A 96,951-nucleotide genomic window follows, 5' to 3' on the forward strand; every position below is an offset into this window, starting at 1 on the left:
GCAGGGGGATGTCGTATGGCTCTTGGGTGCAAGAGCCAACGCCGCTCAAACAAACAGCGACCAACCCCGCAGAGCGATATCGTATGGCACCTTGGGTGCAAGATGCCACCGCCGCTTACAAACCCTTCAACCCCTTCAAATCCTCCTCAGCAAACACCTCCTCCGCCATATGAAAAGCCGAATTAGCCGCCGGCACGCCACAATAAATAGCGGTCTGCAAGAGCACTTCCTTGACCTCGTCGCGGCTAACCTTGTTGTTAGCCGCGGCGCGCAAATGCAGCTTGAGCTCTTCGCCGCGGTTAAGCGCCACCATCATGGCGATGGTGATCAAGCTACGCGAATGGCGCGGCAAGCCTTCGCGCGTCCAGATCTCGCCCCATGCATAGCGCGTGATCAGGTTCTGGAACTCTTCGGTCAGCGGGTTGAGCTTGGCCAGCGAGCGATCCACGTGGGCGCTGCCCAGCACCGCGCGGCGCACGGCCAGGCCGGCCTGGTAGCGCTCGCCATCGTTGGCGGGGCGGCTGGCGGGTTGTTGCGCATCGTCGCCCAGGAAGTCCAGCAATGCCTCGGTGAAGCGCGCGGGCTGTTCGCGGTTGGACAAGTGGGCCGCTTCCAGTTCGAGATAACGCGCGCCCGGAATGGCGTCGGCCAGGGCGCGCCCTTCCGCCGCGGTCGTGGACGGGTCCGCGCTGCCGGCAATCACCAGTACCGGCACGGGAATCGTCTTGACCGCTTCGCGCAGGTCGGCGTCGCGCACCGCGGCGCAGTTGGCGGCATAGCCCCGGGCATCGAGGCCGGTCAGCACCTGGCGCAGGTCGTCCAGTTGATTGCCGGCGGCGCTGACGAAGGCAGGCGTGAACCAGCGCTGCAACGAGCCTTCAACCAGCGGCGTCATGCCGTCGCGCAGCACGCCTTCGATGCGCGTGTTCCACGCCTCGGGCGTGCCGATCTTGGGCGCGGTGTTGGCCAGCACGATGCGGGTAAAGCGCTGCGGTGCGTTCACGCCCAGCCACATGCCGGTGAGGCCGCCCATCGACAAGCCGCAGAAGGCGGCCTTCTGGATCTGCAGGGCATCCATCAGGGCGATGACGTCGCTGCCCAGTTCCGCCACGCTGCTCGGGCCCGGGGGCAATGCGGACTGGCCGTGGCCGCGGGTGTCGTAGCGCAGGATGCGGAATTGCTGGCCCAGCGCTTCGGCCTGCGGCGCCCACATGGTGTGGTCAGTGCCCAGCGAGTTGGAGAAGATGAGGACGGGCGCGGATGCCGGGCCTTCCAGAGTGTAGAAGAGGCGGTTGCCGGCGTGGGTGATGAAGGGCAAGGTGGTCTCCAGAGAATTCGGTTTGCGATTCAGTTACGTGTTCTTCGTGTGTTCTTCGTGTGTTCTTCGTGTGTTCTTCGTGTGTCCCTCAAGCGCCTGTGGCTGGGTTCCCGGGACGCTCAATGCTGGCCAGCTTCCTGCCGCCAGGCCGCCAGGACCGCATCGACGAATCCCGCTGCCTGCCCGGCATAATTGGCCGGATCGCAAACCCGGTCCAGCGCCGCCGCATCCATCAACCCCGCATGCGCTGCGTCCTCGGCCAGGGTCGCGCCCAGGGCTTCGCGCAATGTCGTGCCTTCGGCAACGGCCCGCCGGCAGGCGCCTTCCACCAGGTGATGCGCGGGCAGCCGGCCAATCTTGCCGCCGAGTTCCAGCATGGCGGCTTCCGCCAGGATCAGCCCGTGCGTCACACCCAGGTTGGCGCGCATGCGCGCGGCATCCACCTGCAATCCTCCCACCACTTCCAGCATCTGCCGCAATGCCCCTGCTGCCAGCGTGACGATTTGCGGCAAGGTGTCCCATTCCGCCTGCCAGCCGCCCAGCGCGCGCTCGTGCTCCTGCACCATGCCGGCCAGCATGGTCGCCACCAGCGGCGGCACGCGCACGGCGGCGGTGAGCACGGCGGCGCAGCCAACCGGGTTGCGCTTGTGCGGCATGGTGCTGGAGCCGCCGCGCCCGGGGCCGGTGGGCTCCGCGACCTCGGCGACTTCCGTTTGCATCATCAGCGACACGTCGCGGGCGACTTTGCCCAGCGTGCCGGTGAGCATGCCGAGCGTGGTGGCTACCTCGACCATGCGGTCCCGGTAGGCATGCCAGGGCGTGGGCGCCACCGCCAGCGAGAGCGCGCGGCCAAGCGCCGTTGCCACTGCCGGCGCCTCGGCGCCCAGGCTAGCCAGCGTGCCGGCGGCGCCACCGAATTGCAGCGTGGCGGCCTGCGTGCGCGTGGTGTCGAGGCGGCGCAGGTCGCGGCGCAGGGCATCGAGCCAGCCGGCGGCCTTGAGGCCAAAGGTGGTGGGCAGCGCGTGCTGCAGCCAGGTGCGCGCCACCATCGGCGTGTCGCGGTGCTGCGTGGCGAGCGCCGCGCAGGCATGGCCAAGGGCCTTGAGATCGGCGTCGACCGCCTGCAAGGCTTCACGCAATTGCAGCACCATGCCGGTGTCGATCGCGTCCTGGCTGGTGGCGCCCCAGTGCACGTAGCGCGCGGCTTGCGCGTCGCGCGCGGCCACGCGGGCGGTGAGCTGCTTGACCAGAGGAATGGCAAGGTTGCCGCCTGCCACGGCGGCGGCGGCCAGCGCGTCGAAGTCGATCTCGCCGGCGCGGCAGGTGGCGGCGATCGCCTCGGCGGCGTCCACGGGGATGACCCCGCAGCTGGCTTCGGCGCGCGCCAGCGCGGCTTCAAAATCGAGCATGCGCTGCACGGTTGCCGTATCGGAGAAAGCGGCCAGCGTGGCGGCGCTGCCGAACATCGGGTCGGTCAGTCGGGATGAAGTCGGCATCGAAAGAGGTTCGCATCGGCATGGAAAAACCCCAGCGCCGGGCCACGATGGGCCCGGCGCCGGGGCTTGGTTCAGCGCGGGCGCGCTGGCAATGGCTGCGCGCGGGATCAGATGTCGAAGAAGACCGTCTCGTCCTGGCCTTGCAGCACTACCTGCCATTGCAGCCTGCCTGCGCCTGTCTGCTGCGCCACCAGCGTGTGGCGGCGCGCGGCGGGCACCTGCGACAACGCCCAGTCGCGGGCGTTGGCCTGCGCTTCGTCCGGGAAGTATAGGCGCGTGGACAAGTGCTTGAGCAGGCCGCGCATGAACAGCGAGACGACGATATGCGGCGCCTGCGGCCGGCCGTCGGGGCCGGGCACGGGGCCTGGCTTGACGGTGACGAAGCGGAAGCTGCCGTCGGGCCCGGTCGGCAGCCGGCCAAAACCGGTGAAGCCAGGCACCAGCGCCGTCTCGGCGCCGTCGCGCGCATCGTCGGGGTGGCGGTAGCGGCCGGCCGGGTTGGCTTGCCAGATTTCGACCATGCCGTCGGGCACGGGATCGCCCTTGCCGTCGATCACGCGGCCTTCGATCACGATGCGCTCGCCCGTCAGTGCCGGCGCCTCGGCGGTCAGGTCGGCGCGGTCAAGGCCGGACAGGCCGATATGCAGGTAGGGTCCAACGGTCTGGGATGCGGTGGCGTACAACATGGCTTACTCCATCGGCGTGGCATCGCGGCCACGCAGCACGATATCGAAACGGTAGCCGAGCGCGTACTCGGGGACCGTGGTTTCCCAGTCGAAGGTGGACACCAGGCGATCGCGCGCCTTGGCGTCGGGCACGCAATTGAAGATGGGATCGAAGGCGAGCAGCGGGTCGCCCGGGAAATACATCTGCGTCACCAGCCGCGTGGCATAGGCGTTGCCGAACAGCGAGAAATGGATATGCTGCGGCCGCCAGGCGTTGTGGTGGTTACGCCAGGGATAGGCGCCCGGCTTGATGGTCTTGAACTGGTAACGGCCCTGTGCGTCGGTCACCGCGCGGCCTTCGCCGGTGAAATTGGGATCGAGCGGCGCGTCGTGCTGGTCCCGCTTGTGCACGTAGCGGCCAGCGGCATTGGCCTGCCAGACCTCGATCAGCGCGTTCGGCACGGGACGGCCGTTTTCATCGAGCACGCGGCCGCTGACCAGGATGCGCTCACCGATGGGTTCCCCGGCGTGGCCGGCGGTAAGGTCGCTGTCGCCGTTGCGCACGAACTCGGCGCCGAACAGCGGGCCGGTGACCTCGGACAGGGTCTGGTTCAGCGCCACCAGCGGCTCGTTGGGCGAGCGCAGCGCTGTGGAACCGTAGGGGTCAAAGCGGTATTCCGGCTGGGTGTCCCAGTAGTGGCGGCGATATTGCGCCAGCCCTGGCGGCAGCTTGATGGGCGAGTCGGCCATGATACGTGTCTCCGTGGGGTGGAATTTTCATTACTTTATTTGCAGTCACGGCGCATGTATATTGAGTTTTTTGACTATTTGCATAACTTTTAGATATGCTGCCGCCCTTCCGCAACCGTGTCCGCCTGCGCCACCTGCATTGCTTCGTGGCCGTGGCGCAAACCCAGCACCTGGGCCAGGCCGGGGAGCAGCTGGGCCTCAGCCAACCCGCCGTATCCAAGACCCTGACCGAGCTGGAAGCGCTGCTTGGCGCACGTTTGCTGGCCCGCGGCCGGGCGGGCACCGAGCTGACCGAGCTGGGCCAGCGCTTCCTGCGCCACGCCCTGCGCGTGCTGGAAGACCTGGACGAAGCCGCGGTCAGCGTGACCGGTGCGCACGCCGCGGGCCTGGAGCACATCCGCGTCGGCGCCCTGCCCAGCGTCGTGCCCGACCTGCTGCAGGAAGCCGTGCTGGCCTTTCGCCGCACGCATCCGGACGTGGGCCTGGCGGTGCAGACGGGCATGAACCGCACGCTGATCGACTGGCTGAAGGCCGACGTGCTCGATATCGCCATCGGCCGCATGGACAATCCGACGGTGATGGAGGGACTCTGGTTTGAAATGCTGGACGCCGAGCCACTGCTGCTCGCCGTGCGCAAGGGCCACGCGCTGGCGAAAGCGCCCCCTTCCCTGACGGAGATCATGGCTTGCCAGCTGGTGGTCCCCGCGCAAGGCTCGGCACCACGGCACAGCGCCGAGAGCCTGCTGGCCCGGCACGGCTTCATGCTGCCACCGGGTGTGCTAGAGACCTCGGACGCTTACCTGGGCCAGTTGGTCGCCCTGAAATCCGACGCCATCTGGCTGGCGCCGCGCTGCGCCATGCGCCAGGCGCTGGAAAGCGGCGAACTGGTGCTGCTGCCCATCTCCGGCCAAGGCAGCGAGGAACCGGTCGGGCTGTTGCGCCAGGGCGGCCGCGAGCTCGGCGCCGCCGCCGAGGCCTTTGTGCAGGACCTGCGCGAGCGCGCCGCGGCACGCTCGCACGGGCTGGCTGGCAAAACGAGGGCATAGCCGGCGGCTACATCTCCGTCGCGTCCTCGACGCCCTTGCCGGCCGGACGGGCCACGTCCGGCGACAGTTGCAGGAAGATCCACGCAGAGGCCGAGGTAATCAGCCCCACGCAGATAAACGTGGCATGGAACGCCGGCAGCGCGCTGGTGGCGCCGTGGCGGCCAAAGGTGCCCTGGAAGGTCGCCAGCAACGCGCCGGCCGACGTCACCGCCAGGCTCATCGACAGCATCTGCACCATCGACAGCAGGCTGTTGCCGCCGCTGGCCCCGGCCGTGCCGAGGTCCTTCAGCGTGACCGTGTTCATGGCGGTGAACTGGATCGAATTGACCATCCCGAACAGCGCCAGCTGCACCAGTACCAGCGCCAGCGGCTGGGTGGGCGAGATCAGCGCGAACGACGCCATCGCCAGCCCCACGAGAAAGGTATTGGTGACCAGCACCTTGCGATAGCCATGACGCTCGATCAGGCTCGTGGCAAGCCGCTTGGACGCCATGCCCGCCGCCGTGATCGGCAGCATCATCATGCCCGCCTGGAACGGCGAGTAACCCAGGCTGACCTGCAGCGTCAGCGGGATCAGGAACGGCATGGCGCCGTTGCCGATGCGCGCAAACAAGTTGCCCAGCAGCCCCACGCTGAAGGTATGGATGCGAAACAGCCGCAGCGCAAACAGCGGCCGCCGCCGCCGCGACGCGTGCAGGACGTAAGCCGTGAGTGAAGCCATGCTGGCAATCAGCAGCATCAGCACGGTGGCATGCTCGAAGCCAAGCTCCGCCAGGCCATCCAGCGAAAACGAAATCGTCAGCATCGAGATCGCGAGCAACAGGTAACCGCTCAGGTCGAACGGCGCCACCCCGTGCAGGCGCGCGTTGGGCATGTAGCGCATGGTGGCCAGCCCCCCTAGCAGCCCCACCGGCACATTGATCAGGAAGATCCAGTGCCAGGAAAAGGTCTGGGTCAGCCAGCCCCCCAGCGTCGGCCCGATCAGCGGCCCCACCATGCCCGGAATCGCCACAAAGCTGAGCGCCTGCAGGTACTGGTCCCGCGGGAACGTGCGCAGCACCGCCAGCCGCCCCACCGGCAGCAACATCGCGCCACCCACGCCCTGCACCACCCGCGAGACCACCAGCCACGTCAGGCTATTGGAATAGGCGCAAGCCAGCGAGCCAACGACAAACAGCACGATGGCCGTCTGGAAGATGGTGCGGGTACCAAAGCGGTCCGCCAGCCAGCCCGACGCCGGAATGATCACCGCCATGGTCAGCGAGTAGGCAATGATCACCGACTGCATCCGCAGCGGGCTCTCCCCCAGGCTCCTGGCCATCGAAGGCAATGCCGTGTTGACGATCGTGGAATCCAGCGTCTGCATGAAGAAACCGATGGCGACCACCCACAGCATGATCCTGCGGGTGCGGTCGTCGGTGGCAACGGCGGCGGCGGTGGTGGGAAGAGGCGTGTCTTGCATCGGGATGGGCGGCCCCCCCGGAACGCAGGTGCGCCGGGAAGACCCGCTGGGTCGCGTACCGTTGCAGTGTAGCGGAGCCTGATGGTGACGCGCACGAATTCCAATTCCGGGACCGCGCGGCTCCAGCCACAGGCCAGGCCAGGCCGCCATCCGCCGGCTGAAGTCAGGCTGACCCGCCTGCCAGAAGCGGCGCCCGGCGGCCTCCGGCCATTCAGCGCTCAATGCCATTCCACTCAGGCGGGATTGAATCGGCGCTTCGGAAATTTCCTGCTTCATTTTCGTACCTGTCCGATTTCAATCCGAATCTCGGCTCGGTATCTTACGTCTGGCCTGGGCTTGGTCCAGCCTCGCTCAAGCGTCAACGCGCTTGCATACCCGACTTCTCTCGACACGCAGGATGAACAAGAATATCCATCGCTTGGTTTTCAACGCTGTGCGCGGCATGCTGGTCGCAGTACCGGAACATGCCGCGGGGCGCGGCAAGGGCCGTCAAGGCAACGCCGAACGCAGCAGCCAAGGCTCGGCCTTCGTGCCGGTGCTATGGCTCACCGCGTTGATTGCCTCGATGATGGGCTTGCCGGTGTTGCTGGACCACTCGGCGCACGCGCAATCCTTGCCGATTCAGGTGGACAAAAATGTGCCAGGGCAGCGTCCAGTGGTGGGCGTGGCGGCCAATGGCGTCCCAGTCGTGAACATCCCCCCGCCCAACCGTAACGGCGGCACCAGCGTGAGTCATTTCATTCAGTACAACGTCGGCCCGTCCGGCGTGGTACTGAATAACAGCGGGGCAAACAGCCAGACGCAGATTGCGGGTTGGGTCCAGGGAAACATGATGCTCGGCAACGGGCACGCCGGCAACATCGTGGTCCAGGTCACCCAGCCGAACCCCTCCCGATTGCTTGGCGCACAAGAAATCGCCGGCAATCGCGCCAACCTGATCCTGGCCAATCCGGCGGGGTTGCATTGCTCGGGCTGCGGGGCGATCAACGCGGACCGTTTCACGCTTTCCACCGGACGTCCGGTGTTCAGCGCCGATGGCAGCCTGGCCGGCTTCGACGTGCGGGGCGGCAGCATCGGCATCGGCGGACAAGGCCTGTCCAGCCCGCAGGCGCAGGTCGATCTGCTGGCGCGCTCGATCCACGTCAATGCGCAACTGTGGGCCAGGCACCTGAATGTGGTCGCGGGTGCCAACCAGGTCGGCTATGAAACCCTGAACGCCACCGCGCAAGCGGGCAACGGCCCTGCCCCGCAGTTCGCGCTCGATGCCTCGGCGCTGAGCTCCATGTATAGCGGGGCGGTCAAATTGATCGGCACGGAACGCGGTGTCGGCTTTCACCTCGGCGGCGGCGTCACCGCCGGCTCGGGCGACATCGTGGTGGACAACAACGGCGACGTGCATATCGTGCCAGGTGGCCGCCTGCAAGCCGATGGCAGCGCCTCCGTCACCGGCGCCAACATCAGCAACGCGGGCACCATCACCACGCACGGCGGCATTGCCGCGGCCACGCCGGGACAACTGAGCAACAGCGGCACCCTGGCCGCCGGCACGGATCTGCTGGCCCAGGCCGACCGCATCGCCAACAGCGGCACCATCGGCGCGGGCGTCGATGCCCATGCCAACGTGACCGGCGCGGGCACGGCCCATCTTGCCGCGCGCACGGCCATCCAATCCCATGGCACCATCGTGTCCGGCGCCGACACCAAGCTGTCGGCCCCCACGCTGGAACTGTCGAACGGCAAAGTCGTTGCGCACGGCACCGCCTATCTGTCGGCGGCGGGCAACATCGGCCACCAGAACGCACGGCTGGAAGCCAATGCCGTACAGGTCAACGCCGGCGGCACCGTGGACAATCGCGGCGGCGCCATCGTCGGGGGCGTCCATGGTGGAGCCGTCCGGGGCGCGAACATCCGGAACCAGGATGGTGCCATCACCAGTGGCAGCGCACTCGGCGTGGGCGCGGCGCAGGCCGTGGACAACACCGGCGGCACCATCGCCGGGACCGGCGCCACCACTGTCGCGGCCGTCAGCACCGTCAATCGCGGCGGCGTCATCGGGTCGGTACAAGACAAGCTACGGGTGACCGGGGCGCTGGACAACACCAGCGGCAAGATCGTGGCAGGCGGCCCGCTGGCCATCACCGGCGACAGCCTCACCAACACTGACGGCGAGGTCGCGTCGAACAGCGATGCAACGGTGCGCATCGCCGCTACCCTCGACAACACGGCGGGCTTCATCCATGCCGGTGGCACCCTGGACGCGCAGGCGGGCACCATCCTCAACCGCGACACGCTCTCCGGCACCGACGCAGCCCCGAAGGGCATGGAGGGCGTCAACGTCAGGCTGGCCGCCCATGCCATCGACAATGCCCAGGGCGCGCTGCGCGCCGATGCCTCGCTTGACGCCGATGCCGCGACGCTCGGCAACACCCGTGGCGAAGTCACCGCCGGAGGCACGACGCAGCTCAATGTGGAGGCCATCACCAACACCGATGGCCTGCTTGCCGCCAACCAGGCGCTGGGCATCAAGGGCGACAGCCTCACCGGGGATGGCGCGCTGCAATCCCATGCGGGTGACGTCACCGCGATCCTGCAAACCGATTTCCATAACACCAGCACGGTGACCGCGGCGCGCGATCTCAACATCCTGATCGAGGATGCCCAGGGCAATGCCGCCGGCGATCTCACCAATGATGGCAAGCTGGTGGCAGGCCGCAACGCCGACCTCCACGGGCGCAACGTCACCAACGCGGGCGAGCTGTCCGGGCGGGCCTCCAACACTGTCCGCGCCGATCAGGCGGTGCTCAACAAGGGCCTCATCGACGGTGGCGCCGTGCGCATCCTGGCCGGCACCACCGTCACCAACATCGACCGCATCTATGGCGACTCGGTGGCCATCGGCGCCGGCCGGCATATCCTGAACGACATCCACCCCGCCACCGGCCAGGGGGCCGTGATCGCCTCGCGCAGCGGCGGCATCGAGCTGGGTGCCCCGGAGATCGTCAACCGCGAGCACGCGCTGGTCTACTCGTCGCAAGACCTGAACGTGGGCCGCGCGCTGGATACCAGCGGCAAGGCAACCGGCCAGGCCGATGCGCTCACCAATGCCTCGGCCACCATCGACGTGGCGGGCAGCGCCAACTTCAACGTTGCCGCCCTTGCCAACCGCAACGACCACTTCCGCACCGAGCGCACCGATACCGGGACAGTGCATGCGTTCTATTATCGGCTCAATGGCAGCGCCGAGAAAATCGACCCAAGCACTGCGATGCTCGTGCTGCCAACGGCATCGGGTGCCATATTTGGCCACATCGCCAGCCACGGCGATGACCTGGCCTACCTCGGCGATGACGACTACAAGCGCCTGGTCCTGCCTTCGGCGCAGTACCCCTTCAGCGTGTTTGGCCCCCCGTTCGACTGGGCGCGCCAGTCCGATGGCACGCCGGGACAGAGCGACAGCCGCTCGTCCGGTCCAAACTGGCCCGTGGGCCTGGCAATGCTGCCGTTCGCGCCGGACGCGAATGGCAGCCTGGAAGCCGATCATTTTGTCTACAAGGCTGACGACCCCATCTGGAACAAATTCGGGATGGCCCCGCCCGGCGCGCTGCCTCCCCTACCCTCACCCTGTGCGGATGGATCGCCAGTGGCCTGCCATACGCAATACAGGGCCGATCTGGTTGCCTACCAGGCCGCAAAAGCCGCCAGCAAACCGCTTTACGAAGCCCTGAATGGCAAGATCCAGGCGTTCAACAGCGACTATCAGGGCCGGCTGGTGAAGTCCTGGACCATCGAACGGCGTGACACCCGTGTGCAGGACGAGGTTGTCGCCCACACCGATCCCGCCCGCATCCTGGTGGGCGGCAACGCCAGCTTCACCGGCGCGGTCACCAACGACAAGAGCCAGATTCTCGTTGGCGGCACGCTTGCTGCCGGTGGCGGCAGCGGCGCGGTCAACAACCTTGCGTACGATGCGACGCGCATCGAGGATACAACCGGCACCAGCCAATACACCCGCCCATGCAAGCGCGGCCGCTGCTACGACAACATGGACGTGCCAGCGGTACATCTGGAAATTCCGACCCAGCTCGCCAAGGGTGAAGCGCTGGATTACCAGGTTGTGAACGGCACTGGCACGATCGTGGCGGACAAGACCGGCACCGGCCCTATCGCCACCGCGCCGACGCTTACGCAGATCTCGCTCGGCACGGAGGCCGGTGGCCGCCTGGGCGGCGACGTCATCCGGGCCGTCTCGCCGTCGCTGGCGATGCCCGACAATGCGCTCTTCAAGATTCGCGGCGAGCCGGGCACGCCTTACCTGATCGAGACCGACCCGCGCTTCACCAACCAGCGCCAGTGGCTATCCAGCGATGTCATGCTCACGCAACTGGGCCAGGACCCCACCCACGTGCTTAAGCGCCTGGGCGACGGCTACTATGAAGCCCGCCTCGTGGCCGATGCCGTGATGCTGGGAACCGGCCAGCGCTTCGTGGGCGACTACACCGACAACGAGGCGCAATACAAGGCGCTGATGCAGTCAGGCGTCGAGTTCGGCAAGCAGTTCCACCTGAACGTGGGCACCGGGCTGACGGCGGACCAGATGCGCGCGCTCACCACCGACATCGTGTGGCTGGTCGAGAAGACGGTCACCCTGAAGGACGGCACCACCCAGCGCGTGCTGGTGCCCCAGGTCTACCTGAAGGTGCGCGCGGGCGACCTGAAGGGTGACGGCACCCTGATGGCCGCGCGCGATACCGTGATCCAGACCGATGGCGACGTGAAGAACACGGGCACCATCGCCAGCCGCGGCGTGACGCTGATCGACGCGGCCAATATCCACAACAGCGGCGCGCTGTCGGCGCGCGTCATGGGGCTGAGCGCCAGGCAGGACATCAACAATCTCGCCGGACATATCACGACGGGCCAACTGGCAGCCACGGCTGGCCGCGACATCAACCTGACCACCACCACCGCCTCCGGCGCCGGCGGCAGCGGCAACCTCGCGGGCAGCCGCACCGTGATCGCGGGCATCTCCAGCGTGGCGGCAGACAGCGCCACCTTCGTGGCCGGGCGCGACATCAACACCAAGGCCGCGAACATCCAGGCCATCGACAGCCTGGGCATGGCGGCAGGCCGCGATATCCACCTTGGCACGGTCGAGGTCAGCGAATCAGAACACCTCTACAAAGACGCAAGAAACAATGCAGCGGTATCGCGCAGCGCGGAAATCGGCGCGCAGGTCACGGCAGGCAAGAACACCACCCTGAGCGCCGGGCGCGATGTGAACGCCACCGCCGCGTATGTTAGCGCGGACGGCGCGCTGACCGTGGGCGCGGGACGTGACATCAACGTCAAGGCTGGTCAGGCATCGAGTTCCGTACGCGACGAGCACGCCTACCAGGAAAGCGGCTTCCTATCGAAGAAGTCCACCCATACCATCGATGCCAACAGCCAGACCGAGGCGCTCGGCAGCACCTTCTCCGGCGACACGGTGGCCATGGCGGCAGGACGTGACCTGGCCGTCGCGGGCAGCACCGTGGCGGCCACGCACGACGTGAACCTTGGCGCAGGGCGCGACCTGACCATCGGCACCACCGAGACCACCTCGTCCGCCTACACCTACAAGGAAGAGAAGAAATCGGGGTTCGGCGCCACCGGCTCCGGCCTCTCGTACGGCAACCGCGCCCAGAAGGACACCACCAACGACAACGGCACGCAGCAGGTGGGCAGCCTGGTCGGCAGCACGGACGGCAGCGTCCGCATGAACGCGGGCAGCACCCTTACCGTCACCGGAAGCAACCTGATCGCCAGGCAGGACATCACGGGCGTGGGCGCGGATGTCAACATCCAAGCCGCGCAGAACCGCCAGCACCACGACGAAACCCACGAGGTCAAGCAAAGCGGCTTCACGCTGGGCGTGTCGGGTGGCGCCATCGGCGCGGCCATCGCCGCCGGGAACAAGATCAACTCGGCCAGTCAGAGCCAGGACGGCCGCGCCTCCGCACTGTGGGGGATCGCCGCCGCGCGCGACATTGCCGACACCGGCAGCGCATTGGCGCAGGCCGGCGGCAACCCGCTGGCAGGCGCCGCCGTTACGCTCTCCTGGGGCACCAGCCAGGGCAAGCAGACCATGACGCAGGACGCCACCAGCCACAACGGCGCCAACGTATCGGCAGGCGGCACCGCGGCCTTCGTCGCAACGGGCGTGGATGCCAACGGCAACCAGACGGCAGGCAACCTCAACATCGCCGGCTCGAACATCGACGCCAACAAGGTGGCGCTGGCAGCCAGGCACGATATCAATATCGTCTCGGCCACCGAAACCAACGAGAGCCACAGCACCAACAAGTCCAGCAGCGCCAGCGTCGGCGTGTCGTATGGGGCGCAAGGCTTCGGCGTATCGGCCTCCGCCTCCAAGGCGAAGGGCAACTCGGACAGCCAGGGCGTCTCGCAAGCCAACAGCCACGTGAGCGGCCGGGAGTCCGTCACCCTTGCCTCCGGCAACGACACCAACATCCTCGGCGCCACGGTCAGTGGCAGCAAGGTGATCGCAGACGTGGGCGGCAACCTGAACATCGCCAGCCGCCAGGACACCGAAGAGATGCACGCCAGGCAGGAAAGCATGAGCGGCGGCTTCAGCATCAGCCAGGGCGGCGGGTCCGCCAGCTTCTCAGCGTCCAAGGGCAAGGCCAATGGCAGCTATGCCAACGTCAGCGAACAGTCCGGCATCCATGCCGGCAAGGACGGCTTCGATATCACCGTCAAGGGCAATACCGACCTGAAGGGCGCAATCATCGCCAGCGAGGCAGGCAAGGACAAGAACAACCTGACCACCGGCACGCTCACCTGGACCGACATCGCCAACCACTCCGACTACAGCGCAACTTCCGCCGGCCTCTCCGCAGGCGGCGCATTTGGCGCACCCAATGGCCAGAGCAACAGCGGCCAGACCTCCGGCAAGAACACCGGCGGCATCAACCCGATGATTCCCCAGCACAAGAGCGGCAGCCAGGACGGCGTCGCACGCAGCGCAATCGCCGAAGGCACCATCACCATCAACGACCAGGCCAACCAGAAGCAGGACCTGGCCAGCCTGAAGCGGGACACCGCCGGCACCAACAGCACGGTCGGCAAGAACCCCGACCTGGAACAGCTACTGGACAAACAGTCCGACACGATGGCCGCTGCCCAGGCCGCCGGCGAGGCGGTAGCCAAGACAGTGGGCGACATCGCCGGCACCAAGGAGAAGCAAGCCCGTGCGAATGCCAAGGCCGCCCGCGACGCCGGGGATACCGAACTGGAAAACAAGTACCTTGCCGACGCGAAAAACTGGGAGGAAGGCGGCGACTACCGCGCGGCGCTGCACGCCGCAGGCGGCGCGCTTGTTGCGGGCCTGGGTGGCGGCAACGCGCTGGCCGGCGCCGCAGGCGCGGGCGCATCGTCGCTGGCCGCGCCCAGGCTTCAAGCACTTGGCAATGCGGCGTCAGAGAGCATCGATACCGGCAACGCCGGGTTGAATGAAGCGCTCGGCAACGTGGCGGCCAATATCGCAGCGGGTGGCTTTGGTGCGATTGTGGGTGGCGGATCGGGGGCGGCGACGGCAGCGAATGTGGATCGGTTCAATCGGCAGTTGCATCCGGATGAACAGAAGTGGATCAAGGACAATGCCAAGGCTTTCGCAAAGCAACAAGGTATCTCCGAATCGGACGCAGAAATGCGCCTTGCGCAGCAGGGATTCCGGCAAGTCCAAGCGGGCGTGGGCGGCGAGGAGGATGCTGGCGCGCGCGCATTTCTCAGTCAGGCACATGGAATGCTGCCAGCAGATGGTGCAAGTGGACCGGGCTATATGTTCTATACGCCCCCGTCGCAGAAGAACGATGCAACTATGTACGGTAAGACATTGGGCGATTCAGCCGCGTTCTACTACACAAATGGACTCAAGCAACCGGGAGCTATTCAAGCGGCAACCACCGGGGCAATGAGCGATGCCGAGAGAAGTAGGCTCGCCGGTGCCGTAGTCAATGTAGTTGGTGGTGCAGCGCTGCTGGCAACAGGGCCCGCTATCGCGACAACCGTTCCCGGCTTAGTGACAAGTACCGCAACTGCCTGCACAATCAATCCCACCGCATGTACTTCAGCCGCAGGAATTGGCGGTATTGTGAGTGGTTCGATGGATATGGTAGGACAGATCTTCCTAACCGGGAGTATTCGGCCAGGACAAACAGCGATGGCAACGGTCAGTGGTGCAATTCTGACACCAATAGGCATGAATTCTGGAGCGTACGGCAATGCCGTATTGGGCAGCGTTAATGCCATAGCAAACGCTCAGTTCCAGAACATACTCTATGGAGACACGAATAGTCTCTTGGGTGCTGCAACAGTGGGTTACGGCTTCGGATCATTTGGCGCAAAGGTTGGGGCTCGCGCTCAAAAAAGCCTAACAACGTTATTTCCAACGTATGTGAATTCAAGCGTCCCGGCTCTACTTCAGAAGCCAAGTATGACGGCCCCTCTTATCGGATTTGGAGTTGGCAACGTGGCTCAGGGTTTAGGATCTTCTTTCACCCCTCCACAGAAACAAAAAAATGAAAAAAATTGAAAAAATATGGATCGCATTTCAAGGTATTTTTTACCCCTGGATTATGTTGATTCCACTCACCATATTTAAATTTCTCGGCTTCAACGTCACGCGCAAGCACTACTATCTTGTGTCTGGTCTATGCCTGATTTGGACGATAGTATTTGCACTTTGGTTCTTATACGCGTGGAAGAAGACGCGGGAGATTAATAATAGAGATTCTTGAAAGAAAAAAATCATAGATGGCCTTCGTGGATTCGCGAGCCGGCATGAAAAAGTCCACAGTCGACGCATCGCACGGCCTTGACCAAGGCAATACCGGCTTCGGCGTCTCAGCCCCCCTTCCAGGGCGAAGGGAAACTCGGCCAGCGAGGGCATCTCGCATACCAACAGCCACGTGGCCAGCCGGAAGTCGGCCACCTTTGTGTCGGACTTCCGGCACCTCCGTCTCCGGTCTTCGCAGAATAGACGCCATACCTCTGGGGCCGCCGTCCCACTTACCGCCACCAGGCGTGCAAACATCAACCTATCAAGGACTCTCGTGACAAAGAACCACGTACCGTTCTCGGAAAAAACCCTCGCCCTAGCTGTGCTCACGGAAGCCTTGTTCCATGGCGCGGCCTATGCGAAGTTTGTCAAAGGCGACGCGGTAAGCGCACGAACGATGCTGGATGACCTCAATCGTGTCGCTCCATACGGCAGTATCGAGTGGATATATGGACAGCGGGTGCTGTAATCATCAACCTGGCTCGGTCAGCCCTTACGTCGACTACGGACAAGCCTATCGCGCCAAATTGCCCACCCAATGCGTCGTCGGCAAGTGACTTGCCGCCTGCAGAAGCAGGCCTACCAGCAATGCCTCCTCGACGGCCACAGACTATCCAGCACCTAGCCAAATTCAGCTCCGAATCGATTGAATAGGAATTTTCACCATCCATTTTCGGATTTGTCCGATTTCAATCAGCACAAAAACTCGGTATCGTCCGTCTGGCCTTGGCATAGTCCAGCCTCACTCATGCAGTAGCGCTTGCGTGATGAAGGCGTTGGCAACGAGGCCAGCAGCGCTGGCGTCAACAATGCCATCTGAAATCTGGAGTGGAGAAAATGATCTGGTTTATTTTTTCACACCGGCATCGCCTTTCGATACCGCGAAGATCTGGTCTGTTTATTCTCGCTCGCAGATCTTCAATGTGTGTGTTTTCTGCGCACTCGATTGCATCCCTCATTAACGTATAGCGATTTAACGCGACCAGATCCTCAGCCTCCGCGTCGAATTGCCTGACATGTAAGCCGCGTCAATCCATGCCGATGAACTTCCGCAACGCGCGCCGCAAGGCGCGTGGCGTCCCTCCTTTTGCCCCGCTCATCCTGACGCTGCCCACGCTCGCGGTTGCCCAGGCCCTGCCTGCTTTCCCGCCCGCCTTCCCGCCTGTCACCCCGAACGCCGCCATCGAGCGCCGCCAGGAACAGCAACAGGAGGCCGCGCGCGAGCGTGCCTTGGCCCGCCCCGATGTGCTGACGACCTCCCCCGCCAATGCGGGCATCGCGGGACCGCTGATCCTGCCTGCCGAGTCGCCCTGCTTCCGCATTGGGATGGTGCGTTGGGAGGGTGCCGAGGACTTTGCATGGCTCCAGGCCGAGGCGGGCATCCTGCCCACGCAATGCGTTGGGGGCAAGGGGCTGGAGGCCATCCAGGACTATTTTTCGGCGCGGCTGCTCGCCCAAGGCTACATGACCACGCGCGTGGTGATCCCGGAGCAGAATCTCGCCAGCGGCGAATTGCGACTGCGCGTGGTGGCGGGACGCCTCTCTGGTGTCAGGGCCGAGGGTGCGCCCGGCTGGTGGCGCATGGTCTTGCCCACCGGCCCCGGCGGGCTGGTGAACCAGCGCGACCTTGACCAGGGCACGGAGAACATGCGTCGCCTGCAGGGGCAGGCCGATGCCGGCATCGATCTGGTCCCTGGCGAGAACCCCGGCGACACGGAACTGATCATCAAGCCGGGCACCGGCAAGCGCTGGCATGTCCTCGTGACGGGCGATAACGCCGGACTGGATAACACCGGGCGCTACCAGATGGGCGGCACGCTGACGGTGGACTCGCCACTGTTCCTCTACGACAGCCTCACCCTCTCCGGCAGCACCAATGCCAATGCCGGCAACGGCGCGGCGGGGACCCGCTCTTCGGCGATCAACTACAGCATTCCCTTCGGTTACTGGAACGCCTTCTTCAACGCCAACCAGTCGCGCTACCACCAGACGGTGGCGGGTTTCGAGGGCGATATCGTCTACGGCGGGCGCAGCACGCAGATCGAGGCAGGACTTGGCTACGTGCCGTTGCGCAATACTTCGGGCAAGACGAGCCTGTATGCCAAGGTGTTCCGCAAGACCGCCAGCTCCACGCTGGACGGCATCGACATCGCCGTGCAGCACCGCGATTTCGTCGGCTTCGAGACCGGCGCCGCGCACCGTCAGTACCTCGGCAACACGGTGCTGGATGTCGGCGCGGCATGGCGCGCGTCGCTGCCCGCGCACTCCAGGTCGCCTGGCTTTGTGCTGGGCGAGCCCGGCTGGGATGGCAAGTCGGAGATCGTGCTGGCGAATGCCGGCCTGATGGTGCCATTCCAGGTCGCCGGGGAGCGCTTGCGCTACCAGGGCAGCCTGCGCATGCAGTACGCCCGCACCCGCATCTTGCCGTCCGACTATTTCGTCATCGGCAACCGCTACTCAGTGCGCGGTTTCGATGAACAACTCACCCTTGCCGCCGAGAGCGGCATCACCTGGCGCAACGACCTGGCCTGGCAACTTGCCAATACGGGCCAGGAAGCCTTCGTGGGCTTGGACATGGGACATGTCAGCGGCCCATCCGCCGGGTTCCTGGTGGGCCAGACGCTGATGGGTGCCGTGATCGGGGCGCGCGGGCGCTGGGCCATGGGTGGCTACGCCGCCCTGACCTACGAGGTGACGCTCGGCAGGCCGCTCAGGAAGCCTGCGTTCTTCCGCACGCACACGCCCAATATCGCGGCGCAGATCGGCGTTGAGTTTTAGGCCAGACCACCCCGGCTGCGCATGCCCGCCTGTGACTTGACGATAGCCCGAGCATTTCAAGGACACATGGCCGCGCGTTGGAATGCCGTCTGGTGCCGATGCAAGCAGCATCCTGATCGCACGCTTGCTGGGCGAACAGCCCAGCCACCGCTCAGATCTCCGCCCGCAGCCCCACAAAAAACCGCCGCCCCGGCGCCGGCTCGAAATACCGGCCATTGCTCTCGTTTACGATCACCGACCCGATGTAATGCCGGTCGGCAATATTGTCGATGCGGCCATAGGCATACCAGCGCATGCGCCCCACGCGGAAGTTATAGCCGGCGCGCAGGTTGAAGGTGGCATAGCCCGGCGCATATTGCGTGTTGAGGTCGTCGGCGAACACGCGCCCTTCCACGCGCATCTCCACGCCCAGCGTGAGGTCGGCTACCGGCTTGTACGTGGCCTCGGCGAACAGGCTGTGGCGAGCGGTGCCGGGCAGGCGGTTGCCAGAGGCTACCGTTGCGCCCTGCGCATTGCGAAAGGCGTCGCCAAAATAGGCGTCGAGCCAGGTGTAGGCCAGGCCGGTGCCGTAGCGCTCGCCGGGGCCGTAGGTGCCGCGCCATCCCAGCTCCAGACCGCGCCGGTGCACACCGTTGACGTTCTGGTAGACGGAGCGGCCGTTGTCGTTGGACAGCGGCACGATCTCGTTGTGGCTGCCGGCGTCGAACACCGCGGCTTCCAGCCGTTGCCCTTTGCCTTGCCATTTGACGCCGATCTCGCCCTGGCGGCTGGTGGAGGGCTGCAGCCCGAGGTTGGTGCCGATGCCGCCGCGGCCGTAGGCGACTTCGGTCAGCGTCGGGGTTTCGAAGCCGCGGCCAAGGTTGGCGTAGACATTGAGCGAGTCCACCGCCTGCCAGACCACGCCGAGCACCGGGCTGACGTTGTTGTAGGTGGCGGTGCCGCTGTCGTCGGGGCTGGCGGCGGTGATGTAATGATCGTCGATGCGCAGCTTGACCTGGCTGGCGCGCACGCCGCCGACCAGCCGCCAGGAGGGATTCCAGGTCCAGTCGAACTGGGCGAAGGCGCCCAGGCTGCCGGCCTTGTCGGTTTCGTCGCGGCGCAGCGCGCCCTGCGTGCCGTTCTGGTTCACGAAGCCGGTGCGCGCGTCGCGCATGCCGTCGGCGTCCACGCCGGCGCTCCATAGCAACGGCAGTCCGGCTACCGTGGTGTTGTGGTGCCAGGACATCGCACCGCCGCCGTAGGATCTGTCGATATCCACGATGCCGCCCGCCGACGAGGGCGCGATGCCGCTGAAGCCCAGGTACTGGGTGAGCTCGCGGGTGCCGCCATAGAGGCGGAATTCAAGGTTGTCCTGCTCGCTCAGGCGCTGCTCGACCAGCACGCCGCCCTGGTTCTGCCGGACGGTCTTGCGGGTATTGAACTGGGTGGCCAGCGGCACGACCTGGCGCGGGTTGGCGTCGGCCTGGGCACGCGTGAGGCCGAGCGGGTCCTGCGCCTGGGGCTGGTCGAAGGCGTTGAACAACAGCGTGACACGGGTGCCGGTGACCGGCTCTGCCACCACCTTGGCGTTGAGCTGACGGCGCCGGGCCGCGCTGTGGTCGCGGTAGCCGTCGGTCTCGAACGTCCATGCATCCAGCACGCCGCCGATCTTGTCGTTGCCGCCGCCCACCGTCACGCCGGCCATCCATTGCCCGTCGGAGCCGAACCCGGTGGTGGCGCGCGCCATCGGCGCCTTGGGTGGATCGGGCGTGAAAATCTGCACGACACCGCCCGACGCATTGCCGTAGAGCTGGGCAAAGGGGCCGCGCAACACCTCGATGCGGCTGGCATTGGTGAGATCGGCGGTGGAGGCCTGGCCCTGCCCGTCCGGCATGGTGGCTGGTATGCCGTCCACGAACAGCCGCACGCCGCGCACACCGAATGTGGAGCGGCTGCCGAAGCCGCGCACCGCAAGCTGCAGGTCTTGCGCGTAATTCTGCCGCTCGCGCGCAGCCACGCCGGGCACGAGCGGCAACAGCTCAGACAGATTGATCAATGGGCTGGGCGTGCTCAGCGAATCGACGGGAACGCTGTCGATTGCGGCCGGCGCGTCAAAGCGCTTTTGCTCGGCGCGGCTGACGCTCACCACCACGTCCGGCAGCATTTCCTCGGCAAAAGCCGCGCCGGGCGCGGCGGTAAGCATCGCCGCCGCCAGGCAGCACAGGCGGTGCGAAGCCTCTGCGGAAACCGGTTTCCTGCTTCGCCCACCGCCCTTGTTGCCTGCCATATCCCTGCCCTGAGTTTGTTGATTGCTTCCTTTGCTGCTGCGCGGGCGACCTGCCCGGTTGCTACTTGGCCATTGCCTGGGCCTTGGGCCGGATGGCGTCTGCGGTGCCCTGGATAAATGCCTTGATCTTCTCGACATCGTCCGCGCTCAGCTTGCCGGTGAAGTCTGGCATGCCGCGCGCCATGGCGGGTCCCTTGAAGATGAACTTGTCGAGATTTTGAATATAGGCGGTATTCATATAGCCGAGGTTGGGAATATTGCCGCCGCGGTCCACACCGGGCACGCCATGGCAGAGCACGCAGTTGCTGACGTAGAGCGCCGTGCCGGCCGCGACGTTGGCCGGGTCGTACTTCACGCCCGACAGCAGTTCACCCGCGCGGTACTGCACGAACGCGGGCATGGGCGCCTTGCCGCCAACCGCAAAGGTGTAGACCGTGCCCGGCCCCTGGCGCTCGGTGGCGCGCTGGGCCTGCCCGTAGACGCCCCCCCAGCCGACGGCGACGGACACGTACTGCTTGCCGTCCACCAGATAGCTCACGGGCGCCGCGATCACGCCGGTGCCCGTGGGCGACTCCCACAGCTTCGCACCGGTGGCGGCGTTGTAGGCGATGAAGCGGCCATCGGCCGTGCCCTGGAACACGAGGTTGCCGGCGGTGGTGAGCGTGCCGCCGTTCCACGGCGAGACCTGCTCCTGCGTCCAGACGGCCTTTTGCTGCACCGGGTCCCAGGCGATCAGGCGCCCGAAGGGCTGGCTGGTGGGCGGCTCTGCATTGAGGAACTTCGCCGTGTTCCACCCCACGTTGCCGTGCGGCTGGCCGGGCTGCTTGCCGTTGAACGTCCAATTCTTGTCGTCCATCAGGTTGAGCGGCACATGCTGCGCGGGCAGGTAGACCAGGCCGGTCTGCGGGTTGAACGACATCGGATGCCAGTTGTGCGCGCCGTAGGGCCCGGGGATGGCGTCATAGGGCTTGTCGGTGGCGCGTGCCTCCGGCAGCTCGATCGGGCGTCCGTTCTGGTCGTAGCCGCTGGCCCAGTTCACATCGACGAAGTTCTTGGCCGAGATGAACTGGCCGTTGGTGCGGTCGATGACGAAGAAAAAGCCGTTCTTGGGCGCGTGCAGGATGACCTTGCGCGCCTTGCCGCCAATATTCAGGTCGGCCAGGATCATGGGCTGGGTGGAGGTGTAGTCCCAGTTGTCGCCGGGCGTCTCCTGGTAGTGCCAGACGTATTTGCCGGTATCCGGATCCAGCGCGACGATGGAGGCCAGGTAAAGGTTGTCGCCGCCGGCCGGGCTGCGCTTGCTGCGCGACCAGGGCGAGCCGTTGCCGGTGCCCACGTACATCAGGTTGAGCTCGGGGTCGAAGGCCAGCGTGTCCCATGCGGTGCCGCCGCCTCCGGCTTCCCAGTACTTGCCGGCCGGGTCCCAGGTCTTGGCCGCCTTGGCCATCGACTCGTCCTCGAACGGCTTGCTGGGGTCGCCGGGCACGGTGAACCAGCGCCATTTCTGCTCGCCGGTGCCGGCATCGTAGGCGGTGATATAGCCGCGCACGCCGTACTCCGCACCGCCGTTGCCGATGATGACCTTGCCCTTGAACACCCGCGGCGCGCCGGTGATGGTGTACGAGTGGGTGCGGTCGATGATGGTGTCCTTCTCCCACAGCTTGCGGCCGCTGCCGGCATCGAGCGCGATCAGGCGGCCATCGTAGGAGGCGACAAAGACCTTGCCCTGGTACAGCGCCACGCCACGATTGACCACGTCGCAACAGCCCTTGTAGCCAATCGACTTGTCGACCTTCGGGTCGAAGGTCCAGATGCGCTTGCCGCTGCGGGTGTCGATGGCATGCACCACGCTCCACGACGCGCTGACGTACATGATGCCGTTGACTACCAGCGGCGTGGCTTCCACCCCGCGCGTGGATTCGAGATCGTAGGACCAGGCCAGCCCGAGGTCCTTCACGTTGTCGGCATTGATCTGCGAGAGCCGGCTGAAGCGGGTTTCCGCGTAGTCCAGGCCGTAGCTGGGCCAGTCGGGTGTCTTGGCGGCGTTGCCTTCGATGAAGGCGCCGTCGACGCTTCGGGTGACGCTACGGATGTGATCGGCGCTGGCCACCTTGGCCGGCGGCTTGGCCTGCGCCGCCGCCAGCGAGAACGCCGCCAGCCCCGCTACCAGCACTGCCACCTTGCGTGACAGGCCTGCTTGATTGCCAGCGCGCTGCGCAACGCGCGGCCAGCAGGAGATAACCCGCTCGGGTTCTTGGCTCATTGTGTCTCCTCTTTTTTACTTCTTCTTCGGGGGAAGCCAGGCTGGTTCTATGCCAGCGGCTGGCCAATGGCGCGAGGGACATCGCCCGTCGCGCCACCGGATTGCAGCAGACCTAAGAATGGCCGCAGGGGTAGGTTTTACCCACTCGGGATTACCCGCAGAGCGAACGCCCCCACCACGCGCGGCGATGCCGCTCAGTAAGCCATGCAGACCGACTTGATCTCGGTATAGGCCTCGATGGCGGAGCGGCCATGCTCGCGCCCGACCCCGGAGGCCTTGTATCCACCAAAAGGCATGTTGGGGTCCACGATGTTGTGTGTATTGACCCAGACCGTGCCAGCATCCAGGCCATCGACCAGCCGCTGCACCGCGCGCAGGTCGTTGCTCCAGATGCTGGCGCCCAGGCCATACTCGGACCGGTTGGCCTCGGCCAGCACGGCCTCGGGGTCGTCAAACGGCATAGCCACCACCACCGGGCCGAAGACTTCCTCGCGTACCAGCGTCAGGTCCTTGCACGCGGCGTTGGCCACCACGGTGGGCCGCACGAAATAGCCGGGGCGGTCCAGCGCAGTGCCGCCCGCGACGATGTCCGCGCCTTCGCTGCGCCCAGTGCCGATCAGCCCCATGACCTTGTCGCGGTGACGCGACGACACCAGCGGCCCCATCTGGCTGGCCGGATCGAGCCCGGAGCCCAGCACCGTGGCATTGGCCACCTTGCCCAGCCCCTCGACCACCTGGTCATAGTGGCGGCGCGCCACGTACAGGCGCGAGCCGGCCGTGCAGACCTGGCCCTGGTTGAGGAAGATGGCGCCGGCCGCGCCCTGGATGGCATGCGCGGGATCGCAGTCATCCAGCACGATGACCGGGCTCTTGCCGCCGAGCTCCAGCGACACGCGGCGGATATCCTGGCCGCAGCGCGCACCGATTAGGCGCCCCACTTCGGTCGAACCGGTGAAGGTAATCTTGTTGACGCCGGGATGCGCCACCAGCGCCGCGCCGGGCACGCCGTCGCCGGTCACCACGTTCAGCACGCCCGGCGGGAAGCCCGCTTCCAGCGCCAGCTCGGCCAGCCGCAACGCGGTGAGCGGCGTTTCCTCGGCCGGCTTGAGCACCACGGTGCAGCCGCAGGCCAAGGCCGGAGCGATCTTCCAGACCGCCATCAGCAAGGGGAAATTCCACGGCACGATGGCGCCCACCACGCCGACCGGCGAGCGCCGGGTCATGGCGCTATAGCGCGTGCCAGGGGGAAACGGTACCGATACGTCCAGCGTGCTGCCTTCGATCTTGGTGGCCCAGCCGGCCATGTAGCGCAGCCATTGCGCGCTGCCGCCCACCTCCAGGCCTTGCGAGAACGCCAGCAGCTTACCGTTGTTAAGGGTTTCAAGCCGGGCTAGTTCGTCGCCGTGCTGCTCGACCAGGTCGGCCAGCTTGAGCAGCAGGCGCTCGCGCTGGGCCGGCATCATGGCGCGCCACGTGCCGCCGGCAAAGGCACGCCCGGCCGCGGCCACCGCCACATCGATATCCGCCGCGCCGCCCGCGGGCACGCGCGCGATCTCCTCGCCGGTGGCGGGATCGAACACGGCGAAGGTCTCGCCGGACTCGGCCTGGCGCCACTCGCCGTCGATCAGCATGGCATTGCGGATGGCCTGGTTCAGGCCGCTGCGGGCTTCCTTGGGTGCATTCATCTTCGTCTCCGGTTGGTCTTGGCTGGTGCCTTGTTATGGAGATCGAAGTTAACACCACGGCCCGATCATGGCTTGTCTGGCCGTGCACAAAGCTTGTCGATGCGTGCAAAGCCTGGGAAAGGCTAAAGCTGAAGCCAATGGCCCTTGGCACAACAACGCCGCAACGCGCGCCCGCCCTCTCCCCCGGCTGCTCTCCCACAAGTGGGAGAGGGGAGCCGACCAGCGGAAGAGTCAGAGCATCGATTCAGTGTAGCCGTGTGACCCGCCCCCAGGCGGGGAACACCCCAGCGCGATGCGAAGCGAGCCGTCAAGGTTTACCTTGGCCGTATGGGGCGCCTCGTGAGCCGACGAAAAGAGCGGAAAAGAGGGACCCATGTCTGAGTATCGCCTTAAGGCGATGCGAGTTTGGGTCCCGGCCGCTCTTTTCGTTGGATCACGAGGGGTAGTCGCCCCATCCGGCGCGCCTTCTTTGCCTACTTTCTTGGCAAGACAAGAAAGTAGGTCGCCGCCCCGCAGGGGTGGTGAAACGGCAGTTGAAGTTGCCTTTGACGTTGAAGTCAATCAGTTGCAATTGCAGTCGCAGCAAAGCCCCCCCTTCCCCCCCGCATTCTGCTGCCGCCACTGCGTCGGACTCATCCCGAACCGCTCATGGAAGACCCGGCTGAAATGCGCCGCATCGCCAAACCCCAGCGCAAAAGCAATCTCGGTAATGCTGCGCCCGGCGTCGCCACTGCCCGCCAGCCGCGCCGCCGCCTGCCGCAACCGGCGCGACAGGATATAGGCATGCGGGGTCTGCCCGGACTCACGAAACAGGTTGTACAAAGTACGGCGCGACACGTTCAGCACTGCCGCCAGCCGATGCGCCGAAAGCTCCGGATCATGCAGATGCGCATCGATGAACTCGGCCAGCCGGCGCATGCGCGCTTCGCCAAGATGCCGCGCCACGGCAGCGTCCCCGCCATCGCCAAGGGCCGGCGGCGGCGTGCCGGCGCCTTGCAGCGCCGTCTCCATCAACGACACCACGGAATCCTGCAGCACGATCTGCCCTTGATGATCCAGCAGGTGCCCCGCGCAAGTGTCATGCAGCATGGCGCCCAGCGCCGACAGCGCGATGCGCGCCGCGCCCTCCCCGCGCAGCGCCCGGCCGCCCAGGCTGGTCGCCGCCTGGCGCCAGCCGAAGGCGCGTTCCTGCGGCACCAGCAGCACCAGCACCCGGCAGCGGTCCGCCATCTCGATGCTATAGGGCTGCGCGGTATCGTAGATCGACCACATGCCTGGCTCCAGCGAGGCCTCGTTGCCGCGCTGCGCCACGCGGCTGCGCCCGCTTAGCTGCCAGAAGATCTTGAAGAAGCCCGCGTCGGATGCCGCCACGTGCCGGGACTCGCGCGCGACACGGTGCGCGTCGACATCCATGTCCGCCACCGCGCAGGCGCCGAAACGCGCATAGCTGACGTGGCAATGAAAGCCCCCGCGCGTCTGGCGCGAATAATCGAGCGGCAGGAAACTGGTGTCGATGGCTTCGCGCCATTGATCGAAGGTCACGGTGGTCAACCGCGCCGGCGTCTGCTGCAGGTGCTGCGCTGCGGGCATCAGGACATCTCCAGTAGCCGGCGGTGTCTGGGCAACATGCGGGGAACATGCAGGGAACGCGCCGGAGGCCTCGAAGGTGGTTGCAAAGCCTAATGGAAAGCCCGTGAGCCGACAATGGGAACAATCACGCAGGCGCGCCGGCCAGCGCGGCGGCAAACATGCGAAGCCAGCATCACTTGCGATGTCAGACCACGCGATAGATTTCCCAGCGCGCGGTGCCGGAGACGACGAACGGTTCCAGCTCCTTGCCCCATTGCGCGTGGGCAGGTATCGACGCGAGCCGAGCCCAGGCGCTATCCAGTTCGCCGAGGTTGCTCACCTCCCAGTCGTGGACCACCGTGGCCTCGAGCGCGCCAATCGAGCCGGTCAGCAAGCGCCCGGTGACCAGGCCGACTTGCGGGGCGATCTCGCGCGCCCATGCCTGCAGGCGCTCGATGACTTCTTGCTTGTGCCCGAAACGGGCATCGATCTGCCACCTGGCTATCAACATGATGCTGCTCCTTGAACATTGGACATTGAACGTTGGCCGCAGGTGTCGCGAGGGCGGACCGCCCCGCTGCACGCGGCGGCTAGCACCCCCGCCCCACCCATGTGCTACTTTTTTGAGGGGCCACGCCACCGCGTCGCCCCCCAGTTGCACTATAGACCGGCACCGTTGGAATCACGGTTGGAGAAAGCTATCCCGCTAGCCGAGCACCGCCCGGCGCACTTTGACCAGCGCGTCCTCCAGCGCGTCATGCGAGATGGAGCCGATCGCCAGGCGCAGCGCATGCGGCGCGCTTGGCGTGGCGGCAAACGGCTGGGCCGTCGTCACCAGGACGCCTTCGTGCTCCAGGCCAGCGGCGACGCGGTCCGCGCGCAGGTCCTCCGGCAAGGTCAGCCAGAGATAGTAGGAAGCGCGATGCGCTTTGACATCGCAACCGCGCAGCACGCGGCGCGCCAGGCTTTGCCGCAGCCGCGCGTCCTTGCGCTTGCGGTCCTCGAGCTCGTCGACCAGTCCGGCCTCGATCCAATAGCAGCCCAGCGCCACGGTCAGCGTGGGCGTGTTCCAGGTCGAGACGCGGATCGCGCCCTCCAGCGCGGGCACCAGCGCAAGGGGCGCGGCGACAAAGCCCACGCGCAAGCCGGACGCGACGCTCTTGGACAGCCCCGAGACATACACCGTGCGTTCGGGCGCGTAGGTAAACACCGGCTTGGGTGCCGGCTCGGCCAGGAAGGCATAGGCGCCATCCTCGATGAGCAGGAAATCATGCTTCTCGGCAAGCTCGGCAAGCCGGACCCGGGACGGCTCAGCCATCACCGTGCCCAGCGGATTGTGCATCGTTGGCATGGCGTAGACGGCGCGCACCGGACGCCGTTTGCATAACGCTGCCAGGTGCTCCAGGTCCATGCCGTCTACCGTGTGCGGCACCGCCTCCAGGTCAAGACGGTACGTCTGCGCGAGCCGTTTCATGCCGGGATAGGTCAGCGCATCCACAGCCAGGACGTCGCCCGGCTTGAGCAGCCCCATGACCGTCACGGCCAGGCCCTGCTGAGCGCCATTGACGATGAGCACCTGCTCGCCGCTCACCCGGATGCCCCGGTTGCGCAGATGCCTGGCCGCGGTCTGCCGCTCGTGCGCCCGCCCGCCCTGGGGCGCCGAATGCAGCAGCGCATCGAGGTCCCCCGAGGCCGCGATGGTACGCAGGCCATCGCGCAGCATCTCGGCCTGGCCGGGCAAGGACGGATAGTTGAAGGTGAGATCGACCGTGCCGAAACGCACCGGGTGCTGCTCCAGGCCCAGGCCGCGCGGCAGCGAGGTGTCGCGCACAAAGGTGCCCCGGCCGGTCTCGCCGACGACAAGCCCGATGGACTCCAGCTCCCGGTAGACGCGCGATGCGGTGGCCAGGGCGATGCCATGCTGCTTCATCAAGGCGCGAACGGTCGGCAATTGCGTGCCTGGCGGCAGCGCCCCCTCGCGGATGCGCCCCGCAATCTCGTCCATGATGGTTTTGTACCGGGCTGGGATCATGCCTTGGCCTGCGCGCCTTCATAGGATTGTTCTTTGTATCTAGAACAATTTTTTGTTTGTATCAGACACAAAGATTACGCTACCAGCCTCGACAACGTAAAGGGCTCCGCGGAGCTATCTGGAAACCTGGGCATGATCGAATTCGCTACCTTGTCGGTGTTCGCCGCGGCCGTGATGGTGCTGCTGCTGTCACCCGGGCCAAACATGGCCTTCGTCATGGCACACGGCGTCACCTACGGCCTCGGCGGCGGCGCGGCGGCCGCGCTCGGCATTGCCGCGGCAGACCTCGTGCTGACCGTCCTGACGGCAACCGGCATCACCGCCGTGATTGCTGCGTGGCCTCCGGCTTTCGACCTGATCCGCTATGCGGGGGCCCTGTACCTGCTGTGGATGGCCTGGAAAGCGCTGCGCCGCCCGCTGCTGCCGCTGGGCACGGTGACCCGGCAGGCCTCGTTGAAATCGGTGTTTTTCCGCTCTACGCTGAACAGCTTGCTGAATCCGAAAGCGTTGCTGTTCTTCATGGTCTTCCTGCCGCAGTTCGTGGATCCGGGAAAAGGCAACGTGGCCCGGCAGCTGATTGTCCTGGGCTGCGTGCTGACGGCGATCAGCACGGTGTTCCACGGCCTGCTGGGCGCGGCTGGCGGGTCGGCACGGCGGTTCCTGAGCCGCAACCCGCGTGCCGCCGTGTTCCAGAAATACGGGCTTGCCGTGGTGCTGGCGCTGCTGGCGCTGAGGCTGCTTGCCATGCCGAGGGTGTCCTAGCCGGCGAAGATGGCGGGCACTTCCATCCAGATCCTGAAAAGACAATACAAGAAGGACAACACGAGATGTACATCGCAGCCTTTATCTACAAGCCCGGCAAGATCGACGAAGAGTTCCAGCGGCTAAGCGCGGTCATTGACGACGTGGCGGCCAGCATTGCGGGCTTCCTGGGGGCCGAATCCTGGCGCTCGCCCGACGGAAAGCTGGCCAACGCCAGCTACTACTGGCGGGATCAGGAAGCCCTGCGGGCCTTCGCTGCCCATCCACGGCACCTTGACGCCAAGCGCCAGTACCGCAAGTGGTATGACGGCTATCACGTCGTGGTGTCAAAGGTGGAGCGCGTCTATGGCGACGGCAGCCTTGCTCACTTCACGCGGTTCGGCGAAGAAGAGAAAAAAGGCCGGTCGATCTGACCGGCCAAGCGATCCTCGCGCAAAGCAAGGTCGATATGATTGTTGGCGGCATCCTCCGTGCGCAGGATGCCGCCCAGGTGCTGCTCAGGTGTGGCTCAGGTGTGGTTTAGAAGCGGTGACGCACGCCGACGGTGGCGCCGGTCTGGTTCGCGCCCGGCAGAGCCGTGCCGGCACCGTTCAGGCCCAGGGTGGAGCCCGACTTGTTCTTCACGTAGCCAATGTTCACATAGGCATCGGTGCGCTTGGACAGCGAGTAGTCGCCCGACAGCACGTACATCCACGAATCCGCGCCGCTGTTCTTCAGGTCGGTGTAGTATGCCGCGCCGGTCAGCTGGAACGCAGGCGTGAACTTGTACTGCGCGCCTGCCCAGTACACATTGCTGCGGGTGACGGTGGCCGTGGCGCTGGCCGTGCCGTCGTCGCGCAGCCAGCGATAGCCGGCAAACACCTTGGCATCGCCGAAGGCATAGGACGCGCCGATGGCCGCGCGCTTGGCGCTGCGGTCCTTCAGTGCCACCGACGAGCCCTGGAACTGGTCATACGCCGCGCCGACCGAGAAGCTGCCAACAGCGTAGGCCAGGCCCGCGCCGTAGTTGCGGCCCACCTTGCTTTCGCCCGGCACTTCGCTGCCGTTGGTCACCGTGGCATCGCGCCCGGTGCTGTAGAAGCCGGTAGCCGTCAGGCCGCCGAACTTGCCCGTGTACTTGAAGGCGTTGTCGGCACGGCCGTTGAACAGCGAGTCGACACTATTGAGCGAGTAGCGCGGGCCAACGGCCATCGGGTCATAGGCGCCGAACAGGTCGTACAGCGCGTTTTGCTGGCGACCCAGCGTCACTGCGCCGAAATTGCCCTGCAAGCCAACGTACGACTGGCGGCCGAACAGGCGGTTGCCCTGGCCCGAGGCGCCGGTATCGATATCAAAGCCGCTTTCCAGCACGAAGATACCCTTCAGGCCACCGCCCAGGTCTTCGCTGCCGCGCAGGCCCCAGCGCGAGCCCGACAGGTTGCCGGAGTTCATGCGGGTAACGGTGCCACCCGCGGAGCCGGTGGCCGGCATGTGGTTGATGACTTCGATGCCAACGTCGGCGATGCCGTACAGCGTGACGCTGGACGAGGAGGTTTGGGCGAACGCTGCGCCGGAGGCTGCGGCAGCAGCCGCGGCAGTCATTGCAAGGAGAGCTTTCTTCACTGATTTTCTCTGTCTTATGGATGGATGAGGCAGTCTTCCGCCAGCCGCGGGCAACCATGCGATAGACGCCATGAACCGCACCCGTGGCGGCAGACCGCATTGTCGATGCCTTATGTGAAAGCTTGATGTCGCTTTGCATGGCTACATGTCTGCATGACTGCAATTGCAATCATCCAGGCACGCCCCACGCTGCAGCGATCCGGCGGGATATAGCACAACGTGATGCAAATGGATTTCCGCGAGTCGCCGGCAGCGGGTGAGCAGTGCACCACTTGGCTGCTGCATGGCTTGAGATCCGCCGCAGAAGTTCCCTGCTCCATGGATTTCCGGCGCTAGGGATTACGCGTAGCCACGAGAAATTCTCTTCAACATCGCTGCCCCGAAAGCCGATTGCAAGCCGTCGGAAAGCCGTTTGGAAGATGCCGTTCCTACAGTCTCGACACCCGCTCACGCCCGCGATGAAGTCGCGGTAAGGCAAGGGCGTAAAAACAGGAGACGGAGAGACCACCTCATGCATCGACACACCAACGCACGCTACCGTTCGGGTAGCCGGACCAGAGGGGATCTGCAATGAACACCCCCTCGCGTTTCAAGAAGGACTACTACGGCGGTGGGCTGATGACGCTGATCGGGCTCGCCACGCTAGTGGCCGGCCTGCAATATCGCACCGGCACCCTGAGCCACATGGGGCCTGGGTTCTTCCCGGCAGCGGTAGGGGCGCTACTGGCGATCGTCGGCGTGCTCATCGCCATCTCGGCGCGCAAGGAGCCACCGGCGCAAGCCCAGGCATCCGGACACGGGCATGGCGCCGGCCTGCCGGATCTGCGCGGATGTGCCTGCATCATCCTGGGCGTGCTCGCCTTCTTGCTGCTGGGCAAATATGGCGGCCTGATCCCCGCCACCTTCGCCATCGTGTTCATCTCGGCGCTGGGCGACCGGAGCAATACCGTGAAGCAAGCCGCCATCCTGGCACTGGCGATGTGCGTCATCGCCACGGTCGTGTTCTGGTGGGCACTGCAGTTGCAGCTGCCGCTGTTTGCCTGGGGGGTCTGAACATCATGACCGCGAACGCTCTGCATGATCTCTGGTTCGGCTTTGGCGTTGCCTTCCAGGGCTCCAACCTGATGTGGTCCTTCTTCGGCGTGCTGATGGGAAACCTGATTGGCGTGCTGCCCGGCATGGGCGCGCTGTCGGCCATTTCCATCCTGCTGCCGCTGACCTATGCCATGCACCCGGTACCCGCCATCCTGATGCTGGCGGGGATCTTCTATGGCTCGCAATATGGCGGCGCCATCGGCGCGATCCTGCTCAACCTGCCCTCGCACCCGCCGCATGCGGTCACCTGCCTGGACGGCTATCCGATGACGCGCGCCGGCAAGGGCGGCACGGCGCTGGGCATCACCATGATCTGCTCATTCTTCGCCGCGTCGGTGGGCATCATCGTGATGATCTTCGCCTCGCCGCTGCTCACCGAGATTTCCTTCAAGTTTGGCCCAACCGAGATCTTCTCGATCATGCTGCTGGGCTTGCTGGCAGGCTCCACCATGTCGCGCGGCTCACCGCTGAAAGGCGTGGCAATGACCCTGTTCGGCCTGATCTGCGGCTGTGTCGGCACCGACGTGAACAGCGGCACCTTCCGCCTGGCGATGAACATCCCCGAGCTTAGCGACGGGCTGGAACTGGTCGCCATCGCCATGGGCCTGTTCGGCGTGGCGGACTTCCTGCTCAATGTCAACCGGATGAGCGTGATCGCCAGCAAGGCCAAGCTGCGCATCCGCGACATGCGGCCCAGCCTGGCCGAGCTCAAGACCGCCTTCTGGCCCATGGTGCGAGGCACCGCGGTAGGCACTGTGTTCGGCGCCATGCCCGGGACCGGCCCCACCATCACGACCTTCGTCGCCTATGCCCTGGAGCGCAAGATCTCCAAGACGCCGGAGAAGTTCGGCACGGGCATGATCGCAGGTGTCGCCGGGCCGGAAGCCTCCGCGCACTCCAAGACGCAGGTCGATTTCATCCCCACCATGAGCCTCGGCATTCCGGGCGACGCCGTGATGGCGCTGATCCTGGGCGCGCTGATGATCCAGGGCATCGCCCCGGGGCCGCAGCTGATCAGCGATCACCCCGACATCTTCTGGGGCCTGATCGCCAGCTTCTGGATTGGCAACCTGCTGCTGATCGTGCTGAACGTCCCGCTGATCGGCGTGTGGGTCAAGCTGCTGCAGGTGCCCTACCGCTACCTGTTCCCCTCAGCCATGTTCTTCATCGTGGTCGGCGTGTTCAGCACGCAGAACAGCCTGTTCGAGATCTGGGAAGTACTGGCGTTCGGTGTCATCGGGGCAGTGCTCATGTGGCTCGGGTTCTCGGTGGCGCCCATCCTGCTGGGCTTCGTGCTCGGGCCGATGGTGGAAGAGAACTTCCGCCGCTCGCTGCTGCTGTCGCGCGGCGACATGATGGTGTTCGTGCATCGCCCGATCAGCTGCGTCTTCGTCGTGCTGTCAGCCCTGCTGCTGACCGGGGTCACCTACTCCGCGTGGCGAGCCAGCCGCGGCGCAGGCAAAGGGACCGTGCTTGCCGGCGGCGAGCTTGCCGTCAACGAGTAGCCACGACGCAAGCCTGCACCGACGCGGCTAGCCCGGGAAAGGATAGTCCGCGTCGAACGCCGCGAAACGTGCCTGCAGGAACTCGATCAGGCGGCGCTGCCGGTAAGACGGAAACCGGCTCTGCAGGAACACCAGCTGCAGCGGCACGCTGTCCTGGTACCACTCGGGAAACAGCAGCACCAGGCGGGCGGCGCTGACGTCGGCCGCGACATCGAACCAGCTTTTGAAAGCGATGCCATGGCCCGCCAGCGCCCAGTCGCGCACCACCGCGCCATCATCGCTGGTGCGCCGTCCGTTCGCCTCCACTTCCAGCCGGGACTGGCGCGAGCGAAACGGCCAGCGCATGCGCGCCTGCCCGCCCGGCGCCAGGCATAGCATCTGGTGCTGCGCCAGCGCCTCGGGCGACGCGGGCGTGCCGCAACGCGCCAGGTACGCCGGCGCGGCCACCGCCACGCGGCGCGTCAGCGCAAGCTGCCGGCGCACCAGTCCCGAATCCTCCAGCCAGCCCAGCCGCACCGCCAGGTCGACATTGCTGCGATACAGGTCGGCAAGCGTATCGCCGATGGACAGCTCAAGCGAAAGCTGCGGATGCGCCACCAGGAAATCGTCCAGCCAGCCACGCAACAAGGCGCGCCCCAGGTCGGCGGGCGCCGACAGCCGTAGCGGCCCGGCCAGTTCCTCGCGCTGCTCCGCCAGTGCGCCCTCGCCCTCCTCCAGCGCCGCCAATGCCTTGCGCGCTGCCTCCAGGAACACCCGCCCCTCCTCGGTCAGGCGCATGCGGCGGGTGGTGCGAGCGAACAGGCGTGCGCTCAGGCGTTGCTCCAGGCGAATCAGGGCCGCGCTGGCGGTGGCGGCGGTCCGGCCCAGTTCGCGCGCGGCCGCGGAGAGGTTTTCAAGCTCGGCCGTGCGGACAAAGAGTTTCAGGTCGTCTAGGGAGTACATTCAAAGCAGGTTTGATAACCATAGTTCTTGTGACATGATTATCAAACTGCACTAGCACAGTAGCAAGTGTGCATTCGCGAGGGGGGCGTCTCGCTCCGGTAGCCCCCATATGATCCACGAGTGCTTCCGGAGGATCCAACTATGCAAGTCTTCAAATGGGGCGACAGCCTGGCTATCCGCTTGCCCAATGAATTGGCGGACGTGCTTGATCTGCATGAAGGCGACGACTTCGAAGTCGTCGTTCGCAACCGTGATGTGCTCCTGGTACTGAACAAGCCTGGCAGGGCCGCCCATCTGGCCAAGCTCCGGCAGTTCCGGGGGCGCCTGCCGCCCGATTTCAGGTTTGACAGGGACGATGCCAACACGCGCGCATCAGGTACGCATTGCTGAGAGTCATCATGCAGGGCGACGTGATCGCCATGGGCATGCCGCCGGTATCCATGAAACCGGGCGACAGGATCGAAATCGATATCGGAGGCATTGGTGGACGAGCGCTTGAGGCGCGCATCACCTCAAAGACGCCCCGCCAGCTCCGCGGCCGCTTCCTCGTCGGTGCGCTCGAAGCGCAGCGGCGTCACCGAAACGGCGCCACGGCCGACCACCACCGCCTCGCTGTCGTCGGTGTCCGGCTGCGGGCCGCGCGAGAACTGCAGCCAGTGATACGGGATGCCGCGCGGGTCGACATGGGCCCGCACGGCAAGATCCTTGACGAGGCCAACGCCCTGGCGGGTGACGGTGAGCGGGCCGGCGGACCCGGGCTCCACATCGGGGAAGTTGACGTTCAGGCAGGCCTGCTGGTTCCAGCCGGCGGCAAGCAGGCGGCGGATCACGCCGGGGGCCAGCGCGCGCGCCGTTTCCCAGCGCACCGCGTTGCGATCGGTGAAGGCCTGGCTCAGCGCAATGGCCGGGATGCCCAGCAGCACGCCGGTCATGGCGGCGCCCACGGTGCCAGAGAACACGGTTTCGAGGCCGAGGTTGGCGCCACGGTTGATGCCCGACAGGACCAGGCTCGGCGGGGTGTCGGCCATCAGGTGCCGGGCGGCCATGACGACGCAGTCGCCCGGGGTGCCGCTCACGCCAAAGCGGCGCTCGCCCTGCTGGCTGATGCGCAGCGGCGCATGCAGGCTCAGGGAGTGCGAGGTGCCGCTCTGGTCATGCTCGGGCGCGACTACCCAGACCTCGCGCGCCAGCGTTGCCGCCACGGCTTCGAGCACGGCCAGCCCGGGGGCGTCGATGCCGTCATCGTTGGTGAGGAGTACGCGTTCCAATAAGGGTTCGGACATGGTGATAGAGGACCGTAGGTTGACGAATGCTGCGCTGCCTTGCGCGGCACGCTGCGTGCGGCATGGCAGCCGGGGCTAACGCCAGACTATAAACCGAAGCCGTGACGGTTCGGCCACGCGTTGCCGGATTTGCCAAGACAGGACGGCATCGGGCGACTAGCCTGCAGCCCATTGTCGATCATTGCCGCGCCCGCGCGCCGCCGGCGCGCTGAAACACCATGCCCTCATCCCGCTTCAGCGTCCCCGCTTCGGCCGCCTGGTTGTCCAGCCTGGCTTTTGTCCTGATCTGGTCGACCGGATTCATCGTGGGCCGGGCCATCGTGCCCGTGGCCCAGCCCAGCCTGTTCCTGCTGGCCCGCTTCTCCCTGGCGGCCGTACTGTTCGCAGCTGTGGCCGTGGCCGGCGCAGCGCGCTGGCCAGCGCTGCGCGAAGTGCCGCGGCACTTGCTGGCGGGCGCGCTCCTGCACGGCAGCTACCTGGGCGGCGGTTACTGGGCCATCGCGCATGGCCTTGCGCCGTCGGCCATGGCCTTGCTCGGTGCATTGCAACCGCTGCTGACCGCGCTGCTGGCAATCCCGCTGCTGGGGGAGTTTCCGTCCCGGCAGGGCTGGGGCGGGCTTGCACTGGGCTCCCTGGGCGTAGTATTGGTGGTGGCACCCGCCACCCTGGCCAGCGCACCCAGCCCCGTTTCGCCGTGGGTGGTACTGGTGGCGGTCATCTCCATCCTCTCCATCACCATGGGCACGATCCTGCAGAAAACCTCGATTGCCGCGGCCGACCTGCGCGCCAGCATGGCCTGGCAGAACGTGGGCGGTGCCCTGGTGGCCGGCGCGCTGGCATGGCTGCTGGGCGAGTCGCACTGGCAGCCGGGCATGGCGCTTTGGTCCGCACTGGCCTGGGCCACGCTGGTGCTGTCGGGCCTGGGCACCTATCTGCTGGTGCGCATCGTCAGGCGCGGGCAGGCTGCCACCGCCGCGTCGCTGATGTTCCTGGCGCCGCCGCTGGCGGCGCTGCAGGCCTGGCTGCTGTTTGGCGACAAGCTCGGGGTCCTGCAGTTACTTGGCCTGCTCGTTGCCGGCATTGGGGTCTGGCTATGCCAGGCCGCCCAGGGCGCCGGGATCCCTCGCAAAACCCGCCATGCCGCCGCACGATGACGATGCTGTGCTGCTAGCCCAGGCGGGCCGGCCGGCGCCGCTGGTGGAGACCCGCGTCTACCAGCCAGAACGGGAGTGGCATCGCCATGACTACCATCAGGTCCTGTTCGGACTGGACGGTGCCTGCGAGCTGGAAATCGGCGGCCACCTGCACCGGCTCGATCCCTGCGGCGGGCTGATCGTGCCCGCCGGGGAGCGTCACGACTTCCTTGGGCTGGCCGACAACCGGCAGTTGGTGCTGGACATTCCGCCGGGCTCGCTCGCGTTGCCGGCCGCGCTGATGGACCGGCCCAAAGCGTTTGCCATCACGGACGGCTGGAGCGAACGCGTGCGGCGCCTGGCTACGCTGCCTCAGGCAACCAGCTCCCGGCAACATCACTGGCAACTGGCCGCTACCCTTGCCGCCGACCTGGCGCAGGCGTTGGGCGTGGGCGGCCAAGCCCAGCCCACGCATTTTCCGCTGGCGCAAATCGACGCCTACCTGCGCCAGCACCTGGACGCGCCACTGCGGGCCGACCAGCTCGCGGCGCAGTTCGGCTGGAGCGTGCGGCGCTTCCATACCCTGTTCTGCGACGCCTTTGGCGATACGCCGCATCGCTACCAGACACGCCTGCGGCTGGACCAGGCCGCGCGCCTGCTGGCGGACCGGGCCCAGCCGCTGGCGGATATCTCGCTGGCCCTAGGCTTTCCCGACCAGACCACCTTTACGCGCAGCTTCACCCAGCGCTTCGGCATGCCACCGGGGGCATGGCGCGCGGGCCTCGGGCTGGCGAACATCGCCTTGCCGGCATCGCGCTAGCGCGCGAGCGGCGGTCCAGCACCAGGGCTAAGTCCCCCCCTGCGTTGCCTTTCCATGCAGTACCCTGCGCGTGCCGTGATGCGGGTGTGGCACGCGCAAGCGCGCCGGCCACGCTAGAATTACCCCCGGACCATCAACCGCCAGGGGAGCAGGATGTCAGACGCGCTTGCCACACCCAGCAGGACCAGCGAGGCGAGCACCGAGGCCAAGGCCGCCGCCGTGGTCGCTGCCCTCGCCAAGGCCGAGATCGACCAGGCCGACCATGCCATGCGCAACTGGACCGACCCCGAGCCCGGGCCGATCCGCATCGGCTCGCCGCAGCATTTGCGCATGTTCTGCAATATGCTGCTGCAAACCCACAACCCCTACAAACCCGCCGTCATCGATTGGCCCAGGCTTGACCCGGATGCCTTGCACCGGGTGACCTCGCTGCCGATATGGGATATCGCGGTACAGACCGAAGGCCGTGCCTCCGTGCGGGTGCAGGCCTTCGCCGATACCGTGACCGCCCCCCTGCTGCGCAGCGCGCTGGAAATGGATGGTGGCGAGGAGGCACGCCACAAGGTGGTGCTGTCGAAACTGGTAGAAGCCTACGGCATCGCCCTGGCACCCGAGCCTGAGTACCGCCCGCCGGCTGACGTGGAGTGGGGCTGGCTGGTCACAGGCTACAGCGAGTGCATCGATAGTTTTTTTGCCTTTGGCCTGTTTGCCGCGGCCAAGCGCTCAGGCTTCTTCCCCGTGGAACTGGTGGAAACGTTCGAGCCGGTCATCCAGGAGGAAGGCCGCCATATCCTGTTCTTCGTCAACTGGGCGGCATGGTATCGCCGCAACCTGCCCTGGTGGCGGCGCCCGCTTTACACGCTCAAGGTGATGCGGGTGTGGGCCTTCCTGATCTGGGAGCGCGTCGGCATTGCGCGCGGCATCGATGCCGATGGCGTGGCCAAGGACGCCAATTTCCCCATGAACAGCACGTCCTCGCTAGCCGAAGCCCTGTCGCCGCGGGCGATGATCGAGCTTTGCCTGGCCGAGAACGATCGCCGCATGGCCGGCTACGATCCGCGCCTGCTGCGCCCTGAAACCGTGCCCAAAGTTGCCCGGCTTGCCCGGCGCCTGTTGCGCTGATGCGTGATGCGCTGATGCCGTCGCTGCCCTACCCATCCTGTCCTGGAGTTTTTTGAGATGTTTGTGTTGTCCCTGATCTCGCTCGCCATCTGGTGCGTGCTGCTTGCCGGCCGTGCCGGCTTCTGGCGAGTGCGCAAGCCCGGCCCCGCGCCCGCGCCCGCGCAATGGCCTGAGGTGGTTGCCATCATCCCGGCTCGCAACGAAGCGGACGTGATTTGCGGCGCCGTGGCCAGCGTGCTGGGCCAGGACTATCCGGCAGCGCTGCGGCTGGTGGTGGTGGATGACCATAGCACCGACGGCACCGCCGACCTCGCGCGCAGCGCCGCGGCGGCGTTGGGCAAGGCAGATGCGCTGACCGTGATCACGGCGCGCGACCTGCCGGCCGGCTGGAGCGGCAAGGTCTGGGCGCAGTCCGAAGGCCTCGCAGCCGCCGACAAGGCAGCGCCCGGAGCCGGCTGGGTATGGCTGACGGACGCAGACATCCACCACGGCAATAGCGTGCTGGCCCGGTTGGTGGCGCGTGCCGCGCATGAGCAGCGGGACCTGGTGTCGTTGATGGTGCGGCTGCGCTGCGCATCGTGGTGGGAGCGCCTGATCGTCCCGGCCTTTGTGTTCTTCTTTGCCAAGCTCTACCCGTTTGCGCGAGTGAACAATCCGCGCAGCGGCGTGGCGGCGGCCGCCGGCGGCTGCATGCTGGCGCGCCGTACCGCGCTGGCCCGCATTGGCGGATTTGCCGCGATCCGGGGCGAACTGATCGATGACTGCAGCCTGGCCGCCTGCATCAAGCAAGGCGGCTCGATCCGCCTTGACCTGGCCGACGACAGCATTTCCGTGCGCCCCTACGATGACTGGCGCAGCCTGTGGGACATGATTGCCCGCAGCGCCTACACCCAATTGCATTACTCGCCGCTGCTGCTGGCCGGCGCCGTGGCCGGCATGGTCCTCACCTACCTGGCGCCGCCCTTGCTGGCGCTCGGCGGCGGCCTGCGGCTGTGGCCGGCATGGGCCGCCTGGCTGGCCATGGCGCTGGCCTACGTGCCCATGCTGCGTGAATACCGCCAGCCGCTCTGGCTGGCCCCCCTGCTGCCGGTGACGGCGTTGTTCTACCTCGGCGCCACGGTCGACTCCGCGCGCCGCTACTGGCTGCGCAAAGGCGGCCAGTGGAAGGGACGCGCGCAGGCGCCCCAACGGGGCTGACCGTCGGGGCTTAACCCATTAACCCAGGTAGCCAGCGCTACGGAACCAGTCGAGCGCCTCGCTCAGCCCTTGTTGATATGGCCGCGCCTGGTAGCCTAGCGCCAGGCGGGCTTTCTCCGAGCTGAAGAACATCCGGTACTTCGACATCGACAGGCCGTCCGCTGTCAGGAAAGGCTCCTTGCCGGTCATGCGCGCCACCGCTTCCGCCGCGTAGGCGAGCGGGTAAAGCGGCCAGCGCGGCAAGCGCATGGTTGGGGCGCGCCGCCCCGTCATGGCAGCAATATCGGCCAGCATCTGTTGCAGGCCCACGTCCTGCCCGCCGAGGATGTAGCGTTCGCCGGTCACGCCGCGCGCCAGCGCCTGCATATGGCCTTCGGCCACGTCGTCCACATGCACCAGGTTGAGGCCGGTATCGACGAAGGCGGGAATCTTGCCGGTGGCGGCCTCTACGATGATGCGGCCCGTGGGCGTGGGCCGCACGTCACGCGGGCCGATCGGCGTGGAGGGGTTGACGATCACGGCAGGAAGCCCGTCGCGGGCCACCATGCGCTCCACCACGCGTTCGGCCAGCACCTTGCTGCGCTTGTAGGCGCCAATCGCCTCATGGCCGGCCATGGCGGCCTCTTCGGTCACCGGCGCGGTGGCGCCCGCGACGCGCAAGGTAGCCACGCTGCTGGTGTAGACGATGCGCTCGACCCCGCAAGCTAGTGCCGCACCCATCACCGTCTCGGTGCCAGCCACATTGGTGCGCACGATTTCCTCGGGATCCGGCGCCCACAGCCGGTAGTCCGCCGCCACGTGGAAGAGATAGCGCACCCCTCGGAGCGCGCTTTCCATGGCGCGCGCGTCGCGCATGTCGCCCTCGGCGATCTCCACGGGCAGGCCCTCCAGGTTGCGGCGCGGGCTGCCGGCGCGTACCATCGCCCGTACGCGAAAACCGCGCGCCAGTGCCTGCCGCGCCACTGCCGAGCCGAGAAAGCCGGATGCGCCCGTTACCAGGACGTAGTCCCCTGAACTCATTTCACCCACCGAAAAACCCTCAAAGTGTTGCTGGCTGTAGCCAGGTGCCAGGCAAAGGTTGCCGCACCGGTATATAGTAACCACCGTATGACGGGAAAGTGATTCCGGAATATCAACTTATGCTGAACCCGTTGACTGGGTCGGGGGGCCTATCTTTATGCAGGTGATTCTTGCTCAACCCCGCGGTTTTTGTGCTGGTGTGGTGCGCGCGATCGAGATTGTAGACCGTGCCCTCGTCAAACACGGAGCCCCGGTGTTCGTGCGACACGAAATCGTGCACAACAAGCACGTGGTCGAAGGGTTGAGACGCAAGGGCGCGCAATTTGTGGAAGAACTGGACGAAGTGCCGACCGGCGCCGTCACCATCTTCAGCGCGCATGGTGTCTCCAAGGATGTCGAGAGCGATGCCAGGACCCGCCAGCTGCACTCGATCGACGCGACCTGCCCGCTGGTGATCAAGGTCCACACCCAGGGGCGTCAGTACGCCGCCAGTGGCCGCACCGTGATCCTGATCGGCCATGCCGGCCATCCGGAGGTCGAGGGCACGATGGGGCAAATTCCCGGCAAGGTAATCCTGGTGCAGAGCGAGGCGGAAGTCGCACTGCTCGACCTGCCCGCAGACACCCCGGTTGCCTACGTGACCCAGACTACGCTCAGCGTGGACGACACACGTAATATAATTGCCGCCCTGAGCCGGCGTTTTGCCAATCTGGTCGGGCCGGATACGCGTGACATCTGCTACGCCACGCAAAACCGCCAAAGCGCCGTGCGCGAGCTCTCCAAGCAGGTGGAAGTGATCCTTGTGATCGGCGCCACCAATAGTTCCAACTCCAACCGCCTGCGTGAAATCGGCACGGAGAGCGGTGTGCCCAGCTATTTGATTGCCGATGGCAGCGAACTGAACCCCGAGTGGGTGCGCGGCGTCGAAGTCGTTGGGATCACGGCCGGCGCCTCCGCCCCCGAGGAAATGGTCAAGGACGTGATCGCCACGTTGCGCCAGCTCGGCCCGGTGGACGTATCGGTCATGGATGGCCGCGAGGAACACGCCGAATTCCGCTTGCCAGCCGAGCTGGCCGATCCGTCGCCGCGCAGGCAGGCAGCCGGCACGGCCACCGCCGAAGCCGCGCCGCAGCCGGACCCGCAAACCGCCGCTGGCTAACGCCCGGGCGCCCCTATAACAAGGAAGTACATTTTGGCCATTCCCTTTTTGCAGGTTGCCCGCGTGGGCGCCTATGTCGTCAAGCAGCACCTCTCGGGCAACAAGCGCTATCCGCTCGCGCTGATGCTCGAGCCGCTGTTCCGCTGCAACCTGGCCTGTAACGGCTGCGGCAAGATCGACTATCCGGATCCCATCCTGAACCAGCGCCTGTCCATCGAGCAGTGCCTGGGCGCGGTCGACGAATGCGGCGCACCGGTGGTGTCCATTGCCGGTGGCGAGCCGCTGCTGCACAAGGACATGCCCACCATCGTCAAGGGCATCATTGCGCGCCGCAAGTTTGTGTACCTGTGCACCAATGCGCTGCTGATGGAAAAGAAACTGGACCAGTACGAGCCGAGCCCGTACTTCGTCTGGTCGGTGCACCTGGACGGCGACCGCGAGATGCACGACCGCTCGGTGAGCCAGGAAGGCGTGTACGACCGTTGCGTCGAAGCCATCGCCGCGGCCAAGAAGCGCGGCTTCCGCGTCAACATCAACTGCACGCTGTTCAACGATGCCGAGCCGGAAAAGGTCGCCCGCTTCTTCGACTCCGTGAAGGCCATGGGCGTGGACGGCATCACCGTCTCGCCGGGCTACGCCTACGAGCGCGCGCCCGACCAGCAGCACTTCCTGAACCGCGGCAAGACCCGCCAGCTGTTCCGCGACATCCTGTCGCGCGGCCGCGCCGGCAAGAACTGGGCGTTCAGCCAGTCCACGCTGTTCCTGGATTTCCTGGCCGGCAACCAGACCTACAAGTGCACGCCCTGGGGCAATCCGGCGCGCACCGTGTTCGGCTGGCAGCGTCCGTGCTACCTGCTGGGCGAAGGCTACGTCGACACCTTCAAGGAACTGATGGAAGGCACCGACTGGGACGCCTATGGCGTGGGCCACTACGAGAAGTGTGCCGACTGCATGGTCCATAGCGGCTTTGAGGCCACCGCGGTAGCGGACACCATCGCGCACCCGCTCAAGGCGTTGGGCGTGAGCCTGCGCGGCGTGCGTACGTCGGGCCCGATGGCACCGGATATCGACCTGACCCAGCAGCGCCCGGCCGAGTACGTGTTCTCGAAGCACGTGGAGATCAAGCTCGAAGAGATCGGCCGCGCGAAGCCTTCCAAAGCAGCCAACGACGCCGCGGCACGCAAGGCCGCTGCGCACTAAGCCGAAGGCCGGCCAGCAAAAAGGCTCGCCCCCGGGTACCGCGCGTACCCGGGGGCGAGCCTTTTGTGTCTGGCGTTGTCGCTGACGCGCTGGCTCAGGCCCGGCGCTCAGGCGTCGGCGGACTGGCGTGCGTTGTGGTTGGCCAGGTACTTGAGCAGGCCGTCGATGCCGTTGCGCGCGACGATATCGGCGAACTGGCGGCGGTACACCTCGATCAGCCAGGCGCCCATCATGTTGATGTCGTAGATCTTCCAGCCGTTGCCGCTGCGCTGCAGGCGGTAATCGATCTGCATTTCATCGCCGTTGTTCAGCACGCGTGTCTCCACCACGACATCCGTGGCGCCGCTGGCGGCCAGCGTCGGCTTGTAGCTGAACTTCACGTTCTGCTCGCGCAGTTGCGACAGCGAGACCGCGTAGCTGCGCACCAGCAAGGTCTGGAACTGCTCGTACAGCTGCTTTTGCTGCTCGGGCGTGGCATTGCGCCAGGCGCTGCCGACCGCCAGCCGGGTGGTGCGCTCAAAATCGGCGTACGGCAGGAACTGGCGCTGCACGACCGCGGTGATCTTGGCGAGGTCGCCGTTGCGGGTGTCGGGGCTGGACTGGATGGTGCCGATCACGCCCTCGACCGCCGCACGTACCAGGCGGTCCGGCGAGGACCTGTCAACCGTTTGCGCTTGCGCGGGGCAAACCATGGCCACTGCGGCAAGCGGAACGAGGGGGATGAGGGGAACGAGGGCCTGGAAAGCAATACCGTGTTTCTTCATGCGAATTTGGACCTGAAAATGCCAGTCGGTTCGCCGCCGGCAACGCCCGGCAGACTTGCCAGGAAAATCAAACAGGAAATGCGCCGCGCTGCGCCGCTGCAGGGCTGCAGCCCGGTCCGCGCGCACGTGCCGGGGCAGTATAGCGCACCGGCGCGCGCGCTCCGCGCAGCGCCACACCGCGCCGTCCCGTTATACTCGCGGCTGCCACTTTGCGCCCTGCTTTGCGCCTTTGACTACGCGCGTCATTGCGCACCACACCGTTACTGCTCCCTATATCGCCCATGTTGACGTCGTTGGTCATCCGCATTGTCCAGTTTTCCACCCGCCGCGCATGGCCCGTCATCGCGCTGGCGTTGCTGCTGACCCTCGTCAGCGGCGCCTATGTGGCCGGCCATTTCGCCATCAATACCGATATCAGCCGCCTGCTCGAGTCGGACCAGCCCTGGGCGCGCCGCGATGCCGCCGTAAGCGCCGCGTTTCCCCAACGCGACCAGATGATCCTGGCGGTGGTACAGGCGCCGGCGCCCGAGCTGGCGGACGCCGCCGCCAATGAGCTGGCTGACGCGCTCGCCAAGCAAGGCAAGCTCTTTCGCGCCGTCAGCCAGCCCGGTGGCGGCGAATTCTTCGAACGCAACGGCCTGCTCTTCGTCGATACCGCCAAGCTGCGCGACGTTACGTCGGAGTTGACCCAGGCGCGGCCGCTCCTGAACGCGCTGGCGCACGACCCGACCCTGCGCGGCCTTTCCGATACGCTATCGACCACGCTGTCGCTGCCGCTGCAACTGGGCCAGGTCAAACTGGGCGACATGGCCAAGCTGCTCGGCAAGAGCGCGGATACGGTCGACCGGGTACTCGCTGGCAAGCCGGGCGCCTTGTCCTGGACCGGGCTGGTGGATTCGAGCCAGGAGCCCGCCCCGGGCCACCCCGCCACGGCGTTCGTCGCGCTCAGCCCCGTGCTTGACTACGCTGGCCTGCAGGCCGGCGCGGATGCCGCCCATGCCATCCGCGCCACGGCCACCAAGCTGGGCCTGGCACAGCGCTACGGCGCCCAGGTACGCCTGACCGGCTCGCAGGCGCTGGCCGACGACGAGTTTGCCTCGGTCAAGGAAGGCGCGGCCTTCAATGGCGCGCTGACGGTGCTGGTGGTGATCCTGATCCTGTGGCTGGCGTTGCGCTCCAAGCGCCTGATCCTGGCCGTGCTGGCCAGCCTGGCGGTCGGACTGGCCATCACCGCGGCCCTCGGGCTGGCCATGGTGGGCGCGCTCAACATGATCTCCGTGGCCTTTGCCGTGCTGTTTGTCGGCCTGGGCGTGGATTTCGGCATCCAGTTTGGCGTGCGCTACCGCGCCGAGCGCCATGTGCATACCGATATCCCGGACGCGCTGGCCAGCACGGCGCGGGCAGTCGGCGTGCCGCTGGCGCTGGCCGCGGCTTCCACCGCGGCGGCCTTCTTCTGCTTCCTGCCCACCAACTATCGCGGCGTGGCCGAGCTGGGCCAGATCGCCGGCGTGGGCATGCTGGTGGCGTTCCTCACCACCATCACGCTGTTGCCCGCCCTGATCACCGTGTTCCGCCCGAAGGACGAAGTGGGACGGGTCGAAGTGCCTGGCTTTAAATGGCTGGCGCCCGCCGACGATTTCTTCGAGCGCAATCGCAAGCGCGTACTGCTTGCAACCGGCGCCCTGATTCTGGCGGGGTCGCCGCTGCTGATGCACCTGCGTTTCGACTTCGATCCGCTGCACCTCAAGGACCCGCATTCCGAGTCGATGGCCACCTTGCTCTCGCTCAAGGACGCGCCCCAGGCAGGCACCGACAACGTCAGCGTGCTGGCGCCCTCGCTGGCCGCCGCGCAGGACACCGCCGCCCGCCTGGCAGCGCTGCCGGAAGTCTCGCGCGCCGTCACGCTGCAGACCTTCATCCCCGACGACCAGCCAGCGCGGCTCGCCTTGATCGCCGCCGCTTCGGCCAGCCTGATGCCGGTGCTGACGCAGGCAACGGCCACCCCTGCCAACGATGCCAGGCTAGTCAATTCGCTCAAGAACGCGGCACGCCAGCTCGCGCTTGCCGCGGACGAGCACCCCGGCCCGGGCGCCGCCGAGGCGGCGCGCCTGGCAGCCTCGCTGCGAAAACTGGCCGCCGCGGACGCGGCCACGCGCGAGCGCGCCGAGCAAGCCATCGCCCAGCCGCTGCGCCTGGCGCTGGCGCGGCTGCAGCGCGCGCTAGCGCCACAGCCGATCGCCCGCGAAACCCTGCCGCCGGCACTGGTGCGCGACTGGGTTGCCCCGGATGGCCAGGCGCTCGTCAGCGTGAGCCCCAAGCTTCCCGTCGCGGCCACGCCAGGAGACGCCTCCAGCACCGGCGACAGCGATGCGCGCGACGCCGCGCTCACGCGCTTTATCGACGCCGTCCAGCGCGTCGAGCCCACCGCGGTTGGCGGCCCGATCTCGATCCGAGGCTCCGCCGACACCATCATGACAGCCTTTGCCCAGGCCGGCGTGTGGGCCGTGCTGTCGATCACGCTGCTGCTGTGGATCACGCTGCGCCGCGTGGGTGATGTGCTGCGCACGCTGGTGCCGCTGCTGGTGTCCGCGCTGGTGACGCTGGAGCTGTGCGTGGTGTTCGGTATTCCGCTCAATTTCGCCAACGTGATCGCGCTGCCACTGCTGTTCGGCATCGGCGTGGCCTTCAAGATCTACTACGTGATCGCGTGGCGCGAGGGCAAGACCCAACTGCTGCAATCCCCGCTGACGCACGCCGTGCTGTTCAGCGCCGCCACCACCGCCGCCGCCTTCGGCAGCCTGTGGCTGTCCCAGCATCCGGGCACGGCCAGCATGGGCAAATTGCTGGCACTCGCGCTAGCATGCACGCTGGTCGGTGCCGTATTCTTTCAGCCGATCCTGATGGGGCGGCCGCGCGAGCGGTCGGCCCCCGCCACCGGTCCGGCCCATTGATGTCTCGTCTCCATAGAACAATGACTCACCCCGACTCTCGCCTCTCTCGCCTCCTGCCGGCGCTCTCTTTCTCGCTGTTGGTCACAGCCTGCGCCAGCGGCCCGCAAGCCAGCCCTGACGACCCCCTGGAGCCGCTCAACCGCGTTGTCTTCAAGGTCAACGACAAGGCCGACGAGTACGTCGCGACGCCGCTGGCCAAGGGCTACCGCGCCGTCACGCCGCAACCGGTGCGCACGGCGGTCACCAATTTCTATTCGAACCTCGCCGACGTCGGCAATACGGTCAACAACCTGCTGCAAGGCAAGGGCGTGGATGCGGCGGAAAGCTTCATGCGGGTGGCGGTGAACTCCGTGCTGGGCATTGGCGGCCTGATCGATATCGCCACGCCCGCCGGCATCGGCAAGCACTCCCAGGACTTCGGGCTGACGCTCGGCGTTTGGGGCGTGCCGGCCGGCCCGTACCTGGTCCTGCCGCTGTTCGGCCCCAGCTCGGTCCGCGACGGCGTTGGGCTGTATGTGAACTTCCAGCTGTCCCCGACCACGTGGGTGAACGATGAAGGCGTGAAGTGGGGCCTGTGGGGCCTGGGCTTCCTGGACGCACGGACCAATGCGCTTGGCGCGACCGATCTGCTGTCGCTGGCGGCGCTGGATAAGTACAGCTTTGTGCGCGATGCATACCGCCAGCGCAGGCAGTACCTGATCCAGGGCGGTGGAGGGAAGCTGCCGGACTATGAGGATACCGAAGCGCCGGCCGAAAGCGCGGCGCCTGCGCCTGGCGCACCGGGGGCGCCTGTCGGCGCGGAAGACAAAACGCCCGAAGGCGAAGCGAAGAAGCCCTGAGCCTGGCTTGACCCTGTCTGGCTGGCCCTGGCCTTAATCCGGGCCTTAATCCAGGCCTTAGTCCAGGCCTAAGCCAAACCCCATCCCCACCCTGCCCCTGGCGGCCAGCAGCGCAAGCCTGGCCAGCCTCGCATCCCTGCCCAGCCGGATCAGGTCCGGCACCTGTCCCGGCCCCGCCAGCAGCGCCTTGAGCAATGCCCAGATGTCGGTGCTGCCATCGGGACCCATGCCGGCCACCGCGGCGGGCGGCACTTCCCGCTGCGCGGGATCGATCACCACCCGGCAGGCGGCGAACGGCAGCCCGAATTCCTCGGCGACACGCGCTGCGATATGCGATTCCATGTCGACCGCCAGCGCACCGGTGGCCGCATGCAACGCCGTCTTGGCCGCCACCGAGGTCACAGCCTGGTCAGCGCCGGCAAGCACGCCGGAAATGGCCTCGGGCAAGGCAAGCGAAAGCGAGCGCGACCAACTGGCGTCAACGGGCCGCAATCGATTCCCATCATGGATGGCAGAGGCGACGATCACCCGGCCGGGCAACAGCGCGGGATCCAGCCCGCCGGCCACGCCAAAGCTGATCACGCCGGCGCAGGGATGCGCCAGGCGTTGCCGCAGGCCTTGCGCCAAGGCTTCGGCGCGCAGGCCGTGCAGGGTTTCAACGCCGGGGCCGGCGGCGATGCCGGCCTCGAAGCGCATGCCAGTCACCACCAGCGTGGGACCGGCATGGCGTTGCGGCAAGCTTGGCGCCGTCACATCCCCCACGCCACTGCCCGCGTGCCGTCGCGGCGCAGGTTGCGGTAGCGCGCCAGTGCCCACAGCGGGAAGAAGCGCGCGTAGCCGTGGTAGCGCAGGTAGAACACGCGGGGGAAGCCCACCGCGGTGAAGCGCGCCTCGCTCCACAGGCCGTCGGCCTGCTGCATGCGCATGAGGTAGTCCACACCACGCGCCACGGCCGGATGATCGACCTGGCCCGCGGCCATCAGGCCCAGCACCGCCCAGGCGGTTTGCGACGGCACGCTCGGCGCGGTCTCGTAGCCCTGGTAGTCGAGGCGGTAGCTGCTGCCGTCCTCGCCCCAGCCGCCGTCAGCGTTCTGGATCGAGATCAGCCAGTCGGCGGCGCGGCGCATTTCCGGCGCTTCGGGCGCCATGCCGGCCGCATTGAGCGCACACAGCGCGCTCCACGTGCCGTAGACATAGTTCGTGCCCCAGCGGCCATACCAGCTGCCGTCGGCCATCTGCTCGTCGAGCAGGTAACGCTGGGCGCGCCGGAAGGCTTCGCTGCTGGCCGCGGTCTCGCCCAGTTGCGCGAGCATCGACAGACAGCGCGCCGACACGTCGGCGGTGGGCGGATCGAGCAAGGCACCATGATCCGCGAACGGGATATTGTTCAGGTACTCATGCGTGTTCTCGGGCTCGAACGCGCCCCAGCCGCCGTTGCCGCTCTGCATGCCCGCCACCCACTCGCGCGCGCGGCTGACAGCCTCTTCGTAGCGTGAACGATGGCTGGCCGGTGCCACAGCCGGCGCGGCTGCGCCGGTGCGCGCCGCGCGGTCCATGGCCATCGCCACCACGGCGGTGTCGTCCACGTCCGGGTAATGCGGGTTGGCGTACTGGAAAGCCCAGCCGCCGGGACGCACGTCGGGGCGCCGCACGATCCAGTCGCCGCGCACGTCCAGCACCTGCAGCGGGCGCAGCCATTGCAAGCCGCGCTCAACGGCCGCCTCGGCGCGCGGGCCGCCCACTTCCAGCAAGGCGTGGCTGGCCAGCGAGGTGTCCCACACCGGCGACAGGCACGGCTGGCAATAGGCCTCGTCGCCATGCACCACCAGCAGCTTCTCGATGGAGGCGCGGGCCACCGCCACATCGGGATCGGTGCGCGGCACGCCGAGCACGTCGAACATCATCACGGCATTCGCCATGGCCGGAAAGATCGCACCCAGGCCATCCTCGCCGTTCAGGCGTTCGCGCACGAACTTCTCGGCGCGGGCGATGGCGCGCGCGCGCAGGCTGCGGGGGAACAATGGCTCCGCCACGCGCAAGCCGGCGTCGAGCACACGGAACAAGCCGAACCACACGCGCTTCTGGTGCGGCGCGCGCGGGGCCAGCCGGGCTGCCTGGCAAGGACGGATGAACAATTCGTCGATGCCCACGCCACGCGGGTTCCTGGCCTGGGGACGCAGGCTGTTGAGCACCAGCAGCGGCACGATCACCGTGCGGGCCCAGTACGCGACCTTGGACAGGTGGAACGGGAACCACAGCGGCAGCAACATGATCTCCACCGGCATCATCGGCACCGCCTGCCACGGCATCACGCCGTACAGCGCGAGCAGCGTGCGGGTGAAGACATTGCTGGCCTCGGCGCCGCCCATCCCGTGGATGGCGGCGCGGGCACGGCGCATAGGCTCCGACTCGGTGTCGTCGCCAATCATCTTGAGTGCGAAATACGCCTTCACGCTGGCGCTGATGTCCGAGCGGCCCTGATGGAACAGCGGCCAGCCGCCATCGGCGTTCTGGATGCGGCGCAGGTAACGCGCGATACGGGCTTCCAGCACGGTATCCGGGGTCTCGCCCAGGTAGTGCACCAGCAGTACATATTCCGCCGGAATCGTGGCGTCGGCCTCCAGCTCGAACACCCAGTGGCCATCCGGCCGCTGGCTCGCCAGCAAGGCGTCAAGCGCGCGGTCAAGCGTGCCCTCCAGCTCATCTTGCGCGGGCTCATTCGAATTGGGGGATAGTGCAACTTGGCTCATCGGTTTCGATGTCCTCTTTTCAACAACGCAATTACGGCAATGCCGCACGCGGCCGTCAGCGGCCTTGTGCGGCAGTCAATCGGCGGGACCACCTCAGACGAGGCCATGCCGCAGCAAAATCCATAACAATCGCGGCCGCGGCACGCGCACCCGCGCACGCGGAGCAGCCCAGCCGCGTGCCAGCAAACCCTGCAGGATCACGTGGTAGACCTCGCCCATGATGCGCGGCGAACGGACCGTGCGGCGCGGCGCCGCGTTCATGATGGCGAATGCCTGGTCGTAGTACGCCTGCGCCTGCTGCGCGACGTCCAGGCACGCGCGGCCAACGGCGGGATGCCCGACGATGGCATGCGGCGCGCCGATCGGCACGCCCGCGCCCAGCAGCGCTTCGGCCGGCAGGTACACACGGCCCAGCTCCGCGTCTTCGTCGATATCGCGCAGGATATTGGTCAATTGCAACGCGCGGCCAAGGTGATGCGCCAGCGCTACGCCGGCATCGCGCTCCATACCGAACACACGCACGGCAAGGCGCCCCACCGCACTGGCCACGCGGTCGCAATAGAGATCCAGCGTAGCGTTGTCGGGGGCGCGGATATCCGCGTGCACGTCCATGGCCATGCCATCGATGACGGCGAGGAAATCCTCCTGCTGCAAGCCGAAGCGCTGAATCTGGGCAGCCAGCCCGCGCAATGCCGCCGGCGGCGTGCCGGCATAGCACGCGGCAAGATCGGCGCGCCAGGCGTCAAGCCCGGCAAGGCGCGTGGCGCGCGGGCCATCGCCATCGGCAATATCGTCCACCGCACGGCAAAAGCCATAGATCTCGAACATCGCCTCGCGTTGCGCGGCGGGCAGGATCTTGAGGGCGGTATGGAATGAGCTGCCGGACGATACGGCATGGCCCGCTTGCGGGACGGTTTGCACTGCGATTTCTGTTCCGGCCACGTAACTCCTCGTCACGCGTTGGACCGCCGTGCTGCTTTGCTGCCTGGGCCTGGCTTGTCGCCACAGCCCGGCACGCAGCGCCAGGCGGCATGTTTGGGGTAGTGGGCGATTATACCAACTCCGGCCATGGGCTCAGGCACCAGCCGAAGAAGGGGGTTGGAGGGGGGTGTGCCGTGCAGGCCACCGCCAGCGCCACCGGGGCTGGCGCTGGCCTGGCGCGCGCGGCACCGCGTTCAGATTGGCTGGCGAGCGCCTATTTAACGCGCTGGCTGGCGCGGCGGCGCTCCATCACGAACCTGCCGCGCCTTGGATCGTAGCGCGCTATTTCGATGTAGTTAGCATCGTTTAGCGGGTTGTTATCGCATTCCATGGCACCCGCGCCACTTGCTGCAACCTGCGCGGCCAGCGCACGCTCGGCCTCGGCGGCGGCACGCATGCGGCGCAGGTCGGCCAGCACAGACGGCGAGATGCGATCGAGCAGACGGCTGGACCTTAGCTTGTTCATGGCGGCCTTCCTCGAAGGGATGGCGCCAGTGTAGGCCCGTGGTACGGCCGTTTAATGTGCCCTGGACCACGCACCGGAGCATTTTTTGCGCCGTGGCTGGCGCGCGAGCCACTCCGGTGCCGCCAGCCGGCAGGCAGGAAACGTGCTCAGAACCCCAGCGGATAGCCGTCCTTGCGGTGGTCCGAAGCCGCCGCGTAGCCATCCTCCATGCGCATCGCGATCTGCGCGCCGCCGAATTCCAGGTTACCCTGCGGCGCCACGTCCACCTTGTGGCCGCGCGCGCGCAAGCCTTCCACGGTGGCGGCGGGGCAATTCCACTCCACCGCGATGGTGGCGTTGTCGTCCAGCACGCGCCAGCGAGGCGCATCGCACGCGGCTTGCGGGTTCTGTCCGAAATCCGCAAGCCGGCTGGCCATTTGCAGGTGGCCTTGCGCCTGCATCGAGCCGCCCATCACGCCGAAGCTGGCCAGCGGCGCGCCCTTGCGCATCAGGAAGCCAGGGATGATGGTGTGGAACGGCCGCTTGCCAGGGCTCACCTGGTTGGGGTGGCCCGGCTTGAGATTGAAGCCCCAGCCACGGTTATGCAGCGCAATGCCGGTGCCGGGCACGACCACGCCGGAGCCGAAGCCTTTGAAGTTGGACTGGATGTACGACACCATCATGCCGCTCTTGTCCGCCGTGGTCAGGTACACGGTGCCGCCGCTGTGGGGCTTGCCCGGGCCGGCTGCCGCCGCGCGCTCCGGGTCGATGGCCTTGGCGCGGCTGGCCAGGTAGGCGCGATCGAGCAGGTGGGCGGCCTGCACCTCGGTCATTGCCGTAGGGTCGCCCACATACGCGTGCAGATCGGCAAACGCCAGCTTCATGGCTTCCACCTGCACATGGATAGCGGCGGCGGAGTCCACGCCCATTGCCGCGACATCGAAATGCTCCAGCATGCCCAGCGCCATCAGCGCGCCGATGCCCTGCCCGTTCGGGCCGATCTCGAACAACTCCAGGTCGCGATAGGACATGCTGATCGGCTGGACCCAGTCAGCGCGATGGGCGGCCAGGTCGGCCTCGGTGATCAGCCCGCCAGTGGCGCGCGCATGCGCGGCGATACGGCCGGCCAGCTCACCGTGATAGAAATCGTCGCCCTTGGTCTGGGCGATGCGCGCCAGCGTCTGCGCCTGGCCCGCGCAGATGAAGCGCTCGCCCGGCAGCGGCGCGCGCCCGTTCGGCGCGAAGGCGTCGGCAAAGCCCGGCTTGTCGATCAGCACGGGCACCTGCGCCTGCCACTGGCGGTGCACGGTGTGTGAGACCAGGAACCCGTTGCGCGCGTATTCCAGCGCGGGCTCGAAGAGCTCGGCAAACGGCAGGCTGCCGAACTTTTCCCAGGTGGCGCGCCAGCCGGAAACGGCGCCAGGCACGGTCACGGTGTCCCAGCCGTTGACCGGCATGCTGCCGTAGCGCGAGAAATACTCGGGCGTCCACGCCGCCGGCGCCCGTCCACTGGCGTTCAAGCCATGCAGCTCCTTGCCATCCCAGATCAGCGCAAAGGCATCGCCGCCGATCCCGTTCATACACGGCTCGACCACGGTCAGCGCGATCGCCGTGGCCAGCGCCGCGTCCACGGCGTTGCCGCCGCGGGCCAGCATGCGTAGGCCTGCCGCGGCCGCCAGCGGCTGCGAGGTGGCCACCACGTTGTCGGCCAGCACGGGCACGCGTTGCGAAGGATAGGGGAAATTCCAGAAATTGGTCATGGCTTTGCGAGGCTCCGAGGGTTGGGGGTTCTGGCCAGCGGCTTGCACGGCAGCGCCGGCCAGATGCGTTTGTGCTTTGTTCTTGCGCGGCGGCTACTCGATCTTGACGTTGGCCGCGCGCGCCACCTTCTCCCACGCGCGCATCTCGTCGCCGATCATGCGGCCAAACGGCTCGGGCGCGGTGTACTTGATCTGCACGCCCTGTGCTTCCATGGCCGCAGCCAGCTCCGGCGCGGCCAGCACTTCTTTCATCGCGGCGGAAAGTTGCTTGAGCACCTGGGGCGGCGTGCCCTTGGGCGCAACCAGGCCGAACAGGTTGTCGGCACGGAAGTCTCGGATGCCGGCCTCGGTCACCGTCTGGGCATCGGGCAAGGAGCTCAGACGATGCTCGGACGCCACCGCCAGCAACCGCAGCTTGCCGGATTTCACGTGCGGCAGGGCCGAGGGAATGCTGTCGAACATCATGCTCGCCCGGCCTGCCATCAGGTCCGGCAGCGCGAAGGCGCTGCCCTTGTACGGCACGTGCACCACGTCCACGCCGGTACGCAGCTTGAACAGCTCCGACTCCAGGTGCGACAACGTGCCGGAGCCCTGCGAGGCAAAGTTGTACTTGCCGGGAGACGCCTTGAGCAGGCTGACCAGCTCAGGCACCGAATGCGCCGGCAACGAGGCCGGCACCACCAGGATATGCGGCACGGTGCCGATGCCGGCAATGGGCACGAAATCGCGGGCGAGGCTGGCGGGCTGGTTGCTATACGTCGCAGCCGCGATGGCGGCATTGCTGACAGCGGCCAGGTAGAGCGTATAGCCATCGGGCGCGGCCTTGGCCGCGAAGCTCATGCCGATAGCCCCGCCAGCGCCGGGGCGGTTGTCCACCACCACCGGTTGCTTGAGCACGGTGGACAGGCGCTGGCCCACCGCGCGCGCCAGCACATCGGTGGCGCCGGACGGCGGGAAGGACAGCACCAGCTGGACCGCGTGGTCCGGGTAGTCCGCTGCGGCGGCTGGCGTGGCGGTGGCAGCGGCGCCCGCGGCCAGCGCCAGCAGCAGGCCAGCTTGTGCCCGCTTGCCCCCACGGAAGAGACGGGCTGGCCCCTGCAACGTGCGGGTACGGTAAAGCGACTGGATAAACATGATCAGGGTAGCTCCGGATAGCGTCGAAGACGTTAACTGCCGAGGTAGAGTCGGAACGGTCCGGGGCGCAGCCGCTTTGGCTGCCGGCTTGTTTGCGCGCCCCTGTCATGCTGGATCTGGCTTCGCCTTGGGGCGAGATTGACTGACGGGAAGCGCAGATTTTAGGCCCGCCCGGCGGCCACCGGAATGCGGATCGGCCATAGAGCTATGCGAAAATGGAATACGCATTGCGGCCACGGCCTGGCGCCCTTGGCAGGCCAAGCCGGCGGCAGGCTTTCCCTCACCGTTCCGACGCTTCCGAAGGCACATCCCATGCAGCTGAAATGGATCGACGACCTGCTGGTCCTGGAGAAGACGCGCAGCTTCTCGCGCGCCGCCGAGTTGCGGCATATCACGCAGTCGGCACTGTCACGGCGCATCCGCTCGCTGGAGGACTGGGCCGGCGCGGTGCTGGTCGACCGCAACACCTTCCCCATGGACCTGACCCCGGCCGGCAAAACCTTCTGCACCAGCGGGCGCGAGGCACTCACGCTGCTGATGGAGGCACGTGCCACGCTGCGCCAGGAAAGCCGCATGCCGGGCAAGGCCATCCAGATCGCCGCCGGGCATACCTTGTCGCTGACCTTCCTGCCGGGCTGGCTCAAGGCATGCCAGAAGCGCTACGGCCAGTTCAATGCCCGGGTCGTGGCCGCCAACGTGCTCGAAGCCGTGGTGGCGCTGTCGGAAGGCAACTGCGACCTGATGCTGGGCTACAACCATGCGCGGGTGCCGGTCTCGCTGGATCCGGACAAGTTCCGCAGCCTCACGGTCGGGCACGACGTGCTGATGCCGCTGTGCGCGCCCAATGCGCGCGGCGCCCCGCTGTTCCCGCTAGGCAGCAGTGGCGCCAAACCGATTCCCTACCTGGCCTATACGGCCAGCACCACGCTTGGGCGCATCGTCGAGGTGATCCTCGAAGACGCGCCGCCACGCCGTGCGCTGGCGCGTTGCTATGAGGCCGACATGGCAATCCTGTTGATGAAGATGGCCGGCGAAGGCCACGGCGTGGCCTGGCTGCCGCGCACCACCGCGGCCGATGCGCTCGCGGCGGGCACGCTGGTGCCGGCAGGAGACGCCGCGTGGTGCTCGGCATTCGATATCTGTGCGTATCGCGCCGCCCATGCCAGCAACCCTACCCTGCTGGAACTCTGGGAGGTGCTGGAGCGGCAAGCGCAATAACACTCATCGCTGCACCGCTCGCACCGCCGCGTCACCTATGCTGTATAGGTTTGAAAACTGCTGCGGGAGCACTGACACCATGGGCCTTCTTGGCATCCTGCTGGCCCTTGGCCTGCTGATCTGGCTGGCCTACCGGGGCTGGAGCATCCTGCTGGTGGCGCCGGCGGCGTCGCTGCTGGCCGCGGCCACGGCCGGCGAGCCCCTGCTGGCGCACTGGACCCAGACCTTCATGGGTAGCGCCGCGGGCTTCCTTGCCCAATTCTTCCCGTTGTTCCTGCTTGGCGCGCTGTTCGGCAAACTGATGGATGACAGCGGCTGCGTCAATGCCATCGCCGCATGGATGACGCTCACGCTCGGGCCACGGCGCGCCATCCTGGCGGTGGTGCTGGCCGGCGCGTTGGTCACCTACGGCGGCGTCAGCCTGTTCGTGGCCTTCTTCGTGCTAGCGCCGATGGCGCAAGCGCTGTTCGCCGCCGCGCAGATCCCGCGCCGGCTGATGCCGGCTGCGATTGCGCTGGGCACCTCCACCTTCACCATGTCCGCCCTGCCCGGCACGCCGGCCATCCAGAACGCGATCCCGATGCCGTTCTTCGGCACCACGCCGTTTGCCGCGCCGGGCCTGGGCGTGCTGGCGTCCGCCATCATGCTGGCCTTCGGCCTGTGGTGGCTCGCGCGCATGGAGCGCGGCGCGCGCCGCGCGGGCGAAGGCTTTGGCGACGAGGCGCTGGAATCCGCCGACCGTGCCGCTGGCGATGAACTGGTACGCGAGCGCGCCACGGTGGCCAATGCGTTCGATCCCGCCGAAGCGCGCCACGGCGCGCGCAGCGCCGAATGGCCGGCAGTGTGGAGCGCGTTCCTGCCCTTGGTGATGGTGGTGGCCGTGAACCTGGCGATGAGCTTGCTGGTGTTGCCCCGCTGGGACGCGAGCTACCTGGCGAACGAGCGCTGGGGCGGCACCAGCCTGGCGGCGCTGGGGGGCGTATGGGCGGTGCTGGTGGCGCTGGCAGCGGCCATCCTCTGCCTGCTGGCATTGCACCGCAAGCGCCTGGGCAAGCTGCGCGAGAGCATGGACGCGGGCGCCAATGCCGCCGTGCTGCCGGCAATCAGCGTGGCCAGCCTGGTGGGCTTTGGCTCGGTCGTGGCTGCCCTGCCGGCCTTTGAACTGGTGCGCGAATGGGTGTTATCGATCGCGGGCGGTCCACTGGTATCGCTGGCGGTGGCCACCAATGTGCTCGCCGCGCTGACTGGCTCGGCTTCGGGCGGGCTGACCATCGCCCTGCAGGCGCTGGGCGGCACTTACCTGCAGCTATCTGAGGTGACAGGCATCGACCCGGCCCTGATGCACAGGGTCGCCGTGATTGGCGCTGGCACACTGGACAGCCTGCCGCACAACGGCGCGGTGGTGACGCTGCTGGCGGTTTGCGGCACCACGCATCGCGAAAGCTATCGCGATATCGTGGTGGTTGGCGTCATCGGCCCGATCGCGGCGCTGGCGGCGGTCATCGCGCTCGGCGGCGCCTTCGGTTCGTTCTAGGCAGCTTCCGGGTAAAACGCGGCGCGGCGCTCAGGTGGTGGCCGCACGCGCGTAGCGCTGGCGCGGCACGGGCAGCGCCTTCAACTGCTCGCGGCGGATCCTGATGGCTTCCTCGTTGCCGCGCTTGATGGCGGCGCGCAGGTTCAGCACTGCCTTGCGGTACTTCTTCTTTTTTCTGACGCTGGTGGTAATGGCCATGGCGATCCGTTTCCTTCTCTCCAGGTGAGTTCCCGGGCGCGCGCCGCGCGCCGCGCGCCCGGCCGAACTGCTAGTGGAAACCGTTTCCCCCGGATCGTCAAGACGCGGCGCCGCGTGGCTGGGCCATGCGTAAAGATCCGAATACCGCGCACGAGAATTTTCAGATCGGGGCGCGTTGCCCCGCCAGCGGGCGCGCCCCCTGCCTCAGCTACCTCAGGTGCCGGAAGCGACAGTCACGAACACGGGGTTCGAATAGAACCACAGGTCGTTGTAGTTGCGCGCGTTGATGGCGTTGAAGCGCGGCGTGTTCTCCGTCAGGTCCGTCTTCAGGTCGGGCAGCGGGTTGCCGTTGGCGGTCTCGCCCGGCACGTTCATGCCAAGATTGGTGCCGCGCAGCCGGAAGTACTGGCTCTTGGCCGCGTTGAAGGTGTAGGTCACCGTGTTGTAGCCGTCCTTGTCCAGCTTCCAGTCGGCCTTGGTGAAGGTGGCGATGACCTTGGTGGAGTCATTGGTGTCCTTGCTGTAGCCAGGCGTGCCGGGCAAGGCGCGCGGCGTGACGTCGCCGGCGATCAGGTCGATGTGGTCCACCGTGGGCTTGACGTTGACGTTGGCGCCGCTGTCCAGCGGGTACTCGAAGTTGTTGCGCTCCGGGCTCTTGAAGCGGATGGTCACCGTCACGCTGTCGCCGGCACGGGCCTTGAGCTCACCGCCCATCTCGCGTTTGGTGCCGCTCGCGGCCACGTTGAAGTCCAGCGCGTTGATGAGATCGCCGAACACCGAGAACGCCTTGCCGGCGCGTAATCCATCCACCACTGACTTGATGCCGGTCCCCTCCAGCCAGACGTAATTGCGGGCGTACTCGCCGGGGAAGTAGCCGCTGCTGAAAAGCCCGCCGGCGGTCTTGAAATGGTGGTCCGAATTCGCGATGTTCCAGAAGCGGCGGCCGTCGCCCAGCAGCGCGTCCCAGATCCCGCCGACCTGCGCGACCACGTAGTCCACGCCGCCGTAGGTGCGCGACTTGAGGTTCGCATCAACATAGCTGCTGTTATAGCCGCCGCGGTCGGGCTCCATCTGATTGCCGACCATGCCTTCCACCGCGAACGCGATGTTCGGCGCGAGGTCATTGAATTCGCGGTAGTCGGCGGCCGTGTACTTGCCTGGATTGCGCGACGGATGGTTGATCAGCGCGTAGCTGGTATCGGGGAAGTTGGTCTTGAGCCAGGTGAACGCCTGCACCGCATCGGCGTGGCTGGAGGCGGCGGTGCGCGGCGCCTTGGCGTTCCAGGCCGCCACGTCCGCCGGATCGAACATGGTGTCGGGGCGGCTGGTGAAGAAATACTCGAATTCGTTGGCGCCCTTGACCGCCGTTGCGAGTGCGGGCGAACCGCTGAAGATGCCCACGTTGACGTGATCGTGGGTGGGCATGTCCCACTCGAAGGTCGAGAAGATCAACTTGCCGGGGTAGCGGCCATCGGCCTGCAGTTGCTTGACGGCCGGGACTTCGTAGTTAGCCAGGCCCTTCGAGAATGGGATCGAGCCGCCTGGGATTGCCGTGCCCGTATTATCGCGATCCGACACGCGCAGGTGGTTCGACAAGGCCATCCAGTCGAGGTTGTTAGCAGTGAAGGCCTGGTCGAGCACCGTGGTGAGCGGGCTCTGCGCGTCGTTCGATTCGATGGTGTGGACGTGCAGGTCGCCGGTGGTCCACTTGCCGGTGACTTCGGCAACCGGCGGCGGCGTAACGGGCGTGACGGGCGTGCTCGGTGCGGCCGGCGCGGTGTTGGCGGATTGCTCGCCGTTGCCGTTGCAACCGTAGAAGCCGCCGGCGATGCACAAGGAGGCCGCTAGGCCGAGGATGGATCTGGTGTGGCGCATTGGATTCGATTTCCCTGATGACTCTGTTTTGTATTGACCCGGCTGGTCCGCGCGTCTTTCGTCCGGGCGCGCTGGCAAGGCTCTTGTGGGCGCAGATAGTGATTGGCGTTCGTGACACAGAGGTGACGCAAAGACGACAAATCCAGCATTTGGGTAAATCGATACACTCAATTGGGAAAATCCGTATCACTGACACGACATTCTGACTTACAGAACGATCAATCGCATGCGCGAGGCCTCGCTTAATGCGCGCGTCATGCAAATCGGCTAGAGCGGAGAGAAGAAAGCGCCACTGCAGCGAAAGGCGATGGCCGATGCGGCAAGCACTATAGTGAAGACTGTTTCCACGCCGCCAGAAGGATGCCGCATGAACGCCAGCCTCTATCGCACCACCGCCGTGAAAATCCTGATCGCCGCGCTGCTACCGGTGGCAGCCGCGCATGCGCAGCTCGGGGACCTGCTCAAAGGCGCCACGCAGGGCGGCACCGAGAGTTCGTCCGGTGGCCTGAGCGGCCTGGGCAGCAGCCTGGGCGGGATGAGTGGAATGCCCTCGCTGCAATCGCTGAGTTCGGGCAGCACCGGCAATGTCGCCGGGATCCTGGAGTACTGCGTGAAGAACAACTACCTTGGCGGCGCCAGCGGCGCCGCCTCGGTCAAAGACAAGCTGCTGGGCAAGGTCGGCGGCGACTCTCCCACATCCGACGCCGGCTACACCAGCGGCGCCAAGGGCATCCTGAGCAGCAGCGATGGCAAGCAGTTCGACCTGAGCGGCGGCGGCCTCAAGGACCAGGTCACCAAGCAGGTCTGCGACAAGATCCTCGCGCAGGGCAAATCGCTGCTGTAGGGCCAGGCACGCTGAGCGCCCGGTCAGCGCTCAGTGCTCAGGCGGCCGACAGGCGGAAGGCCGACACGGCATGGTGCAGCGCGCCGGCCTGGTCTTCCAGCGACGTGGCGGCCGCGCTCGCCTGCTCCACCAGCGCCGCGTTCTGCTGCGTCATCTGGTCCATCTGCGCGACCGCGCGATTGACCTCCTCGATGCCGGTGCGCTGCTCCGCGGTGGCCGAGGCGATGCCATCCATGATCGACGTCACGCGGCCGACCGCGTTGACGATCTCGGCCATGGTCTGCCCGGCCTGCTCCACCAGTGCCGAGCCGCTGTCGACCTGGCCCACCGACTCCACGATCAGCGTCTTGATTTCCTTGGCCGCGCCCGCGCTGCGCTGCGCCAGGTTGCGCACCTCCCCAGCCACCACCGCAAACCCGCGTCCTTGCTCGCCGGCGCGCGCGGCTTCCACCGCGGCGTTGAGCGCCAGGATATTGGTCTGGAAAGCGATGCCGTCGATCACGCCGATGATGTCGTTGATCTTGCGCGAGCTGGCGGTGATGCCGCGCATCTTGTCCACCACCTGGCTGACCACGCTGCCGCCCTGCTTCGCGATCTGCGAGGCGTCAGCCACATACTGGCTGGCCTCCTTGGCGTTGTCGGCGTTCTGGCGCACCGTCGCGGTGATCTGCTCCATGCTGGCGGCGGTCTGCTGCAGCGAGGCCGCCTGCTGCTCGGTGCGGCTCGACAGGTCGCTATTGCCCGAGGCGATCTCCTGGGCCGCCGAGGTGATGGAATCGGCCGATTGCTGGATGCCCGCCACCGTGCCGGCGAGCTGGTCGCGCATATGGCCGATGGCGTACATCAGGCTGGAGCGGTCGTCCGGGTGGGTTTCGACGCGCGCCGTGAGGTCGCCGCTGGCCATGCGCAAGGCAAGGGCCGCAGCGGTAGCGGGCTCGCCGCCCACCGAGCTCTGGATGCTGCGGATCAGCAGCGTGGCCACCGCGGAAATCACGATGCCCAGCAGCACCAGCAGCCCCAGCGATTGATACAGCGAGGCGCGGAACTGCGCTTGCACGTCATCCATATACGTGCCGGCGACCAGGTCCCAGCCCCACGGCTTGAAGCGCGCCACGTAGCCGATCTTGGGGCTCGGCTGGTCGCTGCCCGGCTTGGGCCACCAGTAGTCCAGGTGGCCAGCGCCTTCGGCCGACGCGCCGCGGGCCGCGATATCGGCATACAAGGCGTTGCCCTTGGCGTCCTTGAAGTCGCTCATGTTCTTGCCGTTGAGCTTGGCGTTGATGGGATGCATCAACAGCACGGAATCCGCGCCGACGATGGTGATGTAGCCATCCTTGCCATAACGCTGCGCGGCAACGCGGGCCGTGGCCTGGGCCTTGGCATCGGCCTCGGACATCTTGCCCTGGCGCGCCTGCTCGGCATAGTCGCGCACCAGCGAGAGCGACATGTCGACAATGTTAGCCAGCTCGCCGCGGCGATCGGCCATTTGCAGCTGGCGGGTCTGGAAGGCGTGCATCACGGTCAGCAACAGCAGGCCGAGCCAGGCCAGCACAAGGGGAATCCACAGCTTTTTTCGCAGGGTCAGACGATTCATGGCATTCGCTTCTCGGGGCAATGGCCGGTCATGCAGGAGGCATGCGGCACCTCCGAATATCGGAGCCGGGCTCGCCTTCTTTAGCGAAAGGCGCGACAGGACCGCACGAAAGGCCACGAAGCGCAGAAAATGTCGCATGAAGCACCAAAATGGCGACAGGTTGTGCCAGGCCGAAACGCTCGCGCACCCGCACGGTGCCAAAAAAAACACCTGCCATCCGCCCCCGAAAGCGGCGCAAATACGGCTACAATGCGCCTCGCATTCCACTCGGTAATTGCAATTGACTTGCAATTACCTGGCTAGTGGACTGCCAAGGGTTCGAAGGTGCCTCCGGCGCGCAGCGCGCGGCGGGGGTTAAACGGGAAACAGGTGCGCCGCCGGCCATGCCGCGGCTAATCCTGTGCTGCCCCCGCAACGGTCAGCAGGTACAAAGGTGTCACGCCGCGCCAACAGGCCGCGGCAGCCACTGCGCATCATCGCGCGGGAAGGCGGCACCCCGGACGCGCCCCAGCGGCAGGCGTCCCCCTGCAAGCCCGGATACCGGCCTTCGACCGATCACCGGGGCTGCGGACGGGCGGCCAGGCGTGAGACGGCTGGCCACGCGCCCGGCCGTCACTGCGCGCTCGTCCGCGGCTGGTTCGTTTATTGCCGCCGGGCGGGGTCGCCCCCGCGGCCAATGATGGAAAGTCCATGTCCGCGCGCCCTTGCATTGCCTGTACCGCCTCGCCGGCGGCCGTCACGCCACGCCAACGTCGTCATGCGCCCAAGCCGCCGCGCCAGCTCGCGCATCATTGCGCGCTCGCGCTATCGCTGGGGGCCTTCGCCGGCCTGGGCGCCGATGCCGCCTGGGCGGCGGACGATGCGCAACCTTCAGAGCGGGCGCAATCGCAGCCGTCGCGCGGCGACAGCACGGTGCTACCGCCAGTGGTAGTCAGGAGCGCCTCGCAGCCGGCCGGGCTGGCGCTGTCCGAGCCCACCAGCACCGGCAGCCGCCTTGGCCTGACCCCGCTGGAAACGCCCGCTAGCGTGGAAGTCCTGTCCGGCGACACCATTCGCGAACGCGGCGATTTGTCGGTGCGCGAGGCCGTGACCCGCGCCACCGGCATCACCTCCAATGGCGCGCCCGGCAACGGCGGCACGGCGCTCGCGGCACGCGGCTTTGCAGGACAAGGCTCGGTGATGCAGCTGTACGATGGCACGCGCCTCTACGTGGCCTCCGGCACCGTCACCTTCCCCTTCGATACCTCGTCCGTGGACCGCATCGAAGTGCTGCGCGGCGCGGCCTCGGTCATGGTTGGCGAGGGCGCGATCGGCGGCGTGGTCAACGTGATTCCCAAGAAGCCGATGCGCGCGCCGATCGCCAACGAGCTGCAGCTCACCGGCGGCACGCAAAAAACAGCGCGCGCGGCGTTCGACAGCGGCGGCGCGGTCAACGAGACCCTCTCCTACCGCTTCAACGCCAGCTACGGCCGCTCCGGCGGCTGGGTGGACCGGGGCGACTCGCGCAGCCTGGCGGTGTCGGCCGCGGCGCGGCTGGACGTATCGCCTGAGTTCAACCTGACGCTGTCCTATGACGACGCCGACCAGCACCCGATGCAGTACCTGGGCACGCCGCTGGCGGGCGGCAGCCTGGACACCTCGCTACGCAAGAAGAACTACAACGTTGGCGATGCCGACATCACCTACCGCGACCGCTGGACCCGGCTCGCGGCGCAGTGGCAGCCCAACGAGCGCGTCATGGTGCGCAACCAGTTCTATTACCTCACCAGCCAGCGCCACTGGCGCGACGCCGAGTCCTATACCTTCCTGCCCGCGACGGGCCAGGTGCGCCGCACCGACTATCTGGAGATCCTGCATGACCAGGAACAGGTGGGCGACCGCGCCGACCTGAAGATCGATGGCCAGCTGTTCGGCATGGCCAATACCGCCATGGTGGGGTTCGACGTCAACCGCATCAACTTCACTCACAGCAACAACTCGCCCTATGGCGGCGCGTCCACGGTCAATGCCTACCAGTTCGACCCGGGCCAGTTCTTCAGCCCGCCGGGCATTGTCACGTCGCCGCGCTTTCGCACCCACACCACGCAAGCCGCGCTGTTTGGCGAGGACCGCCTCAAGCTGACCCGGCAATGGTCGGTAATTGGCGGCGTGCGGCTGGACCATGCCCAGCTGGAACGCGGCAACCTGGTCACGGGCGACGACTGGACCCGCAGCTTCAACAACATCACGTGGCGTGCGGGCACGGTCTACGCATTCACGCCAGCCTTGTCGGTGTATGCGCAGTACGCCACCGCCACCGATCCCCTTGGCGCACTGATCTCCACCTCGGACGCACAGAAAGATTTCAAGCTGGCCACCGGGCGGCAGATCGAAGCCGGGGTCAAGCAATCGTTCTGGAACCAGCGCGGCGAGTGGACCTTTGCCGCCTACCAGATCGTCAAGAAGAACCTGCTGACACGCGACGCCAGCAACCCGGCGTTGTCGGTGCAGGTGGGCGAGCAATCCTCGCGCGGGCTGGAGGCCTCGGTCAGCGTGGAACTCATGCGCGGGTTGCGCTTGGATGCCAACGGCACCGTGCTGCGCGCCCGCTACGACGACTTGGCGGAAAGCGTGAACGGCGCGCTGGTCTCGCGCAATGGCAACGTGCCCACCAGCGTTGCGCAGCAGGCGGCCAACCTGTGGCTGACGTGGGCCTTCGCACCGCGGTGGCAGGCAGGCAGCGGCCTGCGCTACGTGGGCAAGCGCTATACCAACAACGCCAATACCACCACCATGCCGTCGTACGCGGTGGTGGATGCCTCGCTGCAATGGCGCGTATCGCGCAAGACGACGCTGACGCTGCGCGTGTACAACCTGTTCAACCGCGACTACGCCGAATCCTCTGGCAACAGCGGCAGCCAGTGGCTGCTGGGCCGGCCGCGCGCGGCCGAGCTGACGGCCAACTTCTACTTCTAGGCCGGCCATGGCAAGCACACCCCTGCCCTGGCGTGAAGCCTGCTGGCGCTTCACGCGCCGCTGGCTCTACCTGGTGCACCGCTGGGCCGGGATCGCGGGCTGCCTGCTGATCGCCATGTGGTTTCTCTCGGGACTGGTCATGATGTACGTGGCCTTTCCCGCGCTGACCGACACCGAGCGCCACGCGGGGCTCCCGCCGCTGGACCTGCCCGGGGTAAGGATCACGCCGGATGCCGCGATGGCCAGCGCGGGCCTCACCCGCTTTCCGCGCAGCCTGCGCCTGGAGATCATGGGCACGCACCCGGTCTACCGGATGATCGACTGGAACGGCAAGCCTTACACCGTCTCCGCCCGCGACGCGGCGCCCATCGAGCAGGTGGATGCCGTTGCCGCGCAAGCCATCGCCCAACGTTTCTCCGGCGCGGCGGGCGCGCGCTGGGTGGAAACCGCGGAGCGCGACCAGTGGACCGTGCCCAACGGGCTCAATCCCTGGCGGCCGCTGCATCGCATTGTGCTGGACGATGCGGCCGGCTCCGAGCTGTATGTGTCTGCCCGGACCGGCGAGGTGATGCGCGACACGAACCGCGCCGAACGGTTCTGGAACTGGCTCGGCTCGGTACCGCACTGGCTGTACTTCACGCCGGTGCGGGCCGACCCGCCGCTATGGCGGCAGGTAGTGCTGTGGACCTCCGGCGCGTGCATTGCCGTGGCCGTCAGCGGCATCTGGATCGGCTGGCTGCGGCTACGCGTGCGCCGCCGGTTTGCGCACGGCAGCGCCGGCGGCACGTCGCCCTATCACGGCTGGATGGCCTGGCACCATATCGCCGGGCTGGCCGCATCGCTGTTCCTCGTGGCGTGGCTGGCCAGCGGCTGGCTATCGGTCAATCCCAATCAGTGGTTTCCCGGGCGCGCGTTTGCGCAGCCAGCGCTGGAACGCTACGCCGGAGAAACCCTGCCGCGCTTTCCCGCCGGCGATGGTGCGGCGCTGGCGAGCCTGCTGTCCGACACCGCGCTGCCTCCAAGGGAGATCAAGCTGGCCTGGCAGGCCGGCGTGCCGGTCATGCTGGTGGCGACCGCGGCCACCACGCACGCCTATCACGCCAACACCGGCGCGCCGCTGGCGCTCTCTGCCCGGACACTGGCCCAGGCAGCCGCGCGGCTGATGCCGGACGCCACCGTGGCCAGCCACGACCTGCTGCACGAGGACGACGCCTACTGGTACAGCCACCACCAGCCGCGCAAGCTGCCGGTGCTGCGCGTGCGCTTTGACGACGACTGCGCCACGTGGGTGTACATCGACCCGGACACCGGCAACCTGCTGGGCCGCAGCGACCGCAGCCGCCGTGCCTACCGATGGCTGTTCCATGCCGCGCACAGCTGGGACTTTGGCTGGCTGGTGCGCCATCGCCCGGCCTGGGATGCAACGGTCTGGTTACTTTCGGTTGCCGGGCTGGTAGTCTCGGTCAGTGGCGTGGTGATTGGCTGGCGCAGGTTGTTTCGCGGGCGCCGCCGGCGGGCTTGAGTCCCGGCCTGGCGTCCATCCATTCAGAATTCCCCATCTTTCACGGACCGCTCATGTTCCGCTTTCTAGCCAGCATCTTCAACGACCAGGACGCCGACGTGCGCCGCAAGGTCATTGCGCTCTACGTCTTCCTGATCGCCGCCAACGTGGGGGCCTGGCTGTGGGCACTGGCAGCGTTGCGCGACCACCCCATGCTGCTGGCGTCCGCCGTGCTGGCCTACACGCTCGGCCTGCGCCACGCCGTTGACGCCGACCATATCGCCGCCATCGACAACGTCACGCGCAAGCTGATGCAGGAAGGCAAGCGCCCGGTGACGGTCGGCTTCTTCTTCTCGCTCGGCCACTCCACCGTGGTCACGCTGATGTCGATCGGCATCGCGGTTGCCGCCGCCGCGCTGCAAACGCGCTTTGCCGACATGAAAGCCGTGGGCGGCATGATCGGCACCAGCGTCTCCGCGCTGTTCCTGTTCCTGCTGGCCTTCTTCAACCTGCTGATCCTGATCTCCGTGTGGCGTGCCTTCCGCGCGGTCAAGCGCGGCGAAGCGCTCAAGGAGCAGGACCTGGACCTGCTGCTGAACAACCGCGGCGTGCTCTCGCGGCCGTTCCGCCCGCTGTTCCGGCTGGCCAGCCGCAGCTGGCACCTGTTCCCGATAGGGCTGCTGTTCGGTCTCGGCTTCGATACCGCCACCGAGGTGGCGCTGTTCGGGCTATCGGCGGCGGAGGCGGCAAAAGGCGTGCCGTTCTGGACCATCATGGTGTTCCCCGCCCTGTTCACCGCCGGCATGTCGCTGGTGGACACCACCGACGGCATCCTGATGCTAGGCGCTTACGGCTGGGCCTTCACCAAGCCGATCCGCAAGCTCTACTACAACATGACCATCACGCTGGTCTCGGTGGTGGTCGCAGTGGTCATCGGCGGCATCGAAGCACTCGGGCTGATCGCCGACAAGCTCGGGCTGGAAGGCGGCCTGTGGGACGTGATCGGGGAGCTGAACGAGCATTTCGGCATGCTCGGCTATGTGATCATCGGCGTGTTCGTGCTGAGCTGGCTGATCTCGATGGTGGTGTACCGGGTCCGGCGTTATGACGAGATCGAGGTGAGGATGGGGTGAAGGTATGGTGGGACGGATAACCGCTTAGCGCTGATATGCGACCGTCATCGACTACAAGCTCAAAAGCGCGGAATCGGAGGATAAGGCGGTCATTTCCATAATCCCAGAATGCGTTTGGGCGGATTCGGGCTGGCCGCCTGCGCCGTGCTGGCGGCCCCAAGAGATCAGGTGCGGTTGCCGCCACCACTGTGCCCGCGCCTGAATAAAGAAGTTGGCGCCCGTGCCGGGTCGTGCGGCGCGGGCTGGAGTGAGTGGCGCGTGGTCATGAGGTTGGATATGCGGACGAGGGACTGGCTCAAACACTGATCCGGGCCGGGATCGGCGCGAGCAACTCGTGCGGTGTGGCAATGCGCTGCGGGGCTTTGTGCACCATGGTGAAGGTGTAGTCGATACCCATGCCATATGTGCCAGAGTGCTCTCTGACGACTTGCATTACGGCGTCGTGCGTCTCGCGGCGGGCCCAGTCGCGTTGCCATTCGAGCAGTACCTGTTGCCAGGTCACCGGCACGACGCCGGCCTGTACCATGCGTTGCATGGCGAAGATGTGATGTGATGTGATGTGATGTGATGTGATGTGATGTGATGTGATGTGATGGATCAACCCTGGAGGGTCGATACCGACGCTGCATCATATCCGAGGGCGGTTCTGATGGTCAGCATGAAGATCGGATCTGCATGTGATTGCTTGTGCAGCGCGAATCCAACCTCGGCAAATGGACTCGTGACGGAGAGATCGGGGTTCGCAGCCTGAAAGGCAAAACACATCAGAAACTCGCAGTCGTGGCGTTGGGCCTCGACACCGAAATTAATCACCCCGAGGTGCCAATCTCCCTCATCCTTGGTTAGAGAAATCAGGAGCTGGCGGGCGCGCGCCTCAAGATACGCGCGATTCTGCACGATGGACGCGGCTTTCGCGATGCCCAGTGAGCTCGGCATGCCATGCAAATCGGCGACGACAACTTCCGTAAGATCCGTGAGCACCGCCATCCATTCGTCGCGCGGCGTAGCACCGAGCCTGTTGATGAGCGAAAACTCACCAGGTGTTGCGAACCCCAATTCGCCGCGCGGCTCCGATGCCGGCATCGGATGCGAACTCGATTTGGTGGCCGCCGGCAGCAGCGCCATGCGCGCCAAAGGATCGTTCAACCGCGAACAATGTTCAATGGCTTCGATCGTCGCCCGCCGAATGCGATCGATGGGCAGGCCATGACTCGGGGCTGCCATTGCGGCGGCTCTGTCCATTCGAGTCGCTTGAGCGTTTCGAGCCAGCAGCGCCCCGACATCCATCCGATAGTGCCGTCCAAACTGTAGATGCTTCTGCCTGAGTCGCGCCGACTGATCCCGAAGCCAAATGTCGCCAAGGTCTGCATAGGCGTCTGGCTGCACTTCATTGATGGGCATGACGGACTCCTTGCTTGAAGACATACCGGGCGGATACCGGGCGCGTGGAACCGAGACATGTCGCGACTGGCTCGCAATGAAGAGTAGGCGGCCGGTCTTGGCCGCGCTCTCCGTTTCTTGCGATTGAATCCAATACGCCTATCTGTTCCGCACGTGCGAAGGCTTGCGCGCCAATGGAATCCACGACACGACACTGGAGCGGCTAGCCACTCTAGTGCGCACCGCTCGCACAGACGATGAGGTACCGTCACTGGCCTAGACGGTACGTCGATCTTCGGATTGGTTTGCGCAGCAAGAATCGGAGTTCTTAACAACGTGGGGATGCCTATTCTCTTGCTCAGGGCATCGAATGGTTACGATGAACCTTCCCGAAACTAACTGTGAGGACCTTTCCAATGAGCAAAGAAGAGCAGAACAAGGCCGTCGTCGGTCGTTGGTTCACGGAATTCTGGGGCAAGAACGTCAATCTGGCGGTGATCGATGAGATTGCCGCCCCGAACATGCTGCTCAAGTATTCGCTGCACGAACCTCGTCGTGGTCGCGAGGATATCAAGGCCTTCATGACCGACTTTCGTGCCGCGTTCCCGGATCTCAACTTCTGGGGCACGGCAGAGCTGATTGCCGAAGGCGACTATGTCGTCGGCCAGTGGGAAGGTGGCGGCACCCACACGGGCCCGGCATTTGATGACTTCCTTAGTGGCGGTCTGCCTGCCGCAACTGGCCGCAAGATGCATTTCACCGGTACTACCGTGCTGAAGGTGATCGGCGGCAGGATCGTGGAAGAACTCGGCCTGGACGACGGTGTGGCTGCGCTGACCCAGCTCGGGCTGATCAAGGAGGCCGCCATTAATGGCGACGGCTGATTTCCAGGAATCAGGAGAAGTGGCGCGACGTGCAGTATGCGCGTCGCGCGACGCCTATTCATTGCGCACCTCATATCCACGTTGCGTGATTCCAGAATGCCTGAGCAGAAACCGAGCGCACCGGATAGGATGAGGTCGCAGATTCCTGGACAGTGAGATCGATCAGTCTTGAGAGAACATCACTGCCATGATTCGAATCGGTTACGCACCCGGTGCCTATGATCTCTTTCACATCGGGCACCTCAATCTTCTGCGACAAGCCAAGGAGCATTGCGACGTTCTCATCGCCGGCGTCGTGGCCGACGAGGTTCTGATTCAGCACAAGGGGGTGAAGCCTGTCATTCCGCTCGCTGAGCGATTGGAGATTGTCCGCAATGTGCGCTATGTCGATGCGGCCAATCCTGCGTTCACCAATGACAAGGTCGAGATCTGGAAGGACCTGCGGTTCAATGTCCTGTTCAAGGGGGATGATTGGCGCGGAACCGAAAAAGGCTATCGGCTCGAACGAAGCTTGGCGGGTCTCGGTGTCGAAGTTTTCTACTTTCCATATGGAAGGCGCACATCGAGCAGTGCGCTTCGCCAGACCCTGCAAAACATCGACGACCTCGCTGTACGAGTGCGCCGATGTGAGCTTGTGATGGACGCTATCTTTGCCATCTGACGGCCGCCCTATCGCGGACACGTAATCTGCCTATGGCCCAGCCCTCACTTCTTGCATCGCGTTTGCGATGCCCTCCATGATGAATAAAATCTCGTGTGCAGAGCCCGTTGCACAGTCGCTGGCTACTTGGGTAGCCGCAGTAAGAGTCGCCTTGCTGCCACAGAACCTCATTGCATCGAGACTCGATGACATGCGGCTGGAAGACCTCGTCCTCGATCTTCTCGACCTCGACGAGAGCGAGGCAGCGCAACTGGAAGCGTTGTCAGGGTCAAAAGTGCCATTCCATCGAAGTCCTGAGAGCTATTGCGAATCGTTGCTGCAGGCAATTCGGCAGCTTCGATTGTTCAAGCTGTTCGCCAGAACGCACGGTGGGGACCATCATCGAAGTGTTTGCCCTGCGGCTTACAACGAACGTACCGGCGGGCACCATCCAGAAGAGATGGCGCGCTGGCGTACCGACTTTCGTGCGATGGCCCCTGAACAGCAGATGATGGCCGCGACCGTCATTTGGCTCTACCGGTCTGGGCCCGATTCGATCTGGCTGCGGCGAGTCCCTAGTACCTGGAAGGCGTCCGAGGCCCTGCACTACATGCAAGACGCAGGATGTCTCACGCTCTGGCTCCAACTCATCGCCAGATACCCCGGCTGGTGAGTCGCGCCGCCAAAGAATTCAACCGCAAAGATCGGAGTTTCTCAGCGGGCGTGAATTTCTACACTTACGACACCCTGAAGCCGATGCGAGCGATTTGCCATGAGAATTCGTTCTTTTCCCACGTTCAAGTACAACTTCCGTGCCCCGGGAACCCGGGTAGAGGGCCCTATTCGATTCGCCGTCGGCCTGACATTGCAGGGTATGGTTCTCGTTGGACGAAGCCAGCTGGAAGTAGCTCAGGATCTCGGCAGGCCGGCAGCCGTTCGCGCCGTGGCGGGTGCCTGCGCCGCAAACGTGTTGGCCATCGTCATTCCCTGCCATCGTGTGGTGCGCAGCGATGGCTCTGTGTCCGGCTATCGCTGGGGTGTCGAGCGCAAGCTTGCCATGTTGGCCGAGGAGCGCGCGCAATGAGGGCCAATGCGGGGCGCTATAGCCCCATGGAACGCTTGACCTACGACTGGATCGACATGGAGCGTTCGCTTGATGCCCATGGAAATGTCGTCTTGCCTGGCCTGCTGGCTGCGGAGCAATGCGATGAGCTCGCGGCGCTGTACTCGAAGGAGGAAGGCTTTCGCGCTCGGATCGTCATGGCTCGCCACGGATTCGGGCGGGGTGAATACAAGTACTTCACATACCCGTTGCCACCGCTGCTCAATTGGCTGCGGCATGCGCTGTATCCCCAACTCGTGCCGATCGCAAATCGCTGGAACCGGCAGTTGGGAATCGACACGCGATACCCGGATGAGCTGGATGTATTCCTCGACCGATGTCACCAGGCCGGGCAGACGCGGCCGACGCCGCTAATCCTCCAGTATGGCGAAGGTGACTACAACTGCCTGCATCAGGATCTCTACGGCGAGCACGTTTTCCCGTTGCAGGTGGCAATTCTCTTGTCGGAACCTGGCAGGGACTTCGCCGGTGGCGAGTTCGTCATGACGGAGTGTTCGACCAAAGGGCAACGCGCCGATGTCGTCGCACTGCGCCAGGGCGATGCAGTGGTATTCACCGTCAACAAGCGGCCAGCGACGGGGTTGCGTGGCATCAAAAACGTGGCGATGCGGCATGGCGTCAGCCGCATCCGCAGCGGCAAGCGGCATACGGTGGGGCTTATCTTCCACGACTCGAGGTGAACATGGAGCCGTGTGAACGCTTCGAGACAAGTGGCGAACGCTTGCGCCTGGGTTCAGGCGCCTTGGTGCTGCGCGGATTCGCACTGCCGTATGTGAGCGAACTGATGCCCGCCATTTCTGACATCGCGGCCATGTCGCCGTTTCGACACATGGTGACGCCTGGAGGTTTCACCATGTCGGTTGCGCTGACGAACTGCGGGGCACTGGGATGGACGACAGACCGGCGTGGCTACCGGTACACCTCAATTGATCCGGACACCGGCGAGCGGTGGCCTGCCATGCCCGACGCGTTCGCGCGACTCGCCAACGAAGCAGCGGCAGCAGCGGGATTCGCCGATTTTGAGCCAGATTCCTGTCTGGTGAATCGCTACTTGCCTGGCGCGAGGCTCTCGTTGCACCAGGACAAGAACGAGCGGGACTACGAAGCACCTATTGTCTCGGTCTCTTTAGGCATGAGGGCCACCTTCCTGTTTGGTGGACATGAGCGCTCCGATCCCACGCTCAAAGTTTTTCTGCACCACGGTGATGTGATGGTATGGGGAGAGGCCGATCGCCCGCGCTATCACGGGGTGATGCCGTTAAAAGAAGAGCCGCATCCGCTGCTCGGAAGTCAACGCATCAACTTCACCTTCCGCAAAGCGGGATGAGCATCGGAATTCAAGAGCAAGAGTCGGAGTTTTTTCCCGAGACGATACACCTAAAGTAGCCGCAGTTGCCAAGACGCTCCCATGCACTCGATATCCATGGAACCGACGAACAAACGGGCCGAAGCGCGCCGCCAGATTGAGGCCTATTGCCAGTCGTTGGTGGACATGGGCGCGGCGCAATGGCGGGTCGGCGATGCCGGTGCCATCGAGCTGCGCATGGAAAGCGGCGAGGCCTACCTGTTTGGAGAATGGGGCGTTACCCGCCTGAGATGAGCAGACTGACCACACCAAGTGTGCCCGCCGATTCATTCAACAAGGAGTGCATCATGCAATTGTTCTTGAGCTATCTGGAGTCGCCGCTGGGCGACCTACTGCTCGTCACCGATGCGCGGCAGATTGTGCGCGGGCTCGATTTTGCCGACCACAAGGCGCGCCAGCATCGCAGCTTGCGCGAGCACTATGGCAGTGTCGAGCTGGTTGAAGTTCCGGCCCCATCCGAGATCGCCGAAGCCTTGGCTCGCTATTTTTCGGGTGAATTGGGCGCGCTGGATGCCCTGCGGACTGAGACCGCTGGCTCTCAGCTTCAGCGCCGGGTCTGGGCCGCGCTGCGCCGCATTCCGGCCGGCACGACCACGACCTACGGCAAGCTGGCCAAGGAACTGGGCTTCGACGATCCGCGCGCGGCCATCGACATCGGTGCAGCCAATGGCGCCAATCCGATCGCCGTCATCGTACCGTGTCATCGGGTCATCGCCAGCAATGGCGACCTCAAGGGTTACGCCTGGGGGGTGCCCCGTAAGCGCTGGCTATTGGAACACGAGAGGGCGATCGCGCCAGAGCGTGCCGAACCACAGACTGCCATGCTGCCGGGGATCTGATCTTGGCCGATACCATTGCAGCTGACTTGTCTCCGCGCGCGTACGAACGGGCCTCTCAGTACTTGTCCGGTCTAGATGCAGACTGGGCGCGCCATATCGCCATCGTTGGCCCATGCCGACATGAGGCCAAACCTGCGCGCGAGCCCTACGAAGCCTTGGTGCGCGCCATCGCCTACCAACAGTTGCACGCCAAGGCCGGCGATGCGATTCTTGCGCGACTGCTGGCGCTCTATCCGGGAGCCTCCTTCCCATCGCCGGCACAACTCCTGTCGACCGATCCTGAGTCACAGCGCGCGTGCGGCTTCTCGGCCGCCAAGCTGGCCACCATACGTGGCATTGCGCAGGCCGCCGTGGACGGATTTGTGCCCAGTCTCGATGAAGCTCGGCGCCTTCCTGACGCCGCGCTGATCGAGCGCTTGGTCTGCCTGCGTGGCGTGGGGCGCTGGACCGTCGAAATGTTCCTGATCTACTCATTGGAGCGCTCAGACATCCTGCCGGTGGACGACTTCGGCGTGCGCGAGGGTTACCGGCGCCTGAAGGGCTTGGAGGAGGCGCCGACACCTCGGCAGTTGCGCGAGATCGGCGGGGCCTGGAGTCCCTGGCGGACTGTCGCGGCCTGGTACTTGTGGCGACTGCCGCCTAAATGATGAAATTCATTCGCAAGAATCGGAGTTCTTGCGAATGAATTCCTGCCTATCCTGTCTCTGTGATTGACGATTCCAGGACTGTCGCCATGAATACGACCCATGTCTACGAAACCGAGGATACCCGTTGGGAGGCTGTGCAGGCGCGGGATGTCGCGGCCGATGGGCACTTCGTCTATGCCGTGCGCACCACGGGTGTGTACTGTCAGCCTAGCTCTACGGCACGGTTACCCAAGCGCGAAAATGTGGAGTTCTTCGACTCGGCAAAAGCTGCCGAAGCGGCGGGCTACCGCCGCAGCCGCCGCGCACGTGGCGACCAGACCAGCGCGGCAGCCGAGCGCGCCGCGCTGGTGGAGTGTGCCTGTCGCCTGATCGAGGCGTCAGAGACACCGCCCCAGCTCGACGACCTGGCAGCCGAAATCGGCATGAGCCCGTTCCACTTCCACCGTCTGTTCAGGGCCGAAACGGGCCTCACCCCCAAAGCCTACAGCTCGGCCTATCGTGCCCGCAAGTTGAGGGAGGAGTTGAGCACACCCAACGCTTCGGTCACCAACGCGATTTATGGCGCCGGCTTCAACTCCAATAGCCGGTTCTACGAAGCCTCCGACCATCTGCTGGGCATGCGGGCGCGAGACTACCTGGCAGGCGGCACCGGGGCGGTCATTCGATTCGCGGTGGGACAGTGCTCGCTAGGTGCCATTCTGGTCGCACAGAGCCAGCGCGGCATTTGCGCCATTCTGTTGGGCGATGACCCGGATGCGCTGGTGCGTGACCTGCAGGACCAGTTCCGCAAGGCTCGGCTTATCGGCGGCGATGCTGAGTTCGAGCAATTGATCGCCCAGGTAGTGGGGTTCATCGAGGCACCGGCTATCGGGCTGCACTTACCGTTGGACGTACAGGGCACGGCCTTCCAGGAGCGCGTCTGGCGGGTTCTGCGCGAGATTCCGCCGGGCACGACCGTGAGCTACGCGGAGATCGCCGAGCGCATCGGCGCTCCCAAGGCCGTGCGTGCCGTAGCGCAGGCCTGTGCAGCGAACCACATTGCCGTGGCCATTCCATGCCACCGCGTGGTGCGGCGCGATGGCGATATCGCCGGCTACCGCTGGGGCGTGGATCGCAAGCGCGAATTGCTCCAACGCGAAGCTCAAACCTGAAAGGATGCTGCCATGACGCAATTCTCCGATGCGCTCAATCAACTGGATTGGTTTGCCATATACGGCCACCTGGATGCAGACGGCTACGCCGTGATTCCGGGACTGCTTGCAGCCGATCGGGCGCGCGAGCTGGCGCGGCGGACCGATTTCGACGGAAAGACGCGCCGAATGCCATTGGTGACCACCGAGCTCGGGCAAGGTGATCTGTTCTACTTCGATCAGAACTTACCAGACCCGTGGCAGTCGCTGCACGAAGCGTTTTATCCCAAGCTCGCGGCAATTGCCAACTCATGGAACGAGCGACTGGACATAAGTTACCGCTACCCAGAGGAATTGTCCGCTTTCCTCCAGCAATGCAGCGCGGCGGGACAGAAGCGCGGCCAGTCTTACTTGAGCCGGTTGAGTGCTGGAGACTACGTCGCGTTGCACCAACGCAGTGATGCAGAGCACGTATTCCCGATGCAAGTCGTTGCCTTGCTTACGACACCGGGCGACGACTTCCTCGGCGGGGAGTTTGTCATGACGGAGCAGCGCCCACGCATGCAATCACGGCCACTGGTCGTTCCGCTCAAACTTGGCGATGTGGCCATTATCACGACAGCTCAGCGCCCGTTCAAAGGCACGCGTGGCGACTATCGGGTCAACCTCAAGCACGCGATCAGTCGCATCCGGCAGGGTGAACGTATTGGCGTGGAACTCACGTTCCATCATTTTGTGTGAGCCTAAATGGTGGATCGGACTATGACCGAATCGAGAACCTGGACGCTGATCGGACGGGACGGCAAGCCCTATGAAAGCTCGGTGCCAGGCACACTTGGTGGCCATCGAGGCGGGCGGATCTACGGCAGATTTGATTGCCGGGCGGCCCTGCAGTCCATCGCCCGCGGGGGCTATATCAAACAGCGGGTCTTCTTTCTCGACGAGTCGATCGCTATCGCCGCCTGCTTCCGGCCGTGTGCGGTTTGCATGCCTGTTCGATACGCTGCCTGGAAGAGGACGCAAGCCACTGGAAGCCGCCCTACATCACGAAATCGAGTGCAGTCATGACCGCTGAAACGCTATTCAACGCGGTCTTGGAGAAGGCCTCGGGAAGAGAACCCTTGAAACCGCAGTCCCTGGCCGACAAGCTTGCGATGGTTGACTGGCTCGCATTCGAGGAAGCGTTGACGCGCGATGGATACGCCGTGATTCCGGCGCTCTTGACATGCGAGCAGTGCGAGTCAGTCACTGGATACTTTCCTGAGGACCAGCGATTCCGAAGCCGGATCGTGATGGAGCGATACGCATTTGGGCGAGGCGAATACAAATACTTTCGAGACCCACTGCCTGATCTCATCAGTGAACTGCGGCGCGACCTCTATCCACGTCTCTCGCCAATTGCGAATCGCTGGCATGCGGTCATGCGCATTGCGGAGAGGTTTCCGGCCACACATGCGGAATTCAGCGAAATCTGCCGCCGGGCAGGACAGACCCGTCCAACCCCGCTCCTGCTACGCTATGGCGCCAACGATTATTGTTGCCTCCACCAAGATCTGTATGGCGACCACGTATTTCCGTTCCAGGCGGTCTTCTTGCTCAACGAGCCGGGGCGCGACTTTGACGGTGGCGAGTTGCTGCTAACCGAAACGCACCCGACAAAGCCGGGACGTGCTCAGGTCGTGCCCCTGCGTCAAGGTGATGCAGCAATCTTTGCCGTGAATCACAGACCCGTGCGCTCGGCGCGAGGATTCCATCGCCTGAGTCTGCGTCATGGTGTTAGCAGGCTGCATCGGGGTCAGCGGCATACCTTGGGCATCATCTTTCATGATGCTAGATAATTGGCGTACGTCGGTCCGCCATTCGGGGCAGGAGTTCTGTGCCTGCCCATCCGTCGTGCATGTCTGGCCGGCGCAATCGGCTTCACGGAATTCACGACCTCAGGTGTCCGCATATCGGTGCGGATCAGTCATTGATTAATCATGGGCTGACCAACCGAGACTCAGGCCGAACGCGGTTGGACTGTCCTGCAAGGAGGCGAGACGAATAGTCTTAAGGACTTCCCAGTCTTCTTCTGCGGTTGCACGGACCGTCACAGCGCTCAAATCCATAGTCATATCGGGTTCCTTGAGAGTTAGAAAACAAAAAAGGCGCCGTTGGCGCCTTGGTCACTATCAGCATCAGTCGGGACTGGAGGGGGCCGAATCAACACTGTAAGCGTAACGAACCACGGTGCATGGGGCTGCGACCGCGACGCTGGTGAAAGTGGACGAGGAAGTTAATCGGTTCCATGTTTCTATGTTGACAGATGGCTCAAAGTTTGTCAGCAAGCCATGCAGGTCTGGTCGGCGATTTAGTGCACCAAGGATGGCTCCGGTCGTCGAGACTTCCATTGAGATAATTCAGATTCGAGGGGGACGATGCGCTGATCGTCCGTAGCCGAGGTCATGGCGACTCTGCGCAACATCACCCCATCAACGCATCCGCCACCAGATACTCACCCTCCCACCCCAGCGCCAACTGCCGGCAGCGCCCCAGCGCCACCGCCTGGCGCTCGAAATCCACCACCATCACCGCATCAGCCCAATGCGGGCGCGGCGGCTGCTCGGTGCTGCGGCCGTCGCTGAGCAGCCACAGCCAGCGCTGTTGCGCCGGGCGCCGTCGCGCGGCGTGGGCCAGCAACTGGGCGGCGCGCTCCATGCCGAGCGCGAGCGGCGTGCCGCCGCCGCCGGCGATCGGGCGGATCCAGGCTTCGCTCCATGGGCGAGCGCGTGCCGGCCGCAGGCGGACTTCGGCGCGGCCGGCGGCGAAGCACACCAGCGCCACCTCGGCGCGCGCCTGGTAGGCGCGTTGCAGCAGGCGCAGCAGCACGCCCTTGGCCAGCGCGAGCTGGCGGCCATGCAGCATCGAGGCCGAGCAATCGAGCACGAAGCAGTGCAGCACGCCGGCGTGCGCCTGCTGTGCGCGCCAGCGCAGGTGGCTCGGCGCAAACGGCTGGCTGCCCTTGGCAGCCAGCGTCCGTGTCCAGTGGATGCGCGAGCTGCCCGGGCGGCCGTGCGGCGCGGGCAGACGTGGGGCGAAACGAGAGGCTTGCCACCGGTTGCCGCCTTGCCCGGGTTCGGCGGCGGCCTGCCGGTGGCTCAGGCTTTTTTTGCGGGCAGCGGCCTCACGCCCTTGACCGGGGCGATACCGGCCGCAGCACTTGCCGGCGGGGGCGGGAGCGCGCCCCATGGGTTGTTGGCGGCTGCGTCGCCCGCATTGCGGCCATCGCCATCGCCGCTGCCATTCGCATGGCCAGCGCTATCGGCCTGCCCACCGGCCTGCCCGCCAGCGTTGGGCGGCGCCTGGCGCCGGTGGTGCAGGACCAGCTCCGCCACGGTGTCCACATGCGCGGGCACCACCGCCGCGTCGCACTGCAAGGCAGCCAGCGCGCGCGCCGCGCGCAGCATCACCAGGTCTGCCCGCACACCGTCGACGGCGGCGGCCAGGCACAGGTGGCTGACACGCTCGTGCACGGCATCGCTGAACGAAAGCGCGGACAGCGCGGCGCGCGCCAGCCGCACCTGCCGCGTGAGCGTTTCCTGCTCGGTGGCAAAGCGCGTGCGCAGGGCCACCGGATCGTTGTCGAACGCGAGCCGGGCCTTGACGATCGCCTGGCGCTGCGCGGCGTCCGTGCAGTTCTCCAGCGCCAGCGACAGACCGAAACGGTCCAGCAGCTGCGGGCGCAACTCGCCCTCTTCCGGGTTCATGGTGCCCACCAGCACGAAGCGCGCCTCGTGCTGGTGCGACACGCCGTCGCGCTCCACCACGTTGACGCCGCTGGCGGCCACGTCCAGCAACTGGTCGACGAGGTGATCCGGCAGCAGGTTGACTTCGTCCACATAGAGCACGCCCTGGTGCGCGCGCGCCAGCAGGCCGGGGGCAAAGCGGACCTCGCTCTGCTTCAGTACGTGGCCGAGGTCGAGCGTGCCGATCAGTTGTTCCTCGCTGGCGCCCAGCGGCAGCGTGACAAACTGGCCTTCGGGCAGCAATTCCGCAAGGGCTCGCGCCGCGGTCGACTTGGCCGTGCCGCGCGGGCCGCTGACCAGCACGCCACCGATGCCGGGATCCACCGCGGCGAGCAGCAGCGCTTGCTGCAGGCGCTGCTGGCCGACCAGGGCGCTGAAGGGAAATGGCATGCGGGCGAGCCGGGCGGTTGCATTCATGAGGGGATTCCTTCGATTCCTTTGATTCCTTCGATTCCTTCAAGCGCCTGCTCGCTATCGAGCAGGTGTTGTTCCAGTTGGGCGCGACGCTCACCCGGCTCCTGCCACAGGCCGCGCTGCGCCGCTTCGAGCAGGCGCTCGCAGATGGCGTGCAGCGCGCGCGGATTGTGCTGGCGCAGGAAGGCGCGGGTGCCGGCGTCGTTCACATAGGCATCGGTCACCAGCGCGTACTGGTGATCGGCCACCACGCGGGTGGTGGCGTCGAAGCCGAACAGGTAGTCCACCGTGGCGGCCATCTCGAACGCCCCTTTGTAGCCGTGCCGCTTGACGCCGTCGATCCACTTGGGATTGACCACGCGCGCACGGATCACGCGGCTGATTTCCTCCTGCAGCGTGTGGATGCGCGGCGCCGCCGGGTTGCTGTGGTCGCCGTGGTAGATCGCCGGCTGGGCGCCGCCGAACGCGCGCGCGGCCGCTACCATGCCGCCCTGGAACTGGTAGTAGTCGTTGGCGTCGAGCAGGTCGTGCTCGCGGTTGTCCTGGTTCTGCACGACCGCGTCCAGGCTGGACAGGCGCAGGGCAAAGCTGGCGCGCGCCTCGACGCCATCCGTGCCTTGCCCATAGGCGTAGCCGCCGGCATGCAGGTAGGCCTGCGCCAGATCGCTGTCGTCCTGCCAGTTGCGGCTATCGATCAGGTCCTGCAGGCCGGTGCCGTAGCCGCCCGGGCGGGCACCGAACACGCGCCAGCCGGCGCGGCGGCGCGCCTCGGAAGCGGGCACGCCCTCGGCTTCCAGCCGCGCGCGCTCGCTCTCGATGCGGGCGCGCACGGGATTGACTTCGGCGGGTTCGTCAAGCTCCGCCACCGCCTGCACGGCGGCATCGAACAGGCGCATGACGTTGGCGAAGGCATCGCGGAAGAACCCCGACACGCGCAGCGTGACGTCGACGCGCGGACGGTCGAAGATCGCCATCGGCAAGATCTCGAAGTCGGTCACGCGGTAGCTGCCGGCCGCCCACTTGGGCCGCACGCCCAGCAGCGCGAAGGCCTGCGCGATATCGTCGCCGCCGCTGCGCATGGTGGCGGTGCCCCAGACGGACAGGCCAATGGACTGCGGATACTCGCCGTGCTCCTGCAGGTGGCGCTCGATCAGCTGGTTGGCAGACTTCAGGCCCAGCGTCCATGCCGTACGAGTTGGCACCGCGCGCGTGTCGACCGAGTAGAAATTGCGCCCGGTGGGAAGGACATCCGGCCGGCCGCGCGAAGGCGCGCCGCTGGGGCCCGGCGGCACGAACTGCCCAGCCAGCCCACGCGACAGTTGCCGCATTTCCTGCGGGCCGCAGGCATCCAGGCGCGGCATCACGTCCTGGCGCAGGCGCGCGAGCACGGCCGAAGCCCGCGGCAAGGCAACGTCGCCAGCCACATCGCCAAGCAACGCCGTGGCCAGCATCTCAAGGCGCTCGCGCGTATCGCCATGATGGCGCCACGGCCCGCCGTCCAGCGTGGCCAGTTGCGCCGGACGCGGCCCTTGCCAGGGCGCGGACCAGTCGGCATCGAGCGGGTCGAAGCCATCGCCCAATGCCAGGTCGGCGGCCAGCGCCGCCAGCAAGCTGGCTTGCGCGCCCTTGCCGTCGCCCACCGGAAAGCGCCCGAGCGCGAGCAGCGTATCGCGCCGCTGGCGGCCCTGCGGCGACACGCCGAAAACGTGCAGGCCATCGCGGATCTGAGATTCCTTCAGCTCGCACAGGTAAGCGTCGGTGCGGTTGAGCAGCGCATCTTCCCCATCGCTATCCGCCGGCGCATCCAGCCCCAGTTCACGATGCAGCTGCTGGTCCACGATCAGCTTCAGAATCTCCTTGCGCAGCATCCGCGCGCGGCGCGGGTCCACCGCCAGCGCCTCGTAGTATTCGTCGACCTGCCGCTCCAGGTCCTGCAGCGGGCCATAACTCTCGGCGCGCGTGAGCGGCGGCATCAGGTGGTCGATGATGACGGCCTGCGCGCGCCGCTTGGCCTGCGCGCCCTCGCCCGGGTCATTGACGATAAAGGGATAGAGATGCGGCAGCGGCCCGAGGATGGCATCGGGCCAGCAGGTATCGGCCAGCGCCACGCTCTTGCCGGGCAGCCATTCCAGGTTGCCGTGCTTGCCCACGTGGACGATGGCGTCGGCGCCAAAGCTGTGGCGCAGCCAGAAGTAGAACGCCAGGTAGCCATGCGGCGGCACCAGATCGGCATCGTGGTAGCTGGCGTAGCTCTGGCTGCCTTGCTCGCCCGGCAGCGCGTACGCCCGGGCCGGCTGCAGCCCGACGAACAGATGCCCGCTGCGCACGCCGGCGATCATGAAGCGCCCTTGCCGCACCATCGGGTCCTGGTCCGGGCTGCCCCAGCGCTCGGCAAGAGCGCGCTGGTTGTCCGCCGGCAGGCGGCTCAGGTGCGCCAGGTAGTCGGCCATCGACAGGCTCTGGAACGCCGGCCGCAGGTCGCGGTGCGTCAGGTCGTTGGTGATGCCCTGCGTGAGCCCGCGCATCAGGTCGTCGCCATCGGCAGGCAGGCCTTCGCAGTGGTAGCCCTGCTCGCGCAGCATGCCGAGAATGCCCACTACGGAGGCGGGCGTATCCAGCCCCACGCCGTTGCCGATGCGCCCTTCGTTGGCCGGATAGTTGGCCAGCACCAGCGCTACGCGCTTGTCGGCATTGTCCAGCTGCCGCAGGCGGCACCAGCGGCGGCTCAGCTCGGCCACGAAGGCGATGCGCTGCGCGTCGGGCTGGTAGCGCACCACGTCGACCTCGGTATGGGGGCAGCGATAGGCCAGCCCCTTGAAGCTGACGGCGCGCGTGATGATGCGCCCGTCCACCTCGGGCATGGCGATATGCATGGCCACGTCGCGCGGGCCCAGGCCCTGGCTGTCCTGCAGCCAGTCCTCGCGGTTGCCGCCGCTCAGGATCACCTGCAGCACCGGCGCGTCGCCGGCGAGCGCCAGGGTTTCAGGCGCGTCCAGCGACGAGACGGCAAACGCCGTGGTGTTCAGCACCAGCGCCGCGCCGTGCCCGGCGCACAGATGCTGCAGCACCTCGCGGCACAGCGTGTCCTTGAGTGAATTGACCGCCAGCGGCAGCGGGTTCATGCCCTGTGCGCGCAAGGCGGCGATGAGGGCATCGAACACAGCGGTGTTGCCAGCCTGCAGGTGGGCGCGGTAGAACACCAGCGCCACGACCGGCGCATCGGCATGGCCATCCTGCGCCCACTCCCGCTGCCAGTCCGCCGCGGTAGCCACGCCGTGTGCCGGGTGATAGATCGCCGCCTGCGGCAGCACGCGCGGCTGCAGGGCGGGCTCGCCCCAGCCGAAAGCGTGATGCGCCAGGCAGCGGAAGAACTGCTCGGCGTTGTCCGCGCCGCCCTCGCGCAGGTAACGCCACAGGTTGCTGGCCAGCGCTTGCGGCGCGTTGCCGCGCCCGAGCAGGTTGGCGTCCTCGGCGAGGTCGCCGGAGAACATCACCAGCAGCTGCTTGCGCGAGCGCGCCAGTTCGGTGAGCCGCTCCAGGCCATAGGGCCAGTCGCTGTCGCCGCCAAGATGGTCGACCACCACCACGCGTGCGTGCTGCAGCACGTCGTCCACATACATGTCGAGCGAAGCCGGCTGGCGCAGGTACATCTGGTTGGCCAGCCGCACCGTGGGAAAACCCTCTCCCAGGCGCGGAAAGACGCCGGCCAGCAGCGACAGCGTGGTATCCGCCGCGCTGAGCACCACGATTTGCGCCGGGCTTTGTGCAATGCGCACCACGCCGGCGTTATCGTCGACGAAGCCGCCCGGACGGGTGGAAAGCAGGTGCATCGGGTGCCTGGGCTGGTGTGGGCTGGTGTGGGCTGGTTGTGGGCCTTATGCCTTGCGCCTTACGCCGTACGCACGGCGGCGGCACTCAGCGCGGCCTCCAGGGCGGCCTGCAGCGTAGGCTGGTCAAGCGCCTGGCCGATCAGCACGATACGCGTGGATTGCGCCTCGCCCGGCAGCCAGCGGCGGTCGAAGTAGCTGTCAAAGCGCCGTCCCACGCCATGCAGCACCAGCCTCATGGGCTTGGCTGGCAGCTTGGCAAAGCCCTTGATGCGGTAGATGGTGTGGCTTTCCACCAGCTGGCGCAGGCCATCGATCAACGGGTCGCGGTCCACCTCGCCCAGCTCTACGACGACGGAGTCGAACTCGTCGTGATGGTGATCTGCGTGATCGGAATCGTCCGCCGAGCCGTGGTGATCCGGACGCAGGTGAATGGTGTCTTCCGAGGCGCGGTTCAGGCCCAGCAGCAGCGCGATATCCAGCTTGCCACCCTGCGCGCCGACGATCTTCACTTCGGCGGGGATCTCCGGGCGGATCAGCGCTTGCACTTCGGCGCGCTGCGCGTCGTCGATCAGATCAGTCTTGTTGAGGATGACGAGGTCGGCCGCGCCGAGCTGGTCTTCGAACAGCGCATGCAGCGGGGACTCGTGATCGAGGTTGGGATCGGCCTTGCGCTGCGCGTCCACGGCGTCCGGGTCGGCGGCGAACTGGCCGGCCGCGGCTGCCGCGCCGTCCACCACGGTGACGACCGCGTCCACGGTGAAGGCGTTCTTGATGCTGGGCCAGTTGAAGGCCTGCACCAGCGGTTTGGGCAGCGCCAGGCCGGAGGTCTCAATCAGCACGTGGTCGATATCGCCGCGGCGCTCCAGCAATTGCTCCATCACCGGGAAGAATTCCTCCTGCACCGTGCAGCACAGGCAGCCGTTGGCCAGCTCATAGAGCTGGCCATTGCTCTGGCCGGATTCGTCGCAGCCGATGCCGCAACCCTTCAGGATCTCGCCATCGATGCCCAACTCGCCGAACTCGTTGACGATCACCGCAATGCGCCGTCCGTTGGCGTTCTCGAGGATATGGCGCAGCAAGGTGGTCTTGCCGCTGCCAAGGAAGCCGGTGACGATGGTGGCGGGGATTTTACGGGTCTGCATGGTGGATAGGGGAATTCAGCGCTGGCGCTGGGGTTGAATCGGGGCGTGCGATGCGCGGCGTGGCTGGCCCTTCGCAAGTTATGTTTTGCGCAGCCGGTAATCAGTATCGACAAACGCAGTATCGACAAACGCAGTGTCGGCAAACGGCGACGGGCCTGGCCGCGGCGAGGGGATCAGCATAAAGAGATCGCACGGTGCTGTCCACCCGCGGCGCGTCAGCGTGGCGCGGGCTGCCGCCGGCCACGGCCGCGCCACCACTCCGCAAAGGCGCCAGCGCCAACCAGCAGCAGCATCAGCGCAGCGCTCCACAGCGCCTCGCGCGGCGCCAGGCCACTGAGCGGGGCGGGCGCGGCGAGCTTGAGCACGCGGCTTTCGAGCAACTGGCCTGTCACTTGGCCTGTCACTTGGCCCGTCACTTGGCCGGTCGCGGGACGCGGCGCCGGTGCTGGCTGCGGCTTGGCCTGCCGGGCCGGCGGCGGGCTCGCACGGGATGCGTCGGGCGGTGCAGCCCGGCCAGACGCCGCCGCCGGCGCGGCTGGCTCGCGCCCCGGCATGGCTGTCGCCAGCCGCGCGGAGAATTCGCGCAGCGCATCCGTGGGCAGCCGGGCTTGCTGCCCCAGCCCGGCGATGTACTGCATCAGCACGGGATTGCCGCAGCTATTGGCCGAGCAGGACAAGCCATCGCGATTGACCGACGCCACATAGCGCCGTGCCATGTCGGCGCGCTCGGCAGGCGTGAAGCGGTAGCTCCCCTGCCGGTCCACTTCCAGCAGCCGGGCCAGGATGCCCTGCCGCGCGTGCGGGTTGTTTTGCGCAAAGAAAGCGTCCATGTCCAGGCCATTCTTGTCGGCCACATAGACGTCATACGTGTTCTGCCAGAAGCTGCCGCTCATCTGCTCCGGGCTGGTGGCCTGGAAGCCGTAGAGATGCTCGATCTCCTTGAACATTTCGCGCGCGCCGGCATAGCCCGAGCGCTGCATGCCTTCGATCCAGCGCGGGTTCCAGTTGCGCGCGTTGAGCTCGGTGGCCAGCCAGGTGCGGGCATCCACGGTCTGCTCTTCGCCGGCGCGGCGCAGGTTGTGCAGCCAGAAGCGCGGCGCCTGCCCGCTGACGGCGCGCGTGGCCATGTTGAGGCCGCCGGCGTACTGGTAGGTATCGTCGTTGTCGAGCGCGCCGTAAAGGGTGCTGGCGCGCGAGAACAACACGGCCTGGTTGGATTTGAGGTGGCTGGCCAGCGCCTGCGGCGCGGTCTCGCCCCAGCCTTCGCTGGAGAACGCAAAATTCATGTAGCGCAAGTACTGCCGCGCCAGCGCGCCCGGCGGCTCGCCGGCCTGCGCCGCGTCCTTGCTCTGCTCCACCATCTGCTGCACGCCGATGCTGTAGTTGCCGGGCTTGGCGGCGAACACGCGGGCGCGGGCCAGCCGCGCGGCCAGTTGCGGCTCCACGCCGGCCGCCAGCAGCGTGGCCTGCGCTTCGCGGTCGTGGCGGCTGATGGCGTTGTCGCCGGCGGCGGCGGCCAGGCGCGCGGCCTTGTCCAGCAGCGCCACCTTGTCGCCGAAGCCGTCGCGGTAGATGCCGGAGATGGTGAACAGCACGTTGACGCGCGGGCGGCCGAGTTCGGCATCGGGGATCAGGCGCACATCCTCCACCACGCCGCGCGCGTTCCAGACCGGCTCCACGCCCATCAGGTAGAGCGCCTCGCTCTCCATCGCGCCTTGGTGGCGCTCGGTTTCGCCGTACCACAGCACCATCGAGACCTGCTCGGGCGCCTTGCCGGTTTCCTCGCGATAGCGCGCGAGCGTCTGCGCGGCCAGTTGCTTTCCGAGCTGCCAGGCCGCGGGCGTGGGGATCAGCGCGCCGTCGAAGGCGTGCAGGTTGCGCCCGGTGGGCAGGCCCTGCGGGGTGCGCACGGGGTCGCCCAGCGGCGCGGTCGGCAGGTAGCGGCCGGACAGCACGGTCACCAGGCCATCCAGCTCGCGGCGCGGCGATTCGCGCAGATTGGCCAGCCAGGCGCGCGTACTGGACAGCGCGGCTCTTACCTTCTGCGCCAGCGGCGGCGGCAATGGCGCGTTGGCAGCGCCGTCCGGCTCGCGGCCTTCTGCCAATGCGCCGGCCCAGCGCGAGAGCGCGTCCTTGCCGATCACCCGCATCTCGCTCGCGTCGAATGCGCTTTCCAGCACGGTGGCCAGCGCCTGGCGCTGCGCATCCAACGGCGGCAGCTCGCCCAGCGTGTGAACGCCCAGCGGCACCGGCTCGGCTTCCACCTTATGCAAGAAGCGGTGGATCACGGGTTCGACCTGCTCCCATGGCGCGCCGGGATCCAGCCCGAGCTGGCGGTCCAGCCCGAGGGCGCGGATCTGCGCCAGCGCCTGCAGGCGGTATTGGTCCGCCAGCGCCGGGGAGCTGTCGGCGGCGGCCTCCTGCTGCTCGATCACCGCGTCGAGCTTGGCCAGTTTGTCCGGCCAGCCGGCGCGGGCGATCAGCGGGGTCAGGTGGCTGACCAGCACGGCAGCGCTGCGGCGCTTGGCCTGGATGGCTTCTCCGCCGCCGTCCTGGATGTAGTAGTAAGCGTTGGGCAGGTCGCCCAGCAACACCTCGGCGCTGTCGTCGCCGCTTTGCCCCACCTGCTTGCCAGGCAGCCATTCGAGCGTGCCGTGGCGCCCCACGTGGACCATTGCGTCCGCGCCGAAGGCGTGGCGATACCACAGGTAGGCGGCGATATAGGAGTGTGGCGGCGGCGTCACCGTATCGTGCGAGCTGTCCATCGCTCGCGCGAAGGTGGAGCGCAGCGGCTGCGGGCCAACGAACAGATTGCCGAAGCGCAGGCCCGGAATCACGAAATCCTGCCCGCCATGGCCGTCACCCACCAGCATCAGCGGATTGCGCTCGGGCGGGCCCCAGGCGGCCACCACCGACTGGCGAAACGCCATCGGCAAGGCATCGAACCAGCGCTTGTACTGCGCCATCGGCAGCAGCGTAACGCGGCCGCGCGACACCATCTCAGCCAGTTCGCCGGGCGACCATTCCTCCATATTGCGGCCATTGCGCTCCAGCAGCGCGGTCAGCTCGGCCGTGTCCGGCAGCGTGGCGCCCGTGCGGTAGCCCGCCTCGCGCAGCCGCGCCATGACCTGCACCAGCGAGGGCAGCGTAGCCAGGTAGCTGGCGCCGATATTGCCGCGGCCCGGCGGGTTGTTGTAGTAGAGGATGGCGATGCGCTTGTCCGCCGCTGGCTTGTCCTGCAGCGCGATCCAGCGCCGCACGCGGGCCACCGCAGCGTCTGCCCGCTGCGGCACGGCACGGCTGGCCTTGGCGCCGTGTTCGTCCTCCAGCGTGGCGAACAGGATCGGCTCCGAGACGCCGGCCCGCTCGGGCGTGTTAAGCAGCAGCGGCAGGCGCTCGCCGCCAATGCCGCGCGCATCGGCCCGCCAGCCGGCCTGGCTGTCGCGCGTGGCGATCAGGTTGATGGCATGCAGGCCGTGGCGCTCCAGCCAGGCCTTGTCCTCGGCGCGGCTGATGGTGAGGTTCAGCGTCAGCAATGCGCGCAGCGGGCTTTGGCCGTCGACCGTGAGCATCGGATCCAGCCCGGACAGCGGCCAGCCGAACACCGGCACCGCGCCAATGCCCTGGCGCTCCAGCGCCGCGATCAGCGCATCGATATGCGCGAGATCCTGCTGGCGATAGTTGCTGGCATAGAAGGCAATGCCGGCCAGCGGTGCGCCGGCCGGCAGGCCACTTGCGCCGGCGCGGTACCAGGCGAGATAGTCCTTGAGCGTGGCAAATGCTTGCGCTGCGCGCGGGTGATAGATGCCGGCCGCGGGCAGCGGGCGCGGCGGCGGCACGGCCATGGCCTGCTCGCCGCGCACGGTGGCCACCAGCCAGGCCATCCAGCCCGCGAGGTTGTCGGCGCCACCGGCGCTCCAGTAAGCCTCGGCGGCCTGGTTGCGCGCGGCGTCCAGGCCAAAGCCCCAGGCGGCCTCGGCGGACGCTGCCGGCGCGGCCAGCACCAGCGCGCCGCGCTGCCGCGCCTGGCGCACGGCCGGCGCCATCTGGCGCAGCACGGCCGTGGGAACGAAATACGCGTAGATGACATCGGCGGCGGCGACTTGCGCGGCATCGGGCGCTGCCGTCACGGCATCCAGCACCACCCTGCCCGGCCCGGCCAGCTCGCGCAGGCGCGCTTCGGCCGCGGGCAGCAGGTGCGTGTTGGTGGTGACCAGCAGCACGCGTACCGGGGCTGGCTGTCCGGGCTGGGCTGCGCGGGCGTGGCCCGGGCCGGCAAGGCACCCGCACAGCAGCCCGAGCATCAGCAGCAGCCAGCGCTGCCACAGCGAAACCCGCCGCGCCGAAGCCATCAACGCGCGCCCGTGGCCGAGGCCGCGCCGGCCGCCGCGCCCTCCGGCACATACACCACGCTGCCATCCGGCAACTGGTAAGCCACGCCCAGCCGGGTGCCCTCGCCCGTTTTCTGCCGCGGGGACATCTTGCTGACCTTGACCTCCTTGCGGTTCTTCTCCAGCCATTGCAGCTCGCCGGTGCGCGGATCGCGCTGGACCATGGTGAACTGCGAGTCGGGATTGAGCAGCTGGGTCAGGCTGAACGCCTGCGTGAGCGCCACCATCAGGCCCACCGCAAAGACGATGGAGGCATCGAACAGGTTGGCCACGCCAGCTAGCGGGTCTTCCCGATGCACCGAGGCAAGCTCGCCCTGCGCGCGGCGCCGCCGCACGAAGCGCCGCCGCCTGAACTGGTGTCCCTGGCCCGCGTCCATCAGGCCTGGGTCCCGGCCAGATGGATGGCGGCGCGCGCGTGTGCAGCGGGCGCCACTGGTTCGGGCATGGCCCGCAGCACCAGCTCGCACAGGTTTTCCATTTCCTTGAGATCGCTGCGCGCCCAGCGCTCGCGCGTGAGCGTCAGCACGTAGGCGATGCCGCCCAGCACCAGCCCGCAGACGACCGCGCCAAAGCCGATCACCAGGTGGTTGACCATGCCGGCCATATCGCCACCGAGCAGCGATTGCAGCGCCGGACCGAGCGGGATGATGGTGCCGGCCAGGCCCAGCATCGGCGCGATGCGCACCAGCGTGCGGGTCAGGTCGAGCCGGTTGGCCACACGCATTTCCTCGCGCTGCAGCGTTTCGTCCAGCCACAGGTCAAGGTGTTCGTGCGAATCGAGCCGGGCGAGCCGTTCTTCCAGCATGCCCCAGAAGCGGGCTAGCGAAGGCGACAGCAATGCCGCGTCCAGATGCGCCTGCGTGCCATTTTGCAGGCTGGAGGCCAGCGCGTTGGCCAGCGCGGGGAGATCGCTGCGCGGCGCCACGGCGCGGCGCCGGGACTGCACGATCAGGCTGCCGAGATCGGCCAGCGAGAGCACGAACAGCACCAGCAACGCCAGCGCGACCGGCCAGAAGAACGCCGTGGAAAGGCGAAAGAAAATCTCGGTGACGACGCTTTCCATTGTGATTGGCGGCAGTTGGGTTAGGCGGATCGGCAGGCCACGGCGGGCCCCGGCGCAGTATTGTACGTCGCAGGTGCCCCCTTATCCCAAGCCAGGACCCGCCTGCGATTGCCTTGCCGCCAAGGCCTCAGGGCCAGCTTTCGCGCGCATACACGCCCGACTGCGCGCGCAGCCGCGCGGCGCGTTCGGCCACCCGGGCATCCGTGTAGAACGGCGGGTCCGCCAGCACCAGGCCATTCTCCCGGGCTTCTTCCACCAGGATCTGCAGGTACTCGGTCATGTGCGAGGCCGTGTAGTCGTTGGTGTCATGAAAGCTCACCACGATCGGCACCACGCCCCCCATGGATGGCAGCCGCTGCTCGGCGATGGCCACCTTGACCTGCGCGAGCTCGCTATTCATATGGGAGCGGCGACGCAGGCTGATATGCCAGCCGTAGATCTTGCCGTCGCGCGCGTTCACGTCCGACATCAGCATGCCCAGGCCGAGCTTGCGGTAGACCGCCTGCACCGCATCGTTGTAGGCCCAGTTGGGCGGGCGTACCAGTTGGGCCGCGCCGCGGCATTGCGCGATGATGTCGGCCTCGCCCGACAGCAGCGACGCCTCCAGTTCTTCGGGCGACATGCGCGTGTGCGAGAGATGCCCGATCGGCAACCCGCTATGCACCGCCAGCCGATGGCCGGCGAGGCAGGTAGCGTGCATCTGCGCTTTGCCGGCCTCGCCGCCACCGCGCCTCGGGTGGGCGGTCTGCACGAAGAAGAGCGCTTTGATGCCTGGCGTCACCGGGTTATCGGCAAGCTGGCGCAGAATCAGCGGCGTGCTGCCATCCTCGCCGGCATCGGGGCCGTCGTCGAATGTGAGCAGGAAGCGGATGGGCGGGAGCGGCCGCTGCGCGCGCAGGGCGGCCAGCTGGATCGCGGGCAGCGCGCTCGCCGGCATGTCGGAAGGGGCTGCCTGCGCGGCCGCGCAGGCGAGACTCAGGCTGCACGCCAGGGTCCCGGCAGCGAGACGAACAAAATGGGAAAAGCGCATGCGGGGCGTCCGGTTCGCCACTTCGGGCGCTCTTTGGCGCGCTGCGCGGGCAATCCGGAATGAGTCTCAAGCTAAAGAAATGGGGGCGAACCGCAGCCATGTGCGCGAATCGCCGCAGCGATCGCCGTGGCCCCGGCAAAAAGCAAAATGGCATTGTGCCATATCGTGCTGGCGCGCTTTTGCGCTGGTGCAGCCGAGCCCGCGCAGCGAAAAAAACCAGGCCATGAGACATGGCCTGGCGGGCAAATCGGCAGCAGGGGGCACTGCTGCCTGCGGGTAAGGGATGCCGTTTTGGACACCCCGGCCGACAGGTTAGCGGCTCCCCCATTTTGCAAACGCAAACAACTGTGTCACTGCGCCTCACCCGTTTGGCAATCCCGCCAGACGATACACCTGGCGCGCGCGTGGAGCACACGGTCCGGCTTTGTCGAAAGGCGTGAAAGGCAGCGGCAATGCACAAAGCGCACAGGCATGCTGCCGAGCCAGCATCGGACGGCCACGAGGCTATCGCGGCCACCCGGTGCAAATGTCAACAATTGTGAACGCTGAGCCGGAGCCGGCTCAGTAGGTTTCATCCGCGGGATCGATCATCAGGTGAAGATGCCCGGCAAGCTCTGCCAGCACCGGCTCGTCCGCACTGTGGATCATCCATCCCGCGTAGGCGTCCGCCTGCGTGTCCCAGCACCACAGCGTAAAGCCGGCCGCTTGCAACGAGACCTGCGCGATCGCCATCAAGCCGGGCACATCCTTGCCCGCGAGGAAGGCCGCCGCGAGCGGCTCGGGCGCGCCCCAGTCCACGCGCAGGCCGACCCGGTCGCACATGGCTTGCACACCGCGCACCAGGGCGGCCGTGTCTTTCCATTCCACGTAGAAGCCTGCGGCGCCGATCGCTTCGGTCAGCGGCCATAGCAGCATATGGCCCTCGCAGCCGGTCTCGGTGCGCGCGAGCGCATGCTGGAACGCGGTCCAGTATTTGTCCGCGGCATCCTGGTCGTGCAGAGAAATCAGCAGGATCAGCTCGCGCACGGCGTCCTGCGTTTCACTCGGGAGCACAGTGGTCATAGGCTTCTGGCAGGTTGGGAACACAGGGAACGGAAGGGGTTCGATGCTGGCAGGCCACAGCGTGATGCCGCGAGCCGACGCGGTGGTTGACTCGGATGCCGGAACCTTGTGTGAGCATCCGAGTGGCTGGACGTCTGGCGGTGCTTTGCCCAACGCCGGGAAAATGGCAGCCCCCTATTCTGACAAAGGTTGGTGCGAGGCGCTACTACACATACGCATCGAAGACGCATCGAAGGCGCGCTGATCGTCTCGCAAGACCAGCCCATACGCATTGCCTTACGGCACGAAAAACGCAAAGTTTAGGACGTGTCCTATTCGGCGGAAAAAGCCGGAAGAAAAAGATTGCCAAGCGCGCGCCGCCTTTGTTACCCTTCGCCCCGTTATCGCTTCGGAGTCATCTCCATGGACAGTTGTTCTAGTTGGCCTTACGGCCAAACCTTGAACGGCTAGGCAAGTCCAGGCGTCTTACCGCCACTGCCTAGCCGATACCGGCGGGTAGTGGTCCGTTGCACGGGTTCTCCGTGCGATCCCCTCCCAGTTCGTTGCAAATGCCTGCGGCTACCCCGCCGCGAGAATGCGTTCGTCCGCAGTTTCGCGATGCGTTATCCGCCGCTGCCTGCGCGCGCCGTCGAGCGTTAGCGCAAGGAGGCCCCATGCCGTCCCTCTTCATCGCACAACATGCCTTGCTGGCGCTGCAAATCCTGCGCTGCCACGCCGGCGGGCCAGGCAGTGCCGCCGTCCTCCTGCTCACGCTGGCCCTGCCCCCCGCGCGCCGTGCCGCAGCGCGTCATGACGCCGCGCACCGGCCCCGGCCGGGCTGACGCGCGCACCGCTGTCACGCTCACCGCATCCGGCGAAGGCGGCGCGGCGCGCCGCGCCCGCCTTTGCCGCTCCTCGCCTCACTCCAGCATCGCTGCCCGGCACGCCGGGACTTTTGGGAAACCGCACCGATGAACCTGATGAAAACGCTCTTCGTCGCCTTCCTGCGCACGCGCCGGGCGACCCACCACTTCCGCCGGCTGGCGATGTTCGAGTCGCTGGGCAAGCCGGGGCCGTCGCGCACCGTGCCAGAGCAGTTGGCACAATCGCTCAAGCGCGCCGCGCGAGAGGACGTGCCAGCCGTACTGGTACGCATGCACTCCCACGAGGATGGGCTGACCAGCGCCGAGACGGACGAAAAGCTCAAGCAGTTCGGCCCGAACGAAGTCGACCATGAAAAGCCGCTGCCTGCGTGGCTGCACCTGTGGCATTCGTACAGCAACCCGTTCAATCTGCTGCTGACACTGCTGGCGGCGATTTCCTACTTCACCGAGGACATGAAGGCAACGATCGTCATCGGCACCATGGTGACGCTGTCCACGCTGCTGCGCTTCGTGCAGGAGCGGCGCTCCAACCAGGCCGCGGAAAGCCTCAAGGCCATGGTCAGCACCACCGCCACGGTGATCCGGCGGGACCTTTCGGCCGGCGTTGCCGCCTTCAGCGCGGAGTACTTCAACGTGCACGTGCATTCCCGCCCGCCGCACAAGATCGAGGTGCCTATCCGCAAGCTGGTCCCTGGCGACCTGGTCGCGCTTTCCGCCGGCGACATGATTCCCGCCGACTGCCGCATCATCGCGGCCAAGGACCTGTTCATCAGCCAGGCGGCCATGACGGGCGAATCGCTGCCCGTGGAAAAATTCGCCGAGCTGCGCGATCGCCACGACAGCCCGCTGGAGCTCTCCAACATCGCCTTCATGGGCACCAATGTGGTCTCGGGCGCCGCCACCGCCGTGGTGCTAGCCACCGGCAACCACACTTACTTCGGCACGCTGGCCGAGCGCGTCACCAGCACCGACCGCTCGGCCACGGCCTTCCAGGCTGGCGTCAACCAGGTGAGCTGGCTGCTGATCCGCTTCGCGCTGGTGATGGCGCCGCTGGTGCTGCTGGTCAACGGATTTACCAAGGGCGACTGGACGCAGGCGTTCCTCTTTGCCTTGTCCGTCGCGGTAGGGCTCACGCCCGAGATGCTGCCGATGATCGTGACCTCCACGCTGGCCAAGGGCGCGGTGATGTTGTCGCGCCGCAAGGTCATCGTGAAGCGGCTCGACGCGATCCAGAATTTCGGCGCCATGGACGTGCTGTGCACCGACAAGACAGGCACGCTGACGCAGGACAAGATCGTGCTGGAGCGCCACACCGATGTGCTGGGCCGCATCAGCACCGACGTGCTCAAGCACGCTTACCTGAACAGCTACTACCAGACCGGCCTGAAGAACCTGCTCGACCGCGCGGTGCTCGATCACGTGGAGCTGCAAAGCGAGCTGAAGCTGACGCAGCATTACCGCAAGGTCGATGAGATCCCGTTCGATTTCGAGCGGCGCCGCATGTCGGTGGTGGTGGCCGAGCGCGAGGATCACAACGAGCTGATCTGCAAAGGCGCGGTGGAGGAAATGCTGGGCATCTGCACGCGCGTGCAGATCGATGGCGCGGCGCAAGCGCTGGACGCCGATATGCTGGCGCGCGTGCGCCAGGTGACGCACGACCTCAACGAGGAAGGCTTGCGCGTGGTGGCTGTGGCCATGAAGGAAACGCCCACCACGCAAACGCAGTACGGCGTGGCCGACGAATGCGAGCTGACGCTGGTCGGGTACATCGCTTTTCTCGATCCGCCCAAGGATTCCACGCTGCCCGCGCTCAAGGCGCTGGCCGAGCACGGCGTCACGGTGAAAGTGCTGACCGGCGACAACGAACTGGTCACCGCCAAGATCTGCCGCGAAGTAGGGCTGCCTGTCACGCGCGTGCTGCTGGGGCCGGACATCGAGAAGATGGACGCCCCGACGCTGGCCCGTGCCGTGGAAGATCACAACGTATTCGCACGCCTGTCGCCGCTGCACAAGGAACAACTGGTGCTGGCGCTGCGCGCCAACGACCACGTGGTTGGCTTCATGGGTGACGGCATCAACGATGCGCCCGCGCTGCGCGCGGCCGATATCGGCATCTCGGTGGACAGCGCGGTGGATATCGCCAAGGAAGCCGCCGACCTCATCCTGCTGGAAAAAAGCCTGATGGTGCTGGAAGAAGGCGTGATCGAAGGGCGGCGCACCTTCAGCAATATGCTGAAGTACATCCGCATGACGGCCAGCTCCAACTTCGGCAACGTGTTCTCGGTGCTGGTGGCCAGCGCCTTCCTGCCCTTCCTGCCGATGCTGCCGCTGCAACTGCTGGTGCAGAACCTGCTGTACGACGTCTCGCAGATCGCGATTCCGTTCGATCGCGTGGACAAGGAACTGGTGGCGCGGCCGCTGCGCTGGAACCCGGGCGACATCGGCCGCTTCATGGTGGTCTTCGGCCCGATCAGCTCGATCTTCGACATCACGACCTATGTGGTGATGTGGTACGTGTTCGCCGCCAACAACGTGGAGGCGCAGGCGCTGTTCCAGTCCGGCTGGTTCGTGGTCGGGCTGCTCACGCAAACACTGATCGTGCACATGATCCGCACGCCCAAGCTGCCGTTCATTCAGAGCCGCGCGGCGTGGCCGCTGACGTTGGCCACGGTGGCCATCATGGCCGTGGGCATCTGGCTGCCAATGGGCCCGCTGGCGGCGTACTTCAAGCTGGAGGCATTGCCGCCGGGCTATTTTCCCTGGATGATCGGCATCGTGCTGGGCTACGCCCTGCTGGTGACGGCGGTCAAGCGGTTCTATATCCGACGCTTTGGCTGGCAATAAGCTTTGGGCGGCGCCTATCGCGATACTTGCGCGAAAGGCGCCGCCGATGACATCGGCGTGACACCTGGCCGGCGTAAAAAGACGCAAGCGGTTCCATAACAATAACTTTCAAGCCCGGGGAAACCATGACGTCCCTCCAAGCCTTTCAAAACATCAACCTTGACTCGCTGCTCGACACCACCGTCAGCCTGACCACCGCCTTCATCCTCGGCGCGGTGATCGGCTACGAGCGGCAGATCCGCCAGCGCACGGCTGGCCTGCGCACCAATGTGCTGGTGGCGGTAGGTGCCGCCATCTTCGTCGACATGGCCAACCGCATGGCCGGGCACGACGGCGCGGTACGCGTGGTGGCCTATGTGGTCTCGGGCATCGGCTTTCTCGGTGCCGGCGTGATCATGCGGGAGGAAGGCAATGTGCGGGGGTTGAATACCGCGGCCACGCTATGGGGATCGGCGGCGATTGGCGCCAGTGCGGGGGCGGACCTGATTCTCGAGGCCGGGCTGGGCTGCCTGTTTGTGCTGGCGGCCAATACCCTGTTGCGGCCGGTGGTGAATCGCATCAACCAGCAGCCAATGGATACGACCGCGGTAGAGGTGACCAACACGGTCTATGTGATTGCGCCGCGCTCCGCGCAGAAGCTGGCGTTGCGCTTGCTTGAGGATACGCTGGAGGCGGGGAACTACCCGACCCGGGACCTGGAGGTGCATGCGTTCGGGGATAGCGATGTCGAGATTGAAGCGGTGCTTACGTCAACCTCCGTTGATGGGGATGTGCTGGATCGGTTGATGGCGGAGCTGGCGGAGTCGGAGCATATTCATCAGGCGTTTTGGAGTCCTAGTACGACGGATTGATTTTGGTTGGCTTGTGCTTGTGGTCTATTTGGGGCGGCGTTGGTTTTTTGGACCCAAGAGCAGCACATTGGGCTCTTGTTGCTTGATTGCGCTTTTATTTTGCGGTGTTGGTTTTTGGACCCAAGAGCCATACGACATCCCCCTGCGGGGGCTGCCGGTCACTCTTCTTTGCGTCGGCAAAG

The 96,951-nt window shown here is 66.2% G+C and carries 74 protein-coding genes, 1 pseudogene and 1 riboswitch; of the genes and pseudogenes, 39 read left to right on the forward strand and 36 right to left on the reverse strand.

Going from position 1 to position 96,951, the window contains the following annotated elements; all coding sequences use genetic code 11:
- Nucleotides 1-115 precede the first annotated feature (115 nt).
- The 4 genes from pcaDC to pcaH all read right to left on the reverse strand — a co-directional run bounded on the left by pcaDC (nucleotide 116) and on the right by pcaH (nucleotide 4,229).
- A complete protein-coding gene (gene pcaDC / locus AC1Q7Q_RS36620; protein WP_492372982.1) occupies nucleotides 116-1,318 on the reverse strand; it encodes a bifunctional 3-oxoadipate enol-lactonase/4-carboxymuconolactone decarboxylase PcaDC in 1,203 nt (400 codons plus the stop codon).
- 119 nt (nucleotides 1,319-1,437) lie between these two features.
- Nucleotides 1,438-2,814, reverse strand: a complete 1,377-nt coding sequence (locus tag AC1Q7Q_RS36625; protein WP_492372983.1) for a 3-carboxy-cis,cis-muconate cycloisomerase — start codon at nucleotides 2,812-2,814, stop codon at nucleotides 1,438-1,440.
- A gap of 107 nt (nucleotides 2,815-2,921) precedes the next feature.
- A complete protein-coding gene (gene pcaG / locus AC1Q7Q_RS36630; protein WP_492372984.1) occupies nucleotides 2,922-3,500 on the reverse strand; it encodes a protocatechuate 3,4-dioxygenase subunit alpha in 579 nt (192 codons plus the stop codon).
- A 3-nt stretch (nucleotides 3,501-3,503) separates the two neighbouring features.
- Complete coding sequence (gene pcaH, locus AC1Q7Q_RS36635) at nucleotides 3,504-4,229, reverse strand: protocatechuate 3,4-dioxygenase subunit beta (protein WP_043355917.1); 726 nt, start codon at nucleotides 4,227-4,229, stop codon at nucleotides 3,504-3,506.
- 95 nt (nucleotides 4,230-4,324) lie between these two features.
- Here pcaH and AC1Q7Q_RS36640 point away from each other — a divergent pair, with 95 nt between their 5' ends.
- The gene (locus AC1Q7Q_RS36640) at nucleotides 4,325-5,275 is read left to right on the forward strand and encodes a LysR substrate-binding domain-containing protein (protein WP_492372985.1); all 951 of its coding nucleotides are present in this window, start codon (nucleotides 4,325-4,327) and stop codon (nucleotides 5,273-5,275) included.
- A gap of 7 nt (nucleotides 5,276-5,282) precedes the next feature.
- Here the strand turns inward: AC1Q7Q_RS36640 and mdtD are convergent, their stop codons facing one another.
- Nucleotides 5,283-6,671 carry a multidrug transporter subunit MdtD gene (gene mdtD / locus AC1Q7Q_RS36645; RefSeq protein ID WP_254615955.1) on the reverse strand — a complete coding sequence of 463 codons (1,389 nt, stop codon included), beginning with the start codon at nucleotides 6,669-6,671 and terminating at the stop codon, nucleotides 5,283-5,285.
- Nucleotides 6,672-7,134: 463 nt separating this feature from the next.
- Between mdtD and AC1Q7Q_RS36650 the strand changes: the two genes are divergently transcribed.
- The 3 genes from AC1Q7Q_RS36650 (at nucleotide 7,135) to AC1Q7Q_RS36660 (ending at nucleotide 18,354) form a co-directional block, all read left to right on the forward strand.
- The gene (locus AC1Q7Q_RS36650) at nucleotides 7,135-15,330 is read left to right on the forward strand and encodes a hemagglutinin repeat-containing protein (protein ID WP_492372986.1); all 8,196 of its coding nucleotides are present in this window, start codon (nucleotides 7,135-7,137) and stop codon (nucleotides 15,328-15,330) included.
- Between the two features lie 520 nt (nucleotides 15,331-15,850).
- Complete coding sequence (locus AC1Q7Q_RS36655) at nucleotides 15,851-16,045, forward strand: hypothetical protein (protein WP_492372987.1); 195 nt, start codon at nucleotides 15,851-15,853, stop codon at nucleotides 16,043-16,045.
- Between the two features lie 566 nt (nucleotides 16,046-16,611).
- Nucleotides 16,612-18,354 carry a ShlB/FhaC/HecB family hemolysin secretion/activation protein gene (locus AC1Q7Q_RS36660; RefSeq protein ID WP_492372988.1) on the forward strand — a complete coding sequence of 581 codons (1,743 nt, stop codon included), beginning with the start codon at nucleotides 16,612-16,614 and terminating at the stop codon, nucleotides 18,352-18,354.
- A gap of 151 nt (nucleotides 18,355-18,505) precedes the next feature.
- On the opposite strand, the gene AC1Q7Q_RS36665 is transcribed toward AC1Q7Q_RS36660, so the two are convergent.
- The 6 genes from AC1Q7Q_RS36665 to AC1Q7Q_RS36690 form a co-directional block, all read right to left on the reverse strand.
- Nucleotides 18,506-20,536 (reverse strand): TonB-dependent receptor family protein, encoded by a 2,031-nt coding sequence (locus tag AC1Q7Q_RS36665; protein ID WP_492373050.1) that lies wholly within the window; start codon nucleotides 20,534-20,536, stop codon nucleotides 18,506-18,508.
- Nucleotides 20,537-20,681: 145 nt separating this feature from the next.
- Nucleotides 20,682-22,883 (reverse strand): PQQ-dependent dehydrogenase, methanol/ethanol family, encoded by a 2,202-nt coding sequence (locus AC1Q7Q_RS36670; protein ID WP_492372989.1) that lies wholly within the window; start codon nucleotides 22,881-22,883, stop codon nucleotides 20,682-20,684.
- 194 nt (nucleotides 22,884-23,077) lie between these two features.
- Nucleotides 23,078-24,568 carry a phenylacetaldehyde dehydrogenase StyD gene (gene styD, locus AC1Q7Q_RS36675; RefSeq protein WP_492372990.1) on the reverse strand — a complete coding sequence of 497 codons (1,491 nt, stop codon included), beginning with the start codon at nucleotides 24,566-24,568 and terminating at the stop codon, nucleotides 23,078-23,080.
- A 561-nt stretch (nucleotides 24,569-25,129) separates the two neighbouring features.
- Nucleotides 25,130-26,158: a helix-turn-helix domain-containing protein gene (locus AC1Q7Q_RS36680; RefSeq protein WP_492372991.1), complete on the reverse strand. Its 1,029-nt coding sequence runs from the start codon at nucleotides 26,156-26,158 to the stop codon at nucleotides 25,130-25,132.
- 184 nt (nucleotides 26,159-26,342) lie between these two features.
- Nucleotides 26,343-26,648, reverse strand: a complete 306-nt coding sequence (locus AC1Q7Q_RS36685; RefSeq protein ID WP_492372992.1) for a hypothetical protein — start codon at nucleotides 26,646-26,648, stop codon at nucleotides 26,343-26,345.
- Between the two features lie 195 nt (nucleotides 26,649-26,843).
- The gene (locus AC1Q7Q_RS36690) at nucleotides 26,844-28,169 is read right to left on the reverse strand and encodes an aminotransferase-like domain-containing protein (protein WP_492372993.1); all 1,326 of its coding nucleotides are present in this window, start codon (nucleotides 28,167-28,169) and stop codon (nucleotides 26,844-26,846) included.
- A gap of 132 nt (nucleotides 28,170-28,301) precedes the next feature.
- Between AC1Q7Q_RS36690 and AC1Q7Q_RS36695 the strand changes: the two genes are divergently transcribed.
- Nucleotides 28,302-28,931, forward strand: coding sequence for a LysE family translocator (locus AC1Q7Q_RS36695; protein ID WP_492372994.1), 630 nt, complete (start codon nucleotides 28,302-28,304; stop codon nucleotides 28,929-28,931).
- A 65-nt stretch (nucleotides 28,932-28,996) separates the two neighbouring features.
- The gene (locus AC1Q7Q_RS36700; protein ID WP_492372995.1) at nucleotides 28,997-29,344 is read left to right on the forward strand and encodes an antibiotic biosynthesis monooxygenase family protein; all 348 of its coding nucleotides are present in this window, start codon (nucleotides 28,997-28,999) and stop codon (nucleotides 29,342-29,344) included.
- A 106-nt stretch (nucleotides 29,345-29,450) separates the two neighbouring features.
- Here AC1Q7Q_RS36700 and AC1Q7Q_RS36705 read toward each other — a convergent pair whose 3' ends face one another.
- The gene (locus tag AC1Q7Q_RS36705) at nucleotides 29,451-30,533 is read right to left on the reverse strand and encodes a porin (protein WP_492372996.1); all 1,083 of its coding nucleotides are present in this window, start codon (nucleotides 30,531-30,533) and stop codon (nucleotides 29,451-29,453) included.
- 570 nt (nucleotides 30,534-31,103) lie between these two features.
- On the opposite strand from AC1Q7Q_RS36705, the gene AC1Q7Q_RS36710 reads away from it, so the two are divergent.
- Nucleotides 31,104-31,586, forward strand: coding sequence for a tripartite tricarboxylate transporter TctB family protein (locus AC1Q7Q_RS36710; RefSeq protein ID WP_253931946.1), 483 nt, complete (start codon nucleotides 31,104-31,106; stop codon nucleotides 31,584-31,586).
- 5 nt (nucleotides 31,587-31,591) lie between these two features.
- Complete coding sequence (locus tag AC1Q7Q_RS36715) at nucleotides 31,592-33,133, forward strand: tripartite tricarboxylate transporter permease (RefSeq protein ID WP_492372997.1); 1,542 nt, start codon at nucleotides 31,592-31,594, stop codon at nucleotides 33,131-33,133.
- A gap of 27 nt (nucleotides 33,134-33,160) precedes the next feature.
- Here AC1Q7Q_RS36715 and AC1Q7Q_RS36720 read toward each other — a convergent pair whose 3' ends face one another.
- Nucleotides 33,161-34,075: a LysR family transcriptional regulator gene (locus AC1Q7Q_RS36720; protein WP_492372998.1), complete on the reverse strand. Its 915-nt coding sequence runs from the start codon at nucleotides 34,073-34,075 to the stop codon at nucleotides 33,161-33,163.
- Nucleotides 34,076-34,216: 141 nt separating this feature from the next.
- On the opposite strand from AC1Q7Q_RS36720, the gene AC1Q7Q_RS36725 reads away from it, so the two are divergent.
- Nucleotides 34,217-34,465: an AbrB/MazE/SpoVT family DNA-binding domain-containing protein gene (locus AC1Q7Q_RS36725; protein ID WP_492372999.1), complete on the forward strand. Its 249-nt coding sequence runs from the start codon at nucleotides 34,217-34,219 to the stop codon at nucleotides 34,463-34,465.
- Nucleotides 34,466-34,587: 122 nt separating this feature from the next.
- Here AC1Q7Q_RS36725 and surE read toward each other — a convergent pair whose 3' ends face one another.
- On the reverse strand, nucleotides 34,588-35,358 hold the full coding sequence (gene surE, locus AC1Q7Q_RS36730) for a 5'/3'-nucleotidase SurE (RefSeq protein WP_492373000.1): 771 nt from the start codon (nucleotides 35,356-35,358) through the stop codon (nucleotides 34,588-34,590).
- 218 nt (nucleotides 35,359-35,576) lie between these two features.
- Between surE and AC1Q7Q_RS36735 the strand changes: the two genes are divergently transcribed.
- From AC1Q7Q_RS36735 to AC1Q7Q_RS36750, 4 genes are all read left to right on the forward strand, one after another.
- Nucleotides 35,577-36,512 carry a DMT family transporter gene (locus AC1Q7Q_RS36735; protein WP_492373001.1) on the forward strand — a complete coding sequence of 312 codons (936 nt, stop codon included), beginning with the start codon at nucleotides 35,577-35,579 and terminating at the stop codon, nucleotides 36,510-36,512.
- Complete coding sequence (locus AC1Q7Q_RS36740; RefSeq protein ID WP_492373002.1) at nucleotides 36,496-37,311, forward strand: helix-turn-helix transcriptional regulator; 816 nt, start codon at nucleotides 36,496-36,498, stop codon at nucleotides 37,309-37,311. The genes AC1Q7Q_RS36735 and AC1Q7Q_RS36740 overlap by 17 nt, the downstream gene beginning before the upstream one ends.
- Before the next feature lie 153 nt (nucleotides 37,312-37,464).
- Nucleotides 37,465-38,433 (forward strand): ferritin-like domain-containing protein, encoded by a 969-nt coding sequence (locus tag AC1Q7Q_RS36745; RefSeq protein ID WP_492373003.1) that lies wholly within the window; start codon nucleotides 37,465-37,467, stop codon nucleotides 38,431-38,433.
- A 57-nt stretch (nucleotides 38,434-38,490) separates the two neighbouring features.
- Nucleotides 38,491-39,630, forward strand: coding sequence for a glycosyltransferase (locus tag AC1Q7Q_RS36750; RefSeq protein WP_492373004.1), 1,140 nt, complete (start codon nucleotides 38,491-38,493; stop codon nucleotides 39,628-39,630).
- Between the two features lie 18 nt (nucleotides 39,631-39,648).
- On the opposite strand, the gene hpnA is transcribed toward AC1Q7Q_RS36750, so the two are convergent.
- A complete protein-coding gene (gene hpnA / locus AC1Q7Q_RS36755; protein ID WP_492373005.1) occupies nucleotides 39,649-40,650 on the reverse strand; it encodes a hopanoid-associated sugar epimerase in 1,002 nt (333 codons plus the stop codon).
- Between the two features lie 157 nt (nucleotides 40,651-40,807).
- On the opposite strand from hpnA, the gene ispH reads away from it, so the two are divergent.
- Nucleotides 40,808-41,809 (forward strand): 4-hydroxy-3-methylbut-2-enyl diphosphate reductase, encoded by a 1,002-nt coding sequence (gene ispH / locus AC1Q7Q_RS36760; protein WP_492373006.1) that lies wholly within the window; start codon nucleotides 40,808-40,810, stop codon nucleotides 41,807-41,809.
- A gap of 33 nt (nucleotides 41,810-41,842) precedes the next feature.
- Complete coding sequence (gene hpnH, locus AC1Q7Q_RS36765) at nucleotides 41,843-43,009, forward strand: adenosyl-hopene transferase HpnH (RefSeq protein ID WP_492373007.1); 1,167 nt, start codon at nucleotides 41,843-41,845, stop codon at nucleotides 43,007-43,009.
- A gap of 107 nt (nucleotides 43,010-43,116) precedes the next feature.
- Here the strand turns inward: hpnH and AC1Q7Q_RS36770 are convergent, their stop codons facing one another.
- The gene (locus AC1Q7Q_RS36770) at nucleotides 43,117-43,773 is read right to left on the reverse strand and encodes an MlaC/ttg2D family ABC transporter substrate-binding protein (protein WP_492373008.1); all 657 of its coding nucleotides are present in this window, start codon (nucleotides 43,771-43,773) and stop codon (nucleotides 43,117-43,119) included.
- 281 nt (nucleotides 43,774-44,054) lie between these two features.
- On the opposite strand from AC1Q7Q_RS36770, the gene hpnN reads away from it, so the two are divergent.
- The gene (gene hpnN, locus AC1Q7Q_RS36775; protein ID WP_492373009.1) at nucleotides 44,055-46,724 is read left to right on the forward strand and encodes a hopanoid transporter HpnN; all 2,670 of its coding nucleotides are present in this window, start codon (nucleotides 44,055-44,057) and stop codon (nucleotides 46,722-46,724) included.
- Between the two features lie 20 nt (nucleotides 46,725-46,744).
- A complete protein-coding gene (locus AC1Q7Q_RS36780; RefSeq protein WP_492373010.1) occupies nucleotides 46,745-47,563 on the forward strand; it encodes an MlaA family lipoprotein in 819 nt (272 codons plus the stop codon).
- A gap of 57 nt (nucleotides 47,564-47,620) precedes the next feature.
- On the opposite strand, the gene AC1Q7Q_RS36785 is transcribed toward AC1Q7Q_RS36780, so the two are convergent.
- The 6 genes from AC1Q7Q_RS36785 to AC1Q7Q_RS36810 form a co-directional block, all read right to left on the reverse strand.
- Nucleotides 47,621-48,301, reverse strand: a complete 681-nt coding sequence (locus AC1Q7Q_RS36785) for a phosphorylase (protein ID WP_492373011.1) — start codon at nucleotides 48,299-48,301, stop codon at nucleotides 47,621-47,623.
- Nucleotides 48,302-48,312: 11 nt separating this feature from the next.
- Nucleotides 48,313-50,313 (reverse strand): squalene--hopene cyclase, encoded by a 2,001-nt coding sequence (gene shc, locus AC1Q7Q_RS36790; protein ID WP_492373012.1) that lies wholly within the window; start codon nucleotides 50,311-50,313, stop codon nucleotides 48,313-48,315.
- A 93-nt stretch (nucleotides 50,314-50,406) separates the two neighbouring features.
- Nucleotides 50,407-51,255, reverse strand: coding sequence for a presqualene diphosphate synthase HpnD (gene hpnD, locus AC1Q7Q_RS36795; RefSeq protein ID WP_492373013.1), 849 nt, complete (start codon nucleotides 51,253-51,255; stop codon nucleotides 50,407-50,409).
- Nucleotides 51,256-51,508: 253 nt separating this feature from the next.
- Nucleotides 51,509-51,760: a hypothetical protein gene (locus tag AC1Q7Q_RS36800; protein ID WP_492373014.1), complete on the reverse strand. Its 252-nt coding sequence runs from the start codon at nucleotides 51,758-51,760 to the stop codon at nucleotides 51,509-51,511.
- A gap of 146 nt (nucleotides 51,761-51,906) precedes the next feature.
- Nucleotides 51,907-53,499, reverse strand: coding sequence for a gamma-glutamyltransferase family protein (locus AC1Q7Q_RS36805; protein WP_492373015.1), 1,593 nt, complete (start codon nucleotides 53,497-53,499; stop codon nucleotides 51,907-51,909).
- 93 nt (nucleotides 53,500-53,592) lie between these two features.
- Nucleotides 53,593-54,633 carry a Bug family tripartite tricarboxylate transporter substrate binding protein gene (locus tag AC1Q7Q_RS36810; RefSeq protein WP_492373016.1) on the reverse strand — a complete coding sequence of 347 codons (1,041 nt, stop codon included), beginning with the start codon at nucleotides 54,631-54,633 and terminating at the stop codon, nucleotides 53,593-53,595.
- A gap of 312 nt (nucleotides 54,634-54,945) precedes the next feature.
- Between AC1Q7Q_RS36810 and AC1Q7Q_RS36815 the strand changes: the two genes are divergently transcribed.
- Together AC1Q7Q_RS36815 and AC1Q7Q_RS36820 are read left to right on the forward strand one after the other, a co-directional pair.
- Entirely contained in the window at nucleotides 54,946-55,851 is a 906-nt protein-coding gene (locus AC1Q7Q_RS36815; protein WP_492373017.1) for a LysR substrate-binding domain-containing protein, read from the forward strand.
- Nucleotides 55,852-55,930: 79 nt separating this feature from the next.
- Nucleotides 55,931-57,385, forward strand: coding sequence for a GntP family permease (locus AC1Q7Q_RS36820; RefSeq protein ID WP_492373018.1), 1,455 nt, complete (start codon nucleotides 55,931-55,933; stop codon nucleotides 57,383-57,385).
- Between the two features lie 30 nt (nucleotides 57,386-57,415).
- Here the strand turns inward: AC1Q7Q_RS36820 and AC1Q7Q_RS36825 are convergent, their stop codons facing one another.
- Both AC1Q7Q_RS36825 and AC1Q7Q_RS36830 read right to left on the reverse strand, forming a co-directional pair.
- On the reverse strand, nucleotides 57,416-57,583 hold the full coding sequence (locus AC1Q7Q_RS36825) for a hypothetical protein (protein WP_318235508.1): 168 nt from the start codon (nucleotides 57,581-57,583) through the stop codon (nucleotides 57,416-57,418).
- Nucleotides 57,584-57,796: 213 nt separating this feature from the next.
- Nucleotides 57,797-59,458 carry an S-layer protein gene (locus AC1Q7Q_RS36830; protein WP_492373019.1) on the reverse strand — a complete coding sequence of 554 codons (1,662 nt, stop codon included), beginning with the start codon at nucleotides 59,456-59,458 and terminating at the stop codon, nucleotides 57,797-57,799.
- 367 nt (nucleotides 59,459-59,825) lie between these two features.
- Between AC1Q7Q_RS36830 and AC1Q7Q_RS36835 the strand changes: the two genes are divergently transcribed.
- On the forward strand, nucleotides 59,826-60,302 hold the full coding sequence (locus AC1Q7Q_RS36835; protein ID WP_174428084.1) for a YjjA family protein: 477 nt from the start codon (nucleotides 59,826-59,828) through the stop codon (nucleotides 60,300-60,302).
- 37 nt (nucleotides 60,303-60,339) lie between these two features.
- Here the strand turns inward: AC1Q7Q_RS36835 and AC1Q7Q_RS36840 are convergent, their stop codons facing one another.
- Nucleotides 60,340-61,896, reverse strand: a complete 1,557-nt coding sequence (locus tag AC1Q7Q_RS36840; RefSeq protein ID WP_492373020.1) for a methyl-accepting chemotaxis protein — start codon at nucleotides 61,894-61,896, stop codon at nucleotides 60,340-60,342.
- A 305-nt stretch (nucleotides 61,897-62,201) separates the two neighbouring features.
- A riboswitch (cobalamin riboswitch) is annotated at nucleotides 62,202-62,459 on the forward strand.
- Nucleotides 62,460-62,586: 127 nt separating this feature from the next.
- On the opposite strand from AC1Q7Q_RS36840, the gene AC1Q7Q_RS36845 reads away from it, so the two are divergent.
- The 3 genes from AC1Q7Q_RS36845 to AC1Q7Q_RS36855 are packed head-to-tail and all read left to right on the forward strand — an operon-like array spanning nucleotide 62,587 to nucleotide 67,485.
- Entirely contained in the window at nucleotides 62,587-64,851 is a 2,265-nt protein-coding gene (locus AC1Q7Q_RS36845; protein WP_492373021.1) for a TonB-dependent receptor, read from the forward strand.
- 7 nt (nucleotides 64,852-64,858) lie between these two features.
- Nucleotides 64,859-66,373 (forward strand): PepSY domain-containing protein, encoded by a 1,515-nt coding sequence (locus AC1Q7Q_RS36850; protein ID WP_492373022.1) that lies wholly within the window; start codon nucleotides 64,859-64,861, stop codon nucleotides 66,371-66,373.
- A 53-nt stretch (nucleotides 66,374-66,426) separates the two neighbouring features.
- Nucleotides 66,427-67,485 carry a HoxN/HupN/NixA family nickel/cobalt transporter gene (locus AC1Q7Q_RS36855; RefSeq protein ID WP_492373023.1) on the forward strand — a complete coding sequence of 353 codons (1,059 nt, stop codon included), beginning with the start codon at nucleotides 66,427-66,429 and terminating at the stop codon, nucleotides 67,483-67,485.
- Between the two features lie 295 nt (nucleotides 67,486-67,780).
- Here the strand turns inward: AC1Q7Q_RS36855 and AC1Q7Q_RS36860 are convergent.
- Together AC1Q7Q_RS36860 and AC1Q7Q_RS36865 are read right to left on the reverse strand one after the other, a co-directional pair.
- Nucleotides 67,781-68,032 (reverse strand): annotated as a pseudogene (locus AC1Q7Q_RS36860) (hydrolase); the annotation flags it as partial.
- Nucleotides 68,033-68,082: 50 nt separating this feature from the next.
- A complete protein-coding gene (locus tag AC1Q7Q_RS36865; RefSeq protein ID WP_492373024.1) occupies nucleotides 68,083-68,886 on the reverse strand; it encodes a hypothetical protein in 804 nt (267 codons plus the stop codon).
- 395 nt (nucleotides 68,887-69,281) lie between these two features.
- On the opposite strand from AC1Q7Q_RS36865, the gene AC1Q7Q_RS36870 reads away from it, so the two are divergent.
- The 13 genes from AC1Q7Q_RS36870 (at nucleotide 69,282) to AC1Q7Q_RS36930 (ending at nucleotide 77,332) form a co-directional block, all read left to right on the forward strand.
- Nucleotides 69,282-69,749 (forward strand): ester cyclase, encoded by a 468-nt coding sequence (locus AC1Q7Q_RS36870; protein ID WP_492373025.1) that lies wholly within the window; start codon nucleotides 69,282-69,284, stop codon nucleotides 69,747-69,749.
- A 187-nt stretch (nucleotides 69,750-69,936) separates the two neighbouring features.
- Nucleotides 69,937-70,410 (forward strand): FAD synthase family protein, encoded by a 474-nt coding sequence (locus AC1Q7Q_RS36875; RefSeq protein ID WP_492373026.1) that lies wholly within the window; start codon nucleotides 69,937-69,939, stop codon nucleotides 70,408-70,410.
- A 76-nt stretch (nucleotides 70,411-70,486) separates the two neighbouring features.
- Nucleotides 70,487-71,062: a hypothetical protein gene (locus AC1Q7Q_RS36880; RefSeq protein WP_492373027.1), complete on the forward strand. Its 576-nt coding sequence runs from the start codon at nucleotides 70,487-70,489 to the stop codon at nucleotides 71,060-71,062.
- 99 nt (nucleotides 71,063-71,161) lie between these two features.
- Nucleotides 71,162-71,473 carry a methylated-DNA--[protein]-cysteine S-methyltransferase gene (locus tag AC1Q7Q_RS36885; RefSeq protein WP_492373028.1) on the forward strand — a complete coding sequence of 104 codons (312 nt, stop codon included), beginning with the start codon at nucleotides 71,162-71,164 and terminating at the stop codon, nucleotides 71,471-71,473.
- 26 nt (nucleotides 71,474-71,499) lie between these two features.
- Nucleotides 71,500-72,192: a 2OG-Fe(II) oxygenase gene (locus AC1Q7Q_RS36890; protein WP_492373029.1), complete on the forward strand. Its 693-nt coding sequence runs from the start codon at nucleotides 71,500-71,502 to the stop codon at nucleotides 72,190-72,192.
- 2 nt (nucleotides 72,193-72,194) lie between these two features.
- On the forward strand, nucleotides 72,195-72,839 hold the full coding sequence (alkB, locus tag AC1Q7Q_RS36895; RefSeq protein ID WP_492373030.1) for a DNA oxidative demethylase AlkB: 645 nt from the start codon (nucleotides 72,195-72,197) through the stop codon (nucleotides 72,837-72,839).
- A 96-nt stretch (nucleotides 72,840-72,935) separates the two neighbouring features.
- The gene (locus AC1Q7Q_RS36900; protein WP_492373031.1) at nucleotides 72,936-73,112 is read left to right on the forward strand and encodes a hypothetical protein; all 177 of its coding nucleotides are present in this window, start codon (nucleotides 72,936-72,938) and stop codon (nucleotides 73,110-73,112) included.
- 53 nt (nucleotides 73,113-73,165) lie between these two features.
- On the forward strand, nucleotides 73,166-73,717 hold the full coding sequence (locus tag AC1Q7Q_RS36905) for a methylated-DNA--[protein]-cysteine S-methyltransferase (RefSeq protein ID WP_492373032.1): 552 nt from the start codon (nucleotides 73,166-73,168) through the stop codon (nucleotides 73,715-73,717).
- 2 nt (nucleotides 73,718-73,719) lie between these two features.
- A complete protein-coding gene (locus tag AC1Q7Q_RS36910) occupies nucleotides 73,720-74,364 on the forward strand; it encodes a DNA-3-methyladenine glycosylase family protein (protein ID WP_492373033.1) in 645 nt (214 codons plus the stop codon).
- 86 nt (nucleotides 74,365-74,450) lie between these two features.
- Nucleotides 74,451-75,515: a bifunctional DNA-binding transcriptional regulator/O6-methylguanine-DNA methyltransferase Ada gene (gene ada / locus AC1Q7Q_RS36915; RefSeq protein ID WP_492373034.1), complete on the forward strand. Its 1,065-nt coding sequence runs from the start codon at nucleotides 74,451-74,453 to the stop codon at nucleotides 75,513-75,515.
- Nucleotides 75,516-75,527: 12 nt separating this feature from the next.
- Nucleotides 75,528-76,235, forward strand: coding sequence for a 2OG-Fe(II) oxygenase (locus AC1Q7Q_RS36920; protein WP_492373035.1), 708 nt, complete (start codon nucleotides 75,528-75,530; stop codon nucleotides 76,233-76,235).
- A gap of 21 nt (nucleotides 76,236-76,256) precedes the next feature.
- On the forward strand, nucleotides 76,257-76,562 hold the full coding sequence (locus AC1Q7Q_RS36925) for a metal-binding protein (protein WP_492373036.1): 306 nt from the start codon (nucleotides 76,257-76,259) through the stop codon (nucleotides 76,560-76,562).
- Entirely contained in the window at nucleotides 76,559-77,332 is a 774-nt protein-coding gene (locus AC1Q7Q_RS36930; RefSeq protein ID WP_492373037.1) for a 2OG-Fe(II) oxygenase, read from the forward strand. The genes AC1Q7Q_RS36925 and AC1Q7Q_RS36930 overlap by 4 nt, the downstream gene beginning before the upstream one ends.
- Nucleotides 77,333-77,957: 625 nt before the next feature.
- Here AC1Q7Q_RS36930 and AC1Q7Q_RS36935 read toward each other — a convergent pair.
- From AC1Q7Q_RS36935 to AC1Q7Q_RS36975, 9 genes are all read right to left on the reverse strand, one after another.
- Complete coding sequence (locus AC1Q7Q_RS36935) at nucleotides 77,958-78,722, reverse strand: vWA domain-containing protein (RefSeq protein ID WP_492387279.1); 765 nt, start codon at nucleotides 78,720-78,722, stop codon at nucleotides 77,958-77,960.
- Nucleotides 78,632-79,696, reverse strand: a complete 1,065-nt coding sequence (locus AC1Q7Q_RS36940; RefSeq protein ID WP_492373039.1) for a magnesium chelatase ATPase subunit I — start codon at nucleotides 79,694-79,696, stop codon at nucleotides 78,632-78,634. The genes AC1Q7Q_RS36935 and AC1Q7Q_RS36940 overlap by 91 nt, the downstream gene beginning before the upstream one ends.
- Nucleotides 79,693-83,523: a cobaltochelatase subunit CobN gene (gene cobN, locus AC1Q7Q_RS36945; RefSeq protein WP_492373040.1), complete on the reverse strand. Its 3,831-nt coding sequence runs from the start codon at nucleotides 83,521-83,523 to the stop codon at nucleotides 79,693-79,695. The genes AC1Q7Q_RS36940 and cobN overlap by 4 nt, the downstream gene beginning before the upstream one ends.
- A 59-nt stretch (nucleotides 83,524-83,582) precedes the next feature.
- Complete coding sequence (gene cobW / locus AC1Q7Q_RS36950; RefSeq protein WP_492373041.1) at nucleotides 83,583-84,665, reverse strand: cobalamin biosynthesis protein CobW; 1,083 nt, start codon at nucleotides 84,663-84,665, stop codon at nucleotides 83,583-83,585.
- Nucleotides 84,666-84,880: 215 nt separating this feature from the next.
- Nucleotides 84,881-89,017 (reverse strand): cobaltochelatase subunit CobN, encoded by a 4,137-nt coding sequence (locus AC1Q7Q_RS36955; RefSeq protein WP_492373042.1) that lies wholly within the window; start codon nucleotides 89,015-89,017, stop codon nucleotides 84,881-84,883.
- A complete protein-coding gene (locus AC1Q7Q_RS36960; protein ID WP_492373043.1) occupies nucleotides 89,017-89,433 on the reverse strand; it encodes a DUF2149 domain-containing protein in 417 nt (138 codons plus the stop codon). Before AC1Q7Q_RS36960 ends, AC1Q7Q_RS36955 begins: the two co-directional genes overlap by 1 nt.
- Nucleotides 89,433-90,119: a MotA/TolQ/ExbB proton channel family protein gene (locus AC1Q7Q_RS36965; RefSeq protein WP_492373044.1), complete on the reverse strand. Its 687-nt coding sequence runs from the start codon at nucleotides 90,117-90,119 to the stop codon at nucleotides 89,433-89,435. The genes AC1Q7Q_RS36960 and AC1Q7Q_RS36965 overlap by 1 nt, the downstream gene beginning before the upstream one ends.
- Before the next feature lie 127 nt (nucleotides 90,120-90,246).
- Nucleotides 90,247-91,149 (reverse strand): polysaccharide deacetylase family protein, encoded by a 903-nt coding sequence (locus tag AC1Q7Q_RS36970; RefSeq protein ID WP_492373045.1) that lies wholly within the window; start codon nucleotides 91,147-91,149, stop codon nucleotides 90,247-90,249.
- 561 nt (nucleotides 91,150-91,710) lie between these two features.
- The gene (locus AC1Q7Q_RS36975) at nucleotides 91,711-92,211 is read right to left on the reverse strand and encodes a DUF6630 family protein (RefSeq protein ID WP_492373046.1); all 501 of its coding nucleotides are present in this window, start codon (nucleotides 92,209-92,211) and stop codon (nucleotides 91,711-91,713) included.
- A gap of 653 nt (nucleotides 92,212-92,864) precedes the next feature.
- On the opposite strand from AC1Q7Q_RS36975, the gene AC1Q7Q_RS36980 reads away from it, so the two are divergent.
- The 3 genes from AC1Q7Q_RS36980 (at nucleotide 92,865) to AC1Q7Q_RS36990 (ending at nucleotide 96,769) form a co-directional block, all read left to right on the forward strand.
- On the forward strand, nucleotides 92,865-93,032 hold the full coding sequence (locus tag AC1Q7Q_RS36980) for a hypothetical protein (RefSeq protein WP_492373047.1): 168 nt from the start codon (nucleotides 92,865-92,867) through the stop codon (nucleotides 93,030-93,032).
- Between the two features lie 129 nt (nucleotides 93,033-93,161).
- A complete protein-coding gene (mgtA, locus tag AC1Q7Q_RS36985) occupies nucleotides 93,162-95,918 on the forward strand; it encodes a magnesium-translocating P-type ATPase (RefSeq protein ID WP_492373048.1) in 2,757 nt (918 codons plus the stop codon).
- Nucleotides 95,919-96,043: 125 nt separating this feature from the next.
- Nucleotides 96,044-96,769, forward strand: a complete 726-nt coding sequence (locus AC1Q7Q_RS36990; RefSeq protein WP_492373049.1) for an MgtC/SapB family protein — start codon at nucleotides 96,044-96,046, stop codon at nucleotides 96,767-96,769.
- The last annotated feature ends 182 nt before the right edge of the window (nucleotides 96,770-96,951 follow it).

Source organism: Cupriavidus sp. GW823-FHT07A04 (assembly GCF_058794615.1).

Coding starts and splice junctions, on each gene's coding strand:
- AC1Q7Q_RS36625 (WP_492372983.1), bottom strand. CDS start 2,814: ATGCCGACTTCATCCCGACTGACCGACCCGATGTTCGGCAGCGCCGCC.
- pcaG (WP_492372984.1), bottom strand. CDS start 3,500: ATGTTGTACGCCACCGCATCCCAGACCGTTGGACCCTACCTGCATATC.
- pcaH (WP_043355917.1), bottom strand. CDS start 4,229: ATGGCCGACTCGCCCATCAAGCTGCCGCCAGGGCTGGCGCAATATCGC.
- AC1Q7Q_RS36640 (WP_492372985.1), top strand. CDS start 4,325: ATGCTGCCGCCCTTCCGCAACCGTGTCCGCCTGCGCCACCTGCATTGC.
- mdtD (WP_254615955.1), bottom strand. CDS start 6,671: ATGCTGTGGGTGGTCGCCATCGGTTTCTTCATGCAGACGCTGGATTCC.
- AC1Q7Q_RS36650 (WP_492372986.1), top strand. CDS start 7,135: ATGAACAAGAATATCCATCGCTTGGTTTTCAACGCTGTGCGCGGCATG.
- AC1Q7Q_RS36660 (WP_492372988.1), top strand. CDS start 16,612: ATGCCGATGAACTTCCGCAACGCGCGCCGCAAGGCGCGTGGCGTCCCT.
- AC1Q7Q_RS36665 (WP_492373050.1), bottom strand. CDS start 20,536: ATGCTTACCGCCGCGCCCGGCGCGGCTTTTGCCGAGGAAATGCTGCCG.
- AC1Q7Q_RS36670 (WP_492372989.1), bottom strand. CDS start 22,883: ATGAGCCAAGAACCCGAGCGGGTTATCTCCTGCTGGCCGCGCGTTGCG.
- styD (WP_492372990.1), bottom strand. CDS start 24,568: ATGAATGCACCCAAGGAAGCCCGCAGCGGCCTGAACCAGGCCATCCGC.
- AC1Q7Q_RS36680 (WP_492372991.1), bottom strand. CDS start 26,158: ATGCCCGCAGCGCAGCACCTGCAGCAGACGCCGGCGCGGTTGACCACC.
- AC1Q7Q_RS36685 (WP_492372992.1), bottom strand. CDS start 26,648: ATGTTGATAGCCAGGTGGCAGATCGATGCCCGTTTCGGGCACAAGCAA.
- AC1Q7Q_RS36690 (WP_492372993.1), bottom strand. CDS start 28,169: ATGATCCCAGCCCGGTACAAAACCATCATGGACGAGATTGCGGGGCGC.
- AC1Q7Q_RS36695 (WP_492372994.1), top strand. CDS start 28,302: ATGATCGAATTCGCTACCTTGTCGGTGTTCGCCGCGGCCGTGATGGTG.
- AC1Q7Q_RS36700 (WP_492372995.1), top strand. CDS start 28,997: ATGTACATCGCAGCCTTTATCTACAAGCCCGGCAAGATCGACGAAGAG.
- AC1Q7Q_RS36710 (WP_253931946.1), top strand. CDS start 31,104: ATGAACACCCCCTCGCGTTTCAAGAAGGACTACTACGGCGGTGGGCTG.
- AC1Q7Q_RS36715 (WP_492372997.1), top strand. CDS start 31,592: ATGACCGCGAACGCTCTGCATGATCTCTGGTTCGGCTTTGGCGTTGCC.
- AC1Q7Q_RS36720 (WP_492372998.1), bottom strand. CDS start 34,075: ATGTACTCCCTAGACGACCTGAAACTCTTTGTCCGCACGGCCGAGCTT.
- AC1Q7Q_RS36725 (WP_492372999.1), top strand. CDS start 34,217: ATGCAAGTCTTCAAATGGGGCGACAGCCTGGCTATCCGCTTGCCCAAT.
- surE (WP_492373000.1), bottom strand. CDS start 35,358: ATGTCCGAACCCTTATTGGAACGCGTACTCCTCACCAACGATGACGGC.
- AC1Q7Q_RS36735 (WP_492373001.1), top strand. CDS start 35,577: ATGCCCTCATCCCGCTTCAGCGTCCCCGCTTCGGCCGCCTGGTTGTCC.
- AC1Q7Q_RS36740 (WP_492373002.1), top strand. CDS start 36,496: ATGCCGCCGCACGATGACGATGCTGTGCTGCTAGCCCAGGCGGGCCGG.
- AC1Q7Q_RS36745 (WP_492373003.1), top strand. CDS start 37,465: ATGTCAGACGCGCTTGCCACACCCAGCAGGACCAGCGAGGCGAGCACC.
- AC1Q7Q_RS36750 (WP_492373004.1), top strand. CDS start 38,491: ATGTTTGTGTTGTCCCTGATCTCGCTCGCCATCTGGTGCGTGCTGCTT.
- hpnA (WP_492373005.1), bottom strand. CDS start 40,650: ATGAGTTCAGGGGACTACGTCCTGGTAACGGGCGCATCCGGCTTTCTC.
- ispH (WP_492373006.1), top strand. CDS start 40,808: ATGCAGGTGATTCTTGCTCAACCCCGCGGTTTTTGTGCTGGTGTGGTG.
- AC1Q7Q_RS36770 (WP_492373008.1), bottom strand. CDS start 43,773: ATGAAGAAACACGGTATTGCTTTCCAGGCCCTCGTTCCCCTCATCCCC.
- hpnN (WP_492373009.1), top strand. CDS start 44,055: ATGTTGACGTCGTTGGTCATCCGCATTGTCCAGTTTTCCACCCGCCGC.
- AC1Q7Q_RS36780 (WP_492373010.1), top strand. CDS start 46,745: ATGACTCACCCCGACTCTCGCCTCTCTCGCCTCCTGCCGGCGCTCTCT.
- shc (WP_492373012.1), bottom strand. CDS start 50,313: ATGAGCCAAGTTGCACTATCCCCCAATTCGAATGAGCCCGCGCAAGAT.
- AC1Q7Q_RS36800 (WP_492373014.1), bottom strand. CDS start 51,760: ATGAACAAGCTAAGGTCCAGCCGTCTGCTCGATCGCATCTCGCCGTCT.
- AC1Q7Q_RS36805 (WP_492373015.1), bottom strand. CDS start 53,499: ATGACCAATTTCTGGAATTTCCCCTATCCTTCGCAACGCGTGCCCGTG.
- AC1Q7Q_RS36810 (WP_492373016.1), bottom strand. CDS start 54,633: ATGTTTATCCAGTCGCTTTACCGTACCCGCACGTTGCAGGGGCCAGCC.
- AC1Q7Q_RS36815 (WP_492373017.1), top strand. CDS start 54,946: ATGCAGCTGAAATGGATCGACGACCTGCTGGTCCTGGAGAAGACGCGC.
- AC1Q7Q_RS36820 (WP_492373018.1), top strand. CDS start 55,931: ATGGGCCTTCTTGGCATCCTGCTGGCCCTTGGCCTGCTGATCTGGCTG.
- AC1Q7Q_RS36825 (WP_318235508.1), bottom strand. CDS start 57,583: ATGGCCATTACCACCAGCGTCAGAAAAAAGAAGAAGTACCGCAAGGCA.
- AC1Q7Q_RS36830 (WP_492373019.1), bottom strand. CDS start 59,458: ATGCGCCACACCAGATCCATCCTCGGCCTAGCGGCCTCCTTGTGCATC.
- AC1Q7Q_RS36835 (WP_174428084.1), top strand. CDS start 59,826: ATGAACGCCAGCCTCTATCGCACCACCGCCGTGAAAATCCTGATCGCC.
- AC1Q7Q_RS36840 (WP_492373020.1), bottom strand. CDS start 61,896: ATGAATCGTCTGACCCTGCGAAAAAAGCTGTGGATTCCCCTTGTGCTG.
- AC1Q7Q_RS36845 (WP_492373021.1), top strand. CDS start 62,587: ATGTCCGCGCGCCCTTGCATTGCCTGTACCGCCTCGCCGGCGGCCGTC.
- AC1Q7Q_RS36850 (WP_492373022.1), top strand. CDS start 64,859: ATGGCAAGCACACCCCTGCCCTGGCGTGAAGCCTGCTGGCGCTTCACG.
- AC1Q7Q_RS36855 (WP_492373023.1), top strand. CDS start 66,427: ATGTTCCGCTTTCTAGCCAGCATCTTCAACGACCAGGACGCCGACGTG.
- AC1Q7Q_RS36865 (WP_492373024.1), bottom strand. CDS start 68,886: ATGCCCATCAATGAAGTGCAGCCAGACGCCTATGCAGACCTTGGCGAC.
- AC1Q7Q_RS36870 (WP_492373025.1), top strand. CDS start 69,282: ATGAGCAAAGAAGAGCAGAACAAGGCCGTCGTCGGTCGTTGGTTCACG.
- AC1Q7Q_RS36875 (WP_492373026.1), top strand. CDS start 69,937: ATGATTCGAATCGGTTACGCACCCGGTGCCTATGATCTCTTTCACATC.
- AC1Q7Q_RS36880 (WP_492373027.1), top strand. CDS start 70,487: ATGATGAATAAAATCTCGTGTGCAGAGCCCGTTGCACAGTCGCTGGCT.
- AC1Q7Q_RS36885 (WP_492373028.1), top strand. CDS start 71,162: ATGAGAATTCGTTCTTTTCCCACGTTCAAGTACAACTTCCGTGCCCCG.
- AC1Q7Q_RS36890 (WP_492373029.1), top strand. CDS start 71,500: ATGGAACGCTTGACCTACGACTGGATCGACATGGAGCGTTCGCTTGAT.
- alkB (WP_492373030.1), top strand. CDS start 72,195: ATGGAGCCGTGTGAACGCTTCGAGACAAGTGGCGAACGCTTGCGCCTG.
- AC1Q7Q_RS36900 (WP_492373031.1), top strand. CDS start 72,936: ATGGAACCGACGAACAAACGGGCCGAAGCGCGCCGCCAGATTGAGGCC.
- AC1Q7Q_RS36905 (WP_492373032.1), top strand. CDS start 73,166: ATGCAATTGTTCTTGAGCTATCTGGAGTCGCCGCTGGGCGACCTACTG.
- ada (WP_492373034.1), top strand. CDS start 74,451: ATGAATACGACCCATGTCTACGAAACCGAGGATACCCGTTGGGAGGCT.
- AC1Q7Q_RS36920 (WP_492373035.1), top strand. CDS start 75,528: ATGACGCAATTCTCCGATGCGCTCAATCAACTGGATTGGTTTGCCATA.
- AC1Q7Q_RS36925 (WP_492373036.1), top strand. CDS start 76,257: ATGACCGAATCGAGAACCTGGACGCTGATCGGACGGGACGGCAAGCCC.
- AC1Q7Q_RS36930 (WP_492373037.1), top strand. CDS start 76,559: ATGACCGCTGAAACGCTATTCAACGCGGTCTTGGAGAAGGCCTCGGGA.
- AC1Q7Q_RS36935 (WP_492387279.1), bottom strand. CDS start 78,722: ATGGGGCGCGCTCCCGCCCCCGCCGGCAAGTGCTGCGGCCGGTATCGC.
- AC1Q7Q_RS36940 (WP_492373039.1), bottom strand. CDS start 79,696: ATGAATGCAACCGCCCGGCTCGCCCGCATGCCATTTCCCTTCAGCGCC.
- cobN (WP_492373040.1), bottom strand. CDS start 83,523: ATGCACCTGCTTTCCACCCGTCCGGGCGGCTTCGTCGACGATAACGCC.
- cobW (WP_492373041.1), bottom strand. CDS start 84,665: ATGCAGACCCGTAAAATCCCCGCCACCATCGTCACCGGCTTCCTTGGC.
- AC1Q7Q_RS36955 (WP_492373042.1), bottom strand. CDS start 89,017: ATGGCTTCGGCGCGGCGGGTTTCGCTGTGGCAGCGCTGGCTGCTGCTG.
- AC1Q7Q_RS36960 (WP_492373043.1), bottom strand. CDS start 89,433: ATGGACGCGGGCCAGGGACACCAGTTCAGGCGGCGGCGCTTCGTGCGG.
- AC1Q7Q_RS36965 (WP_492373044.1), bottom strand. CDS start 90,119: ATGGAAAGCGTCGTCACCGAGATTTTCTTTCGCCTTTCCACGGCGTTC.
- AC1Q7Q_RS36970 (WP_492373045.1), bottom strand. CDS start 91,149: ATGCGCTTTTCCCATTTTGTTCGTCTCGCTGCCGGGACCCTGGCGTGC.
- AC1Q7Q_RS36975 (WP_492373046.1), bottom strand. CDS start 92,211: ATGACCACTGTGCTCCCGAGTGAAACGCAGGACGCCGTGCGCGAGCTG.
- AC1Q7Q_RS36980 (WP_492373047.1), top strand. CDS start 92,865: ATGCCGTCCCTCTTCATCGCACAACATGCCTTGCTGGCGCTGCAAATC.
- mgtA (WP_492373048.1), top strand. CDS start 93,162: ATGAACCTGATGAAAACGCTCTTCGTCGCCTTCCTGCGCACGCGCCGG.
- AC1Q7Q_RS36990 (WP_492373049.1), top strand. CDS start 96,044: ATGACGTCCCTCCAAGCCTTTCAAAACATCAACCTTGACTCGCTGCTC.